This is a genomic window from Nocardia rhizosphaerihabitans (assembly GCF_014646295.1).
Classification (GTDB): Bacteria; Actinomycetota; Actinomycetes; order Mycobacteriales; family Mycobacteriaceae; genus Nocardia; species Nocardia rhizosphaerihabitans.
This window is the reverse complement of the sequence record NZ_BMNE01000006.1, coordinates 393,660-504,652: the sequence shown is the minus strand read 5'-3', so window position 1 is coordinate 504,652 and position 110,993 is coordinate 393,660. Positions and strand designations below refer to the sequence as shown.

Annotated in this window: 124 protein-coding genes, 2 tRNA genes and 1 other RNA gene (2 of these 127 cut by a window edge); 60 read left to right on the top strand and 67 right to left on the bottom strand. The window is 68.9% G+C overall.

Translation table 11 applies throughout. The features are described from left to right. Positions 1–271 carry the 5' portion of an alpha/beta hydrolase gene (locus IEY60_RS26780; protein ID WP_229740139.1) on the bottom strand. 1,262 nt of this gene lie to the left of the window's left edge, so the window shows 271 of its 1,533 coding nt (coding positions 1–271); it begins with the start codon at positions 269–271; its stop codon lies off the left edge, out of view. A gap of 203 nt (positions 272–474) precedes the next feature. Between IEY60_RS26780 and panB the strand changes: the two genes are divergently transcribed. The 5 genes from panB to IEY60_RS26755 all read left to right on the top strand — a co-directional run bounded on the left by panB (position 475) and on the right by IEY60_RS26755 (position 5,536). Then, positions 475–1,341, top strand: coding sequence for a 3-methyl-2-oxobutanoate hydroxymethyltransferase (gene panB, locus IEY60_RS26775; protein ID WP_189033228.1), 867 nt, complete (start codon positions 475–477; stop codon positions 1,339–1,341). A 230-nt stretch (positions 1,342–1,571) separates the two neighbouring features. After that, complete coding sequence (gene pip / locus IEY60_RS26770; protein ID WP_189033227.1) at positions 1,572–2,534, top strand: prolyl aminopeptidase; 963 nt, start codon at positions 1,572–1,574, stop codon at positions 2,532–2,534. Between the two features lie 4 nt (positions 2,535–2,538). Then, entirely contained in the window at positions 2,539–3,390 is an 852-nt protein-coding gene (locus IEY60_RS26765) for a CHAD domain-containing protein (RefSeq protein WP_189033226.1), read from the top strand. A 92-nt stretch (positions 3,391–3,482) separates the two neighbouring features. Next, entirely contained in the window at positions 3,483–4,880 is a 1,398-nt protein-coding gene (locus IEY60_RS26760; RefSeq protein ID WP_189033225.1) for a sensor histidine kinase, read from the top strand. Then, positions 4,877–5,536 carry a LuxR C-terminal-related transcriptional regulator gene (locus IEY60_RS26755; protein WP_229740138.1) on the top strand — a complete coding sequence of 220 codons (660 nt, stop codon included), beginning with the start codon at positions 4,877–4,879 and terminating at the stop codon, positions 5,534–5,536. The genes IEY60_RS26760 and IEY60_RS26755 overlap by 4 nt, the downstream gene beginning before the upstream one ends. Positions 5,537–5,540: 4 nt before the next feature. Here the strand turns inward: IEY60_RS26755 and IEY60_RS26750 are convergent, their stop codons facing one another. Together IEY60_RS26750 and IEY60_RS26745 are read right to left on the bottom strand one after the other, a co-directional pair. Further along, complete coding sequence (locus IEY60_RS26750) at positions 5,541–6,980, bottom strand: RNB domain-containing ribonuclease (RefSeq protein WP_189033224.1); 1,440 nt, start codon at positions 6,978–6,980, stop codon at positions 5,541–5,543. Between the two features lie 20 nt (positions 6,981–7,000). Next, complete coding sequence (locus IEY60_RS26745) at positions 7,001–7,333, bottom strand: hypothetical protein (RefSeq protein WP_189033223.1); 333 nt, start codon at positions 7,331–7,333, stop codon at positions 7,001–7,003. Between the two features lie 192 nt (positions 7,334–7,525). Between IEY60_RS26745 and IEY60_RS26740 the strand changes: the two genes are divergently transcribed. Continuing rightward, complete coding sequence (locus tag IEY60_RS26740; protein WP_189033222.1) at positions 7,526–7,891, top strand: hypothetical protein; 366 nt, start codon at positions 7,526–7,528, stop codon at positions 7,889–7,891. A 64-nt stretch (positions 7,892–7,955) separates the two neighbouring features. Here the strand turns inward: IEY60_RS26740 and rnpB are convergent. Continuing rightward, positions 7,956–8,360: RNase P RNA component class A (gene rnpB / locus IEY60_RS26735), an RNA gene on the bottom strand. Between the two features lie 36 nt (positions 8,361–8,396). Between rnpB and IEY60_RS26730 the strand changes: the two genes are divergently transcribed. Continuing rightward, positions 8,397–9,284, top strand: a complete 888-nt coding sequence (locus tag IEY60_RS26730) for an alpha/beta hydrolase (RefSeq protein WP_189033221.1) — start codon at positions 8,397–8,399, stop codon at positions 9,282–9,284. 13 nt (positions 9,285–9,297) lie between these two features. Next, positions 9,298–9,849, top strand: coding sequence for an NUDIX domain-containing protein (locus tag IEY60_RS26725; RefSeq protein WP_229740137.1), 552 nt, complete (start codon positions 9,298–9,300; stop codon positions 9,847–9,849). Between the two features lie 90 nt (positions 9,850–9,939). On the opposite strand, the gene IEY60_RS26720 is transcribed toward IEY60_RS26725, so the two are convergent. After that, positions 9,940–10,392 (bottom strand): SgcJ/EcaC family oxidoreductase, encoded by a 453-nt coding sequence (locus IEY60_RS26720; RefSeq protein WP_229740136.1) that lies wholly within the window; start codon positions 10,390–10,392, stop codon positions 9,940–9,942. A gap of 86 nt (positions 10,393–10,478) precedes the next feature. Between IEY60_RS26720 and IEY60_RS26715 the strand changes: the two genes are divergently transcribed. Further along, positions 10,479–11,276, top strand: coding sequence for a helix-turn-helix domain-containing protein (locus tag IEY60_RS26715; RefSeq protein ID WP_189033219.1), 798 nt, complete (start codon positions 10,479–10,481; stop codon positions 11,274–11,276). A 124-nt stretch (positions 11,277–11,400) separates the two neighbouring features. Here the strand turns inward: IEY60_RS26715 and IEY60_RS26710 are convergent, their stop codons facing one another. The 5 genes from IEY60_RS26710 to cobC form a co-directional block, all read right to left on the bottom strand. Next, a complete protein-coding gene (locus IEY60_RS26710) occupies positions 11,401–12,105 on the bottom strand; it encodes a S1 family peptidase (protein ID WP_229740135.1) in 705 nt (234 codons plus the stop codon). Positions 12,106–12,225: 120 nt separating this feature from the next. Further along, the gene (locus IEY60_RS26705; protein ID WP_189033218.1) at positions 12,226–13,455 is read right to left on the bottom strand and encodes a bifunctional RNase H/acid phosphatase; all 1,230 of its coding nucleotides are present in this window, start codon (positions 13,453–13,455) and stop codon (positions 12,226–12,228) included. A gap of 16 nt (positions 13,456–13,471) precedes the next feature. After that, on the bottom strand, positions 13,472–14,209 hold the full coding sequence (locus tag IEY60_RS26700; protein WP_189033217.1) for a zinc ribbon domain-containing protein: 738 nt from the start codon (positions 14,207–14,209) through the stop codon (positions 13,472–13,474). Positions 14,210–14,352: 143 nt separating this feature from the next. After that, positions 14,353–15,468: a Nif3-like dinuclear metal center hexameric protein gene (locus IEY60_RS26695; protein WP_189033216.1), complete on the bottom strand. Its 1,116-nt coding sequence runs from the start codon at positions 15,466–15,468 to the stop codon at positions 14,353–14,355. A 152-nt stretch (positions 15,469–15,620) separates the two neighbouring features. Next, positions 15,621–16,658, bottom strand: a complete 1,038-nt coding sequence (gene cobC, locus IEY60_RS26690) for an Rv2231c family histidinol phosphate aminotransferase CobC (protein WP_229740166.1) — start codon at positions 16,656–16,658, stop codon at positions 15,621–15,623. 79 nt (positions 16,659–16,737) lie between these two features. Here cobC and IEY60_RS26685 point away from each other — a divergent pair, with 79 nt between their 5' ends. After that, positions 16,738–17,232, top strand: coding sequence for a low molecular weight protein-tyrosine-phosphatase (locus IEY60_RS26685; RefSeq protein ID WP_189033214.1), 495 nt, complete (start codon positions 16,738–16,740; stop codon positions 17,230–17,232). After that, positions 17,232–18,104: an SURF1 family cytochrome oxidase biogenesis protein gene (locus tag IEY60_RS26680; RefSeq protein WP_189033213.1), complete on the top strand. Its 873-nt coding sequence runs from the start codon at positions 17,232–17,234 to the stop codon at positions 18,102–18,104. The genes IEY60_RS26685 and IEY60_RS26680 overlap by 1 nt, the downstream gene beginning before the upstream one ends. A gap of 236 nt (positions 18,105–18,340) precedes the next feature. On the opposite strand, the gene IEY60_RS26675 is transcribed toward IEY60_RS26680, so the two are convergent. Beyond that, complete coding sequence (locus IEY60_RS26675) at positions 18,341–19,264, bottom strand: cobalamin biosynthesis protein (protein WP_189033212.1); 924 nt, start codon at positions 19,262–19,264, stop codon at positions 18,341–18,343. A 117-nt stretch (positions 19,265–19,381) separates the two neighbouring features. Between IEY60_RS26675 and sigJ the strand changes: the two genes are divergently transcribed. After that, complete coding sequence (gene sigJ / locus IEY60_RS26670; RefSeq protein WP_189033211.1) at positions 19,382–20,320, top strand: RNA polymerase sigma factor SigJ; 939 nt, start codon at positions 19,382–19,384, stop codon at positions 20,318–20,320. Between the two features lie 3 nt (positions 20,321–20,323). Here the strand turns inward: sigJ and ald are convergent, their stop codons facing one another. Next, positions 20,324–21,436, bottom strand: coding sequence for an alanine dehydrogenase (gene ald / locus IEY60_RS26665; RefSeq protein ID WP_189033210.1), 1,113 nt, complete (start codon positions 21,434–21,436; stop codon positions 20,324–20,326). A 139-nt stretch (positions 21,437–21,575) separates the two neighbouring features. On the opposite strand from ald, the gene IEY60_RS26660 reads away from it, so the two are divergent. Further along, on the top strand, positions 21,576–21,995 hold the full coding sequence (locus IEY60_RS26660) for a hypothetical protein (RefSeq protein ID WP_189033209.1): 420 nt from the start codon (positions 21,576–21,578) through the stop codon (positions 21,993–21,995). Between the two features lie 178 nt (positions 21,996–22,173). Here the strand turns inward: IEY60_RS26660 and IEY60_RS26655 are convergent, their stop codons facing one another. Then, the gene (locus IEY60_RS26655) at positions 22,174–22,944 is read right to left on the bottom strand and encodes an MBL fold metallo-hydrolase (protein WP_189033208.1); all 771 of its coding nucleotides are present in this window, start codon (positions 22,942–22,944) and stop codon (positions 22,174–22,176) included. A gap of 71 nt (positions 22,945–23,015) precedes the next feature. Here IEY60_RS26655 and IEY60_RS26650 point away from each other — a divergent pair, with 71 nt between their 5' ends. The 4 genes from IEY60_RS26650 to IEY60_RS26635 all read left to right on the top strand — a co-directional run bounded on the left by IEY60_RS26650 (position 23,016) and on the right by IEY60_RS26635 (position 25,431). Beyond that, positions 23,016–23,972, top strand: a complete 957-nt coding sequence (locus tag IEY60_RS26650; protein ID WP_189033207.1) for a GlxA family transcriptional regulator — start codon at positions 23,016–23,018, stop codon at positions 23,970–23,972. A 7-nt stretch (positions 23,973–23,979) separates the two neighbouring features. After that, positions 23,980–24,495 (top strand): gamma carbonic anhydrase family protein, encoded by a 516-nt coding sequence (locus IEY60_RS26645; protein WP_189033206.1) that lies wholly within the window; start codon positions 23,980–23,982, stop codon positions 24,493–24,495. A gap of 125 nt (positions 24,496–24,620) precedes the next feature. Continuing rightward, positions 24,621–24,800, top strand: a complete 180-nt coding sequence (locus IEY60_RS26640) for a hypothetical protein (RefSeq protein WP_229740164.1) — start codon at positions 24,621–24,623, stop codon at positions 24,798–24,800. A gap of 7 nt (positions 24,801–24,807) precedes the next feature. Next, complete coding sequence (locus tag IEY60_RS26635) at positions 24,808–25,431, top strand: TetR/AcrR family transcriptional regulator (RefSeq protein WP_189033204.1); 624 nt, start codon at positions 24,808–24,810, stop codon at positions 25,429–25,431. Here the strand turns inward: IEY60_RS26635 and IEY60_RS26630 are convergent. Further along, complete coding sequence (locus IEY60_RS26630) at positions 25,425–27,260, bottom strand: Eco57I restriction-modification methylase domain-containing protein (protein WP_189033203.1); 1,836 nt, start codon at positions 27,258–27,260, stop codon at positions 25,425–25,427. The genes IEY60_RS26635 and IEY60_RS26630 overlap by 7 nt on opposite strands. A 185-nt stretch (positions 27,261–27,445) precedes the next feature. On the opposite strand from IEY60_RS26630, the gene IEY60_RS26625 reads away from it, so the two are divergent. Further along, complete coding sequence (locus tag IEY60_RS26625; RefSeq protein WP_189033202.1) at positions 27,446–29,287, top strand: vWA domain-containing protein; 1,842 nt, start codon at positions 27,446–27,448, stop codon at positions 29,285–29,287. Positions 29,288–29,407: 120 nt separating this feature from the next. Continuing rightward, a complete protein-coding gene (locus IEY60_RS26620; protein ID WP_189033201.1) occupies positions 29,408–30,103 on the top strand; it encodes a nitroreductase family protein in 696 nt (231 codons plus the stop codon). A gap of 4 nt (positions 30,104–30,107) precedes the next feature. Here IEY60_RS26620 and IEY60_RS35965 read toward each other — a convergent pair whose 3' ends face one another. The 4 genes from IEY60_RS35965 to IEY60_RS26600 form a co-directional block, all read right to left on the bottom strand. Beyond that, positions 30,108–30,437 carry a HepT-like ribonuclease domain-containing protein gene (locus IEY60_RS35965; RefSeq protein WP_229740133.1) on the bottom strand — a complete coding sequence of 110 codons (330 nt, stop codon included), beginning with the start codon at positions 30,435–30,437 and terminating at the stop codon, positions 30,108–30,110. Beyond that, positions 30,406–30,936: a helix-turn-helix domain-containing protein gene (locus tag IEY60_RS26610; protein WP_189033200.1), complete on the bottom strand. Its 531-nt coding sequence runs from the start codon at positions 30,934–30,936 to the stop codon at positions 30,406–30,408. The genes IEY60_RS35965 and IEY60_RS26610 overlap by 32 nt, the downstream gene beginning before the upstream one ends. 39 nt (positions 30,937–30,975) lie before the next feature. After that, entirely contained in the window at positions 30,976–31,440 is a 465-nt protein-coding gene (locus tag IEY60_RS26605; RefSeq protein ID WP_189033199.1) for a winged helix-turn-helix transcriptional regulator, read from the bottom strand. Positions 31,441–31,514: 74 nt separating this feature from the next. Then, positions 31,515–32,141, bottom strand: a complete 627-nt coding sequence (locus tag IEY60_RS26600; protein WP_189033198.1) for a TetR/AcrR family transcriptional regulator — start codon at positions 32,139–32,141, stop codon at positions 31,515–31,517. 111 nt (positions 32,142–32,252) lie between these two features. Between IEY60_RS26600 and IEY60_RS26595 the strand changes: the two genes are divergently transcribed. Genes IEY60_RS26595 through IEY60_RS26585 form a run of 3 tightly spaced genes read left to right on the top strand, consistent with a single transcriptional unit; the run spans position 32,253 to position 34,876 of the window. Continuing rightward, on the top strand, positions 32,253–33,596 hold the full coding sequence (locus tag IEY60_RS26595; protein WP_229740132.1) for an alpha/beta hydrolase family protein: 1,344 nt from the start codon (positions 32,253–32,255) through the stop codon (positions 33,594–33,596). A gap of 4 nt (positions 33,597–33,600) precedes the next feature. Further along, positions 33,601–34,551: a fumarylacetoacetate hydrolase family protein gene (locus IEY60_RS26590; RefSeq protein WP_189033197.1), complete on the top strand. Its 951-nt coding sequence runs from the start codon at positions 33,601–33,603 to the stop codon at positions 34,549–34,551. Positions 34,552–34,561: 10 nt separating this feature from the next. Continuing rightward, on the top strand, positions 34,562–34,876 hold the full coding sequence (locus IEY60_RS26585) for a hypothetical protein (RefSeq protein ID WP_189033196.1): 315 nt from the start codon (positions 34,562–34,564) through the stop codon (positions 34,874–34,876). A gap of 15 nt (positions 34,877–34,891) precedes the next feature. Here IEY60_RS26585 and IEY60_RS26580 read toward each other — a convergent pair whose 3' ends face one another. From IEY60_RS26580 to aceE, 6 genes are all read right to left on the bottom strand, one after another. After that, positions 34,892–36,322: an acyl-CoA carboxylase subunit beta gene (locus tag IEY60_RS26580; protein ID WP_189033195.1), complete on the bottom strand. Its 1,431-nt coding sequence runs from the start codon at positions 36,320–36,322 to the stop codon at positions 34,892–34,894. A gap of 129 nt (positions 36,323–36,451) precedes the next feature. Continuing rightward, entirely contained in the window at positions 36,452–37,702 is a 1,251-nt protein-coding gene (locus tag IEY60_RS26575) for a KasA/KasB family beta-ketoacyl-ACP synthase (protein ID WP_189033194.1), read from the bottom strand. A 10-nt stretch (positions 37,703–37,712) separates the two neighbouring features. Further along, positions 37,713–38,012, bottom strand: coding sequence for a meromycolate extension acyl carrier protein AcpM (acpM, locus tag IEY60_RS26570; RefSeq protein WP_019046010.1), 300 nt, complete (start codon positions 38,010–38,012; stop codon positions 37,713–37,715). Positions 38,013–38,095: 83 nt separating this feature from the next. Then, the gene (locus IEY60_RS26565) at positions 38,096–39,010 is read right to left on the bottom strand and encodes an ACP S-malonyltransferase (protein ID WP_189033193.1); all 915 of its coding nucleotides are present in this window, start codon (positions 39,008–39,010) and stop codon (positions 38,096–38,098) included. 127 nt (positions 39,011–39,137) lie between these two features. Then, positions 39,138–40,439, bottom strand: a complete 1,302-nt coding sequence (locus IEY60_RS26560; RefSeq protein WP_189033301.1) for a PucR family transcriptional regulator — start codon at positions 40,437–40,439, stop codon at positions 39,138–39,140. A gap of 44 nt (positions 40,440–40,483) precedes the next feature. Continuing rightward, a complete protein-coding gene (aceE, locus tag IEY60_RS26555; protein ID WP_373291770.1) occupies positions 40,484–43,267 on the bottom strand; it encodes a pyruvate dehydrogenase (acetyl-transferring), homodimeric type in 2,784 nt (927 codons plus the stop codon). A gap of 359 nt (positions 43,268–43,626) precedes the next feature. Between aceE and IEY60_RS26550 the strand changes: the two genes are divergently transcribed. From IEY60_RS26550 to IEY60_RS26505, 10 genes are all read left to right on the top strand, one after another. Then, complete coding sequence (locus IEY60_RS26550; RefSeq protein ID WP_189033191.1) at positions 43,627–44,184, top strand: Rv2240c family protein; 558 nt, start codon at positions 43,627–43,629, stop codon at positions 44,182–44,184. 117 nt (positions 44,185–44,301) lie between these two features. Continuing rightward, on the top strand, positions 44,302–44,724 hold the full coding sequence (locus IEY60_RS26545) for a DUF3052 domain-containing protein (protein WP_189033190.1): 423 nt from the start codon (positions 44,302–44,304) through the stop codon (positions 44,722–44,724). A 73-nt stretch (positions 44,725–44,797) separates the two neighbouring features. Next, complete coding sequence (locus IEY60_RS26540; RefSeq protein ID WP_189033189.1) at positions 44,798–45,262, top strand: peroxiredoxin; 465 nt, start codon at positions 44,798–44,800, stop codon at positions 45,260–45,262. 32 nt (positions 45,263–45,294) lie between these two features. After that, positions 45,295–45,366 (top strand) — tRNA-Val (locus IEY60_RS26535). A gap of 149 nt (positions 45,367–45,515) precedes the next feature. Then, positions 45,516–47,375: a hypothetical protein gene (locus IEY60_RS26530; RefSeq protein WP_189033188.1), complete on the top strand. Its 1,860-nt coding sequence runs from the start codon at positions 45,516–45,518 to the stop codon at positions 47,373–47,375. Further along, complete coding sequence (locus tag IEY60_RS26525; RefSeq protein ID WP_189033187.1) at positions 47,372–47,557, top strand: hypothetical protein; 186 nt, start codon at positions 47,372–47,374, stop codon at positions 47,555–47,557. The genes IEY60_RS26530 and IEY60_RS26525 overlap by 4 nt, the downstream gene beginning before the upstream one ends. After that, entirely contained in the window at positions 47,554–47,931 is a 378-nt protein-coding gene (locus IEY60_RS26520) for a hypothetical protein (RefSeq protein WP_189033186.1), read from the top strand. Before IEY60_RS26525 ends, IEY60_RS26520 begins: the two co-directional genes overlap by 4 nt. Next, complete coding sequence (locus IEY60_RS26515) at positions 47,928–49,256, top strand: hypothetical protein (RefSeq protein ID WP_189033185.1); 1,329 nt, start codon at positions 47,928–47,930, stop codon at positions 49,254–49,256. The genes IEY60_RS26520 and IEY60_RS26515 overlap by 4 nt, the downstream gene beginning before the upstream one ends. Positions 49,257–49,369: 113 nt before the next feature. Beyond that, the gene (locus IEY60_RS26510) at positions 49,370–50,557 is read left to right on the top strand and encodes an NAD(P)/FAD-dependent oxidoreductase (RefSeq protein ID WP_189033184.1); all 1,188 of its coding nucleotides are present in this window, start codon (positions 49,370–49,372) and stop codon (positions 50,555–50,557) included. Positions 50,558–50,567: 10 nt separating this feature from the next. Next, a complete protein-coding gene (locus IEY60_RS26505) occupies positions 50,568–51,503 on the top strand; it encodes a sigma-70 family RNA polymerase sigma factor (RefSeq protein ID WP_189033183.1) in 936 nt (311 codons plus the stop codon). Between the two features lie 7 nt (positions 51,504–51,510). Here IEY60_RS26505 and IEY60_RS26500 read toward each other — a convergent pair whose 3' ends face one another. After that, entirely contained in the window at positions 51,511–51,999 is a 489-nt protein-coding gene (locus IEY60_RS26500) for a nitroreductase family deazaflavin-dependent oxidoreductase (RefSeq protein WP_189033182.1), read from the bottom strand. 25 nt (positions 52,000–52,024) lie between these two features. After that, positions 52,025–53,197: an aromatic ring-hydroxylating oxygenase subunit alpha gene (locus IEY60_RS26495; protein ID WP_189033181.1), complete on the bottom strand. Its 1,173-nt coding sequence runs from the start codon at positions 53,195–53,197 to the stop codon at positions 52,025–52,027. 99 nt (positions 53,198–53,296) lie between these two features. Here IEY60_RS26495 and IEY60_RS26490 point away from each other — a divergent pair, with 99 nt between their 5' ends. After that, positions 53,297–53,890 carry a TetR/AcrR family transcriptional regulator gene (locus tag IEY60_RS26490; RefSeq protein WP_189033180.1) on the top strand — a complete coding sequence of 198 codons (594 nt, stop codon included), beginning with the start codon at positions 53,297–53,299 and terminating at the stop codon, positions 53,888–53,890. Here the strand turns inward: IEY60_RS26490 and IEY60_RS26485 are convergent. The 4 genes from IEY60_RS26485 to IEY60_RS26470 form a co-directional block, all read right to left on the bottom strand. Continuing rightward, on the bottom strand, positions 53,879–54,181 hold the full coding sequence (locus IEY60_RS26485; RefSeq protein WP_189033179.1) for a hypothetical protein: 303 nt from the start codon (positions 54,179–54,181) through the stop codon (positions 53,879–53,881). The two genes, IEY60_RS26490 and IEY60_RS26485, sit on opposite strands and share 12 nt — an antisense overlap. Further along, a complete protein-coding gene (locus tag IEY60_RS26480) occupies positions 54,165–54,731 on the bottom strand; it encodes an RNA polymerase sigma factor (protein WP_189033178.1) in 567 nt (188 codons plus the stop codon). Before IEY60_RS26480 ends, IEY60_RS26485 begins: the two co-directional genes overlap by 17 nt. 170 nt (positions 54,732–54,901) lie before the next feature. After that, complete coding sequence (locus IEY60_RS26475) at positions 54,902–55,693, bottom strand: class I SAM-dependent methyltransferase (protein WP_189033177.1); 792 nt, start codon at positions 55,691–55,693, stop codon at positions 54,902–54,904. A 99-nt stretch (positions 55,694–55,792) separates the two neighbouring features. Then, positions 55,793–56,368, bottom strand: a complete 576-nt coding sequence (locus tag IEY60_RS26470; RefSeq protein ID WP_189033176.1) for a DUF8020 domain-containing protein — start codon at positions 56,366–56,368, stop codon at positions 55,793–55,795. 288 nt (positions 56,369–56,656) lie between these two features. Here IEY60_RS26470 and IEY60_RS26465 point away from each other — a divergent pair, with 288 nt between their 5' ends. Further along, positions 56,657–57,472 carry an SDR family oxidoreductase gene (locus IEY60_RS26465; protein WP_189033175.1) on the top strand — a complete coding sequence of 272 codons (816 nt, stop codon included), beginning with the start codon at positions 56,657–56,659 and terminating at the stop codon, positions 57,470–57,472. A 75-nt stretch (positions 57,473–57,547) separates the two neighbouring features. Next, positions 57,548–58,117 carry a GNAT family N-acetyltransferase gene (locus IEY60_RS26460; RefSeq protein ID WP_189033174.1) on the top strand — a complete coding sequence of 190 codons (570 nt, stop codon included), beginning with the start codon at positions 57,548–57,550 and terminating at the stop codon, positions 58,115–58,117. Positions 58,118–58,208: 91 nt separating this feature from the next. Here the strand turns inward: IEY60_RS26460 and IEY60_RS26455 are convergent, their stop codons facing one another. Both IEY60_RS26455 and IEY60_RS26450 read right to left on the bottom strand, forming a co-directional pair. Continuing rightward, the gene (locus IEY60_RS26455) at positions 58,209–58,745 is read right to left on the bottom strand and encodes a DUF3145 domain-containing protein (RefSeq protein WP_189033173.1); all 537 of its coding nucleotides are present in this window, start codon (positions 58,743–58,745) and stop codon (positions 58,209–58,211) included. Positions 58,746–58,847: 102 nt separating this feature from the next. Beyond that, positions 58,848–59,663: a serine hydrolase domain-containing protein gene (locus tag IEY60_RS26450; RefSeq protein ID WP_189033172.1), complete on the bottom strand. Its 816-nt coding sequence runs from the start codon at positions 59,661–59,663 to the stop codon at positions 58,848–58,850. 38 nt (positions 59,664–59,701) lie between these two features. On the opposite strand from IEY60_RS26450, the gene IEY60_RS26445 reads away from it, so the two are divergent. Next, the gene (locus IEY60_RS26445) at positions 59,702–60,898 is read left to right on the top strand and encodes a serine hydrolase domain-containing protein (protein ID WP_189033171.1); all 1,197 of its coding nucleotides are present in this window, start codon (positions 59,702–59,704) and stop codon (positions 60,896–60,898) included. A gap of 58 nt (positions 60,899–60,956) precedes the next feature. On the opposite strand, the gene aztD is transcribed toward IEY60_RS26445, so the two are convergent. From aztD to aztB, 3 genes are all read right to left on the bottom strand, one after another. Further along, on the bottom strand, positions 60,957–62,123 hold the full coding sequence (gene aztD / locus IEY60_RS26440; RefSeq protein ID WP_229740131.1) for a zinc metallochaperone AztD: 1,167 nt from the start codon (positions 62,121–62,123) through the stop codon (positions 60,957–60,959). Positions 62,124–62,149: 26 nt separating this feature from the next. Beyond that, entirely contained in the window at positions 62,150–63,040 is an 891-nt protein-coding gene (gene aztC, locus IEY60_RS26435; protein WP_229740161.1) for a zinc ABC transporter substrate-binding protein AztC, read from the bottom strand. A gap of 77 nt (positions 63,041–63,117) precedes the next feature. Then, on the bottom strand, positions 63,118–65,301 hold the full coding sequence (gene aztB / locus IEY60_RS26430; protein ID WP_229740130.1) for a zinc ABC transporter permease AztB: 2,184 nt from the start codon (positions 65,299–65,301) through the stop codon (positions 63,118–63,120). Here aztB and aztA point away from each other — a divergent pair. Both aztA and IEY60_RS26420 read left to right on the top strand, forming a co-directional pair. After that, on the top strand, positions 65,293–65,970 hold the full coding sequence (gene aztA, locus IEY60_RS26425; RefSeq protein WP_189033168.1) for a zinc ABC transporter ATP-binding protein AztA: 678 nt from the start codon (positions 65,293–65,295) through the stop codon (positions 65,968–65,970). The two genes, aztB and aztA, sit on opposite strands and share 9 nt — an antisense overlap. A 48-nt stretch (positions 65,971–66,018) precedes the next feature. Further along, complete coding sequence (locus IEY60_RS26420; RefSeq protein ID WP_189033167.1) at positions 66,019–66,375, top strand: iron chaperone; 357 nt, start codon at positions 66,019–66,021, stop codon at positions 66,373–66,375. A gap of 1 nt (position 66,376) precedes the next feature. Here IEY60_RS26420 and IEY60_RS26415 read toward each other — a convergent pair whose 3' ends face one another. From IEY60_RS26415 to IEY60_RS26405, 3 genes are all read right to left on the bottom strand, one after another. Beyond that, on the bottom strand, positions 66,377–67,507 hold the full coding sequence (locus IEY60_RS26415; protein WP_189033166.1) for an NDMA-dependent alcohol dehydrogenase: 1,131 nt from the start codon (positions 67,505–67,507) through the stop codon (positions 66,377–66,379). A gap of 106 nt (positions 67,508–67,613) precedes the next feature. Continuing rightward, positions 67,614–68,138 (bottom strand): DinB family protein, encoded by a 525-nt coding sequence (locus tag IEY60_RS26410; protein WP_189033165.1) that lies wholly within the window; start codon positions 68,136–68,138, stop codon positions 67,614–67,616. Between the two features lie 70 nt (positions 68,139–68,208). Continuing rightward, positions 68,209–69,273 (bottom strand): phosphotransferase family protein, encoded by a 1,065-nt coding sequence (locus tag IEY60_RS26405; protein WP_373291764.1) that lies wholly within the window; start codon positions 69,271–69,273, stop codon positions 68,209–68,211. 49 nt (positions 69,274–69,322) lie between these two features. Between IEY60_RS26405 and pabB the strand changes: the two genes are divergently transcribed. After that, complete coding sequence (gene pabB, locus IEY60_RS26400) at positions 69,323–71,371, top strand: aminodeoxychorismate synthase component I (protein ID WP_189033164.1); 2,049 nt, start codon at positions 69,323–69,325, stop codon at positions 71,369–71,371. Here the strand turns inward: pabB and IEY60_RS26395 are convergent. Next, complete coding sequence (locus IEY60_RS26395; protein ID WP_189033163.1) at positions 71,368–71,856, bottom strand: hypothetical protein; 489 nt, start codon at positions 71,854–71,856, stop codon at positions 71,368–71,370. The genes pabB and IEY60_RS26395 overlap by 4 nt on opposite strands. A 280-nt stretch (positions 71,857–72,136) precedes the next feature. Between IEY60_RS26395 and IEY60_RS26390 the strand changes: the two genes are divergently transcribed. Further along, entirely contained in the window at positions 72,137–73,957 is a 1,821-nt protein-coding gene (locus IEY60_RS26390) for a TerD family protein (RefSeq protein WP_189033162.1), read from the top strand. Here IEY60_RS26390 and IEY60_RS26385 read toward each other — a convergent pair. Then, on the bottom strand, positions 73,954–74,244 hold the full coding sequence (locus tag IEY60_RS26385; protein WP_110040221.1) for a hypothetical protein: 291 nt from the start codon (positions 74,242–74,244) through the stop codon (positions 73,954–73,956). The two genes, IEY60_RS26390 and IEY60_RS26385, sit on opposite strands and share 4 nt — an antisense overlap. A 204-nt stretch (positions 74,245–74,448) precedes the next feature. Between IEY60_RS26385 and IEY60_RS26380 the strand changes: the two genes are divergently transcribed. Beyond that, complete coding sequence (locus IEY60_RS26380) at positions 74,449–74,721, top strand: hypothetical protein (protein WP_110040220.1); 273 nt, start codon at positions 74,449–74,451, stop codon at positions 74,719–74,721. Between the two features lie 170 nt (positions 74,722–74,891). Here IEY60_RS26380 and IEY60_RS26375 read toward each other — a convergent pair whose 3' ends face one another. From IEY60_RS26375 to IEY60_RS26345, 7 genes are all read right to left on the bottom strand, one after another. Further along, on the bottom strand, positions 74,892–75,380 hold the full coding sequence (locus IEY60_RS26375) for an FBP domain-containing protein (RefSeq protein WP_189033161.1): 489 nt from the start codon (positions 75,378–75,380) through the stop codon (positions 74,892–74,894). 83 nt (positions 75,381–75,463) lie between these two features. Continuing rightward, positions 75,464–76,705, bottom strand: a complete 1,242-nt coding sequence (locus IEY60_RS26370) for a vWA domain-containing protein (protein ID WP_189033298.1) — start codon at positions 76,703–76,705, stop codon at positions 75,464–75,466. A 75-nt stretch (positions 76,706–76,780) separates the two neighbouring features. Beyond that, positions 76,781–77,401 (bottom strand): response regulator transcription factor, encoded by a 621-nt coding sequence (locus tag IEY60_RS26365; protein ID WP_189033160.1) that lies wholly within the window; start codon positions 77,399–77,401, stop codon positions 76,781–76,783. After that, the gene (locus IEY60_RS26360) at positions 77,398–78,540 is read right to left on the bottom strand and encodes a sensor histidine kinase (RefSeq protein ID WP_229740129.1); all 1,143 of its coding nucleotides are present in this window, start codon (positions 78,538–78,540) and stop codon (positions 77,398–77,400) included. The genes IEY60_RS26365 and IEY60_RS26360 overlap by 4 nt, the downstream gene beginning before the upstream one ends. Beyond that, the gene (locus IEY60_RS26355; protein ID WP_189033158.1) at positions 78,537–79,340 is read right to left on the bottom strand and encodes an ABC transporter permease; all 804 of its coding nucleotides are present in this window, start codon (positions 79,338–79,340) and stop codon (positions 78,537–78,539) included. The genes IEY60_RS26360 and IEY60_RS26355 overlap by 4 nt, the downstream gene beginning before the upstream one ends. After that, positions 79,337–80,278 (bottom strand): ABC transporter ATP-binding protein, encoded by a 942-nt coding sequence (locus IEY60_RS26350; protein ID WP_189033157.1) that lies wholly within the window; start codon positions 80,276–80,278, stop codon positions 79,337–79,339. Before IEY60_RS26350 ends, IEY60_RS26355 begins: the two co-directional genes overlap by 4 nt. A 108-nt stretch (positions 80,279–80,386) precedes the next feature. Further along, positions 80,387–80,623 (bottom strand): hypothetical protein, encoded by a 237-nt coding sequence (locus tag IEY60_RS26345; RefSeq protein WP_189033312.1) that lies wholly within the window; start codon positions 80,621–80,623, stop codon positions 80,387–80,389. Between IEY60_RS26345 and IEY60_RS26340 the strand changes: the two genes are divergently transcribed. Beyond that, the gene (locus tag IEY60_RS26340) at positions 80,618–81,190 is read left to right on the top strand and encodes a TetR/AcrR family transcriptional regulator (protein ID WP_229740128.1); all 573 of its coding nucleotides are present in this window, start codon (positions 80,618–80,620) and stop codon (positions 81,188–81,190) included. The two genes, IEY60_RS26345 and IEY60_RS26340, sit on opposite strands and share 6 nt — an antisense overlap. A gap of 4 nt (positions 81,191–81,194) precedes the next feature. Here the strand turns inward: IEY60_RS26340 and IEY60_RS26335 are convergent, their stop codons facing one another. Then, positions 81,195–82,214 (bottom strand): aldo/keto reductase, encoded by a 1,020-nt coding sequence (locus tag IEY60_RS26335; protein WP_189033155.1) that lies wholly within the window; start codon positions 82,212–82,214, stop codon positions 81,195–81,197. Between the two features lie 127 nt (positions 82,215–82,341). Here IEY60_RS26335 and IEY60_RS26330 point away from each other — a divergent pair, with 127 nt between their 5' ends. The 3 genes from IEY60_RS26330 (at position 82,342) to IEY60_RS26320 (ending at position 85,022) form a co-directional block, all read left to right on the top strand. Next, positions 82,342–82,923, top strand: coding sequence for a TetR/AcrR family transcriptional regulator (locus IEY60_RS26330; RefSeq protein ID WP_189033154.1), 582 nt, complete (start codon positions 82,342–82,344; stop codon positions 82,921–82,923). A 41-nt stretch (positions 82,924–82,964) separates the two neighbouring features. After that, on the top strand, positions 82,965–83,723 hold the full coding sequence (locus tag IEY60_RS26325) for an ATP-grasp domain-containing protein (RefSeq protein ID WP_189033153.1): 759 nt from the start codon (positions 82,965–82,967) through the stop codon (positions 83,721–83,723). A gap of 93 nt (positions 83,724–83,816) precedes the next feature. After that, a complete protein-coding gene (locus IEY60_RS26320) occupies positions 83,817–85,022 on the top strand; it encodes an NAD(P)/FAD-dependent oxidoreductase (protein ID WP_189033152.1) in 1,206 nt (401 codons plus the stop codon). Positions 85,023–85,056: 34 nt separating this feature from the next. On the opposite strand, the gene IEY60_RS26315 is transcribed toward IEY60_RS26320, so the two are convergent. Continuing rightward, positions 85,057–85,881: an alpha/beta fold hydrolase gene (locus IEY60_RS26315; protein WP_229740127.1), complete on the bottom strand. Its 825-nt coding sequence runs from the start codon at positions 85,879–85,881 to the stop codon at positions 85,057–85,059. 87 nt (positions 85,882–85,968) lie between these two features. On the opposite strand from IEY60_RS26315, the gene IEY60_RS26310 reads away from it, so the two are divergent. After that, entirely contained in the window at positions 85,969–86,562 is a 594-nt protein-coding gene (locus IEY60_RS26310; protein ID WP_229740126.1) for a TetR/AcrR family transcriptional regulator, read from the top strand. 66 nt (positions 86,563–86,628) lie between these two features. Here IEY60_RS26310 and IEY60_RS26305 read toward each other — a convergent pair whose 3' ends face one another. Beyond that, entirely contained in the window at positions 86,629–87,213 is a 585-nt protein-coding gene (locus IEY60_RS26305; protein ID WP_189033150.1) for a GrpB family protein, read from the bottom strand. Between the two features lie 777 nt (positions 87,214–87,990). After that, positions 87,991–88,064 (bottom strand) — tRNA-Ile (locus IEY60_RS26300). Positions 88,065–88,170: 106 nt separating this feature from the next. Between IEY60_RS26300 and IEY60_RS26295 the strand changes: the two genes are divergently transcribed. Then, entirely contained in the window at positions 88,171–88,611 is a 441-nt protein-coding gene (locus IEY60_RS26295) for a nitroreductase family deazaflavin-dependent oxidoreductase (RefSeq protein WP_189033149.1), read from the top strand. Positions 88,612–88,798: 187 nt separating this feature from the next. Here the strand turns inward: IEY60_RS26295 and IEY60_RS26290 are convergent, their stop codons facing one another. After that, positions 88,799–89,803: a zinc-binding dehydrogenase gene (locus IEY60_RS26290; protein ID WP_189033148.1), complete on the bottom strand. Its 1,005-nt coding sequence runs from the start codon at positions 89,801–89,803 to the stop codon at positions 88,799–88,801. Between the two features lie 90 nt (positions 89,804–89,893). Next, positions 89,894–90,253 (bottom strand): hypothetical protein, encoded by a 360-nt coding sequence (locus IEY60_RS26285; RefSeq protein WP_189033147.1) that lies wholly within the window; start codon positions 90,251–90,253, stop codon positions 89,894–89,896. Between the two features lie 74 nt (positions 90,254–90,327). Between IEY60_RS26285 and IEY60_RS26280 the strand changes: the two genes are divergently transcribed. Beyond that, positions 90,328–90,831: a UCP032817 domain-containing protein gene (locus IEY60_RS26280; RefSeq protein WP_189033146.1), complete on the top strand. Its 504-nt coding sequence runs from the start codon at positions 90,328–90,330 to the stop codon at positions 90,829–90,831. Positions 90,832–90,835: 4 nt separating this feature from the next. On the opposite strand, the gene IEY60_RS26275 is transcribed toward IEY60_RS26280, so the two are convergent. The 5 genes from IEY60_RS26275 to IEY60_RS26255 all read right to left on the bottom strand — a co-directional run bounded on the left by IEY60_RS26275 (position 90,836) and on the right by IEY60_RS26255 (position 96,532). After that, on the bottom strand, positions 90,836–92,608 hold the full coding sequence (locus tag IEY60_RS26275) for an SDR family oxidoreductase (RefSeq protein WP_189033145.1): 1,773 nt from the start codon (positions 92,606–92,608) through the stop codon (positions 90,836–90,838). Positions 92,609–92,640: 32 nt separating this feature from the next. Further along, positions 92,641–93,747 carry a PDR/VanB family oxidoreductase gene (locus tag IEY60_RS26270; protein WP_189033144.1) on the bottom strand — a complete coding sequence of 369 codons (1,107 nt, stop codon included), beginning with the start codon at positions 93,745–93,747 and terminating at the stop codon, positions 92,641–92,643. Continuing rightward, positions 93,744–94,646 carry a metal-dependent hydrolase gene (locus IEY60_RS26265; RefSeq protein ID WP_189033143.1) on the bottom strand — a complete coding sequence of 301 codons (903 nt, stop codon included), beginning with the start codon at positions 94,644–94,646 and terminating at the stop codon, positions 93,744–93,746. The genes IEY60_RS26270 and IEY60_RS26265 overlap by 4 nt, the downstream gene beginning before the upstream one ends. A gap of 132 nt (positions 94,647–94,778) precedes the next feature. Beyond that, positions 94,779–95,774, bottom strand: coding sequence for a YdcF family protein (locus IEY60_RS26260; RefSeq protein ID WP_189033142.1), 996 nt, complete (start codon positions 95,772–95,774; stop codon positions 94,779–94,781). 62 nt (positions 95,775–95,836) lie between these two features. Beyond that, complete coding sequence (locus tag IEY60_RS26255) at positions 95,837–96,532, bottom strand: rhomboid-like protein (RefSeq protein ID WP_229740125.1); 696 nt, start codon at positions 96,530–96,532, stop codon at positions 95,837–95,839. Between the two features lie 93 nt (positions 96,533–96,625). On the opposite strand from IEY60_RS26255, the gene IEY60_RS26250 reads away from it, so the two are divergent. The 4 genes from IEY60_RS26250 to IEY60_RS26235 are packed head-to-tail and all read left to right on the top strand — an operon-like array spanning position 96,626 to position 99,362. Next, positions 96,626–96,958: a plasmid stabilization protein gene (locus tag IEY60_RS26250; RefSeq protein ID WP_189033141.1), complete on the top strand. Its 333-nt coding sequence runs from the start codon at positions 96,626–96,628 to the stop codon at positions 96,956–96,958. Between the two features lie 20 nt (positions 96,959–96,978). Then, positions 96,979–97,938, top strand: a complete 960-nt coding sequence (locus IEY60_RS26245; RefSeq protein ID WP_189033140.1) for a TIGR03557 family F420-dependent LLM class oxidoreductase — start codon at positions 96,979–96,981, stop codon at positions 97,936–97,938. Positions 97,939–97,962: 24 nt separating this feature from the next. Next, positions 97,963–98,745: a DUF72 domain-containing protein gene (locus IEY60_RS26240; protein ID WP_189033139.1), complete on the top strand. Its 783-nt coding sequence runs from the start codon at positions 97,963–97,965 to the stop codon at positions 98,743–98,745. Further along, positions 98,742–99,362 (top strand): UdgX family uracil-DNA binding protein, encoded by a 621-nt coding sequence (locus IEY60_RS26235; protein WP_189033138.1) that lies wholly within the window; start codon positions 98,742–98,744, stop codon positions 99,360–99,362. The genes IEY60_RS26240 and IEY60_RS26235 overlap by 4 nt, the downstream gene beginning before the upstream one ends. A 7-nt stretch (positions 99,363–99,369) precedes the next feature. On the opposite strand, the gene IEY60_RS26230 is transcribed toward IEY60_RS26235, so the two are convergent. Next, entirely contained in the window at positions 99,370–101,403 is a 2,034-nt protein-coding gene (locus IEY60_RS26230; protein WP_189033137.1) for a CocE/NonD family hydrolase, read from the bottom strand. Positions 101,404–101,565: 162 nt separating this feature from the next. On the opposite strand from IEY60_RS26230, the gene IEY60_RS26225 reads away from it, so the two are divergent. Further along, entirely contained in the window at positions 101,566–102,219 is a 654-nt protein-coding gene (locus IEY60_RS26225) for a TetR/AcrR family transcriptional regulator (protein WP_189033136.1), read from the top strand. 7 nt (positions 102,220–102,226) lie between these two features. On the opposite strand, the gene IEY60_RS26220 is transcribed toward IEY60_RS26225, so the two are convergent. Further along, positions 102,227–102,901, bottom strand: coding sequence for a TetR/AcrR family transcriptional regulator C-terminal domain-containing protein (locus tag IEY60_RS26220; protein WP_189033135.1), 675 nt, complete (start codon positions 102,899–102,901; stop codon positions 102,227–102,229). Positions 102,902–103,017: 116 nt separating this feature from the next. Here IEY60_RS26220 and IEY60_RS26215 point away from each other — a divergent pair, with 116 nt between their 5' ends. Both IEY60_RS26215 and IEY60_RS26210 read left to right on the top strand, forming a co-directional pair. After that, positions 103,018–103,536, top strand: coding sequence for a hypothetical protein (locus tag IEY60_RS26215; RefSeq protein WP_189033134.1), 519 nt, complete (start codon positions 103,018–103,020; stop codon positions 103,534–103,536). A 41-nt stretch (positions 103,537–103,577) separates the two neighbouring features. Then, positions 103,578–104,072, top strand: a complete 495-nt coding sequence (locus IEY60_RS26210; RefSeq protein WP_229740124.1) for a helix-turn-helix domain-containing protein — start codon at positions 103,578–103,580, stop codon at positions 104,070–104,072. Here IEY60_RS26210 and IEY60_RS26205 read toward each other — a convergent pair. Together IEY60_RS26205 and IEY60_RS26200 are read right to left on the bottom strand one after the other, a co-directional pair. Next, positions 104,053–104,973: an alpha/beta fold hydrolase gene (locus tag IEY60_RS26205; protein ID WP_189033132.1), complete on the bottom strand. Its 921-nt coding sequence runs from the start codon at positions 104,971–104,973 to the stop codon at positions 104,053–104,055. The genes IEY60_RS26210 and IEY60_RS26205 overlap by 20 nt on opposite strands. 49 nt (positions 104,974–105,022) lie before the next feature. Further along, positions 105,023–105,388: an ankyrin repeat domain-containing protein gene (locus IEY60_RS26200; RefSeq protein ID WP_189033131.1), complete on the bottom strand. Its 366-nt coding sequence runs from the start codon at positions 105,386–105,388 to the stop codon at positions 105,023–105,025. Between the two features lie 179 nt (positions 105,389–105,567). Here IEY60_RS26200 and IEY60_RS26195 point away from each other — a divergent pair, with 179 nt between their 5' ends. The 3 genes from IEY60_RS26195 to IEY60_RS26185 are packed head-to-tail and all read left to right on the top strand — an operon-like array spanning position 105,568 to position 107,552. Beyond that, positions 105,568–105,786, top strand: coding sequence for a three-helix bundle dimerization domain-containing protein (locus IEY60_RS26195; protein ID WP_189033130.1), 219 nt, complete (start codon positions 105,568–105,570; stop codon positions 105,784–105,786). Between the two features lie 57 nt (positions 105,787–105,843). Further along, a complete protein-coding gene (locus IEY60_RS26190) occupies positions 105,844–106,929 on the top strand; it encodes an S-(hydroxymethyl)mycothiol dehydrogenase (RefSeq protein ID WP_189033129.1) in 1,086 nt (361 codons plus the stop codon). After that, entirely contained in the window at positions 106,926–107,552 is a 627-nt protein-coding gene (locus IEY60_RS26185) for an MBL fold metallo-hydrolase (RefSeq protein WP_189033128.1), read from the top strand. Before IEY60_RS26190 ends, IEY60_RS26185 begins: the two co-directional genes overlap by 4 nt. Before the next feature lie 92 nt (positions 107,553–107,644). Here IEY60_RS26185 and IEY60_RS26180 read toward each other — a convergent pair whose 3' ends face one another. Genes IEY60_RS26180 through IEY60_RS26160 form a run of 5 tightly spaced genes read right to left on the bottom strand, consistent with a single transcriptional unit; the run spans position 107,645 to position 110,223 of the window. Beyond that, positions 107,645–108,268 (bottom strand): methyltransferase family protein, encoded by a 624-nt coding sequence (locus tag IEY60_RS26180; RefSeq protein WP_189033127.1) that lies wholly within the window; start codon positions 108,266–108,268, stop codon positions 107,645–107,647. A gap of 15 nt (positions 108,269–108,283) precedes the next feature. After that, on the bottom strand, positions 108,284–108,955 hold the full coding sequence (locus tag IEY60_RS26175; RefSeq protein ID WP_189033126.1) for a cation efflux transmembrane domain-containing protein: 672 nt from the start codon (positions 108,953–108,955) through the stop codon (positions 108,284–108,286). Beyond that, positions 108,955–109,284 carry an ArsR/SmtB family transcription factor gene (locus IEY60_RS26170; RefSeq protein ID WP_189033125.1) on the bottom strand — a complete coding sequence of 110 codons (330 nt, stop codon included), beginning with the start codon at positions 109,282–109,284 and terminating at the stop codon, positions 108,955–108,957. Before IEY60_RS26170 ends, IEY60_RS26175 begins: the two co-directional genes overlap by 1 nt. 55 nt (positions 109,285–109,339) lie before the next feature. Then, positions 109,340–109,816 (bottom strand): anthrone oxygenase family protein, encoded by a 477-nt coding sequence (locus IEY60_RS26165; protein WP_189033124.1) that lies wholly within the window; start codon positions 109,814–109,816, stop codon positions 109,340–109,342. 14 nt (positions 109,817–109,830) lie between these two features. After that, entirely contained in the window at positions 109,831–110,223 is a 393-nt protein-coding gene (locus IEY60_RS26160; RefSeq protein WP_189033123.1) for a nuclear transport factor 2 family protein, read from the bottom strand. 77 nt (positions 110,224–110,300) lie between these two features. Between IEY60_RS26160 and IEY60_RS26155 the strand changes: the two genes are divergently transcribed. Continuing rightward, complete coding sequence (locus IEY60_RS26155; RefSeq protein WP_189033122.1) at positions 110,301–110,888, top strand: TetR/AcrR family transcriptional regulator; 588 nt, start codon at positions 110,301–110,303, stop codon at positions 110,886–110,888. A gap of 51 nt (positions 110,889–110,939) precedes the next feature. After that, positions 110,940–110,993, top strand: partial view of a dihydrofolate reductase family protein gene (locus IEY60_RS26150; protein ID WP_189033121.1) — the 5' end (the start) only. The gene runs 507 nt beyond the window's last position; 54 of the gene's 561 nt are visible here — the first part of the coding sequence; the start codon lies at positions 110,940–110,942; the stop codon falls past the right edge of the window.

Sequence of the window (110,993 nt, the reverse complement as noted above, 5' to 3'; positions counted from 1 at the left end):
ACATCGCGATCTGGGCGGTCGGGCCGTCCGGGCGGGCGTAGTCGACGGGCACGGTGATCCGCGCGCATTCGGTCTTGGGCGGCAGCCGGTCCTCCGGACTACCGAAGCCCTCGCACGAACCCCACTCCAGCGGCTGGGAGTAGAACTTCGACAGACCGTCGGGCGGGGGTGGCAGGTCGGCGCGGGGCGCGCTGGTCTCGGCGCTGGTGCACCCGGAGACGATCAGCGCGCACAGAGCGCCGAAGAGCACGACGAGCCTGCCACGCTGCACAGTGGGCCCACCTTTCCGCGCCGCACGGCGCACAACTCGATGCGCCCGAATGGGCTCGCTTTCACGGTAGCCCAACCACCGCTGTGACCGATCACACCGGCATCGGCCCTTAAAGCGGCTCGGTCCGAGGTGGCACACTGGATTCGTCAGAAAAACCCGGGGACCCGGTACGGGCCTCGAGGAACCAGACGAAAGGGACGATGATGTCCGTATCCGATGAGCAGACCCCTGCCTACGGTGCCGCTCCCGCCGAAGCTACCCCGACCAAGCAGCCCCGCCGCAAGACCCGCGTCCAGCATCTGCAGCAGATGAAGGCCGACGGCGAGCGCTGGTCGATGCTGACGGCCTACGACTACTCCTCCGCGCGCCTCTTCGAGGAAGCGGGAATTCCGGTCCTGCTGGTCGGCGATTCCGCCGCCAACGTCGTGTACGGCTACGACACCACCGTGCCGATCACCATCGACGAACTGATCCCCCTGGTGCGCGGCGTCGTCCGTGGCGCGCCGCACGCGCTGGTCGTCGCCGACCTGCCGTTCGGCACCTACGAGTCCTCGCCGCAGCAGGCGCTGGCGACCGCCACCCGGTTCATGAAGGAGGGCGGCGCGCACGCGGTCAAGCTCGAGGGCGGCGAGCGGGTCGCCGAGCAGATCGCGCTGATCACCGCGGCGGGCATTCCGGTGATGGCCCACATCGGCTTCACCCCGCAGAGCGTCAACACCCTCGGCGGGTTCCGGGTGCAGGGCCGCGGGGACGGCGCCGAGCAGCTCATCGCCGACGCGATCGCCGTGCAGGAAGCCGGCGCGTTCTCCGTCGTCATGGAGATGGTGCCCGCCGAGCTGGCCGGTCAGGTCACCCGCAAGCTGACCATCCCGACCGTCGGCATCGGCGCAGGCGCCGACTGCGACGCGCAGGTGCTGGTCTGGCAGGACATGGCCGGTTACACCAGTGGCAAGACCGCCAAGTTCGTCAAGCGCTTCGGCAATGTCGGCGACGAGCTGCGTTCGGCCGCAGCCGCTTACGCCGACGAGGTCCGCCGGGGTGTCTTCCCCGGGCCGGAGCACAGCTTCTGAGACCGTCCCCCGGTGATCGAGCGGGTCGCTCGATCACCGGGGGAGTTTCGAGGCGAGTTCGGCGGCGGCGCCGGTGCGACGGAAGTGGCAGACTCGATTGCGACATAGTCGACTCGAGTAGAGGTATCGATGCCGCATCGCCGCTGGAAGATCCGTCCCGTGCTCCCTGTCCGCATCGAGGCGACGACCGCGCTCGAATTGCCGGATCTCGCTGCGGGACGGGCATTCTGATGCGCGAGCTGTATCCGGAGATCGAGCCGTTCGAGCACGGCCTGCTCGACGTCGGCGACGGCCAGTCGGTGTACTGGGAGGTCAGCGGCAATCCCGACGGCAAGCCGGTGGTGTTCGTGCACGGCGGGCCCGGCGGTGGCACCAGTCCGCTGCAGCGGCGCTTCTTCGACCCCGCGGTGTACCGGATCGTGCTGTTCGATCAGCGCGGATGCGGGCAGTCGGTGCCGCACATCGCCGACGGCGCGAGCCTGGAGGTCAACACCACGCCGCACCTGATCGCCGACATGGAACTGCTGCGCGCGCACCTCGGCATCGAACGCTGGCAGGTGTTCGGCGGTTCGTGGGGTTCCACCCTCGGCCTCGCCTACGCCCAGGCCCATCCCGAGCGGGTGACCGAGCTGGTGCTGCGCGGGATCTTCCTGTTGCGGCGCAAGGAGATCGACTGGTACTACAACGGCGCCGCGGGCAACGTGTACCCGGCCGAGTGGGCGAAATTCCTGGCCCCCGTCCCCGCCGCGGAGCGCGGCGACGACCTGGTCGAGGTGTATCACCGGCTGCTGCACTCCCCCGATCCGCAGGTGGCCCTCGATGCCGCCGTCGCGTGGTCGACGTGGGAAGGCGCGACGAGTTCGCTGCTGCCGCAACCGGATCGGGTCGCCGAGACCGGCGAGGCGCGTTTCGCGCTGGCCTTCGCCCGGATCGAAAACCACTATTTCCGGCACGGCGGATTCCTCGACGAGGGACAGTTGCTGCGTGACCTCGATCGGATCGCCCACATCCCCGGCGTGATCGTGCAGGGCCGCCACGACATCGTCTGCCCCGCGGTGAGCGCGTGGGATCTGCACAGTGCCTGGCCGGGCTCCACCCTGCACATCGTCGAGGACGCCGGGCACACCGCCCACGAACCCGGCATCACGCATCACCTGGTCGAGGCGACCGATGCGTTCGGGAAGATAGGCTGACATCATGGCGCGCAAGGCCGGAAAAGCCGTTGCCGCGGCGCTCCGCGAGGACATCGACCGGTTGCTGGCCGCCGACCCCGAGGTGCGCGCCGACGCCGACGACTCGGTCCACCAGATGCGGGTGGCCACGCGCAGGCTGCGCAGCGTCCTGCGCTCCTATCGCGACCTGTTCGACCACCGTCAGGCCACCGCGACCGTGACCGAACTGAAATGGCTGGCCGATCTGCTCGGTGCCGCCCGCGACGCGGAGGTTCGCGCCGCGCGGTTCGAGGATCTGCTCGCCGGGCACGGCGCGGTTCCCGCCGAGGTGACCGAGGCTCTGGTCGGAGCGTCCAGGAACGCCTACGCCAGCGCGCACGCGAAGGTGCTCACCGAACTCGACGGTATGCGCTACCGCCACCTGGCCGAGGTCCTGCAGGCCTGGCGGACCGATCCACCGCTGGCCGCCGATCTGGCGCACGAGAAGGCCCGTCGCGTCTTCGACAAGGTCGTGCGCCGCGACCGCAAACGCCTGCGCAAACTCGTCTTCGCCGAACCGACCGCCGCACCGGCCGATCGAGTCGAGATCCTGCACGATATCCGCAAGGGCGCCAAGCGCTTACGCTATTCCTGCGAGGCCGCCGGCGAGGTCCTCGGCGCCGACACCACCGATCTCGGCACCCGCGCCAAGCGCCTGCAAACCGTCCTCGGCGACCACCGCGACGCCGTCGAATCCCGCGAAGCCATCCGCGCCGCGGCTACCGCCACCGGCGCCGACTCCACCCTCTACGAACTCCTCGCCGACGCCGAAGAAGCCGCCGCGGGCCGGTCCCTGGCCCGCTACCCTGCCGCGGCCGCCTTCGTCTCGGTCAAGTAGGCGCCGCCGTGCGTGAGGTGTAGCCGGCTACACCCTCGACCCGGTGGCCAGCTCCATCGAGAACGCGGGCCGTCGCGACAACCATGGGAGTCATGACGCACACACCAGCCGAGCCGACCATGATCATCGGCAGTTCCGGCGAGCAGACCCAGGTGATCGACGGCCGACGGGCGGACCCTGGCCACCGCAGCGGGGTGCTCGCCACCGTGGCGCGGGCGCCCTTCCGGCTCAGGACCTGGAAGGAGCTCGGCTACCTGATCCTGTCGTTCGTGCTCGGCTGCGTGGCCGTGTGCTACCTGTTCTTCGGTTTCGGCGGCGGCCTGTACGCGTCGATCTTCCTCGTCGGCATCCCGCTGCTGGCGGTGATCCTGCTCGGCGGCCGGATGTGGGGGCGGATCTACCGGTCGCTGGGCGGGGAATTGCTCGGCGTCCGGGTCGAGGCGCCACCGGCCTTCGTCCGCGGACCTGGCCTGCTCGGATTCCTGAAGAGCGCGTTCACCGATCGGGTGAGCTGGCGTGCCGCGCTGTTCCTGCTCGCCCAGTCCGTGCTGGGCGTGGTGGTCGGCTACGTCGTGCTCGTCGTGACCGCGATGGTCGCCTTCACCGCGATCTCCCCGATTCCGTGGCTGCTGTTCGATCCGGTCCAGGTGGACGAGAGCGGGATCGAGCGGCACAGCCTCGTGCAGTTCGGTTCGTTCTATGTCGACACCTGGCCCCGGGCGCTGGCCATGTCCGGCATCGGCATCGCGCTGTGTTTCGCGCTGCCGTGGCTGATTCGCGGCGTCTGCTGGGTGCACGGGATGCTGATCATCCATTTGCTGGCGGCGACACCGCGAGACCGGCAGCTGGCCGAGCTGCGCGCCAGCCGGAAGGCAGCGGTCGACGATGCCGCCGCGACGCTGCGCCGGGTCGAGCGCGACCTGCACGACGGCACGCAGGCGCGCCTGGTCACCATCGCGATGGCCCTCGGCCGGGCCGAGGAACGCCTGGCCACCGGCGGTGATCCCGGTGATCTCGTCGCCGAGGCCCGCGCCGGCGCCAAGGAGGCGCTGACCGAGCTGCGCGAACTGGTCCGTGGCATCCACCCGCCCGCACTCGAACTCGGTCTCGGTCCCGCCCTGGAGACGCTCGCCGCCCGCTGCGCGGTGCCGGTCGAGTTGCGCGTGCACCTGCCGCGCCGGCCGAGCCCCGCGGTCGAGGCCATCGCCTACTTCTCGGTCGCCGAACTGCTCACCAACGTGGTCAAACACGCACGGGCGACGGAGGTTACCGTCACGGCGTCGCCCGAGGGCCCGCGCTCCCTGGCGATCGCCGTGCGCGACAACGGAATCGGTGGTGCGCGTCCGTCCGGCACCGACGCGGCGGGCGGCAGCGGGCTGGCCGGTCTCGCCGCCCGCGCGCAGGCTGTCGACGGCACACTCACCGTCGACAGTCCGGCAGGCGGGCCTACCGTGATGACCATGGTGTTGCCGATGGCGGGTCCGCAGTGAGCGCGCCACGGTCACTGCGGGTCGTGATCGCCGAGGACAGCGCCATCCTGCGGGACGGTCTGGCCGGACTGCTGACCGAACGCGGCCACGAGGTGGTGGCGATGGTCGGTGACGCGCTGTCGTTGCGCGAGGTGGTCGGCGCCCAGCGGCTCGACGTCGCGGTGGTGGACGTGCGGATGCCACCCACGTTCACCGACGAGGGACTACTGGCCGCGATCGAACTGCGCCGGGCTTACCCGGATGTCGGTGTTCTCGTCTTCTCCCAGTGGATCGAAACCCGGTACGCGACCGAACTTCTCGCCGCGGGTGCCGGTGGGGTCGGCTACCTGCTCAAGGACCGGGTCGCCGATGTCGCCGATTTCGTCGACGCGCTGCACCGCGTCGCGACCGGCGGCACCGCGCTCGACCCGGAGGTGGTGAAGCAGCTGATGGGTGCGTCCAGACAGCAGGACTCGTTGGCCAGGCTCACTCCCCGGGAGCGAGCGGTACTCGAGCTGATGGCCCAGGGCCTGACGAACAACGCGATCGCCGCGGCCATCACCGTCACCGAGCGCGCGGTCGAGAAGCACATCGGCAATATCTTCACCAAGCTCGACCTGCCACCCTCCGACACCCGTCACCGCAGAGTGCTCGCGGTCCTGCGCCTGCGCGGGTGACTCGTCAGTGCCCGGCGTGGCCGTTGTATTCGAAGGCGATCGTCCGGGTGGCGACGTCGGCCACGGCGAGGCGCACGGAGACATGTTCGCCTTCCGGTGGTCTGCCCTCACATCGGCCGAGGATCGGGGGGTCGGCGACAAAGATTTCGGCGGGTCGGCTGCCGTTGGCCTCGCGCAGGACGAGGGCGGAGAACTCGGTGCCGATCCGGGGTGCCAGGACGGTCGCCTCGGTCAGGTCGACGCAGGCTCGGTCCACTTTGCCGGCGACAGAGTCGGTGCGGCGCAGCGTTTCCGCCGCGGTGCCGAGTCCGTCGACCACCCACTGCGGTACTTCGGTACCGGCGCAGAGGGCCAGGCAGACCTCGGTGGTGAACCGGTCGGCCAGGCGGCGCAGCGGGGCCGTCACGTGGGCGTAGGGCGCGCCGATCGCGCTGTGGGTCAACTGGTCCTCGGTCGGCTGGTCGAGGTCGCCGAGCATCGTGTAGCCGGCGCCGCGCAGCAGGCTCGTGGCCTCCGACATGAGGACCAGGCCGGCGGGGGTGTTCGCGTCGAGGCCTGCCAGCAGCCGGCCGACGGGCATCTCGGCCGGCCAGGAGACGCCGAGGGCCGTCGCGGTGCGTCGCATCGACGCGATCGCGCTCTCGGCCGGCGGCGGCATGGTGCGCAGCAGGCCGATCCGGGTGCCGTTGTGCGCCAGCATGATCCGGGCCGCGCACATGCCGGTGAGCAGCGAGACCTGCTCGTTCCAGTCGTCCGCGGCGGTCCGCGGTTCCAGCTCGAGCCGCCAGTTGTCACCGTGGCGCACCACGTCCTGGGCGGGCAGACGCAGCGAGATCGCGCCCTGATCGAGTCCCGCCTCGATCCGCAGCCGGCCGAACTCGGGCAGCGCGACCAGGGACGGGTGCAGCGTTCCGGTGTCGGCGGCGGCCTGCACCTGCGCGTAATCGAACCGCTCCCGGGAGCGCACCAGTGCGCGCGTCACCGAGAAGCTCTGCGGGACAGCCTTGTCGTCCAGCTCGATGGTCCACAGCGCGGCCGGCCGGTCGACACCGGGTAGCAGGCTGGCGGTGCCCTCGGACAGCACCGTCGGGTGCAGGGGGACGTTGCCGTCGGGCAGGTAGAAGGTCTGGCCGCGCGCTTCGGATTCGCGGGCGAGCACACCGCCCGGCACGATCACGGCGCCGAGGTCGGTGATCGCGTAATGCAGAGTGAAGCCGGTGGGGGTGCGTGCGATGTGCAGCGCCTGGTCCAGATCCATGGCGCTGGGCGGGTCGATGGTGACGAACTCGATGTCGGTCCGGTCGACCCTGGTACCCGCGAACGCGTCGACCGCGTCGCGGGCCTCCGAGACGGCCTCGGCAGGATAGTCCGAGGCCAGCCCGAATTCGGAACGGATGGCGCCGAAGTCGACCGGCGCCGAGACGATCCGCTGATGGAGTTCCATCCTGGCAGGTTAGCGACTGACTACTGCAGTGCCAGCATGGTGCCGTTGAGCTGGTCGAACGGGCCGTACACGGTGAAGGTGACCCGGCCGTTGGGCACCGACGACGACACGGCCGCCGCCGCGTCGAGCGCCTGGCCGAACGAGGCCGCCGACGGGTGCGGCAGACCGGCGACGGTCAGACCGAACCGGGTCTGGTGGACCCAGGCGGTATCGGCCGGGCTGAGGTCCACCTGGACCCCACCCGACAGCGGGGTCACCGCGACCGCGCTCGCCGATCCGGCACCCAGCGAGGTGAAAACCGCAGCGGCTCCGGCGATCAGTGCACCGGCGACAATGGAACGAACTACCCGCATGTAAATGTGACCTGCTTCCGCGATCGAATGTGAGGGCCCGCGCCCGATGGCGTCGAGCCCTGCCGACGGCGATCACTCTATGACCTCGCTCACGTTCCCGGCGAGTTCCCGCGCATTTTCGCCGTGACGGCGTTTCCTCCCGTTAACCACACGGGAGGCGAGGTGTTTTCTGGGGCGCTAGCATCCCGCTGCGTGAGTAGAACTACCGCCGCCATCGCGGCCAGCGCCACCGTCTTCGCCCTGCTTCTGGCCGGCTGCAGCGACGACTCCTCTTCCACTGCCGGCTCCTCCTCGTCCGCCGCCCCGACCGCGCAGGTCGACTCGGGGAAGGCGGGCATGTTCGTGGTGAGCTACCGCAACGCGTTCCCGAAGCTGGCCGAGGGCCGCGACGACGCCGCGGTGAGCGGTGTGCTGACCCAGACCTGCGGTGACATCAAGGCGGGCAAGCCCGAGTCCGATGTCGTCGCCGCGATCGTGAAGAACTCCAAGAACGGCGCGACGGCCGCGACCACCGAAGAGGCGCAGGCGATCTTCCAGATGGCCAAGCTGATGTGCTGACGGGTGTTCCCGGCTCGACGCGGCGGCGGTTCCCTTTCGGGACCGCCGCCGTGTTCGCCGGAGGCGGACGAGCCGGCCTGTAAGCCGGATCCTGTCCCCGGTTCGCACCGGGGGGCGACCATCCATCTGGACACACCGTTGCCGGGTGCCTCGAGCGGTCCACCCGCAGGCTCGGGCGAGCAGCCCTCGAACACCTGCGCAGCCGCACCGTGTGGTGCGACCTTCGACCTTGCTCCGGGCGGGGTTTACCGAGCCGCCCCGGTCACCCGGGGCGCTGGTGCGCTCTTACCGCACCGTTTCACCCTTACCGCACGTGCGTGCGGCGGTCTGTTTTCTGTGGCACTGTCCCGCGGGTCACCCCGGGTTGCCGTTAGCAACCGCCCTGCTCTGTGGAGTCCGGACTTTCCTCGGCAGCGAGCAGCGGCACCATCGCACCCGTTCTCGTCGCCGCGGTCGCCCGGCCGACTCGTCCGCTCGTACAGAGTACTCGGTACGGTTACGAGCCATGGAACGTGTCGACGTCAGTTTCCCCTCGGGTGACCAGCAGTGCGCTGCCTGGCTCTACCTGCCCGACGGTGCGCCCCGGCCGCGCCCGCTGGTGATCATGGGACACGGGCTGGGGGCAACCCGCGAAATGGGGTTGGATCGGTATGCGCGGCGGTTCGTCGCGGCGGGGATGGGGGTGCTGGCGTTCGACTACCGGCATTTCGGCGACAGTGAGGGTGACCCACGCCAGGTGATCGACATCGCCCGCCAGCGGCAGGACTGGAAGGCCGCAATCGCCTACGGGCGCAGTATCCGTGGGTTCGACGCGACCCGGATCGCGTTGTGGGGCACCTCGTTCGGCGGCGGGCACGTGTTGTCCGTCGCGCCCGACGACGACTATCTGGCCGCGGTGGTCGCGCAGGTGCCGTTCACCAGCGGGTGGGCCTCGGCGATGGCGAAAGGACCGACCAGCGTCACCAAGGTCGTCACGATCGCGACCGTCGACCTGCTGTTCGGCCCGATCCGGCGCAAGCCGGTGCGGATCCGGTTGGCCGGTCGCAAGCGCGCCGCCGCCCTGATGAGCGCGCCCGACGTGCCGGAGGGGTTCGGCAGGCTGGCCGAGGAGAGCGCGACCTATCAGCCGAAAGTCGGTGCACGGGTGGCCTTCTCGGCCCTGTTCGATCGGCCTGGCCGGCGGGCGAAGGCGCTGAAGGTGCCGGTGTTCTACGCGATCGCCGAGAACGATTCGATCGCGCCCGCCGCCCCGACCCGCAAGGCCGCCGAGCGCACCAAGCACGCGGTGGTGAAGCAGTACCCGGTCGGCCACTTCGACGTGTACTTCGACGACGTGTTCGAGCAGGTCGTGCGCGATCAGACCGACTTCCTGGTGTCCGTCCTGCGCCCGTGATCGGTGGGGCACCATGGATGCCATGGAACAGCTCAGCTCGCGCACGATCTACACCAATCCGTGGATGCGGCTGCGGGAGGACACCATTCGCCGCTCCGACGGTTCCGTCGGCATCTACGCCGTGGTCGACAAGGCCGACTGGGCGATGGTCGTCCCGTTCGACGGGGAGGGCTTCCATCTGGTCGAGCAGTACCGGTATCCGCTGGGGACGCGGTGCTGGGAGTTCCCCGCCGGCACTCCGCCGCAGGGCACGGCCCCGACGCCGATCGAGTTGGCGCACAACGAGTTGCGTGAGGAAACCGGGTTGCGGGCCGACCGGATGACGTTGCTCGGCACCATGGCCTCGGCGCCCGCCTCGAGCAGCCAGCGCGGTCACTGCTTCCTCGCCACCGGCCTCACTCCCGGCGAGCCCCAGCGCGAACCCGAGGAGCAGGACATGCGCATGGCCTGGTTCTCCCGCCCACAGCTCGAGGCGATGATCCTGCGCGGCGAGATCATCGACCCCCACGCGGTGGCGGCCTATGGCCTGCTGCTCATGCACGAACGCGGCCTCAGCTCCCCGTGAAGGGCGTCGAACAGCTGACGAGTCCGCGGCTGTCGGCGTCGCCGGTTCGGAAGGCGGACATGGCGATCCGCGAGACTGCCGCGCTGGGCGCTACTGCGGCACGATGCGGGTGTTCTGGAACGAGGTGAACAGCCAGCGGCCGCCGGTGCGGACGGCTGTGCGGATCTGCGCTGTCCTGGTCGGCGGGACGGTCGTGTCCGGGCGCAGGACGCTCACGCCGTAGGTGACGAGGACAGCCAGGTCGGCCGCCGGGAATCGCACGGTCGTGCGCTCCGGATCCGAGAGCCGGGTGCCGTGCATGAAGCCGTCGAAGCCTTCCTGCATGACCGTCGCCAGTTCCGCACGGCCCTGGATGAACTCGCCGATCACGGAGACGAAATCGGCGTCCTCGGTGAAGGTGGCGGCGAAGGCGGTGCCGTCACCGGCAGCCCAGGCGGCGGACTGGGTAGCCAGCAGCTGCCGCACGGCGGCCGCATCGGCGTCTGCGGTCATCGGGCGGCCCTGCGCAGGCACGGTCTCGTGCGGCGCGGTGATAGTGGTCATCAGCCCACTGTGCGGTGGCGGTGGCACCGCAGCAATAACCTCCGAGGTCATGGCCGGACGATTGTCCAGATGGATACGCTGGGACGATGACGGCGACGGAATCGCGGATCGGGCCGTTGCTGCGGGAGTGGCGGCAGCGGCGCAAACTCAGCCAGCTCGACCTGGCGCTGGCCGCCGATACCTCGGCGCGGCATCTGTCCTACCTCGAGACGGGCCGGTCCGCGCCGAGCCGGGCGATGGTGCTGCGGCTGTGCGAAACGCTCGATGTGCCACTGCGGGAACGCAATACGCTGCTGCTGGCCGCCGGCTACGCGCCCGCCTTCCGCGAGTCGACCCTCGACGATGCCGCGTTGTCACCGGCGCGTGCGGCGGTCGACACGATGCTCGCCGCCCACGAGCCGTACCCGGCGGTGGTGGTGGACCGCTGGTGGGACGTGGTGGCGGGCAATGCCGCGATGCCGGTACTGATGGCGGGCGTCCCCGAGCATCTGCTCCGCCCACGCCCCAACGTCTTCCGGCTGGTCCTGCATCCCGACGGCCTGGCCGGACGGCTGGGGAACCTGCACCAGGTCCGTGAGCTGTTCCTCGAGCGCCTGCTCCGTCAGCTCGGCGCGACCGGCGACGCACGCCTGCGGGCCCTCTACGACGAAGTGAAAGGCTATCCGGTCCCCGACGATTCGCCCGGACCGCGGGAGCCGACCGGCCCCTTCCAGGTCCCGATCCGTATCAGCTCACCGCTCGGACCGCTCACCATGTTCTCCACCATGGCGACCTTCGGCGCCCCCGCCGACGTCACCCTCTCGGAACTGGCCATCGAGTTCTTCTATCCCCTCGACGACGCCACCGCCACCATCCTGCGCACCATGGCTACCGCAGCACCCTGACCGAGTTCCGAGCAGCAGGCGCGTCTCGAATTCCATTCGGGCCCTGAGCCGCGGGAGCCGGTCGGCAACCGACGACAGGGGCGTCGCACCGATACCGGTGCGACGCCCCTGAGGTCTAGCTGGATCAGATCGGCTGGAAGCCCGCGCCGACGCCGCCTGCGCGGTTCAGCACCTCGAGGATGACCCCGATGGGCTGGAAGTAGGCGGGCGAGTGGATCGGGTTGGCGCCGCCGGTGCACGGGACGTCGAAGTCCAGCGGGCCGAGGCCGGTGAGCCTGCCCTGGTTCATGCCGACCAGGCGGTCACCGACGACGACCGGGCCGCCGGAGTCGCCCGGCTGCGAGCAGTACTGGTTGATCGAGGTGCCTTCGAGCTCACCCCACACCACGCCGCAGCTGCGGCCGCTGGTGCGCCCGTCCGAGCACACCGTGGTGCCGGGTCCGGGCGGGCCGCCGATGCCGGCGACGGTGGTCTGGCCGACCGTGCGGACCGGCACTACCTTCGACGCATCCAGCTGCAGCACAGCGAAATCCAGGTAGTCGCCGTCGTCGGAGAAGGCGACGGTGCCGATGACACCGGCGTTCAGCGCCTGCTCGGCGCCGACCCGCGCTCCCGTCGGCGCGCAGTGCCCGGCGGTGAGGCCGACCAAGCGGCCCGCGTTGTCATGGCCGATGGCAGTCAGCGAGCAACCGGAGTTGTTGTCGAAGACGATGCCCGAGGCCGCGCCGAGCACCACGCTCGGTTCGGCCGACACGCTGCCCGCACCAGCGGACGCGGTGAGCGCCCCCGCGATGGCCGCCGCGAACGCCGCCATCCGTAGAAACCTCATCAAGTACCTTTCTCGATGGCCGCGGCATTCCGCACGCCCGAGTACCTTTCGAGCGCCGGGGCGTCGTCGTTACGCCGACCGCGAACCTGGGCGACCGTACCGCGCCCCGGCGACAAGCGGCTAGCTCAAATAGGAAACGTCGTTGACCAGGCGGACCGAAGCGCCGCCGTCGGGATAGAACTCGGCGATACACAGCGACGCCAGGTCCAGGTGCAGGCGGTACAGCAGCGACGGGCCGACGCCGAGGGCCAGCTGCAGCAGCGTCTTGATCGGGGTGACATGGCTGACAACGACGACGTTCTCACCCGGGTACAGCGCCACCAGATCCCGGCGTACCCCCTCGATGCGCTCGCGCACCTGATCGAAGCTCTCGCCGCCGGGGGCGGGAATCGACGGGTCGCCGAGCCAGTCGGTGTGCAGTTGCGGATCGCGCTGGGCGGCCTCGGCGAAGGTGAGACCCTCCCAGTCGCCGAAATCGGTCTCGATGAGGCCGTCCAGGACGCGCAGCGGAACGTCCAGAGCCGCGGCGGCGGCCTCGGCGGTGGCACGGGCGCGCTGCAGCGGCGAGGTGACGACGGCGGCGATATCACCTTTGGCGGCAAGCATTTTCGCGGCGCGCTCGGCCTGTTGGCGGCCGAGATCGGTGAGCGGCGGGTTGCCGCGACCGGAGTAGCGGCGCTCGATCGACAACGCGGTCTGGCCGTGGCGCAGCAACAACAGCCTCGTCGGCCTGCCGAGCGCGCCGGTCCAGCCGGGAGCGTTGGTCGAAACCCGCTGTGCCGGAGTGGTTTCGCCATCGAGTGCCGGGTCAGCCGGGGGCTCTGCCGCGCTGGTCACCCGGTCGGTATGGGCCGGCTCGCTCGTCCTGGCAGCGGGCACGGCCACCTGGTCGCCCGGGGTGTGCCCGGCGGAGACGGCCTCGCGGACGGTGCCGACGATGTCGCCGTCGTCCATCGCCTCGTTCGCCAGCCGGTCGGCATACGAGTTCTCCGCGCGCGGAATCCAGGTGAAGCTCACCTTGTCGAACCCGGCGACGAGCGCCCGCGCTTGTTCGGCGAGCGGAATCATCGACGGGTGCTTGACCTTCCAGCGTCCCGCCATCTGCTCGACGACGAGTTTGGAGTCCATCCGCACCGCGACCACCCGCGCACCCAGCTCGGCCGCAGCCGCCAAACCGGCGATGAGACCGCGGTATTCGGCCACATTGTTGGTGGCGACGCCGATGTACTCCTTGCGCTCGGCGAGCACCCGCACGTGATCGGCGGCGAAGACCACGGCGCCGTATCCGGCCGGGCCCGGATTGCCCCGCGAGCCACCGTCGGCTTCGACGATCACCTCGTGCACGCTCATCGGCGCACCGATCCGATCACAGCCCCGATTCCTTGGTACGCACCATGATCGCGCCGCATTCGGGGCAGCGGACCACGGCATCGGGCGCGGCCTTGGCGATGCGCTGCATCTCGCCGCGATCGATCTCGATCCGGCACGCGCCGCAGCGGCGGGCCTGCAGCAGCGCGGCGCCGACGCCGTGCGCCGAACGCTGCTTGTCATAGACAGCGAGCAGTTCGTCGGGGAACAGGCCGATCAGCCCGTCGCGGTCCTTCTCGCAACGCTGCTGCGCCACGTCGAGATCGGCCAGCGCCTCGTCGCGCAGGCGCTCGGCGTCGGCCAGGTCCTGATCGGCCTTGCTCAGGCGCGCGCCCGCGTGATCGTGGTCGGCGGCCATGGCTTCGCGCTGCTCCATCACGGTCAGCAGCTCGTCCTCGAGCACCGAGCGGCGACGCTCCAGGCTGCCCAGTTCGTGCTGGATCTCGGAGAGCTGCTTGGCGGCGACGGTGCCCGCGGTGAGCATGCCGCGGTCGCGGTCCTCGCGCTTGCGGACGGCGTCGACCTCACCCTCGAGCTTGCGGATGTCGCGATCCAGATCGTCGATGCCGATCTCCACCGCGACGGCCGCGTCCTTGTAGCCGTTGCGCTCGGCCGCCAGGCGTGCCACCTCCTGCTGCTCGGGCAGCGCGCCCCTGCGGTGCGCGATCCGCGTCAACTCGGCATCGACAGTGGCGAGCTGCAGCAGCTTGGACTGGACCGACGGTTCGACATTCAACGCGCACGAACTCCTGAACACAGTGGACGGATGGGTTGGTCAACCGTACCGCGCCGCGGGGGGTGCGCACGCCATGACCCGAGGACTGCTGCCGGGCTGTCCGCGCACCCGGCTGTGGCGCGGTCGGTCGATGTAGGCGTGGGTCAGCCGGTGACCGTCCACGGGTCGGTGCGCAGGGCGGATACCCGGGTGGTCAGGCCGGGCAGGGCGGTGCGGACGATCCGCTCGGCCTGACCGCACCACGGGAACTCGGTGGCCCAGTGGGCGGCGTCGACGAGGGCGGGGCCGCCGCGGCGGAGGTGTTCGTCGACGGGGTGGTGGCGCAGGTCGGAGGTGAGGTAGGCGTCGACGCCCGCGCGGATGGCCACGTTCAGGTAGGAGTCGCCCGCACCGCCGCAGACGGCCACCCGCTGGATGACGCGGTCGGGGTCGCCCGCGGCGCGGACACCCCAGACGGTGCGCGGCAGGCCGACACCGACGCGCGCGGTGAATTCGCGCAGGGTTTCGGGCTCGGGGAGTTCACCGATGCGGCCGATGCCGAGCGAGGACGGCAGCGGTGCGCGTTCGGTGACGTGGTACGCGGGTTCCTCGTACGGGTGGGCCGCGCGCAGGGCCGCCAGGACCGCGAGGCGCGAGGTCGGCGCCGCGACCACCTCGACGGCGTCCTCGGTGACCGTCTGCACCGTGCCGACCACACCGAGCGCCGGATTCGCGCCGGGCAGCGGCCGGAACTGGCCGGTGCCCGCGGTGTACCAGGCGGCTTCGCGGTAGTTGCCGATCGCGCCGGCGCCCGCGGTGAACAACGCCGACATGAGCGAGGCGGTGTGCGTCTGCGGGACCTGGATCACCCATTTGTCCACGGAGGCAACCGGTTTGGGATCCAGCGGACCGGTGACCGTGAGGCCGACGGCGGCGGCCAGCGCGTCGGAGACACCGGGATCGGCGGAGTCGGCGTTGGTGTGCGCGGAGAACAGAGCGCAACCGGAGCGGATCAACCGGTGCAGCAGAGCGCCTTTGGGGGTATCGGCGGCGACGGTGTCGACCCCGCGCAGCAGCAACGGGTGGTGCACGACCAAAGCCTGTGCGCCCCACTCGATCGCCTCGTCGACCACGGCAGCGGTGGCGTCGACCGCGAACACCACCTTGGTGACTTCCTGCGCCGGCTCACCGCACACGAGCCCGACCGAATCCCACGATTCGGCCAGCCTCGGCGGATACGCCGCGTCGAGCACCCCGATCAGTTCGGCCAGGTCGGTCACCGCCGCCTCCTTCGTTCCGTTGACATACCCGTCACCGTCGTGGTGACGGGATCACCTTGCACCACAACGCTTTTTACCGCCCGCTCGACGAGCGGAGACACCGGCCCTGTGCCCCATCGCCGAGCCTGGCGATGCCGGACATCCGGCCGTGCTCACCACAGCACGGCTCGCAGACCGTCGATCAGCCGATCGACTTCGGCCGTGCCGCGCACAGCCACGCGCAGGTGGTCGGGGCTCAGACCGGGGAAGGTGTCGGCGCGACGGACGGCGATGCCGCGGTCGGCCAGGCGCTTGCGCACCAGTTCGCCGTCGGGGACGCGGAGGAGGAGGAAGGGGCCCGACGCCGGGGTGTGGACATCGATGCCGAGGGCGGTGAGGCGGTCGATCATGGCGGCGCGCTCGGCAGCGATCAGGCGGGCGTCGTGGTGGGACTCGACGACAGCCGACGGTGCGGCGGTGGCGACGATCGCCTCGAGCTGGAGGGTGCCCAGCGGCCAGTGCGGACGACCGTGGGCGAGCCGGGCCAGCACCTCGGGAGCGCCGAGGGCATAGCCGCAACGCAGTCCGGCCAGCGCCCACGTCTTGGTGAGGCTGCGGAGCACGAGCACGTCGGGTGCGGACAGCGCGGCCAGCGACTCCGGCTCGGCCTGCACTGTGAGCTCGGCGGGGTCCGGCATGACCGCGTCGGCGAAGGCTTCGTCGACGACGACGAGGCGACCCGGCCGCCGCAACGCCTGGATGGTGGCGGCGGGGTGCAGGACCGAGGTGGGGTTGGTGGGGTTGCCGAGGACGACGAGATCGGCGTCTTCGGGGACCAGCGCGGGGTCGAGTGTGTACGGGCGTTCCAGGATCACCCGCGTCACCTGGATGCCCGCTTCACGCAGTGCCAGTTCGGGCTCGGTGAAGGACGGGTGGATGACCGCGGCCAGGCGTGGGGCCAGGCGGGGCAGCATGGCGAACCCTTCGGCGGCGCCTGCCAGCAGCAGCACCTCGTCGGGGGTGCGGCCGTGGCGGGCGGCGACGGCGGCGCGGGCGGCGGCTTCGTCCTCAGCGCTCGGGTAGCGGCCGAGGTCGTCCAGGCGGGCGGCGAGGCGATCGCGCAGCCAGGCGGGCGGGGCGACGCCGCGGACGTTCACCGCGAAATCGAGCATCCCAGGGCGCGCCTCGACGTCGCCGTGGTGGCGAAGCATCGCGGGGTCGACGGAGTCCTGGAACACAGTTGAACACCCTACGTGGCGGCAATTCGGCGGCTCGGGCGAGAATGGCTCCGTGGGACAGCTGCACGTGTCATTCATCTGCACAGGAAACATCTGCCGCTCGCCGATGGCGGCGAAGATGTTCGAGGCGCATCTGTACCGTGCCGGTCTCGCGAACCGGGTACGGGTGACCAGCGCGGGCACCGGATCGTGGCATGTCGGCGATCCGGCCGATCCGCGTACCGAGACGACGCTGCGCCACGCCGGCTACCCCACCGACCACATCGCGGCCACCTTCGGTCCCGAGCATCGTGACGCCGATCTGATCGTCGCCCTGGACACCGGGCACGACCGGGAGCTGGCCCACCGCGGCGTGCCCACCGAACAGCGCAGGCTGCTGCGCAGCTTCGACCCCGCCGCCGACGGCCGCGACGTGCCCGACCCGTACTACGGCGACCAGTCCGACTTCGAGCTGGTCCGCGATCAGATCGAAGCCGCCGTCCCCGGCCTGCTCGACTGGGTGCGCGCCGAACTCGACGCCCGCACTCCCGCCGACGCGCGACGCTGATGCGCAAACTCACGTTCCTGCTGCGCCCGAGCTGGCTCATCCTCGCCGTGATCGTCGCGGCGTTCGCCTACCTGTGCTTCACCGTCCTCGCGCCGTGGCAGCTGGGCAAGAACACCAGCACCGAGCACCGCAACCAGCTGATCGCCGACTCCGTGCAGGCCGACCCGGTGGACGTGGTCAGCGTCCTCGACGGCGACCCGGCCGCGCACACCGAATGGCGCAAGGTCACCGCGAGCGGCGCGTACGTCCCTGAATCGACCGTTCTGGTGCGCCTGCGGCATCTCGACGGCGCCCCCGGCTACGCCGTCCTCGACGCCTTCCGCCTGGACGACGGCCGCACCCTGCTCGTCGACCGCGGCCTGGTCGCCGCCGTCGACGGCACCCGTCCCCCGGCCATCGCAGCTCCCCCAACCGGCCCCCAGCGCCTCGAAGCCCGCGTGCGCGCCTCCGAGGGCGTGGTCGCGGACAAGCCGCCGAGCACCCAGGACGGCTACCGCCAGGTCTACACGGTCGACACCGCCCAGGAATCCCTCGTCCTCGGCACCCCACTCACCCCCATCCCCACCGGCACGGACAAAGGCGGCTACCTGCAACTGGCCGAGGGCCAGCCCGGCGCCTTCACACCCAGCCCCCTCCCCCAACTCGACGCGGGCCCCTACCTCTCCTACGGCCTCCAATGGCTGGCCTTCGGCATCATGGCCCCCCTCGGCCTCGGCTACTTCGTCGTCGCCGAACTCCGCGCCCGCCGCCGCGACCGCGCGGAAGCCTCGACGCACGCCGACGTCACCGCCACACCGACCGCCGAGTCCGATACCCCGGCCGCACCAACCACCGAAGCCCGCCTGGCCGACCGTTATGGCCGCAACCGCTGAGACAACCCGGGCAATCGGGCTCGATTCGGGCACAGGGTGACCGCTCTATCTACCTAGCCCGAAGTCGCGACCTCCCGCACTCCCAGCCCCGCACGACCCGACCCCGAGGAGGGTCCGGTCGCGCAGCAGCCGGTTCGCGCCAGCGCGCCAAAACACAGCGCACACCGTGCTGGGACTACCGAACACCAAGTCCCAGCCGCATCTTCACTGCCACTTCAGTAGCCGCGAAGCCCACCTCACCGCCGCCGGAGCACCCCCGCAACCACCACCGACACCATTAGCGCGCCCACCTGCACCGCCTCGGACATGCGAACTGCCCGGCGCAGATCGGCCGTGGTCGGTGCGGGCCCGTCGCCCAGCGTCGGCCGGAGTTCGGCACCGTGCCGGTACTGGGTCCGGCCACCGAGCCGGACGCCGAGGGCACCGGCCATGGACGCTTCCACGACCCCGGCATTCGGACTCGGATGCTTGGCCGCATCCCGCCGCCAGGCTCGCCACGCGGCAGCAGGCGTGCCGCCGACCAGCGGCGCGAGTGCGGCCGTGATCAGTCCGGTGACCCTGGCGGGAACGACATTCGCCAGATCGTCGGTCCGCGCGGCAGCCCACCCGAACCGCAGGTACCGCTCGTTGCGGTAGCCGACCATCGCGTCGAGCGTGTTGACGGCCCGGTACCCGAGCAGCCCCGGCACCCCGGCGACAGCACCCCACAGCAGCGGCGCGACGGTCGCATCGGCGGTGTTCTCGGCGACCGATTCCAGCGCCGCCCTGGCCAGCCCGTCCGCGTCCAGCACCGACGGGTCACGCCCGCACAGCGAGGGCAGCAGCTCCCGGGCCCCGTCGATGTCCCCGGCGTCGAGCCGCTCGGCCATCGCCTGCCCGGCGCGCGCCAGGCTGCGTCCACCGAGCGCGGTCCACGTGGCCAGCGCGGTGGCGAGCACACCGCCGCGCGCGGCCAGCACCCCGATCCCGACGACCGAACCCACCGCGACCACCTCGTGCACCACACCGGCACGCCGATCGTCGGCATAGGTCATCTGTTCCAAAGCCGCTGCCGCCGAGCCGAATCCGGCTACCGGATGCCAACGACGCGGATCGGCCAACACTCGATCGAGCGCGAATCCCAGCATCAGCCCGACCGCGGTCGATGTCCCCTTCTGCACCCGGCCGAGGGTAGCCGACAGCGGGAATGTCACACCCGTCCCCGCTGGTTCGTCATCTCTGCGACCACACTCATACACTCGCCCAGACCGGGCCAGACGACCGAACGGCGAACAACGATGACCGACGCACCCCAGCAGCTCGACCAGGGCGAACTGGCCCGCCGTTTCGAGGAGCACCGCCCCTACCTGCGCCGGCTCGCCTACAGCACGCTCGGCAGCCTCACCGACGCCGAGGACGTGGTGCAGGACGCGTGGCTGCGCCTGCAGCGCCACCACGAGGCGGGCAAGGCGGGCGAGATCGACAATCTGCGCGCCTGGCTGACCACCGTCACCGGTCGGCTGGCCCTCGATCAGCTCGGTTCGGCGCGCGCCCGCCGCGAGCAGTATGTCGGCGAATGGCTACCGGAGCCCGAGGTCACCACCTGGGACGACCCGGCCGACCGGATCTCCCAGGACGAACGGGTCACCACCGCCCTGCTGGTCGTGCTGGAATCGCTGTCCCCCGCCGAGCGAACGGCTTTCGTCTTGCAGGACGTGTTCGGCATGACCGGCCCCGAGGTCGCCGAGGTCGTCGGCCGCACCCCGGCCGCCGTCCGTCAGCTCGCCTCCCGCGCCCGCAAGCACGTGGAGTCCGGCACCCCGCGCTTCCCTGCCTCGCCCGCCGAACAGGAGAAGGTCGTCTCGGCCTTCTCCCTGGCCTGGCGCTCGGGTGATCTGAGCTCGCTGCTCGGCGTCCTCGACGAGAACGTGGTGCTCACCGCCGACGGCGGCGGCAAGGTGCCCGCCATCCGCCAGCCGCTGCACGGTGCCGAGCTCATCGCCAAGGCGCTGCTCGGTTGGTACCACGCGCCGTCGGCGGCCGGGGCGTGGGGCCGGGCGGTCCTGGTCAACGGCGTGCCCGGCCTGGTGGTGTTCGACGGCGCCAATACCGGCGTCTTCTCGTTCGTCATCGACGCGGGCCGCATCGTCGCGATCAATATCGTCCGCAACCCCGACAAGCTGCACGACCTGCCGACCGAGGGCGCACCGGACTGGTACCTGGGCGCGGGCGAGTAGGGCTCAGACGCCGAGCGAATATCCGTGTGCCGCGGCCACTTCCGACGACAGCAGCTTTCCGTCGACGGCCGTGAGCCCGGCAGCCAGTCCGGGATCGGCGGTGCAGGCACCACGCCAGCCCTTGTCGGCGATCGCGATCGCGAACGGCAGGGTGGCGTTGGTGAGGGCAACGGTGGAGGTGTGCGGCACCGCACCCGGCATGTTCGCGACGCAGTAGAACAGCGAATTCGCCACGGGGAAGGTGGGATCGGCGTGCGTCGTCGGCCGGGTGGAGGCGAAGCAGCCGCCCTGGTCGACGGCGATGTCGACGAGCACCGAGCCGGGACGCATCCCCGCGACGAGCTCGTCGGAGACCAGCTTGGGTGCCTTGGCGCCGGGCACCAGCACCGACCCGATCACCAGATCCGCGGCGAGCACGGCCTTTTCGATCTCCAGCGCGTGTGAGGCGAGGGTGCCGACCCGGCCGGCGAAGCGCGCGTCGAGCTCGCGCAACCGCGCCAGATTGGTATCGAGGACGCTCACCCTGGCACCCATCCCGACCGCGACGGTCGCCGCGTTGGCCCCCGCGACGCCGCCGCCGAGCACCACCACAGCGGCAGGGCGCACGCCGGGCACCCCGCCGAGCAGCATGCCCTCCCCGCCCATCGGCGCCATCAGGTGATAGGCGCCCACCTGGGTGCCGAGCTTGCCCGCGACCTCGCTCATCGGCGCGAGCAGCGGCAGCGAACCGTCCGCGGCCCGCACCGTTTCATAGGCGATCGCGGTGATCCCGGAGTCCAGGATCGCGTCGGTGCATTCCTTCGACGCGGCCAGGTGCAGATAGGTGAACAGCACCTGGTCTTGCCGCATCCGCGAATACTCCTGCGCGATGGGCTCTTTCACCTTCAGGATCAGCCCGGCCTCGGCCCAGACCGCCTCGGCGTCGGACACGATCCTGGCACCGGCGGCGAGATAGTCCTCGTCGCCGAAGCCCGAACCTGTTCCGGCACCGGCCTGCACGAGCACCTCATGCCCGTGCGCGGCCAGTTCGGTGGCGCCCGCCGGGGTGAGCGCCACCCGGAACTCCTGCGGTTTGACCTCCGCCGGCACACCGACCGTTCCGCCTGTTCCCGTCATTGCGCCAGCTTAGGACTCCCGCCGACGGGAGTCAGCTGGTTGGAACATCGCGTGTCGGAGCCAGGTTCACGGTGACGACGTCACCGATGCCGCCGCGGGAGCGGCGCCGGTCGTCGTCGTCGCGGGCGGCGGGGCGGAGGTGGCCGCCGGTGTGGTCGTCACCGGCTGTGTCGTGGACGGCGGCGCGACGGTGGTCGTCGGCGGTGTTTCGCCGCACTGGCCTGGGCCGCAGTTGTCGGTGCCGCAATCCGGGCCGGGCATGCAGGTGTGGCCCGGCGGTAATCCGCATTCGTTGTGTCCGCAGCTGTCCGTGCCGCAATCCGGACCAGGCACGCAGTTGTATCCCGGCGGCGGCTCCTGCGTCGGCGAGTGGTACCACGACGACTCCGGCGCCTGCGTGGGCGAGTGGTACCACGACGACTCCGGCGCCGAACCGCCGTTGCCCGGCACTGAGCCGCCGCCATCGGGCGTTCCACCCGGATTCGCCGACGGCGTCACCGCACTCGTCGCGGGCGTCGTGGTGGCCGAGGTCTTGGACACCGAACTCGACCCCGGCTGACCCGAACCCGACCCGTTCGACGAACACGCGGTCAGCGCCAGCGCCAGCGCGACCAGGGCCGGCAGCACCCGAACCAGCGTGCGCGACCGGCCACTCATTCGCTTCTTCAGCAACTCATCTCCTGCAGTCAGGGAAACCCGCGCCCGGTGGCTCGGACGCGGGTGATCGAATTCCGTGCTCAGACCGCGAACACTTCACCCCGCACCGGAATGCGAAGCTGCCCAGTGCGATCGGCGTAGGCGAACGTGCGCTCGAGGTAATCCAGCGATTCGCTGAAGTGGCCCCAGCCCTCCGCGTGCACCGCGACGACGACCGCGTCACCGAGCACGGCGGCGGCCTGGACGGCGGTGCGGGCATTCAGGGTGACGTCGCTGTCGCCGAACCGGCCGACATTGGCGGCGCCGATATTGAGTACCGCGACGTCGATCCGCCCGATCCGCTCCACGATCCGCTCGACCAATTCCACCGACGCGTTGTCACCGGAAACGTAGACCGTCGGCTCGCCCTCGGCCCGCAGCACGAAACCGGTGACCACGCCGCTGAGCGGCTCGCAGCCCTCGGGCCCGTGCAGCGCGGGCACCGCGGTGACCTCGACAGCGCCGACGGTGACGGTCTCCCAGGGGACCAGGCCGCGCACACCGTCGATCCGGCCCGCGGCATCGGGCGTCGAGAGCACGGTGTCGACCTGAGCCAGCAACGCACGGCCCGCGGTGTCGAGGTTGTCGGCGTGCTGATCGTGCGAGAGCAGCACGACATCGATCGTGCCGATCGCCTCGACCGGCACGGCGGGACCGCTGAGCTTGTGCAGAGTGATCGGGCCCGGGTAGTCGCCCGGCTCGTCGAAGGTCGGGTCGGTGAGCCAGGTCAGGCCCGCGTACCGGAAGCGCAGGGTCGGACCACCGATGTGCAAGGCGTCGAACAGAGTTGGACGGGTGATCGTCTCGGTCATGCCGACAACTTTCGCCGACCGCGACGGCCCAGGACAGTGGCCTGCAGGCCGAGCATCGTTAAGATCGGGCCATGCGCTCGGTGGCGGTCATCGCGTTCGACGGGATCAGTCCGTTCCATCTGTCGGTGCCGACGCTGGTACTGGGCCGCTCCGGGACCGGTGTCAGCGGCGATTCACCCTACGACGTGCGAGTGTGCGCAGAGAAGCGCGGAACGCTGTCCACCGCAGCGGGTTTCGACATCACCGTGCACCACGGTCTCGACGCTGTCGCCGGCGCAGACATGGTGGTCTTCCCCGGCTGGCACCGTGACATGGCCCTCTCCCCCGCCCTCGACGACGCGGTGCACACCGCGCACGCGAACGGCGCCCGGCTGGTCGGCCTGTGCCTCGGCGCCTGGGCGATCGCGGCGACGGGCCTGGCCGACGGCCGCGAACTCACCACGCACTGGGCCGCCGCGGAGGCCATGGCCCGCGCCTATCCGCGGGTCCGGGTGCGCGCCGACACCCTGTGGACCGACCTCGGCGACGTGATCACCTCCGCGGGCGTCGCCGCCGCGCTGGACTGCTGCCTGCACATCGTCCGCGGCGACCTCGGCGCCCGCGCGGCCACCGAGCTGGCCCGCGCGCTGGTCACTGCGCCGCACCGCAGCGGTTCGCAGGCCCAGTTCATCCCGGTCGCGGTCCCCGACGAGGACACCACCGACCCGATCGAGCAGGCGATGGCGTGGGCCCGCACCCACCTCGACACGGGGATCGATCTCGACATCTGGTCGCGCGCGGCGCTCATGTCGCGGCGCACCTTCACCCGGCGGTTCCGCGAACGCACCGGCACCAGCCCGCAGCAATGGCTGTTGCAGCAGCGCACCGACCATGCCCGGCTGCTGCTGGAGTCGACCGACGAGACCGTCGACCGGATCGCGCGCGACACCGGTTTCGGCAGCGCGGTGAGCCTGCGCCACCACTTCCATCGCATGCTCGGCACCAGTCCGGCGGCCCACCGCGCCCAGTTCCGTGGCGCGGCGCGATAATCACCGCATGATCATCAAGGTGTCCGGGTTCGCACCGGAAATCGACGACACTGCCTGGATCGCGCCGAACGCGACCGTTATCGGGCGGGTGAGCCTGGCCGCCGAGGTCGGCGTCTGGTATTCGGCTGTGCTGCGCGGCGACCTCGAGCAGATCACTCTTGGTGCGCGCACCAATATCCAGGACGGTTGCGTCCTGCACGCCGACCCCGGTTTCCCGCTCACCGTCGGCAGTGGAGTCTCGGTGGGACACAACGCGATTCTGCACGGCTGCACCATCGGCGACGACGTGCTGGTCGGCATGGGCGCGACCGTCCTCAACGGCGCGGTGATCGGCGCGGGCAGCCTGATCGCGGCCAATGCCCTGATCCCGGAGGGTGCGCAGATCCCGCCTGGCTCGCTGGTCGCCGGCGTCCCCGGCAAGGTGCGCCGCGAGCTGACCGAGGCGCAGCAGGACGGGATCAAGCTCAACGCGGCCGTCTATGTGCACAATCTGGCGGCGCACCGCACGGCCGAGGTGTTGTGAGTCGTCACACTGAGCAAGTGACCAGTAGGGATACCTGATAACATTTGCCCTGCGTATTGCGTCCGGCCATAGAGTGCGGCGGCCGGCACCGGATACGCGAGGTAGGAGGTATCACGGTGGCATACATGCATTCCGGTGTGCACCGAGCAGGGGGACGGCTCAGCGTGGCCGATATCGCCGCCCAGCCCGGCGGAATCGAGGCACTCCAGTGCCGGGTTCACGAATTACGCTCGCGCGGGGTCCACTTCGCGGCCAATGCGATCGAGCAGGAGATGGTCGCGCTGGATCTGTCGCCACGGGGATAATGGGACGATGCCTACTGTCTCGTCCATCCTCGCGCGGATACTGGAAAAGCCCGTCACCGACGGGGAGAAGCTGCTCGACAGTGCGCTGTCGGCGTTTCTCGACTTCGGCATCAAACGCACGAGCATGGGCGAGATCGCCCGGCGGGCAGGCATCAGCCCGGCCACCCTGTACCGGCGCTACGAATCCAAGAACGACCTGGTCGAAGCGGTGGGCGTGCGGGAGGCGCAGCGCTATGTCGCCGAGATCGACGAGCGGGTGCGCGCGGTCACCGAGCCGGGCGAACAGCTCGTCGAGATCTTCGTCGCGTTCGTGACGACCATCGCGGGCAACGAGCTGCTGCGCAGGCTGCTCGGTACCGAACCGGAGATCATCCTGCCCAGGCTCACCACCGAAGCGGGCCCGATCCTCGCGGTCGGGCGCGGCTATCTCGCCGACAAGCTGCGCGAATTGCAGGCGGGCGCGACCGTCCCCGACTTCGATCCCGATCTGGTCGCCGAGATCATGGCGCGGCTCGCGCTGTCGCTGGCACTCACCCCGGACGGTCTCATCCCCCTCGACGACCCGGCGGCGGGCCGCGACTTCGCCCGCCGCACCCTGCTACCGATGGTCGGTATCCGCGTCGCTCACTGAGCGGGGACCCCGAAGGCCGCGGCGACGGTCTCGTCGATGCCGGCCTCCGCGACGGGGACACCGCCTTCCAGCACGCCACGCACTCGCGCCACGATCGCCGCCGCGGCCGGGCACGCCGGATCGGGCAGCGGCAGCCGGGCCACGTACTGGGTGATCCAGCGCCGCCGTCCCGAATACAGCCGATTGCCGCACACCGCGTCGTAGAACCGCAGTCCCAGCGCCGAATTCGCCACGCCCATCAGCAGATACGCGAGATCGGTCGCCTGCTTGCCGGTGCCGAGATCGGTGAGCGAGATCCAGTAGCAGTCGCCGTTGACCACCGCGCCGGACCGGTCGAGCGCGAACCTGGGTCGCTCGCTGATGTCGGGGAACACCAGTTTCGGCGCGCCCCACAGATGCGGGCGCTGCGGAACCCAGATCTCGAACCACTTCCGACCGCCGTCGAGCACGTACCGTCGGCCGGACAGGACCTGCTCGTGCGAGCGCAGATACTCTGCGGCGCCGGGGAATTCGTCGAGGTCGATGGGTGTGCGGCGCGGCTGCATGAGGTCGTAGGGGTAGAGGACCCTGGTGCCGCGCTCCTGCCCGATCCGCCATGGTTGCAGGTCATGGTGGGTGATCAACTGCCGCAACAGTTCCGGTTCCGGGGTCGGGTCCATCTGGTCCCAGCGGTCGGAGATGAACACCCGGTCGGCGGTGGTTTTGATGCCGACGCGGATGCGGGCGGTGTCGCCGAAAGTGCGCCAGGTGCGCTCGGCGATGCGGCCGAGCCAGTGATCGACGGCGGGGCGTGACATGCGCCAGGCGGTGTCACCAGGCTGGTCGGGGCGAACAGCGTTCGCCTGGTCGGCCCCGCCGGGCCGGGCGATCAGGCCTGCGACCGCGGTGCGGGTGGACTTCAGGTCCGCGCGCGATCGAGCGCTGTCTCGCCCCGAAATCTGTTCGCCGGGCCCGGTAGGTTTCGGGCCCGTGTGCGTCGCCGACGTTCGCACGCCGACCACCCCGGAGCCGCCCCCGGTGGACAGCACGCCCACCTCGACGGCGAACACCCGTCCGCTGTCGCCGACCAGGCACGCGGTGTCTCCGGCCAGCGCGTCGAACAGGCCTGAGGCGCAATCGGGTTCGGCGCCGATCTCTTCGTACACCGAGACGTACCGGCAGTCGCATTCGCTGGGCGCGCGGGTAGCGACCGTGATCGCGGGCAGCACCGCCGCCGCGAAGAGCTTGGTGTCGCCGAGGTCGTAGAGCTCGGCCGGATGCAGCTCACTCGTCAGGATCCGGCGCAGGTTCGCACCCGCCCTGGTGGTGAGAAACCGGTTGGCACAGAGCAATCCGAGGACACCGTCGGCGGCAAGCAGCCGCGGCGCGATCGCCACGAAGGGGTGGGTGAGGTCGATGCGCCCGCGCAGGCCGAACTGCTTGCTCAGCAGCTGTGCCGTCGAGCCGCCGAGCTGCTGGGTCCGCACATACGGCGGATTGCTGATGACGAGGTCGAACGAACCGTCGGGGATGTGCGCCGACGCGGCGAGGAAATCGCCTGCCCGGCAATCGATCTCGACGCCTTCGGCGGCGGCGCGCTCGGCGGTTTCACCAACGGCCCGCCGGTCCAGGTCGTAGCCGGTCAGCCGTACCGTGACGTCAGGTGCGGCCTCCCGGTGCACCGCGAGGAGTAACTCGCCGTCCCCGCAGGCCGGGTCGAGCACCCGGAGCTCACCGGCGCGTGGGGCGTGCAGCAGCGCCCGTCGCGCCAGGAACCGCGCAAGGGCGGGCGGGGTGTAGTGCCTGCCGTGCCGTTTGCGCTCCTGCGCGTCGCGGGCCTGCGAAGCCATGCGTTCGATTGTGCCCCGCGACGCCGTCATCCTGCGGCAGGCGCGAGACAACGGCCCGGCAACCTGCCGAAACACGATTTCATCCGGTAAACGGTGGCTTGTGCCACCGATTTTGGGGGTAGTACCGGCACCACCCGCTCGGTAACGTCTGTCCGGTTTCATTCCGGTTGACGAAGTCGAGGACGATGTCGAGATTCAGGACGCTGACCGCGGCACTGACCGCCACAGCGCTCACCCTGCTCCCCGTGGCGGCGGCGCACGCCGACCCGGCGCAGTACGCACCGACCATGCTCATCCTGGACGCGTCCGGGTCCATGCAGCGCCCCGACCAGGGTGCCACCATGATGGATTCCGCGAAGAGGGCCGTACGCACCTTCGTCGACTCGGCGCCCGCCGAGGCCAAGGTCGGACTCACCACCTACGGCACCGGCACCGGCAACGACGAGGCCGACAAGGCCGCGGGCTGCCGCGACGTCCAGATCCTGCAGCAGCCGAACACCATCGACAAGCCCGCGCTCACCAGCGCCGTCGACGGCATCCAGGCCCGCGGATGGACCCCGATGGGCACCGCGCTGCGCCAGGCCGCCGAGGCATTGCCGTCCTCGGGTCCGCGCTCGATCGTGCTGGTCTCCGACGGTGACGACACCTGCGCGCCGCCCGATCCGTGCGAGGTGGCCAAGGAGCTGAAGCAGAAGGGGGTCGACCTGGTCGTGCACTCCATCGGTTTCGCCGTCGACGACAAGGCCCGCGCCCAGCTCACCTGTATGGCGCAGACGACCGGCGGCAGCTACACCGACGCCGCCGACGGCGCCGCGCTGGAACGCATTCTGCCGCGGGTGAGTTCGGCCGCCCTGCGCAACTACCAGGCCACCGGCACCCCGATCACCGGCACCGACGGCTACCGGACCGCGCCGGTCGCCAAGCCCGGTCAATACCTCGACATCATCGGTCAGCACGAGAAGCGGTTCTACGCGGTGGATGTGCCCGCGGGGGCGACCGCGTACTTCACCGGGATCGTCTCGTTCCCGCGCACGACCGGCGTGTCCATCACCGACGACATGGGTGTGCTGGAGCTGCGCGTCTACGGTCGCGACGGCACGGACTGCGGCGCCCGCGAGCGCGAGCTCGAAACCAGAACCAGCGACGGCGTCGCGCTCACCGTCGCCAACACCTTCCAGGGCGCGGCCGAGCAGCCGAGCGGCGGCAGCTCGGACAAGTGCAAGGGCGGCGGCCGCTACTACTTCGAGATGAACTGGGACATCGCACCCGAAGGCGCGCCCGCGCGGCTGCCGCTGGAGATTCTCGTCGGCATCGAACCGGGCGTCACCGATCCCGGTGCCGCCGCGGTCTCGACCAAGACCACGTTCACCGATCCGGGCGGTGCGGCCCAGCCGATCAGCGGCGGCGGCTCGTTCACCGTCGCCTCCACGCTGGAGGGCAGCGGCCGCTACACCGACACGCTGCAGTCCGGCGAGTACGTCTTCTACCGGGTGCGACTCGACTGGGGGCAGGGCCTGGCCTACCGGGTGCGCTTCGCCGAAACCGGCGGGGCGGGCTACACCGCCGCCACGAACGTCGAGACCACGCTGTTCTCGCCGCTGGGTCGCGAGATCGACTCCGACACTTCGGCTTACACCGGCAAGACGAACACGGCATTGACCGTGGCGTCGGTGCCGATCCGGTACGCCAACCGGGACGCGGCCGATACGACGGTGCAGCGTCAGTCGGTCGCCGGGTGGCATTACCTCGCGATCAAGGTCGGTCTGCCGAGCGGTGCCGACAAGATGCCGCCCACGCCGATCGAACTCGACGTCACCGTGGCGGGCACCGCGGAAGCCGGGCCGACCTATGTGACCGGTAGCGCCGATGTCCTCGGTGAGCAGTCACCAGGCGCGCAAAAGCCTGTCGCCGTGGATGGTTCGAACTCGTCGACGCCGTGGGCGGCCATCGTCGGCATCGGCATCGGCGCGGTCGCGCTGGTCGGCATCGGTGTGGCGATCTGGTCGGTTGCCCGTCGTCGCGCCTGACTCACCCCCGAACCCGCCGGCACCCGATTTTCGTGGATGCCGGCGGGTTCCGCGTATCCGGCCGGGCTGCTAACCTGGTCTCAAAATGAGACTGGTTTTACCGACCGAGGGAGCCGCGCGATGGCGCCGACCGACCACGACAGCAGCGATTTCGCCGCGCTCCAGCGCCTGGCCGACGAGCGCTGGACCTGCAGGCAGTTCCGCCCCGACGAGGTCGACCGCGCGACCATCGAACAGCTGCTGACCCTCACCCAGCGCACCCCGTCGTGGTGCAACACCCAGCCGTGGCAGGTCGTCGTCACCGCGGGCGAAGGCACCGAGCGATTCCGCAAAGAACTGCTCACCCACATCCAGACCAACGGCACCGCACCGGATTTCGAGTTCCCCGCCCAATACGCCGGTGTCTACCGCGACCGCCGACGCGAGTGCGGCTTCCAGCTCTACGACAGCGTCGGCATCGCCAAGGGCGACCACGAGAAGACCATGCGCCAGATGGTCCGCAACTTCGAATTCTTCGACGCACCTCACGTCGCCATCGTCACCTCCGAAGCCGACCTCGGCATCTACGGCGCCATCGACTGCGGCCTGTGGCTCGAATCCTTCCTCCTCGGCGCCCAAGCCCTCGGCCTCGCCGCCGCTCCCCAAGCCGCCCTGGCCTCCTACTCCCCCTTCCTCCACGACTACTTCGACCTCCCCACCCACCGCAAGGTCGTCTTCGGCGTCTCCTTCGGCTACCCCGACCCCGACCACCCGATCAACACCTTCCGCACCGCCCGCGCACCCCTGGACGACCAGATCACCTGGCACACCAGCTGATTCGCTAGTCAGTGGATCCGGCATCGCATCTGGCCCGAGCACTCGCGATCTCCTGCGCGAGTTGCCGATGCAGATCGGCGGCGTGTACTTCGACGACGGTCCACACGATGCTGTCGTCCACCAGCCAGTAGCTGTGCGCGATCCGATTGCGCATCCCCTTGATCAAGCGCCAGGGGATCTCGGGATGTTCGGAGAGCCACTCCTCGCCCATACGCTCGAGATCGGCAGCCAGGCGGATCACGCTGTATTGACAGGCACGGGCCACCGCGATGTCACCGTCATACGCTGGTCGGTTCGCTGGGTCACACGGCGAATTCCAGCGGAAGTCGGTCACGCTTGACACCGCGACGAAGGAGATCGTTCGAATCGACTTCGGTGGTTGTCACGACATCGACGGGACAGCCGAGAACGGCGGCGAGATCGTCATCGAGGCCGAGGATATCGAGGAGCGATGCACCCGGAGCAAGTTCGATGAGCAGGTCCAAATCGGAGTCGGGCCGATCGTCGCCGCGGGCGACCGAACCGAACAGCCAGACATTGGCGACCGGGTACCGACCGAGTACCGCATGGAATTCGGCTCGATACCGGTCGAGCAATTCACTGGGCCGCACAACATTGGCCAGGGCGGTGTCGAGCCGGAAACCAGCGGCAGCGAGCAACTGCTCGAGCATGGCCACAGACGGCTGCCTACGGCCGGACTCGATGGTGGCAACTGTGGATTGAGCGACATCCGCTCGGCGGGCGAGTTCACGCTGAGACAGCCCTCGACGACGACGAGCGTCGAGAACGAGTTTCGCTGCGGTCGTGCGCGGCGCGGAGCTCGAGGCGGCCATACTTCGATGATAGCGGATTCGCTATCATCGACCTATCCTTCAGGCCGGGCGCGATACCGCGGTGAGTCCGGGGCCCGGTTCCGGCACGATCTCGCGCGCCGTCACCTCGCGATGACACTCATCGCAGGTCAGCTTCGCATGGGCTTCGCCGCCGCACCCCTTGTGCCGGTATTCCACCGGCGGACCGTCCGGCGCCATGTACGCATCGCCCCAGTCCCGGATCGCCATCAGGATCGGGTAGATGGCGTGACCCTTCTCGGTCAGCCGATACTCCTCGTAAGCCCCGTCCTCAGCGGGTCGCTTCACCAGGATCTCGTGCTCGATGAGCCGATCCAGCCGATCCTGCAACCGGCTCCGCGAAATCCCCAGCGCACTCTGAAACGCATTGAACCGCCGCACCCCGGCAAAGCAGTATTTGAGCACCAGCAACGTCCACCGGTCCCCGAAGATCACCAGCGGCCGCGTGATCGAACACGGGACGTCAGCGAGTTCCTCATAGCGCACCCTGCCATTATGCGCGCCATGACCGCCCGGAGCGGCGAGTGTCGACACCGGCCGAAGGTGGTCGTGCCGGTTCCCTACTCGCCGGCAGCGCGCTCGGTTGCGACAGCGCCGGGCTGCAGCGCCGCCACCACATGGGAGGCCAGCTGGTCGACGAAGTCGGCACCGGCCGGCCGGCGAGCGAGCGTAGTACGGAAATGCAGGGGCCCGATGAGCAGTTCGAGAGCGAATCGCGCGTCGGTGTCCGGCGAGATCTCACCGCGTTCGACAGCACGATCGAACAGCGGCTGTACCGCGAGGAATCGACTGTCCCAGAACGCATTGCGCACTTCGGCCATCTCCTCGGTATCGGTGACGTAGGCGAGCGCCCGGGACAGACCCGCGCCCAGCGGCGTGTCGAGATAGGCCGCGAGTTCGGTGGCGAACTCGGCGAGGTCGCCCCGGAACGTGCCGGTATCGGGCAGAGGAAGTGCTCGCCGACTGTATTCGAGCAGCACGTCGAGGAGCAGGTTCTCGCGACTACGCCACCGCCGGTAGATGGAGCTGTCACGGACCCCCGCCCGGCGGCTGATGTCGGGAATCCCGACCCGATCGACGCCGTGCTCGATGATCGCGTCCAGCACCGCCCGGTGAACCGCCTCGCGAACGCGCGCCGACCGGCCCCCCGGTCGCCGCTGCGGCGCATCGTCGTCTGTCGTGGTCACACCTCGATCTTAAAGCAGATTTCCTTGCTTTTGATCAGCGGAGTGACTTAGCCTCACTGAAGCAGAAAGTTCTGCTTTTCTGAGGTAGCTGTCGGACTGAAGGGTTCACCGATGACATCGTTGTCAGCATGGGCGAAGAAGGTACTGGTCAGCGCGTGCGCACTGACCAGAACTACCGAGTACGCGACCCGCCGGGTTGGCCCCGCCCCGTTCCTGCCCGCGTTGTTCGTCGACCGGTTCACCCATCTGGGCGGGATCGCCGACGAGGAGTTCCGCGCGCAGCTGGATGGATGCCGATCCTTCGACGACGCGCGGTGGACCACCTACTGGCAGGCCATCGCCGAGCGGCATGTGGCCCGCGCGAACCAAGCACTGGCACAGCTCGGCGTTGCGGGAACCGACGAACTGCTCGCGACAGCCGACAGCGGGATACGGGAAGAGCTGGGTGCGCGATTGTCACCGGCGGTATCCGTGCTCGCGGACCGGGGCCCGGTGGCAGACCCGGATGCGGTGGCGAAGTTCTGCGCCGAGCACCCCGATGCAGCGCAATCCGCCGACGCGCTGGACGGCCTGATCAAGGCGATGGTCTACGAATTCGTCGCCGCGTGGCCGGGTTGGACACCGAGCCGGTTGACAGCTTACGAGCGGTCGCACCGGCTGGCCGAACTCGTCCTCACCTGTCTGGCTCCGGCGATGGATGTGTCCATCGAGCCGGTCCGAATTCCGGTCCCGGGTGGGGACGTGGTCCGCGGATACCTGACGTTCCCGCTCGATCCGGGTGCCGCCGAGATGCCTATCGTGCTGTGCAGCAATGGTCTCGAAGGAACCCTCGCGGAGCTGATGCTGCCGATGCTGACCCACCGCCATGCCGGGATGGCCCTGTTCGTCATGGAGATGCCCGGCACCTATTCCTACCGGCAGCCTGTGTCTCCCGACACGGAGCGGGTGTACTCGGCGGTCGTCGAGTACCTCGCCGCGGATCCGCGTGTGGACAGTGATCGCATCGGCATGCTGGGAGTCAGTTTCGGGGCCTATTGGGCAACCCGGATGGCCGCGGTCGATCCTCAGATCTCCGTCGCGGTCGCCAACGGCGCGCCCGCGTACCGCAGTTTCACCTCGGCTGCGGCGCTGGGTCTTCCGGAGATCATGGTGTCGACACTGCGCAACGCGACGGGATCGGCGAGCATCCATGAGATGGCGGGCAAACTGCGAAAACTGTCGCTGGCCCACCTGTACCGGCACATCGACGTTCCGCTCCTGGTCATCAACGGCGCCAACGACACCCTGCTGAGCACCCAGGACTCCATCGACATCGCCATCGGGGCGTCCGAGGCGCAGCTGGTGCTCTATGCCGACGACGACCACTGCGCGATGGGGCACGGCGAACAGTGGAGCGCACTGTCGGTGCGATTCCTTCGCGAGCACTTGGTCGTCGGTCAGAGCGTGGGATGCTGATCCGATGCATCAGCCGCTTCCCCTGCCCCGGATCCAGCGAATTCTCGACCGCACAGCCCGTCGGATCACGCTGCACGCCGACACCGGCGCCGGGTGGACGGCGATCGATGACTCCGGCGGTGACCTGCCTTCGTTCGTCGCCCCTGCGGCTTTCACCGAGGAGTACGAGATCTCCCGGTACGAGCTGCTGGGCGTTCCCGACGGGGCCTGTGTCCTGCCCGTCTGCCCGGTGTCGTTCCGCGATTTCATGCTCTACGAGAAGCACGCTGTCGATGCCGCGCGCGGCATGGCGCGTCGATTCGTACCCGCCGGTTACCGCCTCGGGCGGCTGTTCGAGACCCTGACCCGGCGCACATTCCCGCCCTACCGGCCCCACCGGCTCTGGAACGAACAGCCCATCTACTACATGTCCAACGCGTCGACGATGATCCCGTCGGGAATTCCGGTCAGCGGCCCTGGCTACAGCACGGCGCTCGACTTCGAGCTGGAACTGGGCGTCGTTCTTGGCGCGCCGCTGCGCGATGCGACCCCAGCGGAAGCACTCGCCGCGATCGGCACGGTCGTCGTCGTCAACGACTTCTCCGCGCGCGACGTCCAGTTGGCCGAAATGCGTTCCGGATTCGGGCCGCAGAAGTCCAAGCACTTCACCACCTCGATGTCGGCGACAGCGGTCGCCGGTTCGGCGGTCGCCGACCGGCTCGACTCGCTCACCGCGTCGGTGCAGATCAACGGGCACACGGTAGCTCGGACCGGCACTCAGGGCATGCGGCACAGTCTCGGCGCGGCGATCGCGCATGCTTCCCGGGGCGAACAGCTGTTCCCCGGTGAGCTGATCGCCACCGGAACGCTGCCCGGTGGCAGCGGGATGGAACTGGGCCGATGGCTCGTGCCCGGCGATGTCCTGCGGCTGGAGATCGACGGGATCGGTGTCATCGAGCACCTGATCCAAGAGTGAGGGCGCACTCGTGAACATCGATCAGGTTTCCGGCTCCGTGTATCACATCGGCGCCGTCCCACGGCTCGTCGAGCTCCTCGGTGTTCCTGTCTACACCGGCGCCGAGGAAGTCCGGCACGCCAAACGTGTGTACCTGCAACAGATCACGCCGGGGCAGATGGTGCGGACGCTGTTCGCGTCCGGCGGAGCGCGCTGGATGTCGCAGACCCTGCGCGCCGTCCGCGGCCGTGTCGGCACCAGCGTTCCGACCGCGGCAACGGCGCATCAGGTCGTCATCAGGAGCCGTTCGCCCGCAACCTACGTCGCAGCTTGGCGGCCATGCTAGTACGTCGTCGTCACATCACAGCGGGATGTTCTTGTGGTGGCTCTTGCGGGCCGGGGCCGAGGCCAGGGCCGCGGCGATGATGCTGCGGGTCTTGGCGGGGTCGATGACCTCGTCGACGACGCCGATGGCTACGGCGCGTTCGACGCCGCCCGCGATCTGCTCGTGTTCGGCGGTCAGGCGCTCGTGGAGGGCTTCGCGTTCCGCTTCGGGGGCGGCGGCGAGTGCCTTCTTGTGCAGGATGCCGACGGCGGCCTTGGCGCCCATGACGGCGACTTCGGAGCCGGGCCAGGCGTAGACGGCTGTGGCGCCGAGGGAGCGCGCGTTCATCGCGATGTAGGCGCCGCCGTAGATCTTGCGGGTCACCAGGGTGACGCGGGGGACGCGGGCCTCGGCGAACGCGTGCAGCAGCTTCGCGCCGCGGCGGACGACGCCCTCGAGTTCCTGGCCGACGCCGGGCAGGTAGCCGGGGACGTCGGTGACCACGATCAGCGGGATGCCGAACGCGTCGCACAGGCGCACGAAACGCGATGCCTTCTCGGCGCTTTCGGAGTTGAGGCAGCCGCCCAGGCGCAGCGGGTTGTTGGCGAGCACACCGACGGTGCGGCCACCGAGGCGACCGAGGCCGACAACCATGCTGCGGGCGTAACCACCCTGCAGCTCCTCGAAGGAGGATTCGCCGTCGACGTTGTCGAGCAGCTCGTGGATGATCGGCTTGACGTCGTAGGCGCGCTTGGGCGAGGCGGGCAGCATCGCCTTCAGGTCGACGTCACCGTGCTCGGCGACGGCCTGGTCGAACTCGCCCTGCTCGGCGAACATCGAGACCAGCCGACGGGCGCGATGCATGGCATCGGCTTCGTCGTCGGCGGCGATGTGGCACACGCCGGACTTCTTGAAGTGTGTGGTGGGCCCGCCCAGGGTCTCCATGTCGACGTTCTCGCCGGTCACCGAACGCACGACGTCCGGACCGGTGACGAAGACACGGCCCTCGGGGGCCATGATGACGATGTCGGTCAGCGCGGGACCGTAGGCGGCGCCACCGGCGGCGAAGCCGAGCACCACGGAGATCTGCGGGACCAGACCGGACGCGCGGACCATCGCCTCGAAGACCAGGCCGACCGCGTGCAGCGCCTCGACACCCTCGGCAAGGCGAGCGCCGCCGGAGTGCCACAGGCCGACGACCGGAATACCGGAGTCGATGGCGGTGTCGATCGCGTCGACGATGTGCTTGCAGCCCTCGACGCCCATCGCGCCGCCCATGACGGTCGCGTCCGAGCAGTAGGCCACGGTGCGGACACCGTCGACCTCGCCGATCGCGGCCAGTACGCCGGACTTGTCCCGCGGGTGCAGCGGAAGCACGGTGCCGGGGTCGAAGAATCGCTGAAGCCGGCCGAGCGGGTCACGCGGATCGGTCGTCGTGTCGTTAAACGCGGGAGCAATGATGGTCATCGCGTCGTCTCCTGCCTTCGAAGAGAGTTGCCGCTGCGGCGGCTGCGTATGGCGAACCGCCGGTGGGGGTCGAACCATGGAGTTGGTGCGACCCCCACCGGGGACCGTGAATGCAGTCGATCGGTGCGGCTATGCCCGACCGAAGGCGAGCGCGACGTTGTGCCCACCGAAACCGAAGGAGTTGTTGATCGCGTACTCGATTTCCTGGTGACGGGCCTGCCCGTGCACCACGTCGAGATCGATCGCCGGATCCTGGTTGTCCAGGTTCAGCGTCGGCGGAACGACGCCGTCCCTGATGGCGAGCACGGTGAGCACGGACTCGAGGGCACCGACGGCGCCGATCGAGTGGCCCAGTGCCGACTTCGGCGCGTACACCGAAGCGTGGTTGCCCACAGCCAAGTTGATCGCGTTGGCCTCGGCGGTGTCGCCGATGGGGGTCGCGGTCGCGTGGGCGTTGATGTGGGTGATGTCCTGCTTGGTCAGACCGGCGGTCTGGATCGCGCGGGTCATCGCCCTGGCCGCACCGGTGCCCTCGGGATCGGGAGCGACCAGGTGGAAGCCGTCGGACGTGATGCCTGCACCCAGGAGTCGAGCGTGGATGGTGGCACCGCGAGCCTTGGCGTGCTCTTCGGTCTCGATGACCATGAGCGCGCCCGCTTCGCCGAAGACGAAGCCGTCACGATCCTTGTCGAACGGACGCGAGGCGCCTTTCGGATCGTCGTTGCGAGTGCTCATCGCCCGCATCATGGAGAACGCCGCGATCGGCACCGAGTCGATGAAGCCCTCGACGCCACCGGTGACGACGATGTCGGCGTCACCCATCACGATCATCCGCCACGCGTTGGCGATGGCCTCCGAACCCGACGAGCACGCCGAGACCGGAGTGACCACTCCCGCCCTGGCCTTCAGCTCGAGACCGACGACGGCCGACGGACCGTTCGGCATGACCATCTGAACAGCAAGCGGCGAGATCTTGCGGTAGCCGCCGTTCTTCAGCTTGTCGACCGAGTCGATCAGCGCGTCGCCGCCACCGAGGCCGGTGCCGATCGCGACGCCCAGGCGGTCGTGGTCGACCTCCGGGCTGCCCGCGTTCTTCCACACCTCGCGACCGAGGACGGTCGCCAGGCGCTCGACATACGCCATACGGCGGATCTCGACCCGGCTCAGCAGGGTGTCGGGGCTGACTTTCAGGTGACCGCCGATGCGCACCGGCAGGTCGTATTCCTCGATGAAGGAATCCTCGAGAACGTCGATTCCGCTCTCACCGTTGAGGAGTCCCTTCCACGTCGCATCGACATCACCCGCGATCGACGTGGTCGCCGCCATGCTGGTGACGACGACGTTGGGGAAATTCCCGTTCAAGGTGGAAGGAGTGGTCACTGGTTCAGCCCTACTCGGCGTCGAACTTGGCCTTGAGCTCCGCGGCGGCGTCGGAATTCTCCGCCTCGAGCTTCTGGATGTAGGAGACAGCGTCACCCACGGTCTTCAGGCTGGCAAGGTCCTCGTCGGGGATCTTGACGCCGTACTTGTCCTCGGTCTGCACAGCGATCTCGACCATGGACAGCGAGTCGATGTCCAGGTCGTCGACGAAGGACTTCTCGATGGTCACCTCGGAGGGTTCGATACCCGTAACCTCTTCGATGATCTTGCCGAGTTCTTCGACGATCTGTTCCTGGGTCAGAGCGGCCACTTTGGTGGCTCCCTTCTTGTTCTCATTTTGGAGGGGGGTCTTGAACGGCCGGCACCTCGTCGTGCGCGACCGCCGGTCGAAAGCTAGCCGGAGATGGTCAGTTCGACCAACGCGGGGAGGTCTTCCGGGGTCTTCAGGGCCAGGTTGGGCGTGCCCTTCAGTTCCCGCTTGGCAATGCCGACGAGGGTGCCCGCCGGCGGCAGTTCGGCCACGGCCGAGACAGCAGCCGCACGGACGGTCTCGGTGCACAGGTCCCAGCGCACGGGGCGGGTGACCTGAGCGGCGAGCTTGTCGATCGCGTCGGCGCCCGAGGTGACCGGCTTGCCGTCGAAGTTCGACAGCAGCGTCCGGATCGGGTCGCTCGGCGAGATCTGAGCGATGGCATCGGCGACAGCAGCCTGGGCCGGGGCCATGAAAGCGGTGTGGAACGCACCGGCGACGGGCAACGCGCGGACCCGTGCCTTCTCCGGCGGGTTCGCGGCGAGCTCCGCCAGAGCTTCCAGGCGACCCGCTGCCACGATCTGGCCGACCGCGTTGCGGTTGGCCGGGACGAGATCGAGTTCGGCGAGCCGTGCGAGCACGGTGGCTTCGTCGCCACCGAGCACCGCGGACATGCCGGTCGCCTCCTGCGCACACGCCTTGGCCATCTCCCGGCCGCGGATGGCGGCCAGGCTGACCGCCTCGTCGGCGGTGATGACGCCGGCGACAGCGGCTGCGGCGAATTCGCCGACCGAGTGTCCGGCGACGATGGTATCCGCCGGAATCGTCTCGGGGGCGATTTCGGCGAACGCGAGCAGGGCGGCGGCCACGACGAGCGGCTGGGTCACCGCGGTGTCGACGATCTCCTCGGCCGTCGCGGTGGTACCGAGACGGACCAGGTCGAGGCCGGCGGCCTTCGACCACAGCTCGAGGCGGTCAGTCGCACCGGGAAGGGCGAGCCAGGGCGCGAGCATGCCGGGTGTCTGGGACCCCTGTCCAGGGGTGAACAACGCGATCACTCCCTAAGAAAACACTGTGACCCCCGCCGCACGAGATGTCGGCGCGAATGAAGGTTTCGGACGGGTTTTGTAGGGGTCCCACAAAATCCGAGGTGGGGTGTCCCGATCGACCGATTCCCCAATCTCGTTACAGGGGCTCGTAGCCCACTGGGGTGGGCGGGGTTTCTGTGACGGAGGGTGATAATTCGTTATGCGTTCGTGTCAAACGGCCCACTGTGGCCGCGATCCGGAGCACATAAGCGTCTCGGGGATTCATGGGATCACGCCCGGTGATCTCGCCGATTCGTTTGAGACGGTACCGAACGGTATTTGGATGGACGTACAGCTGACGCGCGCACGTTTCTACTGCTCCACCACAATCCAGGTACGCGTCGAGTGTGTCGGATAACGAAGATCCGGCAGCAGCCAACGGGAGCACAAGATACTCGTTCAACGCCTCTATTGCAGCTCTATCGCCCAGCAGGGCCCGTTCCGGTAACAACTCCGAGGCGTGAACGGGCCTTGGCGCGGCCCGCCAGCCCACCACGGCCTCCATGCCTGCCAATGCCTCGATCGCGCTGGCGTGCGCGGCGCCAAGGGTGCGCATGGTCGGGCCGATCACCACCGGGCCCTCGGAGAACACATCGGCGAGCAGGTCGGTCAGGAACGGCGAGGCGAACCCGGCGTCACCCAGGTGCCCGCTGACGACCATCACCAGCCGCGCACCCTGCACCACCGCGAGCGCGGCCCTGCCGTGCCTGGTCGCGATGGTGTGCACCGCGCCGACGGTCGACACGCCCTGGTCCGCCGGCGGCGTACCGACCAGCACGGTGGCGGGCGCAGTGGCGTCCCAGTTCAACGTGGCGGCCCGGGAGAGCATGTCGGGACCCGTGTCGCCGCGGACGACCGCGTCGACCACCAGGGCCTCCAGGCGGGTATCCCACGCGCCGCGCGACTCGGCCGCGCTCGCGTACACCGAGGCGGCCGCGAAACCGAGCTCACGCCCGTACCGCAGCACCGCCTCGGTGAGCGCGACCAGCTGACGATCGTTGCGCGCCAGCGCGGGCAGCCACTGCTCGAAGAAGTCCATGGCCACCCGCACCATGTCCACGGTCTGGCGCAGCGTCAGCCGCCGCGCCAGATCCTGCGGAATGACCTGGAAAGCGTCCAGGCTGAAGCGGATATCGGAGTCGGGATCCTGCAACCACTCCAGGAAGTTCACGACCGCCGTCTGCACCAGCATCTGGACGCCCGCACGCTGCGCGGCGTCCAGATCGGCGAAGAACGGCAGCCGATCCTGCATCGACCCCACCGCCTCGGTGGACAGCCGGCCCGAGAACTGCTTGACCCGCTTGAGCAGCGTGTCGGGCAGCGGATCACGGGTCTGCCGATTCGGGGACAGTGCCCCCGTCGGCAGATAGACCTCGTGCTCGCTGGTGCCCTCGGTGATCCGACGGGGCCGCGGCGGTTTGCGCTCCACAGTCCAATAGTCCGCTACGCGAGTTCCTCGCCTGCGTCCGCACTCGGCTTCGGCGCGGCGGAGACGTCGTCGATGCGGTACTTCGCCGCCGCTTCGACCGCCTTCGCCTTGTCCAGCGTGCCGTCCTTGACCAGGCCTTCGAGCACCGCGACCACGATCGACTGCGCGTCGACGTTGAACACCCGGCGGGCGGCCGGGCGGGTGTCGGAGAAGCCGAACCCGTCGGTGCCCAGGGTGATGTAGTCGCCCGGCACCCACTGCCGGATCTGATCGGAGACCGCGCGCATCCAGTCCGTTGCGGCAACGACCGGGCCCTGCGTCGGCGCGAGCGCCTGGGTGACGTAGGGCACGCCCGGATCGGTGTCGGGGTGCTTGAGCGCCTGGATCTCCTTGTCGAGAGCCTCCCGGCGCAGCTCGCCGAACGAAGTCACCGACCACACGTCGGCCGACACACCCCACTCCTGCGCCAGGATCTCCTGGGCGCGCAGACCGTCGGGCACGGTCACCCCGGAGACCAGGATCTGCGCGCGGATGCTGCCCTCGCCGCCACGCTGGTACAGGTACAGACCCTTCAGCAGACCTTCGACGTCGAGGTCGTCGGGCTCGGCAGGCTGCTGGTAAGGCTCGTTGTACAGGGTGATGTAGTAGAAGATGTTCTCCCCGCCGAACGCGCCCTCCTCGGGCGGATTCGTGCCGGGCAGCGGGCTGTTCTCGGGAGTCACACCGCCGTACATCCGGCGCAGGCCGTCGCGCATGATGTGCGCGATCTCGAAGGAGAACGCCGGGTCGTAGGTCACCACGGCCGGGTTGGTCGACGCCAGCAGCAGCGACTGTCCGTCGTTGTGCTGCAGGCCCTCGCCGGTGAGCGTGGTGCGGCCCGCGGTGGCGCCGAGGACGAAACCGCGCGCCAGCTGGTCGGCGGCGGCCCAGAAGCTGTCGCCGGTGCGCTGGAAGCCGAACATCGAATAGAAGATGTAGAGCGGGATCATCGGCTCGCCGTGGGTGGCGTAGGAGGTGCCCGCCGCGGTGAAGGTCGCGGTGGAACCGGCCTCGTTGATGCCCTCGTGCATGATCTGGCCGACGGTGCTCTCCTTGTAGGCGAGCATCAGTTCCGCGTCGACCGAGGTGTAGAGCTGGCCGTTGCGGTTGTAGATCTTCAGTGTCGGGAACCACGAGTCCATGCCGAAGGTGCGGGCCTCGTCGGGGATGATCGGCACGATCCGCTTGCCGATCTCCTTGTCGCGCAACAGCTCCTTGACCAGGCGGACCAGCGCCATCGTGGTGGCGACCTTCTGCTTGCCCGAACCCTTGCGCACCGAGCGGTAGGCCTCGTCGCCGGGCAGCGTCAGCGGCTTGGCGGGCGAACGCCGCTCCGGAACGAAACCGCCGAGCGACTGACGCCTGCTCAGCATGTACTGGATGGCCGGGTTGTCCATGCCGGGGTGGTAGTACGGCGGCAGGTACGGATCCTTCTCCAGCTCGGCATCGGTGATCGGGATGCGCTGCAGATCGCGGAAGTCCTTGAGGTCCTGCAACGCCAGCTTCTTCATCTGGTGGGTGGCGTTGCGGCCCTCGAAGTGCTTGCCGAGGGTGTAGCCCTTGATCGTCTTGGCCAGGATCACCGTCGGCTGACCCTTGTGCGCCATCGCCGCTGCGTAGGCCGCGTAGACCTTGCGGTAGTCGTGGCCACCGCGCTTGAGGTTCCAGATGTCGCTGTCGGACATGTTCTGGACCAGCGCCTTGGTGCGCGGATCGCGGCCGAAGAAGTGGTCGCGCACGTAGGCGCCGTCGTTGGCCTTGTAGGTCTGGAAGTCACCGTCGGGGGTGGTGTTCATCAGATTGACCAGCGCGCCGTCACGGTCGGCGCCCAGCAGCGCGTCCCACTCACGGCCCCAGACCACCTTGATGACGTTCCAGCCCGCGCCGCGGAAGAACGACTCCAGCTCCTGGATGATCTTGCCGTTGCCGCGCACCGGACCGTCGAGCCGCTGCAGGTTGCAGTTGATCACGAAGGTCAGGTTGTCGAGCGCCTCGTTGGCGGCCACCTGGATCAGGCCGCGCGACTCCGGTTCGTCCATCTCACCGTCGCCGAGGAACGCCCAGACGTGCTGGTCGGAGGTGTCCTTGATGCCGCGATCGGTCAGGTAGTGGTTGAACCTGGCCTGGTAGATCGCGTTCATCGGGCCCAGGCCCATCGACACCGTCGGGAACTCCCAGAAGTCCGGCATCAACCGCGGGTGCGGGTACGACGGCAGGCCGTGGCCCGGTCCGCCGTGGCTGTATTCCTGCCGGAACCCGTCGAGCCGGTCGGTGCTCAGGCGCCCCTCCAGGAAGGCGCGCGCGTAGATGCCGGGCGAGGCGTGGCCCTGGATGTAGATGTGGTCGCCGCCGCCGGGATGGTCCTTGCCGCGGAAGAAGTGGTTGAAGCCCACCTCGTAGAGCGCGGCCGAGGACGCGTAGGTCGAGATGTGGCCACCGACGCCGATGCCGGGGCGCTGCGCGCGGTGCACCATGATCGCGGCGTTCCACCGGATCCAGGCGCGGTAGCGGCGCTCGACTTCCTCGTCACCGGGGAACCACGGCTCGTTCTCGGTGGGAATCGTGTTCACGTAGTCGGTGGAGGTGAGCGCCGGAATCGAGACGCGGCGTTCGCCCGCACGCTCCAGCAGCCGCAACATCAGGTAGCGGGCGCGGCCGGGGCCTTCGCGGTCGAGCATGTCGTCGAAGGATTCCAGCCATTCGCTGGTCTCCTCGGGGTCGATATCCGGAAGATACGACGCCACTCCCTCGCGGATCACCCGGACCCGCTCACCGGTCGGTCTGGTGGCGGACTCGGCGCCTGCGGCGGGTGCCGCCGCGGCGGGATCGTTCGCGGAATTCGCTGACACAGAGTGGATCAGGTCGGTCAAATCTGCTCCTCGTACTGGGGGCTGAACTGCTTGTTGGCGTCGCTATCCCCGGGCCTGCCCGCTTGGTGTGCGGGCCACCCGTCACACATGTTTCGGGCGCACCCCCATCCTTACCGAAAAGGTGGCGCAGGTCATCCCTCCCGGGCAGGTACTGGGCGGTATTTCCCTGGACCGCGACGTGCCGGAGCATTCGCAGATCCACTAGGTTTGGCTGTGGGAACCACGTGAGCGAGAGGGATCGGACAACGATGAGGCTGCTGGACGCGCGCCGGCTCGGGCTGGCCTGTGCCGCTGTCGCCGTGACCGCCGGCATGGTCGTTGCCGGGTGTGCCGAGCAGGTGCCGGGCACGCCGACCACCGATCCCGCCGAGGTCGCCGCGTACCAGACCGAGGCGGCCGCGTCCTCGTCGGCCGCCGCGTCGTCCAAGGCCGCCGCCGCGCAGGCCAGGGCGATCAGCGACAACTGCACCCAGTTCCCCACCACCACCGGCGCCGGCGTGACCGCCTTCAACGAGTTCGTCACCGCGCACGACAGCAACGCCCCCGACTACGCCGCCAAGCGCGAGGCCGCCGCCACCACGCTCGACAACGCCGCGTTGAAGGTCGAGACCGCCGTCACCACCGCGGCGGGCGCGCTACCCGCCGATCTCGCGGAGAAGTTCACCGCCTACGTCGTCGCCGCCCGCGAGCTGTCCGCCGAGACGAGGAAGATGACCTACAGCTCGCAGGTGACCAAGCTCAACGACGCCAGCCGCAAGATCAACCAGGCCCGCACCGCGGTCCACGACGCCTGCCCGAGCCGCTGAATTCGCCCCGCCGACACGCGGCATACGGTCCCAATTCATCCGATCGGCTTGCGCTGCGGGCGATAACCATGTTCGCTTGCACCTATCTATTGTCGGCAGTTTAGGGAGGACACCACCGTGGTCGCCGCGGCGGACGCGCAGAACTACGCTCAGAAGCTTGGCATTTCTCACGGCTTGGTCGTTCAGGAATTGGGCTGGGACGAGGACACCGACGACGACTTGCGCGCCGAGATCGAGGAGGTCAGCGGCGGCGAGATGGTCGACGAGGACTCCGACGAGGTCGTGGACGCCGTCCTGTTGTGGTGGCGAGAAGGTGACGGCGATTTGGCCGACGAGCTGATGGATGCCATCGGCCCGCTGGCCGACGAAGGCTTCATCTGGGTCCTCACCCCCAAGACCGGTCAATCGGGCCATGTCGATCCGAGCGAGATCGCCGAAGCCGCACCCACGGCCGGCCTGACCCAGACATCCACCATCAGCCTCGGCAGCTGGACGGGCTCGCGCCTGGTCCAGCCGAAGGCACCGTCCAAACAGCGCTGAATCCGCCGTTCGCTAGGGTCTCAGTTGGGCGAGAACGCTCGGCTGGGACCCGACACGACGGAGGATTCGTAGTATGCCGCTAGAAGTTGGCACTCTCGCGCCGGACTTCACGCTCAAGGACCAGAACAACCAGCCCGTCACCCTGTCGGATTACCGCGGCAAGAAGAACGTGCTGCTGGTGTTCTATCCGCTCGCTTTCACCGGCATCTGCCAGGGCGAGCTGTGCAAGGTCCGGGACGAGCTGCCCAAGTTCCAGAACGACGACGCCGAGATCATCGCGATCTCCGTCGGTCCACCGCCCACCCACAAGATCTGGGCAGCAGAACAGGGCTACCTGTTCCCCCTGCTGTCCGACTTCTGGCCGCACGGCGCCGTCACCCAGGCCTACGACGTCTTCAACGAGAAGTCCGGTTACCCCAACCGCGGCACCTTCGTCGTCGACAAGACCGGTCACATCACTTTCGCCGAGATGAACGGGCCCGGAGAGGCCCGTGACCAGGCGGCTTGGGAGAAAGCGCTCGCCGCGCTAGATTCATAAACCGTCACCGCCGGTTCCGACCGGCGGTGCCCGGGCGTATAGCTCAGCGGTAGAGCACTGGTTTTACACACCAGCGGTCGGGGGTTCGATCCCCTCTGCGCCCACCCACAGTTTCGCAGGCATCGATGTCGCCCTGTATCGCGAGTACTGAATCCAGTACCGCGATCCGCGCGGGGTATCCGAGCAATGCGGGTTTTCGAGATACTGTTCGATACCCCGCAGAACCGGGCGTTTCGACATCGGAGGAACCGCCGTGGCCACAGGACTGATCGATCCGACGACAAGACTGGTCGCGCAGGGCACCGAAGGCGGTGGCGCTGCCCTCGATCAAGTCGCGGTGATGACCGGCGCGGCCGCGGTGGTCGGCGCGGTTCTGCTGGTGGTGGCCTACCTGCATCGGACGCGGCGCATCACCTGGCTGGCGCGCCTGGCCGACTTCAGCGGTCGCATCATGAACCGTCCCGGCTGGGTGGCGCTGCCGATCGCGATGTTCCTCGCGACCATCCTGACCGCGTTCCTCGGCTTCATCTGGGATGTGAGCCTGCACGTCGGCAAGGGCCGCGATGCCGGACCGCTGGCCAACCCGGCGCACTACTTCATCCTGGTCGGCCTGTTCTTCCTTTTCATGGCCGGCATGCTGGCGATCGTGCTGCCGCTCGACGAGAAGCCGGGCAGTGCCGCGGTGCGGATCACGCGCGACTGGTACGCCCCCGTCGGCGGCATCTTGATCGCGGGTGCCGGTTTGTACGCGCTGATCGGTTTCCCGCTCGACGACATCTGGCATCGGCTGTTCGGCCAGGATGTCACGCTCTGGGGGCCGACCCACCTGATGCTCATCGGCGGTGCGGGGCTGTCGTTGATCGGCGTGCTGCTGCTCGAACTCGAAGGCCGATACAACCGGCCTGATCCCGAGCGGATCGACGGGCGGGTCTTGTGGGCGATTCAGGGATTCGCTTTCGGCGGCCTGGTGATCGGACTGTCGGTGTTCGGAGTCGAATTCGACTTCGGCGTCGAGCAGTTCCGGCTGGTGCTGCAACCGATGTTGATCGTCTTCGCCGCGACGATCGCCCTGATCTCGGCGCGGTTGACGCTCGGCCCGTTCAGCACGCTGCTGCTCGTTGCCTTCGCCTTCTGTGTGCGGTATGTCGTCGCGGTCCTCGTCGGGACCGGATTCGAGGCGCCGCGCAACGTGTTTCCGCTGTATCTCGGTGCCGCGATCGTGGTCGAACTGCTCGCCCTCCTGCCGCTGATTCGCCGCCCGCTCTGGTGGGGCGCGCTCACCGGGTTCGGTGTGGCGACGGTGGGTGTCTGGCTCGAATCACTGTGGATCGAGCGGATGTTCGTCAATCCCTGGGTCGCCGGGATGTGGCCGGAGCTGCTCGCCATGGCAGTGCCGGTCGGTGTGGCGGGCGGTGTGATCGGCGCGATGCTCGGCACCGTATTGCGCGGCGAGGCATTGCCCAGACCCGCGGTGCGGCGTGGCATCGTGGTCGCCGCCGTGGTGATCGCCGCGGCGGCGACGACGAACGGCCTGATCATCCGGGTACCGGAGAATGCGTCGGCCACCGTCACACTCACCGATGCCGCCCCCGCACAGGGCGGGCGGATGGTCACCGCCGACATCAGACTCTCCCCCGCGGATCTGATCGGTTCCGATCCCGAATGGGTGGAGATCCTGTCCTGGCAGGGCGGCACGGGCGACGACAGCCCGGGCCACGGCCTCGTCGTGGACAAGCTGCGCCGCATCGCCGACGACCACTTCGTTTCCACCCGACCCGTGCCTGTGCACGGCACCTGGAAGACGCTGCTGCGCCTGCAGGATGGGCGTATGCAGGCCGCGCTGCCGATCTTCATGCCGCTCGATCCCGGCATCGGCGCCGCGGAGGTGACAGCGCCCGCGAGCTTCACTCGGCCGTTCGTCGAGGAGATCACGGTGCTGCAGCGCGAGCGGTCCTTCGACCACCCGTCCTGGCTGATCGGCCTGGCGGGCCTGGTGGTGCTGGCGTGCAGCCTGGCCTTGATCGCGGCGATGTCGTGGGGCGCTGCCCGCATCAACGATCGCTATCTGGCGGCGGGCCGTTCACAGGGCCAGAAGGCAACGGCCCACACATGATTCGCCAGGACGGCGTCGATATTCTCGCCGACCACTCCCTGCTGCTGGCGATTCCGGCCTTCCTGCCCGCGATCGCGCTGGTCGGTCTGGTGCTGTTCATCGCGATGCGTGACCGTCACGCGGAGAAGCGCGAGAACGCAGACACTGAACCACCATCCGCGCAGACCGAGGAGAATCCGTGACCAATCGCCGGCTCCGGTACGGGCTACTCACCCTCGCGGTGGGATCGCTGCTCGTCGGCTGTGCATCCGGCGACCGGTCCGGGGCGAGCACCACTCCCGCGAGCGCATCCCGCACCGTCGACATCCGGATCGCGAACGGCACTGTCTCCCCGGCCAATACGCGCACCGAAGCCGAGGTCGGGGAACGTATCGTGTTGCGGGTCGACAGTGACACCGCCGACGAACTGCATGTCCACTCCGACCCCGCGCACACCTTTGCCGTGGCTGCGGCTTCCGGGCAGGAGTTCGGGTTCACCGTGACGGTGCCAGGCCAGGTGGAGATCGAACTGCATCACGCCGGACGGACGGTGACGACGCTGCTGGTCCGGCAGTGAGCTTCCTCGCCCACGGTCTCAGCGGCGCCGCCGACCTGCCGATTCCACTCACGTACGCGTTGATCGGTGGGGCGTGGGCGCTGACCTTCTCGTTCGCGTTGCTGTTCTTCGCCTGGCGCCAGCCACGATTGGACCCCTGCTCACCGGGATACGTACTGCCCCTGCCGGTCCGCCGGGTGATCGACGCACGCACGACGCGAACGATCATCGCCGCGGTGAGCGTGGCGGTGACCGCCTGCGTGATCGCCATCGCGGTGTTCGGCTCCGGGGATCCGGCCCGGAATCCGGTGCCCGGCGTGCTGTACATCGGCGTCTGGGTCGGGGTGATGGTGGCGTCCCTGCTGATCGGGCCGGTCTGGAAGGTCATCTCCCCCGCCAGAGCGATTCATCGATGGGGTTGCCTGCTGCTGCGGCGCCCGCCGGAACTCGGGCTTCTCCGCTATCGCGAGGAATGGGGGTACCGCCCCGCTGCGCTCGGCCTGTTCTCCTTCGTGTGGCTGGAATTGGCTTGGCGCGCGCCAGGATCGGTGGGTGCGGTGCTGACCTGGCTGCTCGGCTATCTGGTCGTGACCTCGATCGGGCTCGTACTGTTCGGCACCGTCTGGGCAGAACGGGCCGATCCGGTCGAGGTGTACAGCTCGCTGCTGGCGCACCTGAGCCCCTACGGGCGCGACCGCGCCGGACGGGCGGTGGTGCGGATGCCACTGAACAATCTCGCGGGCACTCCGGCACTCGCCGGTTCCGTGGCTGTGGCGGCGACGCTGCTCGGATCCACCGCCTTCGACAGTTTCTCCACCTTCCCGCGGTGGCGCGAGCTGGTCGACGATCTGGCGCCGGTCGTCGGCACGGAGCTGGTGCGCACGGCCGGGCTGCTGGTCTTCATCGGGGTGGTCGGCGGGCTGTTCTCCGTCGCCGCGCGTGCCACCGGCGGTGTGTCCCCCGCCGATCGCGCGTTGCTGCCGCGGCAGCTGGCCTGCAGCCTCACTCCGCTCGTCGCCGGCTATCTCATCGCCCATTACCTGACATTTCTGATCGAGAAAGGCCAGGCGACCGTCCTGCTGTTCGCCGACCCGCTCGATCGCGGCTGGAACATCGCCGGCCTCGCCGATCGAGAGGTCGCCTACGTGCTGTCGAGTCATCCGGGCGTGCTCGCCACCTGCACCGTGCTCGCCGTCCTCGTCGGTCACATCCTCGGCGTCGCCGCCGCCCACGACCGCTGCCTCGTCCTGCTCCCGCCACGCCACCGGCTGACCGGTCAGCTCGCGTTGATGCTGACCATGGTCGGTTTCACGTTCACGGGCCTGTATCTGCTGTTCGGAGGGTAGCGCTCTGCGCCCAGCAGCGACGGATGGGGAGTGGCGCACGTCACAACCCTCTCCTGTCAGTAATTCGCGGGCTGTCTCGTTCAGAGTGCACGCGAACCAGACAGGAGCGAATCATGCAGCATCGCATCGTCGTCCTCGGGGCCGGATACGCCGGCGCCTCCGCCGCCGGTTACCTGGCCCGCCAACTCCACCCCGACGACTTCGAGATCACCGTCGTCAACGCCGAACCCGATTTCGTCGAACGGTTGCGGTTGCATCAGCTCGCCGCCGGGCGCGAGCTGCGGCATCGACCGCTGGCGGAGGTGTTCGCGGGCACCGGGATCCGGCTGCGGGTGGCACGCGTGGCCGACATCGATCCCGTGCACCGCACCGTCACGGTCGTCGACACCGCGGGCACCGACCGAATCGACTTCGACACCCTCCTCTACACCCTCGGCAGCAGCGCCGACCAGTCCGTTCCCGGCGTCGCCGACCACGCCTTCCACGTGGCCGCGCGTCCGTCCGCGGTGCGCTTGCGCGCGCGTCTCGACGCGTTGGCCGAGGGTGGCAACGTCCTGGTCGTCGGCGGCAATCTGACCGCGATCGAGACCGCCACCGAGATCGCCGAGGCGCATCCACGGCTTGGGGTCGCCCTGGCCACCGGTGGCGAGCTGGGTGGCTGGCTCGGTCCGCAGGCTCGCAGGCACCTGCTGCGGGCATTCGACCGGTTCGACATCACCGTCCACGAGCACACCCCGATCGGGCGGGTCGAGCCGTCGACGGCGATCGGTACCGACGGCACCGTGCTCGCCGCCGATGCCACCGTGTGGGCCGCGGGATTCGCCGTGGCGCCGATCGCCGCCGATGCCGGACTCGCAGTGGAAGCCGACGGCCGGATCAGGGTCGACCGGCAGATGCGATCGGTGTCGCACCCGGGTGTCTACGTCGCCGGGGACAGCGTCTTCGTCCTCGGCGAGAACGGGCATCCCCTGCCGATGTCCTGCGCGTCCGCGGGGTTCACCGGCATGCAGGCGACCGCCACGATCATCGGTGACCTGACCGGGCGCAAGATCAAGTCGACCGCGTTGTCCTATGTCGGCAACCACATCAGCCTCGGACGCAAGGACGCCATCTTCCAGCTGGTCGACGGTGACGCCCGCGCGAAGTCCGGCGCCCTGCGCGGGCGCCCGGCGGCCCTGGTCAAGTCGGCGATCGTGGCGACCAGCGGCTGGGCCATCAGCCATCCGACCTTCGGAAAGCCGAGTCACCGATACCGCGCGGCCGGATCCAGAGATGGTTCGACCGAGGTCGTCGCAGGATAGATTCGTCCTCATGGACACAGCCACCGTGGCGCGTTTCGAGGCCAGCCGGAATCGGCTGGCCTCACTCGCCTATCGTCTCCTCGGCTCGGCCGCCGACGCCGAGGACACGGTGCAGGACGCGTTCCTGCGGTGGCAGGCCGCCGACCGGGAGTATGTCGAGGTGCCCGAGGCCTGGCTGACCAAGATCGTCACGAACCTGGCGATCGATCGGCTCCGTTCGGCGGCGGTGCGGCGCGAACGGGCGGTCGGGGCCTGGATGCCCGAGCCGTTGCTCGACGGTGATCCGATGCTCGGCCCGGCCGACACTGTCGAGCAACGGGAATCGGTGACGCTGGCCGTACTGACCCTGATGGAGCGGCTGTCGCCGGTGGAGCGCGCCGTCTACGTGCTGCGCGAAGCCTTCGCCTACAGCCACGCCGAGATCGCCGGCATGCTCGGCATCACCGAAGCCGCGAGTCAGCAGCACGGCCATCGGGCCCGGCGCCGAATCACCGCCGCGCGCAACGGAAACGACATCGATCGTGCCGCGGCGCACCGTATCGTGGCGGCGTTCGTCGACGCCGCGGCCTCCGGCCGGACCGAACGTCTGGTCGCGCTGCTCACCGACGACGCGACCGGCGTCTCCGACGGCGCCGGGCTGGCCGGGAGACTGATCCGGTACGCGAGCCCGGAACGGATCGCAGTCGCGATCCGCGCCGGATTCAAGCCCTCCGAGGCCAAACGGAGACTGGCCGGCGGCTCGCCGTCGATTCACGCCGCCGTGGTCAACGGCTGCCCCGCCGTGCTCGCCACGCTCGACGACCAGGTTCTCGGTGTGGTGGTCCTGGAGGTCAGGGACGGCAAGGTCGCAGGCACCCGCGGCATCGCCAACCGGGAACGACTGCAGCGCCTCACCCTGGAATGGCAACGCCAGGACCACGGTGCCCCGCTGATCGAATCCTGGTAGTCCGCGGTCAGGATTCAGCGCGGGGCTCGAGGATGACGACCGGGATCTCGCGCTCTGTCCACGACTGGTAGGTCGCGAAATCGGCGTAGAGGTCGACAAGCAAGGGCCACAACTCCGCTCGCCGTGTGGCATCGGCCACCACGGCACGAACGGCCCGGCGCTCGGAACCGATCTGGATGTGCGTGTCGGGATGCACGCACAGATTGCGATACCACTGTGGATGTTTCGGCAGCCCACCCTGCGAGGCGACCACGATGACGTCCTCGCCGTGCACCAGGTAGAGCAGCGGAACGGTGTACTGCCGGTTCGTGGTGCGCCCGCGATGTTCGAGCAGCAATGTCGGCACCGGTTTCCGGAAACCGGCGCCGATGCGCCACGTGCCGCCGATGCGGCCACCGGTGCGCCGATACACCGCGACCTGCGCGCGACCGACAAGTTTGAACAGCTTCGGCAGCAGCGGCGAGTCGAGCTGGCGAGGACGGGGCCGATGGGACATGTGCTTCTCCTGCAGGGGGTTTCGGTCAGCTCAGCGCGACGCCGAGCTCGGCGGCGAAGGTCTTGATCATGTGCTGCACGCCGATCTCGTTGCGGCCGATGATCATATGGTCGTGCTGGCCGTGCCGGACACCTTCGCCGCACTGGGGCAGCATGGCGAAGTCCTCGTCGCGGACCGCGGCGTGTACCTGCGCGTAGATGTTGTCGTAGACAACGCGCTGCTCGTCGGAGGTGGCCGGGATCTTGGCCATCCAGCTGTGCCGGACGGTGCAGCGGGTCGGCGCGCCCGCGGGCAGCATATCCAGGATCTCCACGCCGACGGGACTGTTGGCGAGCACCAGGTTCGGATAGATCCAGTAGATGACGCCCATGTTCATCAGCGGGTCCCACGAGCCGGTCGGATCCGAGTCGAGCGCAGTGATCCAGTTGAACGGGAATCCCATCCGATGGTGACGGCCGAAGGCGTCATGGGTGGAGGTGTTGGCCACCGTGTTCTGCCCGATCACGCTCTGGCCGTGGACGAACGGGAAGTGGTAGCTCTCGGCGAAGGCCTCGAGCGCGCCTTTCCAGCTGACCTCGGAGGTGAATTCGCGCTCGTCGTGATAGCCGTAGGAGGCGTAATCCAGTTGCGCCAGTTCAGGTCCCATGTCGCCGAGGTGCGCATCGATGTCGATGGCGCCGTCGGCGGAGAGCACCGCCCAGATGAAGCCGTGGCGTTCCTGGCTCGGCAGTTCGACCAGGCCGTAGTCGCCGCGATCCATCCCGGTGAAGCCCTCTGCGCCGGGGACGCCGGCCAGTTCGCCGGTATTGCGGTAGGTCCAGGCGTGATACGGGCAGGTGAAGCGGGTGGTGTTGCCGGAACCGCAGGCCGGTTGCGCGCCGCGGTGGCGGCAGTAGTTCAGCAGCACGTGCGCGGCGCCGTCGCGGTCACGGGTCACCAGCAGCGAGTCGCCGAGCACGGTGCGCACCACGTAGTCGTTGGGGTCGGGGATGCGCGCCGAGGGCACGATCATCAGCGGGGTGCGGCGCAGGATCTGCGATTCCTCGACCTCGGTGATCTTCGGGTCGCGGTAGTAGTGCAGCGGCACGCGCAGCGGGGTGGGCGCCATGTCGGTGGTGCGGTCGAGCACCAGGCGCAGGGCGCGACGGGTCAGGTCTTCGGTCAGCCCGGCGGCACCGGGCTCGATCTGGGCGGTCATGACAATGACCATACATATTGCCGTATGTGTATGGTCTGCTTTTCGGGTGAACGGTTCCCCGCTAGGGTCGGCGAGAACACCACGACCGGAGGGGATGCGATGCGCACACACGGCTGGTCGGGCACCACGCCGGCCGACGACACCGAAGCCGTCGAGCGCATCATCGCCGCCGCCCGCACCGCCATCGAGCGCAGCGGCGCCGACTTCACCATGGCCGAGATTGCCCGGGACCTCGGCGTCACCCGCCAAACGGTGTACCGCTACTTCGCCAACGCCGACGCGTTGCTGACGGCGACAGCCCTCACCGAGACCGGCCGCTTCCTGGATGTCCTCGCCGCCCACCTCGACCACCTGACCGACCCCGCCGAAGCCGTGGTCGAAGGCATCGCCTACACCCTCGAAAGCCTCACCGCGGACAAGTATCTCGGCCTGCTCTTGACCCCCGGCCGCGCCGGCGCCTCCTCCCCCGGCATCACCTCCGACACCGCATTGACCTTCGGCCGCTCGATCCTCGAACGCTTCGCTGTCGACTGGGCGGCCGCGGGCATCGACGACCGCCGTCTCGACGAACTCGTCGAACACATGCTGCGCATCGTGCAGTCCTTCGTCCTCGACCCGGGACGCCCACCCCGCCAGGGCGCCGACCTCCGCGCCTATCTCACCACGTGGGTCGCACCGGCACTACGAACCTGAGGCCTTCTCTCGCCGGCTGTCGTGTTCGGCGACGGTCAGTGTGCAGGCACCGTCCTCGCAGGTGCGTTGCAGTCGGCCCCGGGAGATCGTCTGCATCAGGCCGATCGCCCAGCACATCGGGCAACCGCGCAGGGCGACCAAGCCGATGGGGAGCAGGGCAAGGCTGAACGGGCCGAGGAGCGGGAGCAGGGCGATCGAGCCGATCAGGGCGCCGAAGCCGATGCCGCCGCGGGCGAGGTGTTTCGGGAGTGAGGTGCTCGCGAAGTCGGGGGTGTCAGGTGTGGTCGTCATTGTTTCCTCCAGGTGCTGGGGCGGCCTGTAGAGCTTGTCGAACCGTGGCGCGGGCGCGGTGCAGGCGCGATTTCATGGCCGCGGTGCTGAGGCCGAGCGCGTCGGCGACCATCCGGCCGCTGTGGCCCTGGATGTCGCGCATGATCAGGACGTGACGCTGGTCGGCGGGCAGGGTGGCGACCGCGGCCGCCACCCTGCCCGCTTCCAGACGTCGCAAGACCTCGTCCTCGGCCGAGGCGGCCACGGCGAGGTCCGGCAACGGCGTGTGGTCCCCGAGCCGTGCTCGCGCTCGCCGCAGGCACTCGTTGCGGACGATGCGGAACATCCACGACGCCAGTGCGCCGGAGGCCCGCAGCATCCCGATCTTGCGATACAGGATGATCAGCGCCTCCTGCGCGGCGTCCTCGGCGTCTTCCGGTGTGGCACACAGGGATCGGGCGAAGCGCTGGATGTTCGGGTGCGCCCCCGACACCAGCGCGGCGATCGAATCCACGTCGCCGCCCTGCGCCGCGACGATCAGCTGGTGGTCGGGCCAGGTCGACTCAGCCACGCCCGGCTCGTTTGCGCCGCACGACGACCATGCACGTGCACAGCGCCACCAGGCCGACCACAACACCGATTCCGATGATCACAACAAACCTCCGTATCCGGTCCCGACATTGTGTCGGGACAGAGATAAGAGGCAGCGGCCGGCCGAAAGGATTCAGCGCTCGGGCTAGCTCAACGACGGGCGGTGACGATCCAGGCCCGCGAATCGAAATACACGCCGCTCTCGCTCGTGTGCTCGGCGAGGGTGGCCCGCAACCGCGCGCGGGTTCGCTCGGCCGTGTCGGCGTCGAGGGCGGCGAACATGTCCTGGAATCCCTGCAGGCGGAGCAGATTGGCGAGGGCCGACTCGCTGTCCGCGCCGTAGTAGACCGGCTCGTGCACGTCGGTGAATTCGATGTCGGTGAAACCGGCCGCCGCCAGAACGGTTTCGGTGACGACCGGGTCGGCGAGGGCGAACGGGCCTGGACCGTCGGCCGGTGTCGCGGCGCGGATCCGCACCAGCGCGGACGCCCACTCGTTGCGGTCGTGCTCCTGCCAGACCAGCAGCACAAGCCGTGCGCCCGGCCGCAGCGCCCGTCCGATATTGGTGAACGCGGCGACCGGGTCGGCGAAGAACATCGAACCGAACCGGCTGATGCAGAGGTCGAAAGACGAGGGCGGGAACGGATGGACCTGCGCATCCGCCTGTTCGAAAGCGATATTGGTCAGCCGCTCGTCGTCGCTGAGGCGACGGGCCCGTTCGAGCATCGGCGCCGAGACGTCGACACCCAGGGCGCTCCCGTCGACGGCAGCGCGGGCGGCCTCCCGCGTGGTCAGGCCGGTACCGCAACCGATGTCGAGCACCCGGTCACGGGCGCCGACGCGCGCGGCGGCACGGAAGAGTGCGTTGTGCGGGCGCAGTTCCGCGTCGTAGTCGAACAGGTCGGTTTCGGCCGATTGCCGGGCACTGTGCTCATCGGGCATCGCCGTCACCGCGTCCTCTCGGGGTCCGAGGCTCCATCTCACCACGCCGCGCCGCCGGCGGGTGGTGGCCGACCCGCCGGTCGGCCACCACACCGTTCACTACGGCGTCGAGTAGCCGATGAGGGCGCCGATGCCCGCACCGATCGGGATGGTGACCAGGGCGCCGACTCCACCGAGGAAGAAGCCGAGGACCGCGCCGATACCCGCACCGATCAGGGCGCCGATGCCCGCGTTGTGCTGCTTGCGGGCGAGGGTGTCACTGGCTTCGTCGACGAAGGCGGCCATGTTGTCGGTAACCACGGCCGGCGCGGCGACGGGACGCAGGGTGACCGACTGGCCGTCGGCGGCGATACCCGCGGCGAGGTCGAAATTCCCTGCGCCGGTGACGATATGGGTCGGCACGGTGGCGACCACCCGGCCTGCCGGATCCGTGAGGGTCACCACGCCACCGGCGAGGCTGAAGGTGCCGTCGGCGACGGATGCGGTGAGCCCGGAGCCGTCGGCGAGCGGGCTCGCCGTGAACGCCACTCCCCCTTCGACTCCCTGGACGATCGGAACGGCTGCCGCTGGGCCGGCGTGTGCGGTGGTGGCCGCGAGGCCGAGTGCTCCTGCCGCGAGGACGGCGACCGCGCCGAATCGCCGTGCGCTGGAACTCGTTCGAGACGAGAGTGTCATCTTGCCCCTCCAGTCTGCCCGCCGAGATCGGCGGAACATACTCTGCTGGACCGGATCTCGATCCGCGAACATTTTCGCATCGTCAACGACCGAGGGGAACCCACCTGCGGTGATAACGGAAAAACATCACCAAATTTTCCGGTTTTCAGGTGAGGTTGTGCTCGGAGCCGAACGCGCGGACAGGGAGCGATCGCCGCCGACATCACTCCGAACGGCGGCGTGCCGGGTGCCGTGCCGCCGCAGATTCGGACTGGCAGCGTCGCGAATTTTGTCGGCAGAATGGGGTTCATGACCATCCTGGTAACCGGGGCCACCGCCAATATCGGCCGCAAGGTTGTCGACCATCTGCTCGCCGCAGGCAGCACCGATGTGCGCGCGCTGACCACCAACCCGCGACGGGCGGCGCTCCCGGCAGGGGTGGAGGTGGTCGAAGGCTATCTGCGTCGACCGGAGAGCCTGCCCGCGGCGTTCGACGGCGTGGAGCGGATGTACCTGGCGCCGACGCCGGACAATGTCACCGAGGTGCTGGCGCTGGCCCGCGCGGCAGGCGTACGGCACGTGGTCGACCTGTCCGGCGAGCCCGAGAGCTGGTGGGGCACCGTCTGCACCGCGGTCGAGGACAGCGGCTTGGCCTGGACCCATCTCTGGCCTGCCGACTTCATGGAGAACACCCTGACCTGGTCGCAGCAGATCCGCGAGACCGGCACCGTCAGCGAGCCCTACCCCGACACCGCGACGGCCCCCATCGCCATGGACGACATCGCCGCCGTCGCCGCCACCGCCCTGCTCGCCGACACCCACCACGGCCGCGCCTACCCGCTGGCAGGCCCGGAAGTCCTCACCCGCACCGAACTGGTCCGCCACCTCGCCACCGCCCTCCGCCGCGATATCACCTTCCGCCGGTCCTCCCGCGAAGAAACCATCGCCGCCCTCACCCCCACCATGGGCGACAACACGACCTGGTACGTCGACAACGTCCTGTCCGACTACACCCCCGACCCCGCGACCCTGCCCATCACCAGCGTCCAGGACATCACCGGCCGCCCGGCGACCCCCTTCGCCCGCTGGGCAGCCGACAACGCCAGCCGGTTTCTCACCGACTGACCCCCGGTCCGGGCGGCCCCGCGGCCTGGCGAAATCTCGTTGCACAGGCACAGACCGGTCGATCACGATCGAAGGATGGACACCGAGCAGCTGCCTGCGCTGGAACCGGGGATCGTGCCGCCCGACCGGGTGGTGGTCGGCGATCTCGTGATTCGCCGGTGGCAACCCGAGGATCTGGCAGCCAAGTTCGCGGCGGTCACTGCCTCGTTCGAGCAGTTGCATCAGTGGATGGACTGGGCGGCGGAGCCACCGGTCTTCGACGAGATGCGGGCGGCGCACGAGACGGTGACGACGCACTGGCCCACCCCGGACGGCGGATTCAACTACGGCATCTTCGGTCGCTGCGGGGCTCTGCTCGGCGTGGTCGGGCTTCATGATCGGGTGGGTCCGGCGACCTTGGAGATCGGCTACTGGTGCCATGTCGATCATGTCGGCCGCGGCGTGATCACCCGAGCAGCCGGGGCGCTGACCACGATCGCACTGGCTCTCCCCGGCGTCGCCCGCATCGAAATCCATTGCGACGCCGCCAATATCCGCAGCGCCGCGGTCCCCCGCCGACTGGGCTACCGACTCGAGCGCATCGCCCCACGACCGCGGAAGTCGCCGGGCGATTCGGGCCACGGAATGTGCTGGGTCAAGGAGTGATCCCGCCCGGCCACCACGGGAAGACCACCTGCCGATCGGCCCCCGGCCTTCACCCGGATCGCGATGGAGGTGGCTTCGACCGCCGGGCCGGTCAGCCCACGTCGCGTCGCAGCCAGGTGACTTCGGCTCCCACGCAATCGGTTCCCTGCCGGTAGGTCTCGAGATCCTCGTCCCACGGCGTCCCCAGCGCCCGGTCGATCTCCGCGGACAGGTCGAACGCTCCGTGACCGCCGAGTTCCCTGGCGGCTTGCAGTAAGGCACGTAATCGCATCTCGCCCAGCATCACATCGCCGTTGGCGCCGGTGGATCCGTGCCAGAGGCCGAGCGCGGGGACGAAGCTGTAGCGTTCGCCGTCGACGCCTTCGCTGGGATCCTCGGTGACCTCGAAGCGCAGAACCGGCCAGGCGCGCAATGATTGGGCAATCCGCGACGCGGTGCCGACGGGGCCGATCCAATCGCTGCTGGCGCGCAGTTGTCCGTCCGCTGGTTGCGCGGTCCAGCGCAATTTCGCGGGGGACGAGAGCGCGGTGGACAGTGCCCATTCGACGTGCGGGCACAACGCGGCGGGCGATGAGTGGATGTAGACCACACCCGCCGTCGCATCAGCGAACTGACTCGATGCGCGCACTACCAACACCTCCAGCCTCGACAAGGAGCGTCTTCCCCAACGACCCGTCGCGGACTGGCGTGGCCCGAGTGTACTGAAGTGTTCGGTGTTGCGGGTGTTACTTCACAGCGTGTTGTGTGTCTCTGCGATCACGGAATCGCTGAATTTCGGCCACGCTGTTCGAGCCCAGTCGCCGAAATTCTCGTCGCTCAGCGCGATCGTCGCCACCCCTATTTCGGGGTCGACCCAGAGGAACGTGCCCGACTGCCCGAAGTGCCCGTAGGTGCGCGCGGAATTGGCCGAACCCGTCCAATGCGGGGATTTCCCGTCGCGGATTTCGAATCCCAATCCCCAGTCGTTGGGTCGCTGGGAACCGAATCCGGGCAGGATGCCGTCGCGGCCGGGGAATTGCACCGAGGTCGCGTCGTCGAGGGTTTGCTGAGATATCAATTGGGGTGTCAGCAACTCGGCGGCGAACCGGACGAGGTCGTCCACCGAGGCCTCGGCCGCGTGCCCGGCGGGGCCGTCGAGGACCGCGCTGCGCATGCCGAGCGGTTCGCACACCGCCTCGTGCAGATACTGCGGGAATTCGATGCCGGTACTGGCGGTGAGGAAGTCTGCGAGCAGCTCGAAGCCCGCGCTGGAATAGATGCGGCGGGCGCCGGGCGCGGCGATGACGTCGGGGGTGGCGAAGGCGACGCCGGAGGTGTGGGCGAGCAGATGACGCACGGTCGACCCGGGCGGACCCGCGGGCTGGTCCAGTTCGACCGCGCCCTCCTCGATCGCGACCAGCGTGGCGTAGGCGACCAGCGGTTTGGTGACCGAGGCGAGCCGGAAGACCCGCTCGGTGTCGCCGGTGGTGGTCACACCGCCCGCGGTGACGACCGCGGCGGCGGCATGGGCGACCGGCCAGTGCTGTACCTGCTCGAACGAACGCATATCGGCAGCGTACGAGACGCCGCTACGATCGAGTCACCATGAGTCCCGCACCATCGATCCACGGCGACGTGGCGGCCGGTTTCGGCCCCGTCGCCGACGCCCTCCGCCGCAACTTCACCCACCACGGCGAGATCGGCGCAGCCGTCGCCGTCTACGCAGGTGAACAGCCTCTGGTCGACCTGTGGGCCGGGCATCGCGATCGTCGGCGCGAGGTGCCGTGGGAGCGCGACACCATCGTGCCGGTGTTCTCCTCGTCGAAGGGCATGGCGGCGTTCACGATCGCCACGGCGGTCTCGCGGGGGCTGCTCGACTACGAGCAGCCGGTGGCGAAGTACTGGCCGGAGTTCGCCGCCAACGGCAAAGACCAGATCACCGTCCGCCAGCTGATCGACCATCAGGCGGGGCTGTCCGGGCTGGACCGGATCGTGAAACTGCGCGAGCTGATCGACCGGGACGCCCTCGGCGAGCTGCTGGCCGCGCAGAAACCGGCGTGGAAGCCCGGCACACGGCACGGCTATCACGCGCTCACCCTCGGGCTCTATCAGAGCGAACTGCTACGCCGGGTCGACCCGGCGGGCCGCAGTCTCGGCCGGTTCTTCGCCGAGGAGATCGCCGCCCCGGTCGACGCGGACATGTTCATCGGGCTCCCCGAGTCCGAGCCGATGGAGCGGGTCGCCCAGCTGTCGGCGACGAAGGGCCTCGACATCCTGCGCTACGAACTCGCCGACATTCCGGTGCGCATCGGCGCCGAGGTCTACGCCAAGCGTGGGCTTTCCTATGCGGCGCTGACCAACCCGCGCCCCGGTGCGCCTGCCCGCGCCGCCCGGCGGGAGTTCCTGGAAATCGAGTGGCCCGGCATGAACGGCGTCGGCAATGCTCGCGCGCTGGCCCGCGTCTACGGTGCGGCGGCCGGTCGCACCGGTGCGCTGCCGATCAGCGACGACGTGCTCGAGCTGCTGGCCGCCGCGGACACCGCCGACGACGTGCCGGCCGACGACCTGGTGCTGCACACCAAGAGCCGCTACCACCTCGGGTTCCGCAAGTCGCGCGGCAGTTTCCGCTTCGGCTCGGACAAACGTGCCTATGGCACAACGGGTTTGGGTGGCTCGTTCGGCTTCGCCGATCCCACGACAGGTCTCGGCTTCGGCTACAGCATGAACCGTCTCGGCATGGCGATCCTCGACGACGTCCGCAGCCGCAATCTGCGTGACGCCGTCCTGCGCTGCGCCGGCTGACGACCACAGCGCGCACCGGCCCATGTTCGCCGATGCGCGCTGTGGTGGTCGTACCGGATCAATGTGCGGCGACGCCGCTGATCTCGTTCGGCGCCGCGGCCAAGGTGGCTGTGGCCGTGACCTTTCCGTCGGTCAGGTCCACCCGGTGCACCTGATTGGTCGTCGGGTCCGAGACGTAGGCGACCCCGCCGCGCACGAACAGCGCGGGCCGCGCGTCCTGCCAGTCGAGCGGTTCCTGCCAGTTGCCGATCACCGGAATGGTCCGGGTGACCGTGCCGGCGACGGGATCGATGACGTGGATCTTGCCGTCGGTGCCGAGCACCAGGGCTTCACCGGCCGGGCCGCGACCCAGCGAGCGGAAGGTGTAGCTGGTGCCGATATCGACCAGGCGCAGGGTGCCGTCGGTGGTGTTCACCAGCGAGATCCGCTGCGGCCGTTCGAGTTCGGCGTCCTTGTCGACCTTGTAGTCGCCGAGCACGATGGGTGAGACCTCGCTGCCGGACATATTTCCGATCCGGCCATAGGAGTCAGGGCTGGCGACCTTGGTGAACTTCCCGTCCCGGTAGACGACAGCGCCGGTCTGGCAGCCGATCACCACGGCCTCACCCTGGGCGGTCGCTTCGCCGTGCACGCCGGGGCAATCCTCGTTCCGGCTGAGCTCCTTGCGGTCGGCGTCGAGCGCGACGGCGCCGACGCGCTTGTCTTCGGTGCCGAGGGTGAGCACCAGCTGCTCGTTGCTCAGTTCGATAGCGACACCGTGGTGCGGTGCGGCCGCCTTGTAGACCTCGGTCTTCGGCGTGCCGTGCTCGAGCTGAGCGGAGTCGAAGATGGTGACCTCGCCCGACCCGTCGGCGAACAGCACGGTCTTGCCCGCGTGCCGCACGACGTGCCCCGGCTTGATCGCGGGGAATTCGGTACCGGCGAATTCCTTGGCGTAGACGTCGAAGACGCGGAACCCGTCCTTGGTCGACACCATGAGGTGGTCGTCGTCGCCCGCCGGGTTGAGCCGGTTGTATCCGTCGAGCTTCACCTCGCCCTGCTGGGCCAGCGTGGCGCCGTCGAGGACGTAGATGCCGCCGTTGTAGGTGAGGGCGATCGGCTCCGCGCCCGGGGTGTGCTCGTGGTCGTGCGCGGCGTCGTTCGTTCCACAACCGCTCAGCGCGACCACCGAGGCCAGGACCCCGGACATGGCCACCATCGTGGTGATCCGTGACCGACTGTGCATGTGCTGCTCCATTTCTCCTGCGTGAACTACGTTGTCGGCCCGGACAAACCGCGGGCGATGGCCTCGGTGTTGGCGCGCGCCATCTCCAGATAGGTGGCCGCACCGCCGCCGGGTGCGGTGAGCGATTCGGTGTGCAGGCCGATCACCTGCACCTGCAAGCCGGTGTGCTCGGCGAGCACGCGCGAGAGCCGGTCGGGCTGTGCGGAATCGGCGAAGATCGCACCGACGCCCGACGCCCGGATCGCGCCGGCGAGCTCGTGGAGATCGGACGCGCTGGGCGAGGCCAGGGTGGTGCCGCTGGGGATCACCGCACCGATCACCCGGAAGCCGAATCGCTGTGCGAGATAACCGAAGACGTGGTGATCGGTGACCAGTTGCCTGCGCTCGGGCGGTATCGCGGCGAACCGGGCGGTCATCCACCGGTCCAGCTGGTCGAGCTCGGCGAGGTAGCGGTCGGTGTTCGCCCGGACCGCCCCGGCATCGATGCCGTCGACCTGCGCGAGGACTTCCGCGCCGATCGCCTCGACCGCCTTGCGGACGCGCTGCGGATCGGTCCAGAAGTGTGGGTCCGGCTTCCCCGCGGACTCGTCGGAGGTGTACGTGATCGGGTCGACCCGATCGGCGACAGCCAGCGTCGGCACCCCGGCCGCCTCGGCAGCTTGCACATGCCGGGCCACGCCCTCTTCGAGGCCCAACCCGTTGTGCACGACCAGCGCCGACCGTTCGATATCGGCCGCCTGCCGCGCCGAGATCGCGAACGAATGTGGATCCGCCCCGGCCTGCATGAGCACGGTCACGGGCACGGCGTCGCCGACGACCGCCCTGGTGAGATCACCGAGGATATTGGTCGTCACGACGATCCCGGATCGGTCGGTACCGCTCGAACAGGCCACGGCCAACGGCATCAAGACGACCATGGCTACGGCCGCGGCCACCGCGCCACGCCTCGGCTTTCGCCGACGCGGCCGAAGTCGGGACATGCGGTTCATCGCGTTCACAACCCGGTCTCCACCATCAGCGACGGCGCGATGTCGAGGGGGAACGTGCGCGCCACACGGAGGTTGTCGTTGTAGGCGATCTCGTGCACAGTGCGCGCGCGAACGTCGTTGATGTAGGCGCGATCCGGGTCTACCTGGATCGCCGCGTGATCGGCGACGGGTCCGGGGACCAAGGCGAGATGCGCTGTCTCCGTTCCGGTTACCGGGTCGAGCCCGTGCAGAACACCGTCACGGGTGAGGACCAGCAGCGACGATCCTTCGCCCGCCGTGTTCACCGCCACCGCGTCGGCGATCGGTGTCAGCGTCCAGGTCTTCTTCCTGATATCGAGAGTCCACACTCCGTTTCGGCCCCCGAGGGCGGTCAGCGTGGTGCTGCCGGGACGATGGGTGAAGGCGGTCGCGCGGTCGGCGGGCGGTGCCGGGTACGGGATCTTCTCGGTGACGAACGAGCCGTCCCGCTGCGCCACGACGATCGCGCCGTCGGCACATCCGAAGACGACGCCGCGCCGGGTCACCGCCTGTCCCTGCGGATCCGGGCACGTCGCCGGCTGCACCTCCCCTGCCGCACCGTCGCGCCCGCGCACTTCCACGCGTCCCGCGTCGCCGGCGACGATCAGCCGCTCGGCATAGGGCACCGCGATGCCGTCGATCCGCCGCGGCTCCGAAACCACTCCATCGCCCAGCGCCGCACGATCGAACACCATCGTCTCGCCGACATCCGAAACAACCGCTACGACAACGGGATCGCTGTGCGCCGATACCACCGCACCACTCGACCCCGGCGCGCCACTCGGCCCTCCCGCATCCCCTGGCTCTGTCGCGCCACTCGCCCCCGGCGCTGCACTCGACCTTCCCGCACCGGACAATCCCCCCACCGAGGTCTCGCCCGATCCGACCGCGCGAATAGGCGCGCTGTAATAGTGCCGATGATCACCGTGGTCGACCGTCCACGCCCCACTGTCCACGATCGACAGACGCCCGCCCGAACTCACGAAGCCGAACCGGCCGTCACCCGCGAGCTGAACCGCGCCAGGAGCAGTCCCGGCTGAAGGAGTTTGCGCGGAACCGGCTTTCACCGCGAACGCATCGATCGGAGCCACCTTCTCGGTCAAGAGGTCGACGACCCGCATCTCCCCCGTGCCCGCATCGGCCACGATCAACCGGCTCTGCGTCTCCGCCATCTCCTCGGCACCGGCAACGAACCCGTGCGGCGTCTCCTCCACCACCGCGGACTCCCCCGACCCACACCCGACCAGCGGCAGCGCCGCGAGCGCGGCCACCGAGGCCGCCCCCATCCGGCGCGCACCGAACCGGTCCCGCAGCGCGGCGATGATCGCCGACAGGAAGAACGAGCCGACGGCCACCGCGGCGATGGTCGCGCCCGCCGCGGTCTGCGCATGCCACGAGATGAGCAGCCCCACTGCGGTGGACACCGCACCGATCAGCGCAGCGAGCACCATCACCACCGGAATCCGGTCCGACCAGTACATCGCCGCGGCGGGCGGCGCGATGAGCAGCCCGAACACCAGCAACGTCCCGACGACATGGAACGACGCCACGATCGCCAGCGTCACCAGCCCGATCAGCGCCACCTGCGCCGCCTTGGGATGTAGTCCGAGGGTGTGCGCCTTGCGCGGATCGAAGGTAGAGGCCACGAACGCGCGATGACCGAGCACCGCGACGACCAGCGCGATCACCAGCGCCACACCGAGATACAGCAGATCACCCGACCGCACCGCCAGCACGTCGCCGAACAGGAACCCGGTCAGGTCGACGGCGAACGACTGCGATCGCGACACGATGATCACCCCGGCCGCGAGCATGCCGACGAACAGCAGCCCGATCGCCGTATCCGGCGCGAACCGCTTGCTGCGCCCCAGCATCGAGACACCGAATGCCATCGCAGCGCAGCTGATCGCGGCCCCGAGAATCAGGTTCCCGCCGAGCAAGGCCGCCACCGCGACACCGGGCAGCATCCCGTGCGACATCGCGTCACCGAGAAAAGCCATGCCGCGCACCACAACCCAGGTCCCGGCAAGGGCACAGACACACGACACCAGCAGCCCACCCCACAGCGCGCGTTGCACGAATGCCACCTCGAACGGGGCGAACAGCCAATCCATAGCGCGGAACGATATACTGAAAACGATTATCGTTTCAATTGAGGTGAGATGCAGCACACAGAGGACGCAGCGATCGAGATCGAGCAGCTGACGGCGGGCTACGGCGCGACGCCGGTGCTGTCGGGGGTGTCGGCGACGATTCCGCGCGGACAGATCACCGCGATCGTCGGACCCAACGGATCAGGGAAGTCGACCCTGCTCGGCGTACTCGCCGGGACCGTGCCCACGCGGTCGGGCACGGTGCATCGAGCCACCACGCGACGGCCCGCATTCGTGGTGCAGCACACCGCAATTCCATCGACGTTGCCGCTGACCGTCGGCGAGACGGTGGCGATGGGTCGCTGGGCGCATCGCGGACCGTGGCGGCGCCTCACCCGCGCCGACCGCGCCATCGCCCGCGCCTGCCTGGAACAGATGGACCTCACTGCACTGGCGGCACGGCGCCTGGACACCCTCTCGGGCGGACAACGCCAGCGCACACTGCTCGCCCAAGCGCTGGCGCAACAGTCCGATCTGCTGCTGCTGGACGAACCGGCGACGGGCCTGGACGCAACCTCCCAGGCGGCGATCTCCGACGTATTGGCCGAGGTCCGCGTCGCAGGGGTCACCGTCGTGCAGGCCACCCACGACATGACCGAGGCCGACAAAGCAGATCACTGCCTGGTGCTCAGGGAGGGCCGTCTGATCGCTGCGGGGCAGCCGGGCCAGGTGGTGGTCCGGTCGTAGAATCGACAGCGCCCGCTCCACCCGCGCGTCCCGCAGCAGGAGGAAATCATGGCCGCGACACCGACCTCGGTCGACGACTATCTGGCCGGCCTGCCGGAGGCGGAGCGCGCCGTCCTGCAGCAGATCCGGGAGACGATTCACCGGGTAGTGCCGGAAGCGGGCGAGAAGATCAGCTACGCGATCCCGGCCGCCACCCTCGGCGGCCGGGCGTTCATGTCCTTCGCCGGATGGAAGGTGCATGTGAGCGTGTACCCCATCCCGGAAGGGGACGAGGAGTTCGAACGTGCCATCGAGCCCTACATTGCGGGCCGTGGCACCCTGAAATTCCCACTCGGGGAACCGATTCCGTACGACCTGATCGCGCAGATCGCGGTCCGGCTCGCCGAGCGGGAACGGCAGCGGTGACTTACCAGTCGGCTTCGGTGAAGCGGATGATGCCGCGAATGTTCTTGCCGTCCAGCATGTCCTGGTAGCCCTGGTTGATCTCCTCCAGCGAGTAGCTGCGGGTGACCATGTCGTCGAGGTTGAGCTGACCCGACTTGTACAGCGACAGCAGGCGCGGCGCGTCCTGGCGGGCGTTGCCGCCGCCGAAGATGCAGCCCTTGACCGTCTTCTGCAGCATGGACAGCAGGAAGCTGTTCATCTTCACATCGCTCGCGTCCATGCGGCCCATCGAGGTGACGACCAGCGTGCCCGCCTTGGCGGTGAGAATCAGGCCCTCTTCGATGTAGTCGCCGTGCATCTCACCCATGGTGAGGATGACCTTCTCGGCCATCCGCCCCTCGGTCGCGTCGATCATCGGCATGATCGCGGCGGCCATGCTCTCGTAGGTGTGGGTGGCGCCGAACTTCTGCGCCTGCTCCCGCTTCCACGGATTCGGGTCGATGGCAATGACTTTCGACGCACCGGAGAGCACGGCGCCCTGCAGCGCGCTCATGCCGACGCCGCCGATGCCCGCGATCACCACGGTCTCGCCCGGCTTCACCTCGGCCACGTGGGTCGAGGAGCCGAAGCCGGTCGGCACGCCACAGCCGACGAGGCAGGCGACCTCGAACGGGATGGTCGGGTCGATCTTCACGACCGAGGTGTGGTGCACCGTCATGTACGGGGAGAAGGTGCCGAGCAGGCACATCGGGATGACGTTCTCGCCGCGCGCCTGGATGCGGTAGGTGCCGTCGGAGATCGCCTGGCCCATCAGCAGGCCCGCGCCGAGGTCGCACAGCGCCATGTGGCCGGCGACGCAGGCGGGGCAGCGGCCGCAGGCCGGGATGAACGACAGGATGACGTGGTCACCCACGGCCAGGTCGGCCGGGCAGTTCGGGCCGAGCTTGGTGATGACACCCGCGCCCTCGTGGCCACCCATCACCGGGAACGCCGGCATCGGCGTCGCGCCGGTGACGATGTGATGGTCGGAGTGGCACATGCCCGCCGTTTCCATCCGGATCTGCACTTCACCGGCGACGGGATCGCCGACCTCGATCTCCTCCACCGACCACTGCTGATCGGTGCCCCACAGGATCGCGCCCTTCGTCTTCATGTCCGGTCGACCTCTCGCCAAGCTTGTGCCTCGTTGTGATTGCACTCACCCTAACGAAGAATCGCCCGATTCTGAAACACGTTCTAGAAATATTGCCGAGAATTATCTATCCCCGCACGTCATGGACGTGATGGACGAGGTCGTGCAGGAAGTAGCGAGACAGCGAGGTGACCGTGAACAGCGATCCGTCACTGCGCGCGCCCCGCAAGTCGAGCCGATCGGCGGGCACGGCGGCGAAGGCCGAGGCGATCTTCTCGGCGGCCACCGCGAGCTCGGTGGCGACCAGCGCCGGGTCCTGTTCGCCGTAACGGTCGGCGACGGCGGTCGCGTCCTGATCCCAGTTCTCGAACTGCGGCGGCACGACGCCGTCACCGGCCAGCATCAGCGCCAGGCGAGTGTCGAAGATGCGGCACACATCGCGCACGTGCGCGCCGTACTCGAGCACCGACCAGGTCGTGTCGTCGGGACGAACCCGGGCATCGGCGCGCTCCAGCGCCGCGCCGATCCGGGCGGCACTGTCGAGCGTGCGCTCGGGGACTGCCGCGTAGGCGGTCTGCTCGGCGTCGTATCCACAGTCGGGGCAGGCGCGTTCGAGGACCCAGGTCCAGTTCTTGGTGTCGGGAACGATCATGCCGTCAGCCTAGAATGTCTGAATCTTGCGATCCATCGATATTCTGCCAATCATCGGCGAGATCCGGGCATCACGCGATCAGCTGACGCGCCTTCTCGAACAGTTCCATGGTCACCGCGTGCAGGAAGTCGCCCACCGGCTTGGGCGCCTTGCCCGCGAACGCGCGCGCATAGGTGCCCTCGAGGACGATGCCCAGCTTGAAGCAGGCCAGCACCTCGTACCAGGTGACGTTGCTCAGGTCGCGGTCGGAGAACTTGCCGTAGTGCTCGATCATCTCCGCCGGCATCGGCAGGCCGCCGACGGTGCCGAGGGTGCCCATCAGGCCCGCGCCGACGGTGCCGGGGACCGGACGGGTCGCCAGCTGCCAGCCGAGGTCGAGCAGCGGGTCGCCGATGGTGGACATCTCCCAGTCGACCATCGCCGCCACCTGCGGGCTGTCGTACTCGAACATCATGTTCGCCAGATGACAGTCACCGTGCATGATGCCCGGCGTCCAGGTGGTCGGCCGGTTGCGCTCGAGCCAGTCGCCGACCTCGTCGACACCGGGAATCTGCGGGCCGGGGTAGCCCTCGTTGGCGGAGTAGGAGTCGAGTTCGCGCAACCAGCGCGGCACTTGGCGTTCCAGGAAACCCTCGGGCTTGCCGTAATCGGCCAGACCGAGCGCCTGGTAGTCGAGCGAGCCGAGGCGGGCGATGGCCTCGACCGCGGACAGGCCCATCTGCCGCCGGATCTCCGGGTCGCCCGCGTGCAGGGCAGGCAGTTCGGTCTGCGGGTTGAAGCCGTGGATGGGTTCCATCAGATAGAACACCGCGCCGATCACGGCGTCGTCGTCGCAGGCGGCGATGACCCGGGGCGAGCGCACCTCGGTGCCGTCGAGCGCGCCGAGCAGCCGGGATTCGCGCCGGATCACGTCGTTGCTCTTGGCGCGCAGGTGCTTGGGCCCGCGTCGCAACACGTATTCGCGGTCGCCACGGGTGAAGCGCAGCATGATGTTCTGCGTGCCACCGCCGATCGGGGTCACTGCACCGAACGCGCCGCCGGGCAGGCCACGTTCGTCCATCCAGCGCCCGATCGCCGCGAAATCCGCGACAGTCGGGTCGACATCGACCGGTTGCGAAACAGACATGGCGATCATTGTGCCCGAGGCGGGTCCCCGGTGGGCCCGACGTAGGATTTCTGCCAGGATGCGCACGCTGTTGATCGACAACTACGACTCGTTCACCTACAACCTCTATCAGCTGATCAGTGAGGTCAACGGGAACGAGCCGACCGTCGTGCGCAATGACGAGGCCGCCGAGCTCGCACTGGACCGCTTCGACAATGTGGTGATCTCGCCCGGACCCGGCCGTCCCGATCGCGCCCGCGACATGGGGGTCTCGACGGCGGTGATCGCGGAGTCGACGCTGCCGCTGCTCGGTGTCTGCCTCGGCCACCAGGGGATCGTGGTCGGCGCGGGGGGCACGGTGGGCCGCGCGCCGGAGGCCAGGCACGGCTACCTCGATCGCGTCGCGCACGACGATCGCGACCTGTTCGCCGGGCTGCCGCAGGATTTCACCGTCGTCCGGTATCACTCGCTGGCCGCCGAGGAACCGCTGCCCGAGGTGCTGGAGGTGACCGCGTCGACGAGCGACGGCGTGGTCATGGGCGTGCGCCACCGCGAACGTCCGCAGTGGGGTGTGCAGTTCCACCCCGAATCGGTGTCGAGCGAATTCGGTGCGGCCCTGCTGCGCAATTTCGCCGATCTCACCAAGGCGCGCACGCACAACGGCGCGCCGATCCTCGTGCGCGGACCGCGCGACCTGTCCCCACAGCGCGCGCCCGAACGTCGATTCATGTTGCGGCACAGCGTGATCGAGCGTGCCATCGATACCGAGGCGATCTTCCTGCGCCGCTACGGCGGCTCACCGACCGCGTTCTGGCTCGACAGCGAACATGTCGAGCCCGGCCTCGACCGGTTCTCCTTTCTCGGTGACGCGAGCGGGCCGCACGCCGAAATCGTCGGCTATCGGGTCGGCGAGGGCGCCGTCACGGTGACGGACGCCGAGGGCAGCAGGCCGGTCCCCGGCACCGTCCTGGACTATCTCGACCGCGAACTCCGGCGCAGGCATTGCGAGACCCCTCCCCTGCCTTTCGATTTCGCCGGCGGCTATGTGGGCTATCTCGGTTACGAGGTGAAGGCCGACTGCGGCGCGAACGCGGCGCACCGCTCCCCCACCCCCGACGCCGGCTGGATCTTCGCCGATCGGCTGATCGTCGTCGATCACGAAGCCGGCCGGACCCACCTGCTCGCGCTGGCCGAGGACGACATCGAGCAGGCGGATCGCTGGCTGGCCGAGACCGCTGCGGCGCTGGCCGATCTGCCCACCTGGGTCAATCCGGCCGATCTGCCTGTCCCCGCCGATCCGGATGCCGTCCAGGCGCATCTGATCCGCGGCCGCGAGCGCTATCTGGCCGATATCGCGGTCTGCCAGGAGCGGCTGCACGCGGGCGAGTCCTACGAGATCTGCCTCACCGATGCGGCCGCGGTCGCCGCCGCCCCCGACGACGGGCTCGCGCTGTATCGACGGCTGCGCCGCTGCAATCCCGCGCCCTACGCCGCCTACCTGCGGTTCCCTGGGCTCGATGTGGCCTGCTCGTCGCCGGAGCGGTTCCTCAAGATCGACCGGGACCGGGTGGTGGAGAGCAAGCCGATCAAGGGCACGGCGCCGCGTGGCCGGACCGTCGCCGAGGACGAGCACCTGCGCCTGTCGCTGGCCGACGACCCGAAGACCCGCGCCGAGAACTTGATGATCGTCGACCTGCTGCGCAATGATCTGGGCCGGGTCTGCGAGGTCGGCTCGGTGCACGTGCCGGAGCTGATGGCCACCGAAACCTATTCCACCCTGCACCAACTGGTGTCGACGGTGCGCGCGACGCTGCGCCCCGACGCCGGGGTGATCGACTGCCTGCGGGCCTGTTTCCCCGGCGGCTCGATGACCGGCGCACCGAAGCTGCGCACCATGGAGATCCTCGACGAGCTGGAAACCCAAGCGCGCGGGATCTATTCGGGCACGATCGGCTTCCTGGGCCTCGGCGGCACCGCCGACCTCAATATCGTCATCCGGACAGCGGTCCGCTACGACGACGAGTGGCGGATCGGCGCGGGCGGCGCGATCGTCCTCGACTCCGATGCCGAGGACGAGTACGCGGAGATGGTGTTGAAGGCGGCGGCGACCTTCCGGGCGCTGAGCTAGCAGCGCGGACGCTTCTTCTTGGTGGGTTCCGGCGGCGGTTCTTCGCCCGCTCGTCCGGTGAGCCGGCCCAGCAGCCCGACACCGGGCAGCTTCGCCAGCGCCCCGAAGAGGTCCTCGCCCAGCGAGATCATCGCCTCGAGCCGGGGCAACAGCCGGTCATAGGTCGCGAAGACCGGGTCGGCCAGCGCCAGGGTCCGGTCGAGCCGGTCGATGGTGCTGTTGAGCCGGTCCACCGCGATCGACAGATTCTCCACCAGATCCGGCAACTGCGCCGCCAGCTGCGCCGAAGCCGGTGGCAACCGCACCGCCGCGTCGAAGGCATACCCCGCGGTCTGCTGAGCGGCGTCGATAGCCTGCCCCGCCGCCGTCTGCGCCGCACCGACCGCCGCCTGCGCGGCCGAGAGCAGGTCAGCCCCCGGCACCTTCCGCCCCTGCGGCTCCGGCACGGGCTCCGCAGCGCGTCCCCGCTTCTTCGGGTTCGTCATGACTCCACTGTGCCGCACAGATCCCACAGACGCAGGGATGCACACCCCGCACGACTCCGTGTCTCACCTACGCACCAAACCCAACCCACACGCCCCGACCTCGAGGAGGGGCAGGCCGACGCAGTCGGCCGTCGCGGCCGTCCCGTCGGGCAGGCGCCGTTGCGTAGGCGACGAAGGAGCAAGCAACGGTGCCTGACCGACGGGACAGAAGGGGCCGCGACCTCGAGCGCGCCAGCGCTCCAACAACACTGTCAGACCGGCATGACATCATGCGAGCACCATGGAACTACGCAAGGGCGCGCACGCGCCGGTCCCGACATCGCTTCTCGCCGTGGTTCTTTCATGGCGGTCGGCGCATACCGTCGATGCGCATGCACTGCTGGTCACCGAGTCGGGGCTGGTGCGCGGCGATCGGGATTTCGTGTTCTTCAACGCGCCGCGGCATGCCTCGCAGGCGGTGACGCTGGATCAGGAGCCCGCGCCGGGGACCGCGCGGTTGAGTGTGTCGCTGCCGCGGACCGAGGCGGAGGTGGCGCGCATCGTCGTCAGCGCGTCGCTCGACGAGGGCACGTTCGATCAGCTCACCGATCTCACCCTGACCGTGCATGCCGCCGACGGTCCGGTCGCCCAGTTCGCGCTGGACGGCATCGAGGACGTGCAGGCGATGATGTTCGGGGAGTTCTACCGGCGCGACGGGCAGTGGCGGTTCCGCGCGATCGGCCAGGGGTGGTCCGGTGGGCTGGCCGGGCTGGCCACCGAGTTCGGCGTCACCGTCAACGAGCCGAACGCAGGACAGCCTGGTGCCGACCGATCGGGAACCCCCGCGCGGTCGACCTCGGTACGGCAGGCGTCGTCACGCACCGCCGATCGTGCGGAGTTCGCCCGGGTACCGCACGGCGACACGACGTCGACTGCGGCCGAGTTCTCCGACGACAACACCGCCGCCGATCCCGGCACCCACGCGCACACCGGGCGCTCGCCCTCGCGCCCACCTGCCCTCACCCGCCGCGTCATCGATGTCCCGCCACCTCCACCGCCGAACCCGGAACTGGCCGACTGGCATCCCGACCCGCAGGTCCCCGGGCAATTGCGCTGGTGGGACGGCGACGAATGGACGACGAGCACGCGCCCGCACATCCAGGATCACCGTGTCCGCTGCCCCCGCTGCGGCAACCCGCTGCGCCGCAAGATCTTCGGCGGACACGGCCAGTGCCGGTCGTGCGCGGGCGAGGTGGAGGAATTCCTCACCCACTGGCGCAACCGGGCCCGGCGGGTGCTCACCGGCCCCGGCACCCTGTCCGAGGACTGGCTCGAGGTGTGGGCGGCCTTGCGCTACCAGCGCATCGACGAAGAGCGCGGACGCGCGGTGCTGCGCGAGGCCGGCCTGACCCAGGTGGAGCGGATGGTCGCCTTCGCCTTCGCCGACGGCGAGGTGTTCGCCGACGAACTGGACGCGTTCGAGCACGTGGTGAGCGAACTGGCCCTGTCCGGCCCGATCGTCGACGACCTGCGCCGCCGGATGCATCGCGGCCGCACCCTGTCCCGGCTACGCGCCGGCGAACTGCCCACCATCGACACTCCGGGCCTGCACCTCGACCCCGAGGAGCGGGTGCACCTTGACCTGCCCGCCGTGCACATCAGGATGCTCGCGCGCGGCCCGCGCAATACCGAGGGCCGGTTGATCGGCAGCTCCAAGAAGCTGCGCTTCGTCGGCGACGGCACCGGCATCGAACTGCCGTGGAACCGGGTGGTTTCCGTGCACCCCGAGCACGGCACCGTGGTGCTGGCCGCGACCTCGGCGCGTGGCGGCGCCACCTTCGGAGTGACCGATCCCGACTATGTGGCCGCCGCGCTGGAAGGTGCGCTGCGCGTGGCGAAACGCCTGGTCCTGACGCCGGGACAGCGCGACAGCCGCAGCATCCCGCAGGACGTGAAAGCCCAGGTGTGGCAGCGCGACGGTGGTCGCTGCGTCGAGTGCGGTGACGGCCACTACCTGGAGTTCGATCACATCATCCCGCTCAGCCGCGGTGGTGCGACGAGCGCGGCGAACCTGCAGATCCTGTGCCGGGCCTGCAATCGCGCCAAAGGCGCCCGGATCTAGCCGAGGATCGCGTTCATGATGGTGCCACCGCTGGTGGCCACCACGCCGCCGATCATCGCGCCCGCGATCATCTTCGGCGACTCCATGGCGCTGCCGTTCCACTTCTCCCAGGCGAACTTTCCACCCGCGACGGTGATGGCCAGCACACCGGACAGGATCATGAACCACGTCAAGTACTGGACCATTTGCATGATCTTGTCCGACAGTGGCGGCGCCTCGGGCGTAGGGTTGCCGACCTGCGCGAACGTCGTGACAGTCTCGGCCATCGACGTCAGGATGATGCTCATAGCCTGCTCCCCTTTTCGCGTGATGCGAACTGCGTTCCAGCACTGTCGTATTCGGACGAGTCCAGGATAGGGGCGCGAACCCCCAGCACGCCAACAAAACCGATCGGTCCGCTGCGGGTGGGCGGCTGCGGCACCCGATTCGACCGGATAACATCAGCGTCAGCAGTTCATCGCCGTTCCCCCGAGTACCGAGTGAGAGCAAACATGATTCTGGCCGCCGTCACCGATACCTTGGCGCAGATCGGCAATCCGACTCCCGAAGCACCCCCGATGTCGGACAAGATCTTGCAGCTGGTGCGTTACTTCACCTGGTTCATCCTGCTGTCGGGCGTCATCGCCATCACCTACGCGGGCGGCAAGTTCGCCTGGGAGAAGTGGACCGGCGGCGGTCTCGAGTCCCCGAAGATGATCGCCGGCGCGATGATCGGCGGCGCGGTCGCCACCAGCGCGGGCACCATCATGAACGCCATGCTCTGATCCCTGTCCGCTCGGCACGGTCCGGGACATTCCCGGGCCACCTCGACCGGCAAGGCACCCGACGACCCGAGTTCTGTTGTCCAGCAGGAGAACTCGGGTCGTCTGGCGTGCGGGGTCTCGAGTGTCGGCACATGGCAGCTACCTCCTTTCCGTGTGGCGAGGCGAAGGGGCTAGGTGTAGAGGCGGTCCAGGAAGGCGTGGAGGTTCTCGCGCACCCGCTGCGCCTTCTCCTCCGGCGTCAGGTCCTCGCGATACCGGCTACCCAGCGCGGGCCGCTTCTTGTTGCGGGCATACAGCGAGCAGGCCAAATCGGTGCAGAGATAGCTGCCGACCGTATTGCCGCGCCGTCCCGATTCCCCGGCCTTGTTCGCGGTCATCAGCGAGACACCCCCGCCGGTGTGGGTGGTCAGGCAGAACGCACACATCTGCGTCTTGCCCGATCCGCCGGTCTCGTGCCGCAGCGCGACACCGACCAGTTCGCCGTCCCGCGGCACCGCGAGATAGCAGCGCCCCGGATACGACGGGTCGGTCCAGCCGAGGAAGTCGAGATCGTCCCAGGGACGAGCATCGAGGTCACGCGGCACGGACAGCCGTTTGGCGTCCCCTTTCGAACAGTTGACGAACGACGACCTGATGTCGCGTTCGGTGACGGGTTCCATGAAGTGTCCTTTCGGTGTGTCGGTCACAAACGGTAGACACGCTAACGATGTCCCGTAAGCACTGACAACCGAGTTTTTCTCCGCTACGAGCTGACGATCCCCGCGGTGCGGGCGGCGCGCAGCCAGTCGGGGAATTCGCCGAGCAAGCGGCGGTAGAGTTCGGCGTCGTCGACCTGGTCGATGTCATCGAGGGCGAAGAAGCCCGCGTTGTCGACGGCGCGGCCGTCGAGTTCATCCAGAGTGCGCAGGACGCCGAAGTTGGCCTTGCCGAGGCCGATGAACTGCCAGAAGGCGGGCAGTTCGGATGCTTCCCGCATGAGCGCGGCGATCTCGCGTTTCTTGGCGAAGCCGCCGTCGGTGAAGAACAGCACGAGGGTCGGTGCGGCGCCGGGTGCGAGGGTGTCGATGACGGCGCGCATGACCGGCAGTTCGTCGTTGCGGCCGCCGATGCCGTCGTAGTCGATGCCGTCGTGGGTGCCGGTCAGGTGGAGGTAGGTCTGAGCCCACTGTTCGCCGCCCGCGACGGTGATGTCGGGGAGTTTGGCGAAGGTCAGGGCGTAGAGGTAGGCCTCGAGGGTGCCGTCGTCGTCGAGCTGGGTGGCGACGGGGATCATCCGCTCCACCACGCGGTGCACGGTGCCGCCGCGATACAGCTTCTGCATGCTGCCGGTCTTGTCGATCACCAGCACCACGCGCGCCCGCGTGCCGAACGCGCTCTTGTCGATGAGCACCTTCGCGACCTCGTGCTTGCGCAGGTCCAGCTTCTGCCGTTTCTCGAAGGACAGCGCCGCTTCTCCGGGAACGGTCCGAATCTCGGGCTGGGCCACTACTTCCGGCTCGTCGTCGACGCGCACCCCGTGGTCGGTGACCAGATCCGCGAACCCACCGGCATACCCCTGCCCGACGGCCCGCACCTTCCACTGCTCGCCGCGTCGATAGAGTTCGAGTGCGATCACCACCGACTCCCGATCGAGACCGTCGATCACATACTCGTACAGCACATTTCCCGCGGTATCAGCCACCGATGCCACCGGCGGCGCCGAACCGCCGAACGTATCCCCTTCTGCCGCAACGGTGATCACCGCGCGAATCTGCTCGATCTCGGCGGGCACGCCGCCGGGCGACACCGTGAGCATCGCCCCACTCAGCCGAACCCCCGGCGCCTGAGGCTGATTGAAGAACACGAAGTCGGCGTCGGACCGCACCTTCCCTGCCCCGGTCACCAGCAGCGCCGACAGATCCGCCGCCACCCCGCCCCGCACGGTCAGCACCACCTCCGGCTGCGTCAACCCCGCGTTCTGCCCCTTCGCCAGCGCAGCCGCCACCGCCACTCCCTCATCCGTCCGCCGTAATGCACCACACCTTAGGCGCAGCGACCGGCGCGGGCAGCGCGATCCGCGCTAGATCCAGCCCTTCTCCCTGGCTTTGAGGGCGGCTTCGTAACGGTTGGAGACGCCGAGCTTGCTCATCGCCGACGACAGGTAATTGCGGGTGGTGCCCGGCGACAGGTGCGCGCGCCGGGCGATGTCGTCGACGGACGCGCCGTCGGCGGCGAATTCGAGCACGTCGGCCTCACGGGCGGTGAGCACGGTGTCGCCCGCGCTTATGGCCTCTGCGGCCAGTTCCGGGTCCACGTAGCGGCCGCCGTTGTGGACGGTGCGGATCACCTCCGCCAGGGTCGCTGCCGAAGTGGTCTTGGGTAGGAAGCCGCGCACACCGGCCGACAGCGCGCGCTTGAGATAACCGGGCCTGCCGTGACTGGTGACGATGAGGGTGCCCGCGCCCGGTGTGATCCGCTGGAGCTCGACGGCGGTGTCGATGCCGTCGATCCCCGGCATCTGCAGGTCGATGACCGCCACCGCCACCGGCTCGCTCGCCTCGACGCGACGTCGCCAGAGGTCGACCAGTTCCGTCCCGGAGCCCACGTGCGCGACGACCTCCAGGTCGGCCTCGAGGTCGAGCATCGTCGCCAGTGCGGCGCGGATGAGGGTCTCGTCGTCGGCGAGGTAGACCGGAATCACATCTTCTCCCAGTGGATTTCGAGGACGAACTCGTCGCCGGTCGCGGTGACGTCGAGGGTCGCGCCGACCGCGGCGAGCCGCTCGGCCAGTCCACGCAGCCCGGAGCGTTCACCGCTCGCGCCGTGCGGGTTGTCGTTGCGCAGCGACATGCCCGCACTGCCGAGCGCCAGCGTCGCGACCGTCGCCGCGGAGTGCTCGACGATATTCGTCGTGCCCTCCCGCACCACCCAGGCCGCGACTTCGTGGAATTGCGGCGGCACCTTGGCCGCGTCACCCTCGACGACGAGCTCGCAGCCCACCGCCGACAGCAGCGAACGCGCCCCGGCCACCTCGCCCCGCAGATCGATATTGCGGTAGCCGCGCACCAATGTGCGCATCTGTCCCATCGACTCGACCGCGAGAACCCGCACGGCCTCCATCTCCGCCACCGCCCGCTCCTGATCCCCGGAACGCGACAGTGCCACGGCCAGTTCGCTTTTCACCGCGATCGCCGAGAACCCGCGGCCGACGACATCGTGCAGGTCGCGCGCGAATCGCAGTCGTTCCTCGGCGACCTGCAGTTCGGCTTCGACGAGCTTGGCGCGGTCGAGCTCGTCGATGATGCCCAGCCCCCATACGGTCAGCAGCGTCATGGCGACGGCGAGGGTCCCGCTGAACAGCAGCGCCGCAACGGCTTTCACTGCGGACCCCGGCGACTCGGCGAAGACCACCGCCGTGGCCACGCCGACGCCGACCAGAATCCACCACTTGTACCGGGCGAACGGGATGATCGAGAACATCGCGAGCAGCGCCGCGACCAGTCCCACCATGCGCGCGTTGCCGAGAGTCGCCTCCTCGGTAGCCAGCTGGGCGATCACCCCGCTGATCGCCCACAGCACAGCCAGAATCGCGGTGGCGAGCGGCAGCATCCACGGCCGCGCCACCACCCCGCGAATCGTGGCGAAGTCGGGTTGGGCCTCCACCGCCATGATGGCCGCGATCCCGCCGACGACGATCGCGGGTACCGACGGCGCCGCGCCCGCGCTGATCGCCATCGCGATGACCACCACGGCGATGGCCGCCTGGAACGTGAACCGCGAGTACAACCGGAACTTGGTCGCGCTCGACAGCTCATGCCACCAGGCGGTCCAGCGGCTCACCCGCGATCGTCCCAGCGGAAGCTCTTGCGGGTCAGCGCGAGCGCCAGGACGGTCCATATCGCCAGTGTCGCAAACGGGCGGCCCGATTCGGTGACGGCGCCGGCGAAGCTCAGCACCGCGTCGGAGTCCGCGGCCGCCGCCGTCTTGCCGGACGCACCGAGGAAGACCAGGTCGGAGACCGCGGCGAACGGTGTCCAGTCGGCGAGCGCGGCCAGCCGGTCGGGCAAGGAGTTGCGGATCGAGGCGAGGCCGACCATGGCGAGGGTCATCACCGGCAGCGAGGTGATCTGGGCGGCCTCGGCGTTCTTGGTGACCGCGCTGGTGGCCAGCGCGAGCAGCGAGAAACAGCCGATCCCGCCCACGAGCGCCAGCACCATCAGCACCGGATTGACCGGCGCGGGCGCGCCACTGCCGTAAACGGCCACGGAGACCACCGCGGTGCACGCGAGGGTGACCAATACGCCTGGCACCGCGGGGGCGGACTGGATCTGCCAGTCGGCGGCCTCGCCGGTGCGCAGCCGCTTCAGTACGCCCTCACTGCGACGCGTCGTCACCATCGACAGCACCGAGTAGTACTGCACGAACATCAATGCCATGAGCGCGAGCAATTCGAAGGTGATCGCCGCCATCGCGGCCGTCGGCTCGGCGTCCTTGCGGGCGATGAAGTAGATGACCAGCGGGATCCCGACCGGGAACAACGTCGCCATGTAGACGAGAGTCTTGTTGCGCCGGAACTGCAACCACTCCGCCTTGGCGAGCGCGGTGAGCGGGCGGGGACGAGGTGCGGTGAGGGTGGTCATCGTCGTGCTCCGATCAGTTCGGGGGTGTTCGGCCGCGCGTCGGCGTCGCCTGCGATGTCGAGGAAGACCGATTCCAGGGAGGCAGCGCGGGCCTCCAGCCCGGCCAACCGAACACCGGCCTCGCGGGCCCAGGCGAGCAGTTCGAACAGGTGGCCCTGCAGGTCGTCGGTGCTGACGGTGACGCGCTCGCGTGCCTCGACGTGCGCACCGCGCAGCTGCGGCACCGGCAGTCCGGGATGGTCGAAGACGATGCGCGCCGGATGGTCGTCGACGATCTCGCGCAGTGTGCCGCGCCGGGCGACGACGCCCTTGCCCATGATGGCGATGCGGTCGGCCAGCGATTCGGCCTCGTCGAGGTAGTGCGTGGTCAGCACCATCGTCACCCCGGCCGCCTTGAGATCGGCGAGCAATTGCCATGTCCTGCGGCGGCTTTCGGGGTCGAGTCCGGTCGTCGGCTCGTCCAGGAACAGCAGTCGCGGCTGACCGAGCAGCGCGCAGGCCATGTCGACGCGGCGCTGCTCCCCACCCGACAGCGAGCCGACCCGCACCTCGGCACGGTCGACCAGGCCGACCTGCGCGAGCACGACCTCGACGGTCGTCGGGTTGCTGCAGGTGCCGCGCCACATCTCGAGCGTCTCGGCGACGGTCAGTTCGGCGGGCAGCCCACCGGATTGCAACATGATGCCGACCTGCGCGCGGACCTGATCGCGGTGCCGCAGCGGGTCCAGGCCGAACACCTCGACCGCGCCGGCCGACGGAGCAGCGAGCCCCTCCAGCAGGTCGAGCGTCGAGGTCTTGCCCGCACCGTTGGTGCCGAGCAGCGCGAAGACCTCCCCCTCGACGATGTCGAGATCCACGCCTTTGACAGCCTCGAAGGCCCGCTCCCCGCGGCCGTAGGTGCGCCGCAGTCCGCGCGCGGAGATGACGATGTCGTTCATCGTGTGCCCCTTTCTCACGCTTCTACGGTCGTCGATGCGGACCCTCGCCAGTAGTACGCGCGATCACCGATTACCGATGAGATCCGCATGGGCAGACGATGACAAAAGTCATCCCGCCCTGCGCAACAGGGCAATGCCGTTCGCGGCGAACCAGATCGTCCACAGCAGCCAGCCGGACAGGCCGATCAGACCGAGCGGACCCTTCTCGTCGATGGCGACCGGCGCGATCATCACGGCGGTGAATTGCAGTGCTGCGGCGAGGAATCCGATCAGCGCATGCCAGCGCGGAATCAGGCCGCCGAGGCGTCCGGCGATCGTCAGGCCGACGAGAACCGAACCTTGCAAGCCCAGGCCACCAGCGTCGAGATCGCCCAGGCCGCGCGCCGCCTGTTCGTCGCCAAGGGCTGGGCCGCGACGACCGTTCGCGAAGTCGCCCGCGAGGCAGGCGTTTCCGTCCCCACCGTGTACTCGGCGTACGGCAACAAGACCGGCCTGGTCCAGGCCATCGTCGACGCCGCGGACCTGTCCGCCGACGCCCCGCGGATGCTGGCCGAACTCGAAGACGCCGCGGGCGACCCACCCCGCCAGCTCGCCGCCATGGCCGGCTACGACCGCCGCCTCTTCGAACGCGCCGCCGACGTGATCGCCCTGGTCCGCGAGGCGGCCCGCACCGAACCCGACCTGGCCACCACCTACACCGACGCCCGCCGCCGCGCCGACGACACCCGCATCCAGGTCTTCACCTCCTGGCCGGAAGGCACCCTCCGCGAAGACCTCACCACCTCCGTCGACATCTACGCCGCCCTGTGCACCATCGACGTCTTCACCACCCTCACCACCGAACGCGGCTGGTCACCGGACCGCGTCGAAACCTGGTGGACCACAACCCTGTCCCGCGAACTCCTCGCCTGAGGAATCAGCGGCGGCGCAGTGCGGCGTCGAGCAGCGACGGTGGGGTGTCGTGCTTTTCTTCGGGAGCAAGGTCGACGCCCGGGGCGACGATGGAGTCGATCGCGTCGAGCACATCGGCGGGCAGCACGGTGTCAGCGGCCGCGAGCTGAGAGTGCAAGTGCGCCATGGTGCGTGGGCCGATGATGGCGCTGGTGACGCCTGGGTGGGCGGTGACGAAGCCGAGGGCGAGCTGGATCACGGTCAGCCCGGCCTGGTCGGCGACCACGGCCAGCTGCTCGACGGCGTTCATCTTGGCTTGATTGGCCGGGATCGCGGTGTCGAAGCGGTGTGGCATGAAGGCCGCACGGCTGGTGACGATCTCGCGGTCGGCGCGGATCGCGCCCGAGAGCCAGCCCGACGCCAGCGGACTCCACACCAGCACGCCGAGCCCGTACTCCTGAGTGACCGGCAGGACGTGGGTTTCGATGCCGCGCTGCAGGATCGAGTAGTTCGGTTGCTCGGTGACATACCGGCTCAGGTGATATTCCCGCGCCGCCCACTGTGCCTGCACGATGCGGTACGCGGGAAATGTCGACGAGCCGAAGTAGCGGATCTTGCCCGCCCGCTGCAGGTCGGTCAGCGCCGACAGCGTCTCCTCGTCGCTGACACTCGGGTCCCAGCGGTGGATCTGATAGAGGTCGATGTGGTCGACGCCGAGGCGGCGCAGGCTGTCGTCGAGCGCGGTCACCAGCCAGCGGCGCGAACCGCCCCGGTGATTGCGTTCCTCCCCCATCGGCATGCTCGCCTTCGTGGCCAGCACGATGTCGTCGCGGCGGCCCGCGATGGCCTTGCCGATCAGTTCCTCCGACTCGCCCTGCCCGTACATGTCGGCGGTGTCGATGAGGTTGATGCCGCCGTCGAGGGCGACGTCGACCATGGCGGTGACCTCGTCCTGCGTGGAATTGCCCAACCGGCCGAAGTTCATCGCGCCGAGCACGAGACTGCTGACCTGCACGCCGGTGCGGCCGAGGCTGCGGTACTGCATGAGTTGCCCCTCTGAGAGCTGTGTGACTTGGTTCAGGTCGCCGGATCTGACATCCTGAATAAACGGAACCACGTTCCGATAATCAACATACGGAACATTGTTCCGCTTGCCAACCCCCGGAGGCATAGTGGCCGACAACGACAGTGCACCCGCGGCGCCCCGCAAGCGCGCCGACGCCCTGCGCAACCAGCAGACCCTGCTCGACGCGGCCGCCGCGGCCTTCGTCGCCTCCGGCGTCGACGTCCCCGTGCGCGATATCGCCGCGGCGGCGGGCGTCGGCGTCGGCACGATCTACCGCCACTTCCCCACCCGCGCGGACCTCATCGTCGCGGTCTACCGCCATCAGGTCGAAGCCTGCGCCGAAGCGGGCCCCGCCCTCCTGGCCGCCAGCGACTCCCCCCACGCCGCCCTCACCGCCTGGATCGATCAGTTCGTCGACTTCCTCGCCACCAAACACGGCCTCGCCGAAGCACTCCAGTCCGACGACGCCGCCTTCGAAACCCTGCACACCTACTTCCTCGACCGCCTCATCCCCACCTGCGCCCAGCTCCTCGAAGCCGCCACAGACGCAGGCGAAATCACCTCCGGCACAGACCCTTACGAGTTCCTGCGCGCGGTCGGCAACCTGTGCATCGGAGCCGGAAGCCACCCCCGCTACAACCCTCGTCGCGTGGTCGCACTCCTGGTGCGGGGATTGCATAATCAGTAATCACCCCACGAACCACGCTGCGGTGGCGAATCATTGGGAAGATGAGGTTCGATGTCGCGTTTCTGCAATACGCCGGCTCGGGTCCGATGCGGCACGAAGAGCGGTTACTCACCGAAGGGCTGAAGCGTCGCGGCATTCCGGTCCGCCACTACAGCATGAAGCGGATCCACCACCGGCAGTTGCCCTTGGGGCCGGACACCTTCATCGCCGGCGACACCGACGCTATGCACGGCGCGATGCGCCAACTGCGCATTCCGGTGCCCGAGCCCGACGACTACCCCGAGGCCCTGCGCGACTACCTCGGGCGCAGAGTGTGGACATCGACCCTGGGCGAGGTCGAGAGCGCACTCGATACCGGTTCGGCGACACCGGTATTCGTGAAACCGGCCGACCGGCGCAAGCGCTTCACCGGAACGGTCTGCTATTCCGAACGCGATGCCATCGCGTGGCACAGCACCAGCCGGCGACGACGGGTCCGATGTTCCGAGGTCGTGGCCTGGCGCACCGAGTACCGCGTCTACGTGATCGACGGACGGATCGTGACCGTCGACCATTACGACGGCGATCGCACCATCACCCTGGACATGGGCGTGGTCGAGTCCGCCGTCGCGGCATACCACCGGACCGCGACCGCGCCGATCGCGCACGGCATCGACTTCGGCGTGCTGGCCGACGGCCGCACGGCCCTGGTCGAAGCTAACGACGGCTACGCCCTCGGCGCCTACGACATCACCGCCGACGACTACACCGAACTCGTCATCCAGCGGTGGAGCGAGCTGCTCGCGAGCTCACGCGCCTGAAGTCGCCTCGCGCAGTGACTCGCGTCACACACTGTCACATCGAGTGGTCCGGTGGCGTCCTATGCCCGAAGCCCTCGAGTGAAGGAGAGACCGATGAGCGAGAAGATCGATGTGGTCGTGATCGGTGGCGGGTACGCGGGTGTGATGGCGGCCAATCGGCTGACGCAGCGGGCCGAGGTGGCGGTGACGGTGATCAACCCGCGAGCACGGTTCGTCGAGCGCATTCGGTTGCATCAGCTGGTAGGTGGGACCGACGACGCGGTCACCGAGTACAGCGAGGTACTGGCGCCGGGTGTGCGACTGATGGTCGATGCGGTGACCGGGATCGACGCGGCCGGGCGCACCGTGACGCTGGCCGGCGGCGACACGATCGGCTACGACTACCTGATCTACGCGGTGGGCAGCGGCAGTGCGGCGCCGCGCGTACCGGGCGCGGCCGAATTCGCCTATCCGATCGCGAGTTTGGAGGAAGCGCAGCGGCTGGCACCCGCGCTCGACGCCACGGCGGCGACGGCCACGGTGACGGTGGTCGGCGCGGGGCCGACCGGGATCGAGACGGCCGCCGAGCTGGCGGAGCAGGGTCGCGCCGTGACGCTGATCTGCGGCGATGTGCTCGGCCCGTACCTGCACGCGCGCGGTCGGCGCGCGGTCGCCAAGCGGCTGACCGCGCTCGGTGTGACGATCCTCGAAGGCCCCGACGCGAAGGTCGTCGAGGTGACCGAGGATGCCGTGCGGCTCAGCGGCGGCCATGCCCTCCGCAGCGCGGTCACCATCTGGACCGCAGGCTTCGGCGTCCCCGACCTGGCGACCCGCAGCGGCCTGCGCACCGACGCCGTCGGCCGCCTGCTCACCGACGAGACCTTGACCAGCATCGACGACGACCGGATCGTCGCGGCGGGCGATTCGGCGGCACCGTCGAACCTGCCGTTCCGGATGAGCTGTCAGGCCGCGGGCCCCTTGGGCGCGCACGCCGCCGACACGATCCTGCACCGGATCACCGACCGGCGCCCCGACCCGATCGACCTGGGCTTCGCTGGTCAGTGCCTCAGCCTCGGCCGCCACGCGGGCGTCTTCCAGTTCGCCGACAAGGACGATGCCGCCAAGTGGTACCACCTCGGCGGCCGCCCCGGCGCGAAGCTGAAGGAGTTCGTGTGCGCCCACACCATCAAGCAACTGGCGACCGAGGCGCGTAAGCCTGGCACGCATACCTGGGCCAAGGGGGACCGGCGTGCGCAGCTGCTGCGGGACCGGACCGACACCGACGCGGCGCGAGCCGCTGCGCCGATCGGGCACGGGTGATCATCCGGCAGATCGGCGACGGTCGGAGTCACCATCACGAGACGGCACACCTAGCCCAGAACTCCTCCACTGCCCGAACGAACTCGTCCGGCCGCTCGAGCGGAAGGAGATAGGCCGCCCCATCGACGACAGCCGCCGATCCCGACGGCAACACAGCTGCGGACGCCCGCGCCTGCTCGGGAGTCCAGTCGGCATGGTCGCTGCCGGTGAGGAACAGCGTCGGCGCCTGAACCGCAGGCAGTGCCGGCGTGAGGTCGCGACGGCGCAGCGAGACCGAGACGATCGCGTTGGCCATCGCGCGCCGGTCCGCCGCGCCGAACTCCTCGCCCACCATCGCGACGGCCGCCGGATCGCTGGCCCACGTGCGCGGTGACAGCAGCACCTTGCTCAGGATGTCGATCAGGAACCGAGCCGGGCCGAGGAGGCGGTAGAGCACGAGCAGCAGTCGCGTCCGCTGTCGCCCCTTCCACGTGTACGCGCGCACGGGCGTGCCCGCGGTGACGAGCGTACGAACGAGTTCGGGGTGCCCGGCGGCGACGAGGATGCCCACATGACCACCCCACGCGTTCCCGACCCAGTCGACGGGCACATCGACGCCGAGCCGGTCGAGCACCTGGACCGCGGCCTCGGCACATTCTCCTTGCGTGTACCGGCGACCGCAGTCGCCGCTCGTGCCGTGTCCGGGACCCGTGACGATGACGAGCCGGCGATCGCGGGCCAGCGCGGGCTCGACGCGCACCCAACTGCGGCTGTCGACGAACAGGCTGTGCCAGAGGACAGCGGGCGGGAGCATGCCGTCCGGGTCCGTGTCACGCACGGCCAGCGGGCCGACGGTTGTCTCGATGATCTGCTCGGACATCGCTGCCATCCTTCGATTGACAGTGTCAACCTTAGATACAGTATCGACCGGTAGATTGACACTGTCAACCACGACGGAAGGTGCTCTGTGTCAGCGAACGCGACGCTGCGCGATCGGCTCATCGCGACCGCCCTGGATCTCCTCCGCGACGAGCCTCCGGAGACATTGAGCATCCGCAAGGTGGCACAAGCCCTCGGCACCAGCCATCAGGCCCCGTATGTGCACTTCGGCGACCGTCGTCGCTTCCTCGCTGCCGTAGCGGGCGCTGGACTCGCGCAAGCCGCGGCCGATGCCGAGACCGCGGTAGCCACCGCGGGGCCCTCCCCGGAGGACCGGCTGCGCGCCCTCGTGCGCGCCTACGTCGGCTTCGTCGATACGCGGCCCCACGTGCACGCACTCGCATTCGGCCCACTCGTCGCGATGAGCGACGATCCCGTCCTGCTCACCGCCGCGACCCGATATTGGACCGTCCTGTCGACCACCGTCGCCGCCAACCAGCCCGCCGGGGTGGACGAAGACGAAGTGGCACGCAGGACCGCGATGATCTGGGGGACGGTGCACGGAATCGCCGGACTGGCCGCGGCAGGCAAGATCCCGATCGGCGTCCCCGCCGATCGAATCACCCTGCTGGACAATGCCGTTCACGCGATGCTGACAGGTTGGCGCATCGGGGAACCATAGATTTGCGCAGGTCGAACGGGAACTCGCGCGAAGACCGTGGCGCTCGAAGCGTTCGCACCGGAGGGCTCAACCTCGCTGGGCTCGGCGCAGGATTTCCTCGACGACATCACTCTTGGCGTTGGCGTAGTGCTGCACGAACTTCCAATCGTGTTGACCGAGTTCCCGTTTGATCCGCTCGTAGTAGACCCGGTCCTCGTCATGAGTGCGAAGCCAGTCGCGGAAGGCGAGTATCCGCTCGATCTCGACGGCGCCTAGTTCTGGGGAGAAAACGTGCAGGTTGACGCTCCATGGTGCACCGTTCTCTGTCCGCCGGATAAGGCAGCGGTGTTGAAGCCAGTTCGGTTCCCGGATGCGCAGCGTGTACCCGGCAGCCTCGAGAGCAGGAATGTAGGCGTCCTCATCGGCGGTGTCCGGGACGACCAACAGGATGTCGATAACCGGTTTCGCCGCGAGCCCGCGCACAGCGGTCGAGCCGGTGTGCTCGATGCGCAAGACCAGCACGCCCAGTGCCGCTCGGATTGCTGCTTCCTCTTCCGAGTACCAGATCGGCCATCCAGGGTTGTAATCCTCGATGACCACTTTGACCGCGTACGGTTCCAGCTCGCCGATGGTCGCGGCGGTGATCTCATCATCAGAGTCCAAGGTCGCCACACATCACCCTAACCGGAGAACAAGCGAGGGCACCCTGCCCTTCCGGGAGTGCCCGGTTCGGGTTCCCTGGTCGGCTTGCTCGCCAGAGGGCTTGCACGTGTGGTCTTCCCAGCTCCCCCGGACCACCGAGCAGGGCAGCGATCTTGCCTGCGGGCACCGCCAGGTCCACTGCCGTGGGCACTTCCTCGCTCCATCGTCCGGTATCGACATGAACTGTGAGGCTTCGCAATTCAGCGCTCGGGGCGGCAGTCTTCCTGACGAGAGGCAAGGGGCGAGGTGCTGGAGCAGACTGTAGCCCTTCGGAAAGTTGGTGCGCCGTGGCATGGTCACCGTGTGCCATGGGGTGACGGGGTGCTTCATCACGTGCAGGTGGGATGTCCGGCGGGCAGCGAGGATCGGCTTCGAGAGTTCTACGGGGGTGTTCTGGGCTGGATCGAGTTGCCGAAGCCCCCGCTGCTGGCGGCGCGCGGTGGATGCTGGTTCCGCGTGCCAGGGGTTGGAGGTCCAGACAGTGAGCTGCATGCCGGGGTGGAGGAGGACTTCCGCCCCGCGCGAAAGGCGCATCCGGCGTTCGTGGTCGATGTGGACGCGACGGCTACAGCGTTGAGCACCGCCGGGTTTCCGGTTGTGTGGGCTGATCCCGCCGAGATTCCTGGTCGGCGCCGGTTCCATAGCCATGACTCCGTCGGCAACCGGCTCGAGTTTCTGGCCCCAGACGGTCACTGAGTGGGCGTCCGGGATGATCCGGATGTTGCCCATCGAGCTTCCCGGGGGAAGTGGGGCGGGTGGGGCTCGAACCCACGACCAGCGGATTATGAGTCCGCGGCTCTAACCGACTGAGCTACCGCCCCTGGTCGCGGGTGTCCGCGAACGAGTCGCATGGTACCCGGTGGGTGCGCGGTTGACCACTTGGCGAGCCGGGTGGCGAGGTACGGCGGGGCGGGCGAGGATGGGGGCATGACCGACATCTTCGTGCGGGTTCTGCGGGGGCATCAGTGGGTGTACGAGCACAGCGGTGGGCTGGTGGGGCACCGGTTGTTGTTCGGGAATCCGACCTTGTTGTTGCGGACGGTGGGGCGTAAGACCGGGCAGGCGCGGACCTCGGCGTTGACCTACGCCGAGGACGGCGCGGACTTTCTGGTGACCGCGTCGAACGGCGGGTCGCCGCGACCGCCGGGGTGGCTGGCGAATGTGAAGGCGCAGCCGGAGTGTGAGATCCAGGTGGGGACGCGCAAGGTCGCCGTGACAGCGCGGGCGACCTACCCGGACGATCCGGACTACGCCCGGCGATGGGAGCTGGTGAACGCAGTCAACGGCGACCGGTACCGCGGCTATCAGACGAAGACGCGGCGACCGATCGCCGTGGTGGTACTGCAACCGAAAACCGAGGAAGGCTAAGCCTTTTCGACCTTCGGTCGGCGTGCGCGTGCCCGCTTCTCACGGTCACGCCGCTCCATACCGCTCGGGTTGCTGGCCAGCCTGATCACCCCGCCGACCAACAAGAGAACCGCAACTATCACCGCAACGACAATAATTCCCTGCACAGTATGAACTTATCGCGTATTCCCTTGCGGCGCACTATAAGTTACAATGACGCGCCGATCGTCAACAGAGTACGACCGAGTGCCGATCGGCTCTCGATCGCCGAGTGCGCCTGTTCTACCTGGTCAATCGGAAACGTCTGTCCGATAACCACTTCCAGCCTTCCCGCGACGACATCGGCCTGCGCGCGGCGAGCGAGGGCGGACCAGTCGACCTCGCCGGCGACGATGTCGAACAGTCCGAGCACCGTGACCCCGCGGGCGGCAGCAGCATCCGCGTCCACTGTCGCGAACTCCCCTGCCGCGGAGCCGTATCCGAGGAAGAGCCCCTTGTCGGCAGCAGCGGTCAGCGCCTGGCCGCCGATGGTCCCACCCGTCCCGTCGAACACGACATGGGCTCCCCCACCGGTGATCTCGCGGACCTGCTGCTCCCAGTTGTCGATCGAGTAGTCGACGGCAGCGGTCGCGCCGAGTCGTTCCGCGAGGGCGAGTTTGTCGACTCCCCGCGCCGCCGCGACCACCTTGGCGCCCGCCGCCACCGACAGCTGGATGAGCAGGGTGCCGAGCCCGCCTGCCGCCGCGGTGATCAGCACCCACGAATCCGGTTGTACGGCAGCATGATCGAACACCGCCAGCGCGGTGCGACCGTCGTGGGCGAGCGCGACGGCCTGCTGCGTGCTCAGCCCGTCGGCGATCTCGAGCAGTGTCTCGGCCTTGGCGAGCGACTTCTCGGCATAGCCGCCGGTCGGCACACCGCCGCCGATACCGCTGGCGGCGGTCTGGGTGACCACGCGCTTGCCGACCCAGCCCGGATCGACCTCGGCGCCGACCACGGAGACGACACCGCCGATCGCGCCGCCGGGCACATACGGCGGGCTCAGCGGGAAGAAGTCCTGGCCCCAGCCACTGCGCAGCCGGGTGTCGAGGAACATCACGTCGGCGACCTCGACGTCGACGACCACCTCGGCCGGACCCGGTTGCGGCGCAGGGAGTTCCCGCATCTCGAGCACTTCGGGACCACCGAATTCCTTGACCTGCACCGCACGCATCGCGACTCCTTCGTGGTGTTCACTGGACGCGTCCAGCATGGAACCTCGAGCGGAGTTCAGGTCAAGGGCGATGCGACGTGGGTCACACGTTCACGAGCCGCCGCCACAGCTACTTCCGCCGCCACAACTGCTGCTACTTCCGCCGCTGCAACTACTGCTGCTCCCACCACTACAACCACTGCTGCTCGAGCCCCCGCCACAGCTGGGGCTGCTCCCGCCGCCACAGCCGCTGGTCGAACCGCCACCGCAGCTGGATCCGTGACCGTGCGGCCCCGGCGACCCGTCGAACAATCCGTAACTGCCCGCCGACCCGGCCAGCCAGCTCTGATCGACGTACCCCTGATTGTTGCGGGGCGGGCTCAGCTTGCGGATCAGTACCACGATGGTCGTGACCAGCACCGCGACACCGATCACCAGAAACGCGAGCACGATCACCAGCATCGAAAGCATGTCTGCAGGCTAGCCGCCTCGGCCGTCCCCGGCAGCACCTACAGGCGACCACCCAGGGGGCTTACAGTGAATTCGTGGCGCTTTCGTTCCTTCGACGCGGTCAGCGACCGATCGACCTCACCGCGGTCGATCGCACGGTCGCCGACCTGCACTTCCCCGACGCGATCTTCAAGACCTGCCCCTGGCAGCCACGCGAGCTGGTGGAATCCGGTCTGCGCCAATGGTTGCGCTGTTGCGGCGCGGCGATGCGCGACGACCAGGTGATCGGCATGCCCTCGCACGCGGTCGACGAGGCCTGGCACGGGTTCATCCTGTGCACCCAGCTGTACGCGAAGTTCTGCACCGAGGCCTACGGCCGGTTCCTGCATCACTTCCCCGACGGCGCGGGCGACAGTGCACCCGACCACGGGTCGATGATCGAACAGCTGGGCCGCACCGTGGTGGCATGGTCGCTGGTGGCGCGACCGGACGAAGAGTGCGTGCTGTGGGACCTCGACCGCAAGGTCGGGGTCGAGCAGCCGTGGGGCGTGGACGCCCGGCACGTCGCCGCCGTGGAGGAGCAACTGCGCCGGGCGTGACCGCCTAGACCAGCTTCATCCGGCGCGCCGCGAACCGCACCGCGCCGGGCGCGATCCGGTTGATCCGGTACTGCACCCACGACTCCGGCGTCACCGGCACGATCTCGCGGCCGCTGCGCACCGCCTTCACGATCTGCGCCGCGACCCTGTCGGGGGTGTAGCCGCGCCGTTCGTAGAGCTTGTCGAACTTGCGCTGGGCGGCGGCCTCCTCCTCCGCGGACACACCCGAAATACGGGTGGTGGCAACGATATTGGTGTGCACGATGCCGGGGCACACGGTCGACACCGAGATGCCGCGATCGGCCAGTTCCGCGCGCAGGCAGTCGGAGAACATGAACACCGCCGACTTGCTGGTGGCATAGGCGGCCATGTCCCGCTGCGGGCTGTAGGCGGCCATGCTGGACAGGTTCACGATGTGCCCGCCGAGGCCGCGCTCGGCCATCGCGGCGCCGAAGGCACGGCAGCCGTTCACCACACCGCCGAGGTTTATCCGCAGCACCCGGTCGAACTCCTCGGGCGGAGTGTCGAGGAAGCTGCCCGCCTGGCCGACGCCGGCGTTGTTGATCAGGATGTCGGGCACGCCGTGTGCGGCGATCACCGCGTCCGCGTGCTCACGCACCGCGTCCCCGTCCGACACGTCGAGCGAATAGGAGTGCGCGACACCATCTTCGGCGACGATGAGCTCGGCGGTCTCCTTGGCCGCGTTCTCGTTGACGTCGGAGATCACCACCTCGGCGCCGAGCCGGGCGAAGGCCAGCGCGGTCTCGCGGCCGATGCCGCTGCCGCCGCCGGTGATCACGACCAGCTTGTCGTCGAATTCCTTCCGGCTGCGGCCGACTTCGGCGCGCGCCAGACCGCGGGGCACATCGCCGCTTCCGAGCGCGTCGATGAGTTCGGTGGTGGCAGTGGCCAGCAATTCCGGATGCGAGAACGGCATCCAGTGTCCGGCGGGTACGTCACGACGCCACAGTCGCGCGGTCCACTTGTGGGAATCGTCGTAGCCGGCTGGGCGCACGGCGACGTCGCGTCCGGCGACGATCAGCTGCACCGGGACCTCGGTGCGGCGCTCGCGCGGCGACAGCATGCGCTGGGCGATGTTCGCGCGGTAGATGAGCAGCCCGTCGACCATGTCGCGCCGGAACGTGGGCCCGAGTACGACGTTGGCGGGCGAGGTGTCGTTCATGAGGGCGACGGCCCGCTGCCACACCTTCTCGGTGCCGATGGCGTTGAAGGTGGCACGCGGCAGCACCGGGGTCATGAAGAACGCGGTGTAGGCCGAGGACAGCGCCTGGGTCACCGGCTGCCAGATGTTGCGCGGGCTCGGCCGCGAGAGCCGATCGCGTGTCCAGGCGGCCAGGTGATCGAGGTTCGGGCCGGACACCGAGGTGAACGAGGCGATCCGCTCGGTGGCCTGCGGCTCGCACACGGCCTCCCACACCTGCACCGAACCCCAGTCGTGGGCGAGCACGTGGACGGGACGGTCGGGGCTCACCGCGTCGATGACCGCGTAGAAGTCGCGCGAGAGTTCCTCGAGCCGGAAGTCGGCGGTGCGCTGGGTACGGGTGGACTCGCCGTGGCCGCGGGTGTCGTAGGCGACGACGTGGAAGCGTTCGGCGAGCCGCGGAATCACCTTGTCCCACAGGTGATGGGTGTCGGGCCAGCCGTGCACGAGCACGACGGTCTCGGCCGCGGCGTCGCCGTATTCGAACACGGCGAGCTGGAAATCACCGTTGCGGACGGTGCGCCGGTTCGCGGCCGGTGTGGTCTCGACAGTCATATCTCTTCGGACTCCTTGTCCTGGAATCGAACTCACAGGTCGAGCACCAATCGCTCACCGTGCGAACGGGATACGCAGGCGAGCATTTCACCTGCGGCGTGGTCGTCATCGGAGAGTGTGTTTTCCCGATGGTCGGGGTTGCCTGCCAGCACCCTGACCACGCACGTGCGGCAGAAGCCCTGCCTGCACGAGTACGGCTGGTCGGGGCGGGTGTCGAGGATGGCGTCGAGCGCGCTGCGGTCGGCGGGCACCTCGATCACCGCACCGGTGGAGGCGAACTCGATCTCGAACGCGGTGCCGTCGACGATCGGCGGCGGCGAGAACCGTTCGAAATGCAGTTCCACCTCGGGCATCGTGCGCACCGCGGCGACGATCGCCGAGGTCATCGGGGTGGGGCCACACGAGTACACGGCGGTGCCCGCGCCGACGCCGGGCAGCAGCGCCGCCGCGTCGGGCAGGCCGTATTCGTCGTCGGTGCGCACGGTCACGTGCTCGCCGAAGCTCTCCAGCTCGGCCAGGAACGGGATGGTGTCGCGGGAGCGCCCGGTGTAGACCATCGTCCAGGGCACCCCGAGCCGGTGGGCGAGCCGCGCCATCGGCAGGATCGGGGTGATCCCGATGCCGCCCGCGACGAAATGCAGTCGCTGCGCGGGCGAGCCGTGGCCCGGCACGGCGAACGGGAAGGCGTTGCGCGGGCCGCGGACGATGAATCGGCTGCCGACCGGCAGTTCGTCGTGCACCTCGAGCGAACCGCCGCCGCCCTCGGGGATGCGGCGCACCGCGATCCGGTAGGCGTGCGCGTCAGCGGGGTCACCGCACAGCGAGTACTGGCGCAGCCGGCCCGAGGGAAGCTCGAGATCCAGGTGCGCGCCGGGCCGCCACGCGGGCAGCTCCCGGCCGTCCGGCGACTCCAGGCGCAGGCTCACCACATCCTGGTCGTGCGCGACGACCCGGCGCTCGGTGACGACCACCGGGAACCGGCGATCGTCGACGCGCGGGCGCAGATCGCGGCGATTGACCAGGGCGCTCCAGCTCAACCGGGCCGACGCGATCGCGTGCAGCACCCTGGTGCCTGGATCGTGCCGGTGTTTGCCGTAGAGGTCGCCCGGCAATGCCTGGGGTATGTCGCGCACGGTCACGAAGCGGCCGCCCGCGCGGCGGGCGACTGCGCGAGGTAGGCGACGGCCTGCGCGGTCGAGCCGACATTCTCCGGGCTGTAGCCGGGCTGGAAGGTCGACAGCGCGCTGATCAGCAGCGACGGGATGCCGGGGAGCGCACCGCGCCACATCGCGGCCAGGACCTCGGCGATGACCCGCGGGTAGCCGTGATCGGGCAGTCGCGGATCCTGCTGCACCAGGAACTTCGCACCGCGCACCACCAGGGCGATGAAGATCGGGAACACCAGCACCATCGAGGCGCAGCGGCGCACGTAGCCGACGCCGAAATATTCGGCGACATCGTGGGCGACGTTGCGATGCTCGACTTCCTCGGCGCCGTGCCAGCGGAACAGGTCGGCCATGCGCGGGTCGGCGCCGAACTTCTCCAGGTCGACGTTGATCACCCAGTCGCCGAGCCAGGCGAAGAAGTGCTCGAGGCAGGCGATGAACGCGAGCCGTTCGACCAGCATCTGCCGTCCGGCGCGGTCGTCGCCGCCACGGGGGCCCAGCGTCTTGCGGAACAGGTATTCCATCTGCCGCACATAGGGACTCGCGTCGATGCCGTTGGCCGTGAGCACGTCGCGCAGGACCTTCTCGTGGGTCTCCGCGTGCATGGATTCCTGCCCGATGAAACCGAGCATGTCCTCGCGCAGCTTCTCGTCCTTCACGTAGGCCAGCGCCTCGCGATAGGTCACGATGAACATGCGCTCACCCTCGGGCAGCAGCATGTTCAGCGCGCTGATCAGGTGTGACGCGTACGGTTCGGCCGACATCCACTGCAGGTCGACGCCCGACCAGTCGAAGGTCACATTGCGAGCGTGCAGAGCGACCTTGCCGGGATCCACCTCCGGTCGCCGTGCTGCTCGGCGAAGTAACTTCATCGGTACTCCTCGTCCTACCGCGCGATACTCCTTCGAGCGCCAGGCGCGACGGTGCGCCGGTCGTGCGGTAGGCCAATCATACATGTACGTAGTATTCGAAGTAACACCTAATTTGGTCGCGTTTCGCCGAAATCATGACGCGACAAGCACCACGACCGGCAGCGCGGCCAGTACCGCGCAGACGGCGATATTGAGCCGTTTGTGCTCGGCCAGCACGCCGACGAACTCCCGCAGCAGCGCGCTCGGCAGGTAGTACCGCGCCGTCGGCGCGCCGGTGACCTGCGCGTCGAGCCCGACCGAACGGGCAAGCAGCGCGGTCCGCAGCACGTGGAAGTTGCTGGTCACCAGCAGGATGTTGTGTTCGATCCCCTGCCGGGCGAGCAGATGCTTGCTGAACAGCAGGTTCTCGCGGGTGGTGGTCGACCGGTCCTCGGGCAGCACGTCCCCGGCGGGCACGCCGTACTCGGCGAGATAGCTGGTCATGGCCGCGGCCTCGGAGACCTTCTCGTCGGAGCCCTTGCCGCCGCTGGGCACCAGCAGCGGGGTGCGGCCGTGCGCGCGGTCGGTGTGCCAGATGCCCAGCGCCCGGTCGAGCCTGCTGGCCAGCAGCGGCGGCACCCGGTCACCCAGCAGACCCGAGCCGTGCACGACGATCGCGGCGGCGCCGTCGGTGCGGGTCGCCATGCCGTAGACCACCGAATAGAGCAGGAACGAGAGCAGCACGAAGCCCAGGTAGGACGCGACGAGGACGACGGCGAGCAGCAGCGCGCCGAGCACCTTCCACTCGGCGAGCACGGCCAGGACCAGCAGCACGTAGGGCACCAGCAAGGCGACACCGAGCGCCGCGGAGAGCAGGTTGGCCACGCGCAGACCCTCCCGGTGCAGCATCACCGCCCCGTTGACGATCAGCAGTCCGGCCAGGACCAGCACGAGTAGCGGCGACAGGGCGAGCACGAGCGCGACCAGCACTTCCGGCCCAGCCCCTGCCGCGCCCGAGGCGACCAGCGCACCGCCGGCGCACAGCAGGCCGAGCAGCAACAGCACCCCGTTGCCGAACCGCCGTCGCTCCTGACGGAATCGCAGCGCGAACACACCGAGCAGAACCACACCGATCACCAGCAAGATCACCGGGCCCACCCTATCCGGCTATCCACCGGCAACCGCGGTTCGGCGGCGGTGATGTGGCGCGGTCAACCCGCCGACGACGTTCGGCGGCGGATCCGGCGCGGCAGCGCACCCGGGTCCCAGGCCCCGCCGCGGCCCCGCGTCAGGGGGTAGCACGCGAAGCCGATGAGGGCGGCGCTTCCGTGCCCGATATCGGTGAAGGTCCGACTCAGCAGGATCGGCGGTATCACCACGGCGAACACACCGAGGACGTACCACCAGCGCCACGGCCGCACCAGCCGATAGGCCAGCACGGCGGCGACACCGGCCAGCGCGTAGCTGACGCCGACGTCGAGGGTGTACATCGCCCGTTGCGGCGCGTCGTCGTTGCGGATCGCCCACAGCAGCACACCCTCGCTGAGATAGGTGGCGCCCACGTGCGCGAGCACGGCGACCACCAGCCAGCGCAGCGTGCCGAGCCACCGCTCGGCATTGGCGTGAAAGATCGTGAACAGCACCGCGTAACCGAACCAGCCACCCCCGTCGGTCCAGAACGCGCTGCCGATCAGCACCCGGACGGGGTCCTCGCCGAGGTGGTACAGATTGGTCGACCGATGCCCGAGCCAGGCCCTGGCCTCCTCGGGCGTGAGCCGGTGGATGATCACGGTCGTCACCGCCAGCGCGGCCAGCCACAGATACGTGCCCGGCGCGCTGCGCAGCCAGCGCCAGACCCCGGCCGCCACCGCGCCGGCTCGCGCCCGCCCGCTGCCCGATGCGCTCACCTTCGCCAGTGTGCCGGACTCCGGTGCTGTTTCCGCGTGCGGAGCCCGGGTAGTCGGCAAACAGAAACCCCATCGAGAAGCGGAGGTGTAGCTATGCCGCAGCAAGCATGGAGTAGCAAACGCGAACGGCAGTACAAGCACATCAAGGAATCGCAGAAGGAACGTGGCGCCGGCGAGGACAGGGCCGAGGAGATCGCGGCACGCACGGTCAACAAGTCGCGGGCGCAGTCCGGTGAGGCCAAGCGGTCGAGCAAGCTCTCCCGCACCGACACCTCGCCGCAGCGTCGTGGCGGCCAGCGGTCCCATCGCAAGGGTCCGCGCGGTCTGACCCGTGACCAGCTCTATGAAGAGGCGCGGCGCCGCAATATCGACGGTCGCTCGAAGATGAACAAGCAGGAACTGGCCCACGCCCTCGGTCGCGACTGACAGCCTCCGAAAGGTTCGCCATGCAGATCGGATTCAAACTGGCCGCCGAGGCGTTCGGCCCGAACGAGCTGGTGCGCCAAGCCGTTCGGGCCGAGGCCGCCGGCTTCGACTTCGTCGAGATGAGCGACCATTTCCACCCGTGGCTCGACAACCAGGGCCATTCACCCTTCGTCTGGACGGTCCTCGGCACCATGGCCGCCCGCACCGAGCGGATCGGCCTGGCCACCGGCGTGACCTGCCCGATCATCCGCTATCACCCCGCGATCGTCGCGCAGGCCGCCGCGACCACCGCGCTGATCTCGGACGGACGGTTCACCCTGGGTATCGGCTCCGGCGAACGCCTCAACGAGCACATCGTCGGCCGGGAGTTCCCGCCGATCCGGGTGCGGCAGGCCATGTTACGGGAGGCGCTCGAGATCATCCGGCTGCTCTGGCAGGGTGGGTATCGCAGCTACGACGGCCGGTATCTGTCGCTGTCGGACGCGCGGGTGTTCGACCTGCCCGACACCCTGCCCGAGATCGCGGTGGCTGCCGGTGGCCCCGAGGCCGCCGCCATCGCCGCCGAGCTCGGTGACGGCCTGTTCGCCACCGAGCCGAAACCCGAACTCGTGCAGGCGTATCGGCTGGCAGGCGGCTCGGGACCGCGGTACGCGGAAGTCGGCGTCGCCTTCGCCGAGAACGAACGCGACGGCGCCGCGGCCGCACTGTCGACCAACCGCTGGTCGGTCGGCGGCTGGAAGGTGCTCAGCGAGTTGCCCAATCCGGCGAACTTCGCCGCGGCGACGACGACCGTCCGCGAGGACGACATGCTCGAATCCTTCGTCTGCGGCAACGATCCCAAGCGCTATGTCGAGGCGGTGCGCGAGTACACCGACGCGGGCTTCGACCGTGTGGTCCTGATGAACGCGGGCCCGGACATGGACGCGTTCCTCGACTTCTACGCGGGCGAACTCGATCCGCTGCTGCGCGCCACCGGCTGACATCGGCGAAAGGCAGGTGGCACGGTGATCCGCGTCGGCACCTCCGGCTGGCAGTACCGCGACTGGCGTGGCGTGCTGTATCCGGACGGCCTGCCGATGCGGCGCTGGCTCGAGCACTACGCCGACGCGTTCGCCACGGTCGAATCGAACAACGCCTTCTACCGGCTGCCGAGCCGGGAGACCTTCGCCGCGTGGCGGGAGCGGACACCGGCGGACTTCCTGGTCGCGGTGAAAGCCAGCCGCTTCCTCACCCACATCAAGCGACTGCGCGAACCCGAGGAACCCGTGCAGCGCCTGCTCGATCGGGCCGACGGACTCGGCAAGCAACTCGGCCCGATCCTGCTGCAACTTCCGCCGACCCTGCGCGCGGATGCCGCGCTGCTCGACGACTGCCTGCGCTGCTTCCCCGCCTCGGTGCGGGTCGCGGTGGAACCCCGGCACGACTCGTGGTGGACCGACGACATCCGCGCGGTGCTGGAAGCCCGCCACGCCGCGCTGGCCTGGGCCGATCGCGACTCCCGCCCGATCACCCCGCTCTGGCGCACCACCGACTGGGCCTACCTGCGCCTGCACGAGGGTCGCGCGCACCCGGCGCCGCACTACGGCCGCCACGCGCTGGACAGCTGGGTGCACCGGCTGCTCGACGCCTGGCCCGATACCGCCGACATCCACGTCTACTTCAACAACGATCCCGGTGGCGCGGCCGTGCGCGATGCGATCACCTTCGCCCACCTCGCGGACGGGGCGGGCGCGCACGTCACCCGCGTGCCCGAGTCCGCACGAGCTGCCGCGGGAGGAAGCGGATGACGACCAGAACCCGGTATCCGGGTGCGGCGGAATACATTCCGCACACCGACGACCTGGCCGCCGTGCGCGCCGCCGCGCAACGCTGCCACGGCTGCGACCTCTACCGCGATGCCACCCAGACCGTGTTCGGCGAGGGCGCGGCGACGGCGAGCACCGTCCTGGTCGGCGAACAGCCCGGCAACGACGAGGATCTGGACGGGCACCCGTTCGTCGGCCCGGCGGGCCATCTGCTCGATCGCGCGCTGGCCGAGATCGGCGTCGACCGTGACTCGCTGTATCTCACCAACGCCGTGAAGCACTTCCGGTTCGTCGAGCGCGGCAAGCGCCGGATCCATCAGCAACCGCGCCGGACCGAGATCGTCGCGTGCGCACCGTGGCTGGTGACGGAGCTGGAACTGGTGGCCCCCGACCTGGTGATCTGCCTCGGCGCGATCGCCACGCAGGCGGTGCTCGGCCCGAAAGCCAAGGTCACCGAGCTGCGGGGACGGATCGTCGACGCCGAGCACTACCGGGTCGGGGCGACGGTGCACCCCGCCTCGGTCCTGCGCGCGACCGATCGCGCGCAGGCCTACACCGAGTTCGTCGACGACCTGACCCGGTTGTTCGAGGCGGGGTGAACCGGGATCACCAGCCCGGATCGACGTCCATCGGCACGTTGATCCAGCTCGGGCGGGCCGGGTCGAGCTCGAGGTGCTGGGTCCGCAGACCGCTCTCGTTCAGCAACGGCCGCAACGGGATTCCGCTGGGGAAGTTGCTCGCGAACATGTCGACGCGCAGGCGGTGACCCGGCAGGAGCACGCCGTCGGTGGCGCGGATGCCGATATCGACCGTGGTCGGCTCGCCCGGCACCACCGGCTGACGGGTGTCGAGGGTGAGAATCGGGTACGGGTCGGTGTAGTCGCCGTTGGGTGAGCGCGTCGACTTGCCGTCGTCGACCGCGCGCAGCGAGGCGACCAGCTGACCCTGCGACCAGACGGTCGAACGCCCGTCGGGCGCAACGTCGTTCACCGTCACCGTCCAGTAGCCGTCGGTCGCGTCGAGCACGGTGTTCAGGTGTGCCGCGATCGAGCCCGAGATGCGGGTCGGCTGGGTCACCGGCGCGGTGGTGAAGGTCAGCGCCGCGCCTTCACTGATCCGGGCGTCTTTGGCGCAGACATCGGGCAGCGGAATCAGACCGGCCGTGCCCTGCGCGGCATCGCGCGAGCAGACGGTGGTCAAGCTCGGATCGACCGAAACCCGCTGGGCGGCACCGGGTGCGGTGACCAGGCTGCCGTCGTGCCTGCTGCCGGGCGCTGTCCCCGAGGACGCGCCGTCGAGGTACAGCCGCCGGTGCTGCATGCCCGGCCGCGGGAACGCGACGTCGGTGGTCCACTGCTCGCTGCCCTGCTGCCACAAGGTGACCGGCTCGTAGCGGTCGATGCCGTTGTCGATGCCCTTGAGCCACTTGTCGAACCAGGCGCGCTGCAACGACTCCAGCGGCGCGGGCGCACCGGCCTGACCCAGGCCCGAGCTCACGGTCACGTGATAGACGTTGCCCATGATGAGCTTCTTCTGCTCGGCGGGCACATCGACGGCGTTGTAGATGCGCGGGGTCGAGTAGGTGAAGATGTCGTGCCAGCCGCCGTAGAGGAAGGTCGGCACCTGCACCTGATCCGGCGCGCCGACCCAGGCGGTCCGCAGCGGGCTCTCGTCGTCGAGGATCGAGGCCATCTCCGGCGGGATCTGGTCCACGCTCGGGGTGGTCAGCGCGGCGATGAGCACATTGAAGAAGGTGAACGGGTCGCGCACCCGGTCGGCCAGCCAGGTCCAGTCGAACTTGCCGGTCAGGATCGAGACCAGGTCCGGCAGCAGTTTCGTGCCGTCGACGGCGAGCAGCCAGGCCGGGATGAAGCCGATGCCGAGCGCACCACCGGGGGCGGCGACATCGCGGATCAGGTCGCTGCCCGGCACGATCGGGAAGATCGCCTTGAGCGCCTCGGGATGCCGCTGCGCGGTCTGCAGCTGGTTGATCCCGGAGTAGGAGATGCCGCTCATCCCGATCTTGCCGTCGGACCAGCGCTGCTCGGCTGCCCAGTCGACGACCTCGACGCCGTCGAGCTGTTCGCGTTCGCCGAACACCTGCCAGACGCCCTGCGAGAAACCGGTGCCGCGCACGTCGACGACGACCTGGGTGTAGCCGCCGCGGATCAGGTTCCGGTCCACGCCGAAGGTGCGCGCGGCGCCGCCGGGCAGGGCCTTCATCATGTCGCTGAGGCTGCTGAAGCCGAAGGCCGAGAAGTCCAGGTTCTGCAGGACCGGCATCAGCAGGTCGGACAGGCCGGGCACCGCGAGCGTCGAGTCGGCGATGTTGGAGACGAGCTTCGTGTACGGCGTCATGTTGACGATCGTCGGCGTCGGCTCGGCGATCGGCTGTCCGTCGGCGCCCGCCGGGTGATAGACGTTGGCTTTCAATACCGTTCCGTCACTCATGGTGATCGGCACGTCCCACTCGATGAAGACGTTCGGGTATTGTTGCGGCCCGTTGTGGGTGGCGACGAATTGCGCGTCCAGCCCATCGGTGGCAGGCAATGCCTGGCCTACCGGTGCCGACGCGACCGCCCCCGCGAACACGACGACAGATGCGACCAGCGCGGCCAGTCGCCCTCGATGTTTGATCATGCTTCGGTCTCAGCCCTCCACCATCGGGAACCACGACGTTCCCGTACCGGAAAGTAACGTAGCCTGCGTCACGTTCGATCGCAAGAACATGTTCCCGGCCCACCCCCTGTACCGACCAACCGCCGCGCGGACCCGATCAGGCCACCTGACAGAATCGACGATGTGAACGCGCCCGAACTCGATGCCGACGGACGCAGATACCGCGGCGCCGCCCCCGGGCAGCGTCAGCAGGAGCGCCGCGCCCGCCTGATCGACGCGGCGACCGAGGCGTTCGGCACCGACGGCTACCGCAACACCACGGTCACCTCGATCTGCGCCGCCGCCGGCGTCGGGAAGCGCTACTTCTACGAATCCTTCACCGACAGCGAGGATTTGCTGCTCGAGGTGTATCGCGAAGTGGCCGCGCGGATGATCGAGGCGATCCATGTCGGCATCGGCGACGTCGAGGCCGAGATCCCCACCAGGGTGCGCAGCGCGCTGACGGCGTATTTCCAGCTCATCCTCGACGACCCGCGAGTGCCGAGGATCGCCTTCTTCGAGATCCTCGGCGTGAGCCCGACCGTCGACCGCGCCTATCATGATGTGCTCGACGCACTGATCGACATCTGCATGGCCCTGCTGACCCCGTATGTGGACCTGGACAACCACCCCGCCGTGAGCGTGCGGATGGTGGTGCTCGGGCTTGTCGGCGCGATCCTGATCATCGCCCAGAAATGGGTGCTCGACGACTACCGCCAGCCGCTGGACGACGTCGTCGACAGCGGGTTCCTCGTGGTGACCGCCGTGCTGGAGCGCATCGGCTCGGTCACCGAATAGCGCTGCGCTAGAGCACTTTCCGCGCGGCGATGCCGTCGAGCAGGGCGGCCAGACCGAACCGGAAGCTGCTGTCGGGCGCGGCGTTGTAACCGGTGCCCGCTGCGCGCTCGATCCGGGCGCGCAGCCGGGGGAACGTGCCCGCGATCTCGCTCGCCTCGGTCATCGCCTGCGCCAGTTGCGCTTCCGGGTCGGCGCCGCCCTTGCTCAGCCGTCTGCGCAGGGAGACGTTGGCGGCGGGGCCGGTCGCGTTGCCGAGGACGAACAGGAAGATCGCGGCGACGGCGCGGTCGGCATCGTCGTCGTCGAACCCGGCCGACTCGAAGATCGCCAGCGCGTTCTCGTCGTGCCTGGACTTGTTGGGGCCGTAGAGCAGATGACTCGCCTGCGCCTGCACCAGCCAAGGGTGCCTGGCCAGCGCCTCATACATCCCGGTGGCCATCGACTCGGCGGCCGCGCGCCAGTCGGCGGCATCCGGGTCGGGCAGGTCGATCTCGCCCCACACCTCGTCGACGGCCAGGCGCACCAGGTTGTCCTTGTTCTTCACGTGCCAGTACATGGCGGTCGCGGCGGAGTCCAGGCGCTGACCGAGGCTGCGCATGTTCAGTCCGTCCAGGCCCTCCTCGTCGAGCAGCTCGATCGCCGCGCCGACGATCTGTTCCCTGGTCAAGGTGTCGCGTGCCATGCCGCCACGATAGGCGCGCTCGCCCGACTTTCACAAAGTTCAATAAGTCACTTGCACTTAGTTCAAGTCTGACGCTATGGTTCTTTTACTTAGTTCAAGTCGGATCGGAGCACCCCATGAACACCCTCGTCGCCGCCATCGAGATCGCCATCGCCGCCGCCTTCGTGAGCATGCCGATCGTCCGCCACCGCTACGGCAAGGCCGCCATGGCGACCGCGCAGGCCGAGCTGTCGCGCCAGGGCGTGCGCACCACAGCGCTGCACGAACACGGCATGCGGTTCGATGCCAGCGGGCACGAGAGCGCGGCGCCGCTGAGCGTCGCCGCGATCATGCTCACCGCGGCCGGGCTGAACCTGGCCGGCCTCGACATCGCCCGCCCGGTGAACTGGATGGTGCTGACCCTGGTGTTCCTCGGCAACTGCGTGATCGTCTACAGCAACCACACCGCGGTGCGGTCGGTGACGGCCGCCTTCGCCCGCACCGGTGATCCCGAGCTGGCGCGGATCGACGTGCCCGCCCTGCTCGACCGCGCCGAAGCCGGGTTCCCGGCGTGGACCTGGACTCTCCAGAAGGTCCGCAACACAGTGGTTTTCGCGGGCGCCGTCATCGGGCTGGCGCTGTCGGTCCTCGGCTGAGATCCCCGTCCCGAAGCCCCGGTTCCGGCCGGGGTTTCGTCGTGCGCGGGCTCGGGCACCGCGAGGACGGCCACCGCCGACAGCACCGCCGTGGTCGGTACCGCGTCCTGGGCAGCGAGCAGGCCGAAAACGACGCCGAGCACACCGAATACCGCCCAGGTGCTCGCCGGCCTGCCGAGCGCGGCGGTGACCAAATAGATCAGCGGCAGCACCTGTCCGACGACCTGTCCACCGCCGCGCTGGCCGCCCGCGAAGGCGTGAGCGCACGCCACCTGACCCGCCTGTTCGGCAAACACCTCGGCGTCACCCCTGGCCGCCACATCCGCCGCGCGCGGGTCGAAGCGGCCGCCCAGTTGCTGGTGCACACCACGACCCCGGTCGCGGCGATCGCGACCCGCTGCGGCTTCGGCACGGCCGAGTCACTGCGGCAAGCGTTCGTGCGCCGGTTCGGCGTCGCACCCGCGCATTACCGAGCGACGTTGTCGCGGCACTCCCCCTCGACGAGCTCGGAGGCGGTCAGCCGATCCCGGCCGTGAACTCGGCGAACCGCTCGGCGATGCGGTCGGGGTATTCACCGTTGATGGCGTGCGAGGCGTCCGGCCACACCTCCACCTGGGCGCCGGGGATCAGCCGGGCGGTGTCGGCGGCCTCGGTCGCGTCGTGCACGATGCTGCGACCGGCGAACACGGCAAGCACCGGCACGGCGATCGCGCGCAGTTCTTCCTCGGTCGGGCGCGGCAGCAGCGGCTGGGCGTCGCGGTAGTCCCTCATGCCGGAGGCGACCAGCCTGCCCTCGGGGACCGAGTCGTCGACGGGAGCGCCACCGGAAATCCAGCTCAGCAGCCGATTGCGCAGCCTCGGCGGCATCGCGGGGATGGCGCTGCCCAGCGAGACGATGATCATCTTCCAGCTCAACCGGGCGAAGGTGTTCGCCGGATCGAGCAGGGTGATCGAGGCGACGCAGTCGGGGCGGTGCATGGCGGTCTGCACCGCCAGATTCGCGCCGATGCTCACGCCGAGCAGATGGGCGCGTGGAACACCCAGTCCGGCAATGGTTTCCGAGACCCAGGTGGCTTGATCGAGTCCGTCGATCAGCTCCCTGGTCTGGCCGCTCGCGCCCGGCTCACCGACGCTGTCCACCGACCAGACGGTGTGCCGCGCCCGCAGGCCGGGCAGGTTGGTGGCCCACATCGGGGTCGATGCCTGCCGGCCGGACAGCAGGACCACCGGCGTGCCACCGCTGGGGCCGAACCGGTAGGCGCGCACCTGCCCGAACGAAGTGGGCACCGCCGCCATCGCGTCGGGCTTCGGTAGTTCCGCCATGCCTGCGCGATAGGCGGCGGCGAACCGGTGGAAGCTCGCCTGGTCGGTGAAGTACCCGACCTTGTCCGCGGGTCGACCGATCGTGGGATCCAGGAAGAACTCGTCCTCGGCCATGCCGCCGAGGGTAGTCCGCCCACCTGTGCCACGGCGGCAGGCGGGCCGATCAGCGCAGCAGGGCGACGATCGCGTCCTGGTCGAGGCGTTCGGCGTTCTGCAGTGCGGTGCGGCCGTCCGCGTCGCGGATCTGCGGGTCGGCGCCGCGGGCGATCAGGTCACGTACCAGGGCCGCGTCGTTGTCCGCTGCGGCGGCGAACAGTTCGTCGTCGAGACTGTGATCGACCTGCCGGGTGGTCGGCGGCTGCTCCGTGGTCGGCGACGGTGGCGTGGCCTGCGCGGATACCTCGGTGGTCGCCGAGGCGTGGGCGGCCTGCGGCACATCCGGGTCGGCGGAACAGGCGCCGATCCCCACCGCGAGCACCGCGAGCGCGAGCACACCGGCACCACGGACTGTGGGGCGAGCCGGATTCATAGGTTCTCCTCTGGTCAGGTCCCCTCCACCGTGCCTACCGGGCCCCACCGCGTCCAGGACGAAGTACCGATCACCGCCATCGACGGCCAGACCGTGCGCCTGACCCATCCGCCGACAGATCTGGTCTTCGACGAAAAGTGACCGGTTGACCACCCCGGCTCCCGGGGTAACCCTGAGTTATGACTACTCACGAGGATCAGCAACTCGACGAGGTCATCGAACGGTTGACCATCCGTTACCCCACGATCGCCCCGGCCGAGATAGCCGACATCGTCCAGCAGACCTATGACCATTTCGCGAAGGTGCACGTCCGCGACTTCGTTCCGCTGCTCGTCGAACATCATGTGCGGGAAGAGCTGGGCACGCCGACCGGGGATATCCCACCCATCCCGGACTGATCGGGCCGCGGCACCGCTAGCGTTGGCGTAGCACACGCCGACACTGAGGAGTTCCGCATGCCCGAGACCGTCCGTGGAGTCATTGCCCGCGCGCAGGATGCCCCGGTCGAAACGGTCGACATCGTGATCCCCGATCCGGGGCCGCACGATGTGATCGTCCGTGTGCAGGCCTGCGGGGTCTGCCACACCGACCTGCACTACCGCGAGGGTGGGATCAACGACGAGTTCCCGTTCCTGCTCGGTCACGAGGCCGCCGGTGTCGTCGAGACCGTCGGCTCCGCGGTCACCCATGTCGCCGAGGGCGATGCGGTGGTGCTGAACTGGCGCGCGGTCTGCGGCGAATGCCGGGCCTGTCGGCGCGGCCGCCCCTGGTACTGCTTCGACACCCACAACGCGAGCGCCCCGATGACGCTCACCGACGGCACCGCGCTGACCCCCGCGCTCGGCATCGGCGCATTCGCGGACAAGACCCTCGTGCACGAAAAGCAGTGCACCAAAATCGATCCCGAGACCGACCCGGCAGTGTCGGGTCTGCTCGGCTGCGGCGTGATGGCAGGCATCGGTGCCGCCATGAACACCGGCGCCGTCTCGCGCGGCGACAGTGTCGCGGTGATCGGCTGCGGCGGTGTCGGCGACGCCGCGATCGCGGGCGCCCGCCTGGCCGGCGCGGGCACGATCATCGCGATCGACCGCGACCCGCGAAAGCTGGAGTGGGCGAAGGATTTCGGCGCTACCCACACCATCGACGCGAGCACCGGTGACGTGGTCGAGCAGATCAAGGAGCTCACCGACGGTTTCGGCGCCGATGTCGTGATCGACGCGGTCGGCAGGCCGGAGACCTGGCAGCAGGCGTTCTACGGTCGCGACCTCGCGGGCACCGTGGTGCTCGTCGGCGTCCCGACACCGGACATGAAGCTCGAGATGCCGCTGATCGACCTGTTCTCGCACGGCGGCTCCCTCAAGTCGTCCTGGTACGGCGACTGCCTGCCCGAACGCGACTTCCCGATGCTCATCGATCTGTATCGCCAGGGCAGGCTGCCGCTGGACCGCTTCGTCACCGAGCGCATCGGCATCGACGAGGTCGAGCAGGCGTTCACCGCCATGGGCGAGGGCCGGGTGCTGCGTTCGGTGGTGGTCTGGTGAGCGCCCGCATCGAGAAGGTCGTCACCTCAGGCGTTTTCGCGCTCGACGGCGGCACCTGGGAGGTCGACAACAATGTGTGGCTGATCGGCGACGACGACGAGGTGCTGGTCGTCGACGCCGCCCACGACGCCGACGCCATCGCCGCGGCGGTCGGCTCCCGGCATGTCACCGCGATCCTGTGCACGCACGGCCACAACGACCACGTGACCGTCGCGCCCGAACTCGGCGAGCGCCTCGACGCCCCGGTCCTGCTCCACCCCGGCGACGAGCCGCTGTGGCGGATGACCCACCCCGACGCCGGCTACCTCTCGCTGGCGGATACCACCCGGATCACGGTGGCGGGCACCGACATCGACCTTCTGCACACCCCCGGCCACTCCCCCGGCTCGGTCTCGCTGCACCTGCCCGAACTGGCGGCGCTGTTCACCGGTGACACCCTGTTCGCGGGCGGTCCGGGCGCCACGGGGCGGTCGTTCTCCGATTTCGGCACGATCATCGATTCGATCCGCGACCGATTGTTCGCGCTGCCCGAGGAGACCACGGTTTACACCGGACACGGCGACACGACCACCATCGGCACCGAAAAGCCCGCCCTCGCCGACTGGATCGCCCGCGGCCACTGACCCAGTCGATCTGGACGATCGATCACCAGGCTCTGGCAGCAGCAACGGCCGAGAAGAAGAATCCACCAGAGCCTGGTGATCTTGTAGCCGAATCAGGTGTCGTGGCTCGGCGCGGTCGATCGGCCTATTCCCGGCACGAATCTGCCTGTGGTGGCGCAGTACTCCCGATAGTCGGCGCCGTGGACCCTGGTCAGGTACGGCTCCTCGACCACGCGGACTTGCAGTTCGATCGTCAGGACAAGTAGCAAGAATGCCGCCAGCGCGACGGCGTTCGGGATGATCAACGCGATCCCCGCGCCGAAGACGAGCATCGCGGTGAAGATCGGATTGCGCACCAGGCCGAATACGCCGGAGCGAACCAAAGTCGTTGTCTCACTGGCATCGACACCGATCCGCCAGGATTCGCCCATCTCGTTCTGCGCGTAGAGGGTCGCGCCGATTCCCGCGATCGCCAGGACGAATCCGGCCGTCTGGATCGGCGCGGCGGTGAGGGCATCGATCGGGCCGAGTACGCCGCCGAGTTGCAGAGCCACCGCTGCCAGCCCCACGACGATCGCCGCGATGAAGCCGACACCGGCCAGCCATTCCAGCGACCCGGGACGCCCGCTGATGCCGCGGAACCCGGTGGAGCCGGTCGCCCGATACTGCCGCCAACTGCGCCAACCGAATCCGAGCGCACCGAAAATCACGTACAGGACCAATGCCGAGACAGCCATAGCCACTTCCTTTCCTCAGTCGTCGCAGCAGTCGCGGGCCGCGACCGTGCCGAGTGGCGGTGTCACGCAACAGGTGTCGCCCCGCCACGCGTCGCGACCTTCTTTCACGGCGATGACGGCGATCACCAGAGCCGCGATCGGATCGGCCCATGACCAGCCGAACAGGGCATTGAGCAGCAGCCCGACGAGCAGCACCGCGGACAGGTAGGTGCACAGCAAGGTCTGCTTGGAGTCGGCGACCGCCGAGGCAGAGCCGAGTTCACGGCCCGCGCGGCGCTGCGCTATCGACAGGACCGGCATGATCACCAGACTCGCTGCCGCCAAGCCGATTCCGACCGGAGAATGCCGCGCTTCCCCCACCCCGAACAGCGCGCGCACCGCGTCGACGGTGACGTAGGCGGCCAGCGCGAAGAACGAGAACGCGATGATCCGCAGCGTGACCTTCTCCCTGGCTTCCGGATCCCGGCCGGCGAACTGCCACGCGACCGCCGCCGCGGAGGACACCTCGATCACCGAGTCGAGCCCGAAGCCGATCAATGCCGACGAGGACACCCGAGTGCCCTCGGTCAGCGCGATGATCGCCTCGATCACGTTGTAGCTGATCGTCGCGGCCACCAACCAGCGGATCCGGGTGGCGAGCACCTTGCGGCGACCCGGAAGCACCAGCGGCACGCCGAGTTCCGGCATCAGCAGCACTCCTCGGTCGCGGCCGCAGGGCAGCAGGCCGGATCGACTTCGAGCACCAAGCCGATGAGGTCGTCGAGTGCCCGGCCGATCCGTGGATCGGCCAGCTCGTAGCGGCTACGCCGACCTTCCGGCACGGCGACAACCAGCCCGCAGCCGCGCAGACAGGCCAGGTGGTTGGACAGGATCTGCCGGGACACCCCGATCTTGTCCGCCAGCTCCGACGGGTACCCGGGCGCAGAGCGCAGGCTCAGCAGGATCCGCGTCCGGGTCGAGTCCGACAGCGCGTACCCGAAGCGGGACAGTGCGTCGCCATGCATCACGGTGTCCATGGCTTCTATAGTACAGATATTTCTGTATTCAGAAACCACTGTACAAGAGCGCGTGTTACCGAGTCTGGGTTTCGGGACGCCGCATCCACACGACCAAGGCGATAACCAGCGCGAATGCGGCCAGCGCGGTCCCGGTGCGCAGGAAGTGGAAGGCATCCCAGCGGGCGAGGATGGTAGCGTAGTCAGCCGGAGCTCCCGCGACCGCCCACTCGTTGATCCGGTGGTTGATCGGCACATTGCCGAGCCTGGTGACGGCGAACGAGGCGACCACCAGGGCCGTGGCCGCCGCGGCGACGACCCGGTGCCGACCCGTCGAGAACACAGCGGCGACCAGGCAGCTCAGCGCGGCGGCTGCCATCGTGGCCTGCATGCTGATGCTGTTGTTCCGCATGAGTTCGGTGTGGAATTCGAGGCGCATCTGCAGCGGCACCCGATCGAAGGTCGGAACGAGATTGGCGGCGCCGTAACCGAAAGCGCCGGCGAGCAGACCGGTGGTGAGCAGGGCGAGCGAGCGGATACTTCGGACGAGCACAGCGATCTCCTCGATCAGGCGGCGGGAACGGTGCGGGTGAGCTGGTCGGCGCGGCGGAGCTTGCCGTCCGGCGTGAATTCACCGAACAAGAAGACCTCCGTGGTGACGGTTCCCGTCGTGCGCATCGTGGCGTGGATGGTCATCCGCACGGCCATCCGATCGCCGTCCGCGATCACCTCCTCGACCTCGAACCGGTAGTCGCGCAGGTTCTTTCGCACGGGACGGAGGTGGGCGACCAGCCGGTCCCGATCCAGCCGGATCCCGTCGGCAACCTGCACGATGTCGGGCGTGTGAAACCGGTCGACGACGTCGGCCGGATCGGTGTCACCGTCCAGCGCGGCGGCGGTGTACTCGGTGAAGAAGTCAGCGATGAATTGCTCGGGCGAACGGGGCGGTGCGGGGTCCATGACACTCCAGCCGTAGAATTCTTACAGTGCTGTAAAGGTTAGACCTAGCCACGCAATTTTGACAAGGGTGTAAGACTTTGACTCGATCAGGGGAACCGAAACGACGTGCGGACGCCACCCGCAGCAAGGCGGCGGTGCTCGACGCCGCCACCCGGCTGCTCGCCACCCAGCCGGATGCCGGGATGGCCGCGATCGCCGCGGAGGCAGGCGTGACCAGGCAAACCGTCTACGCGCACTTCGCTTCTCGAGACGACCTGATCAACGCCGTCGTCGACCGAACGACCGGCCAGGCCGCCGAAGCCATGCGGGCGGCCGATCTCGACAGTGGCCCGGCCACCGATGCCCTGGTGCGAATGCTCGATGTGGGCTGGCGGTTCTTCCGGGTCTCCCCGCTCGCCCACCATGTCGGCGCGTTCGCGCGCCAACGCGACGAGGATCGTCAGTTCCCCATCAACGAGCGACTGCTCCGGCTCATCACCCGAGGACAGCGTGCGGGCGAGTTCGACGGCGAGGTGTCACCGCAGTGGCTCGTCACCGCGATCGTCGCGGTCAGCCATGCGGCGGGCGACGAGGTCAGGGCAGGTCGGATGACGCAGCCACAGGCGCAGGCGGTGCTGCGCGACAGCGTCCTTCGGCTGGTCGGCGGGAGCGTAAACATTCCGTAAGGCGGTTCGGCGACAGTGGCATCACACCGCAACAACGAAGGGATGCACATCATGCGCAAGTTCAAGCTCCAGGTCCAGACCACCATCGACGGCTTCATGGCAGGC

Coding starts and splice junctions, on each gene's coding strand:
- IEY60_RS26765 (WP_189033226.1), top strand. CDS start 2,539: ATGGCGCGCAAGGCCGGAAAAGCCGTTGCCGCGGCGCTCCGCGAGGAC.
- IEY60_RS26595 (WP_229740132.1), top strand. CDS start 32,253: ATGACATCGTTGTCAGCATGGGCGAAGAAGGTACTGGTCAGCGCGTGC.
- IEY60_RS26160 (WP_189033123.1), bottom strand. CDS start 110,223: ATGGACCCCGCACCGCCCCGTTCGCCCGAGCAATTCATCGCTGACTTC.
- IEY60_RS26760 (WP_189033225.1), top strand. CDS start 3,483: ATGACGCACACACCAGCCGAGCCGACCATGATCATCGGCAGTTCCGGC.
- IEY60_RS26200 (WP_189033131.1), bottom strand. CDS start 105,388: ATGAATCCGGCTCGCCCCACAGTCCGTGGTGCCGGTGTGCTCGCGCTC.
- IEY60_RS26190 (WP_189033129.1), top strand. CDS start 105,844: ATGCCCGAGACCGTCCGTGGAGTCATTGCCCGCGCGCAGGATGCCCCG.
- IEY60_RS26510 (WP_189033184.1), top strand. CDS start 49,370: ATGCAGCATCGCATCGTCGTCCTCGGGGCCGGATACGCCGGCGCCTCC.
- IEY60_RS26655 (WP_189033208.1), bottom strand. CDS start 22,944: ATGACCGAGACGATCACCCGTCCAACTCTGTTCGACGCCTTGCACATC.
- IEY60_RS26525 (WP_189033187.1), top strand. CDS start 47,372: ATGATTCGCCAGGACGGCGTCGATATTCTCGCCGACCACTCCCTGCTG.
- IEY60_RS26745 (WP_189033223.1), bottom strand. CDS start 7,333: ATGCGGGTAGTTCGTTCCATTGTCGCCGGTGCACTGATCGCCGGAGCC.
- IEY60_RS26205 (WP_189033132.1), bottom strand. CDS start 104,973: ATGGCCGAGGACGAGTTCTTCCTGGATCCCACGATCGGTCGACCCGCG.
- cobC (WP_229740166.1), bottom strand. CDS start 16,658: ATGCTTCGCCACCACGGCGACGTCGAGGCGCGCCCTGGGATGCTCGAT.
- IEY60_RS26460 (WP_189033174.1), top strand. CDS start 57,548: ATGGACACCGAGCAGCTGCCTGCGCTGGAACCGGGGATCGTGCCGCCC.
- IEY60_RS26320 (WP_189033152.1), top strand. CDS start 83,817: ATGAGCGAGAAGATCGATGTGGTCGTGATCGGTGGCGGGTACGCGGGT.
- IEY60_RS26500 (WP_189033182.1), bottom strand. CDS start 51,999: ATGTCCCATCGGCCCCGTCCTCGCCAGCTCGACTCGCCGCTGCTGCCG.
- sigJ (WP_189033211.1), top strand. CDS start 19,382: ATGACCGACGCACCCCAGCAGCTCGACCAGGGCGAACTGGCCCGCCGT.
- IEY60_RS26405 (WP_373291764.1), bottom strand. CDS start 69,273: ATGATCGCCATGTCTGTTTCGCAACCGGTCGATGTCGACCCGACTGTC.
- IEY60_RS26215 (WP_189033134.1), top strand. CDS start 103,018: ATGAACACCCTCGTCGCCGCCATCGAGATCGCCATCGCCGCCGCCTTC.
- IEY60_RS26170 (WP_189033125.1), bottom strand. CDS start 109,284: ATGGACACCGTGATGCATGGCGACGCACTGTCCCGCTTCGGGTACGCG.
- IEY60_RS26710 (WP_229740135.1), bottom strand. CDS start 12,105: ATGAGGTTTCTACGGATGGCGGCGTTCGCGGCGGCCATCGCGGGGGCG.
- IEY60_RS26390 (WP_189033162.1), top strand. CDS start 72,137: ATGGAACTACGCAAGGGCGCGCACGCGCCGGTCCCGACATCGCTTCTC.
- IEY60_RS26720 (WP_229740136.1), bottom strand. CDS start 10,392: ATGACCACTATCACCGCGCCGCACGAGACCGTGCCTGCGCAGGGCCGC.
- IEY60_RS26290 (WP_189033148.1), bottom strand. CDS start 89,803: ATGCGTGCGGTGCAGGTCAAGGAATTCGGTGGTCCCGAAGTGCTCGAG.
- IEY60_RS26590 (WP_189033197.1), top strand. CDS start 33,601: ATGCATCAGCCGCTTCCCCTGCCCCGGATCCAGCGAATTCTCGACCGC.
- IEY60_RS26375 (WP_189033161.1), bottom strand. CDS start 75,380: ATGGAACCCGTCACCGAACGCGACATCAGGTCGTCGTTCGTCAACTGT.
- IEY60_RS26385 (WP_110040221.1), bottom strand. CDS start 74,244: ATGAGCATCATCCTGACGTCGATGGCCGAGACTGTCACGACGTTCGCG.
- IEY60_RS26625 (WP_189033202.1), top strand. CDS start 27,446: ATGTCGAGATTCAGGACGCTGACCGCGGCACTGACCGCCACAGCGCTC.
- IEY60_RS26275 (WP_189033145.1), bottom strand. CDS start 92,608: ATGACTGTCGAGACCACACCGGCCGCGAACCGGCGCACCGTCCGCAAC.
- IEY60_RS26230 (WP_189033137.1), bottom strand. CDS start 101,403: ATGATCAAACATCGAGGGCGACTGGCCGCGCTGGTCGCATCTGTCGTC.
- IEY60_RS26265 (WP_189033143.1), bottom strand. CDS start 94,646: ATGAAGTTACTTCGCCGAGCAGCACGGCGACCGGAGGTGGATCCCGGC.
- pabB (WP_189033164.1), top strand. CDS start 69,323: ATGCGCACGCTGTTGATCGACAACTACGACTCGTTCACCTACAACCTC.
- IEY60_RS26580 (WP_189033195.1), bottom strand. CDS start 36,322: ATGACCATCATTGCTCCCGCGTTTAACGACACGACGACCGATCCGCGT.
- IEY60_RS26220 (WP_189033135.1), bottom strand. CDS start 102,901: ATGGCACGCGACACCTTGACCAGGGAACAGATCGTCGGCGCGGCGATC.
- IEY60_RS26470 (WP_189033176.1), bottom strand. CDS start 56,368: ATGACACTCTCGTCTCGAACGAGTTCCAGCGCACGGCGATTCGGCGCG.
- IEY60_RS26485 (WP_189033179.1), bottom strand. CDS start 54,181: ATGACGACCACACCTGACACCCCCGACTTCGCGAGCACCTCACTCCCG.
- aztD (WP_229740131.1), bottom strand. CDS start 62,123: ATGCACAGTCGGTCACGGATCACCACGATGGTGGCCATGTCCGGGGTC.
- IEY60_RS26410 (WP_189033165.1), bottom strand. CDS start 68,138: ATGATCGTTCCCGACACCAAGAACTGGACCTGGGTCCTCGAACGCGCC.
- IEY60_RS26715 (WP_189033219.1), top strand. CDS start 10,479: ATGACGGCGACGGAATCGCGGATCGGGCCGTTGCTGCGGGAGTGGCGG.
- IEY60_RS26325 (WP_189033153.1), top strand. CDS start 82,965: ATGAGGTTCGATGTCGCGTTTCTGCAATACGCCGGCTCGGGTCCGATG.
- pip (WP_189033227.1), top strand. CDS start 1,572: ATGCGCGAGCTGTATCCGGAGATCGAGCCGTTCGAGCACGGCCTGCTC.
- ald (WP_189033210.1), bottom strand. CDS start 21,436: ATGACGGGAACAGGCGGAACGGTCGGTGTGCCGGCGGAGGTCAAACCG.
- IEY60_RS26505 (WP_189033183.1), top strand. CDS start 50,568: ATGGACACAGCCACCGTGGCGCGTTTCGAGGCCAGCCGGAATCGGCTG.
- IEY60_RS26315 (WP_229740127.1), bottom strand. CDS start 85,881: ATGTCCGAGCAGATCATCGAGACAACCGTCGGCCCGCTGGCCGTGCGT.
- IEY60_RS26395 (WP_189033163.1), bottom strand. CDS start 71,856: ATGACGAACCCGAAGAAGCGGGGACGCGCTGCGGAGCCCGTGCCGGAG.
- panB (WP_189033228.1), top strand. CDS start 475: ATGTCCGTATCCGATGAGCAGACCCCTGCCTACGGTGCCGCTCCCGCC.
- IEY60_RS26705 (WP_189033218.1), bottom strand. CDS start 13,455: ATGAGCGTGCACGAGGTGATCGTCGAAGCCGACGGTGGCTCGCGGGGC.
- IEY60_RS26550 (WP_189033191.1), top strand. CDS start 43,627: ATGAGGCTGCTGGACGCGCGCCGGCTCGGGCTGGCCTGTGCCGCTGTC.
- aztC (WP_229740161.1), bottom strand. CDS start 63,040: ATGGTCGTCTTGATGCCGTTGGCCGTGGCCTGTTCGAGCGGTACCGAC.
- IEY60_RS26630 (WP_189033203.1), bottom strand. CDS start 27,260: ATGGCTTCGCAGGCCCGCGACGCGCAGGAGCGCAAACGGCACGGCAGG.
- IEY60_RS26495 (WP_189033181.1), bottom strand. CDS start 53,197: ATGACCGCCCAGATCGAGCCCGGTGCCGCCGGGCTGACCGAAGACCTG.
- IEY60_RS26490 (WP_189033180.1), top strand. CDS start 53,297: ATGCGCACACACGGCTGGTCGGGCACCACGCCGGCCGACGACACCGAA.
- IEY60_RS26450 (WP_189033172.1), bottom strand. CDS start 59,663: ATGCGTTCGTTCGAGCAGGTACAGCACTGGCCGGTCGCCCATGCCGCC.
- IEY60_RS26730 (WP_189033221.1), top strand. CDS start 8,397: ATGGAACGTGTCGACGTCAGTTTCCCCTCGGGTGACCAGCAGTGCGCT.
- IEY60_RS26610 (WP_189033200.1), bottom strand. CDS start 30,936: ATGGCCGCCTCGAGCTCCGCGCCGCGCACGACCGCAGCGAAACTCGTT.
- IEY60_RS26640 (WP_229740164.1), top strand. CDS start 24,621: ATGCATTCCGGTGTGCACCGAGCAGGGGGACGGCTCAGCGTGGCCGAT.
- IEY60_RS26285 (WP_189033147.1), bottom strand. CDS start 90,253: ATGCTTTCGATGCTGGTGATCGTGCTCGCGTTTCTGGTGATCGGTGTC.
- IEY60_RS26195 (WP_189033130.1), top strand. CDS start 105,568: ATGACTACTCACGAGGATCAGCAACTCGACGAGGTCATCGAACGGTTG.
- IEY60_RS26245 (WP_189033140.1), top strand. CDS start 96,979: ATGCAGATCGGATTCAAACTGGCCGCCGAGGCGTTCGGCCCGAACGAG.
- IEY60_RS26475 (WP_189033177.1), bottom strand. CDS start 55,693: ATGCCCGATGAGCACAGTGCCCGGCAATCGGCCGAAACCGACCTGTTC.
- IEY60_RS26295 (WP_189033149.1), top strand. CDS start 88,171: ATGACCGACATCTTCGTGCGGGTTCTGCGGGGGCATCAGTGGGTGTAC.
- IEY60_RS26540 (WP_189033189.1), top strand. CDS start 44,798: ATGCCGCTAGAAGTTGGCACTCTCGCGCCGGACTTCACGCTCAAGGAC.
- IEY60_RS26235 (WP_189033138.1), top strand. CDS start 98,742: ATGACGACCAGAACCCGGTATCCGGGTGCGGCGGAATACATTCCGCAC.
- IEY60_RS26380 (WP_110040220.1), top strand. CDS start 74,449: ATGATTCTGGCCGCCGTCACCGATACCTTGGCGCAGATCGGCAATCCG.
- IEY60_RS26750 (WP_189033224.1), bottom strand. CDS start 6,980: ATGGAACTCCATCAGCGGATCGTCTCGGCGCCGGTCGACTTCGGCGCC.
- IEY60_RS26180 (WP_189033127.1), bottom strand. CDS start 108,268: ATGGCTGTCTCGGCATTGGTCCTGTACGTGATTTTCGGTGCGCTCGGA.
- IEY60_RS26650 (WP_189033207.1), top strand. CDS start 23,016: ATGCGCTCGGTGGCGGTCATCGCGTTCGACGGGATCAGTCCGTTCCAT.
- IEY60_RS26635 (WP_189033204.1), top strand. CDS start 24,808: ATGCCTACTGTCTCGTCCATCCTCGCGCGGATACTGGAAAAGCCCGTC.
- IEY60_RS26645 (WP_189033206.1), top strand. CDS start 23,980: ATGATCATCAAGGTGTCCGGGTTCGCACCGGAAATCGACGACACTGCC.
- IEY60_RS26355 (WP_189033158.1), bottom strand. CDS start 79,340: ATGACCACCCTCACCGCACCTCGTCCCCGCCCGCTCACCGCGCTCGCC.
- IEY60_RS26250 (WP_189033141.1), top strand. CDS start 96,626: ATGCCGCAGCAAGCATGGAGTAGCAAACGCGAACGGCAGTACAAGCAC.
- IEY60_RS26445 (WP_189033171.1), top strand. CDS start 59,702: ATGAGTCCCGCACCATCGATCCACGGCGACGTGGCGGCCGGTTTCGGC.
- IEY60_RS26620 (WP_189033201.1), top strand. CDS start 29,408: ATGGCGCCGACCGACCACGACAGCAGCGATTTCGCCGCGCTCCAGCGC.
- IEY60_RS26335 (WP_189033155.1), bottom strand. CDS start 82,214: ATGCAGTACCGCAGCCTCGGCCGCACCGGCGTGCAGGTCAGCAGTCTC.
- IEY60_RS26465 (WP_189033175.1), top strand. CDS start 56,657: ATGACCATCCTGGTAACCGGGGCCACCGCCAATATCGGCCGCAAGGTT.
- IEY60_RS26725 (WP_229740137.1), top strand. CDS start 9,298: ATGGATGCCATGGAACAGCTCAGCTCGCGCACGATCTACACCAATCCG.
- IEY60_RS26350 (WP_189033157.1), bottom strand. CDS start 80,278: ATGAACGACATCGTCATCTCCGCGCGCGGACTGCGGCGCACCTACGGC.
- IEY60_RS26680 (WP_189033213.1), top strand. CDS start 17,232: ATGCGCAAACTCACGTTCCTGCTGCGCCCGAGCTGGCTCATCCTCGCC.
- IEY60_RS26415 (WP_189033166.1), bottom strand. CDS start 67,507: ATGAAGACGAAGGGCGCGATCCTGTGGGGCACCGATCAGCAGTGGTCG.
- aztA (WP_189033168.1), top strand. CDS start 65,293: ATGCAGCACACAGAGGACGCAGCGATCGAGATCGAGCAGCTGACGGCG.
- IEY60_RS26175 (WP_189033126.1), bottom strand. CDS start 108,955: ATGCCGGAACTCGGCGTGCCGCTGGTGCTTCCGGGTCGCCGCAAGGTG.
- IEY60_RS26420 (WP_189033167.1), top strand. CDS start 66,019: ATGGCCGCGACACCGACCTCGGTCGACGACTATCTGGCCGGCCTGCCG.